We start from the raw sequence: 115,343 nt of genomic DNA, 5'->3' as shown, positions 1-115,343 counted from the left end.
CCCTATTAGGGACAAGTATGATGGCTATCAATATCAATGGAATGGCTACAATAGCAGTGGAGTAGCAACCGTCACCGTTTTCTTTAGAGATTCGAATGGTAAGTCTTACTCTAATACTTATGAATGTGTCACTGTTATAAGCGGCACTTGTTATGTTTACGAATAATGTAAAGATGCAAAAAAATCTGCCCCCTTTATTAGGGCAGATTTTTTTGCTTCACATACTTAGAGGCCTCACATGAAATTGTTGTGATTCCCCCTAGTAATCATTTTTCATGTGGTACACTTTTCTAGCTATTCTCATATTATTAACAACATTCAACATTGAATCGATATAAAGGCGAAAAAGAAATTTACATTGGCAATTCAAATTTTGAATGAGTTTATAGTGGGGTTTTGCGAATGAAAAATGAGACTTGAGAACTTTTGAATCTTTGTTGTTCTAGTATCGGCTTATACTGCCTGCTAATCAGAATGTTAGATTCATGAATGCTTTGCTAACTATTGATTTTGATTAAAATCTTTAGCGATAAGAAAGGTGACAATCAAATAGAAGATTGTTCCGAAAAACATACCATTTAACAAACTGATTAACAACATCTGACAAATCAGACCAACATAATAAGACACTGGCGTCCCTGGAAATACAGCCATATTGAAGAGGCTAATCATAAAGGTTAAAACAAAAAATATACTGAAAACCCTTCGAAATAATGTTGATTTTAACATTGTCATTTTACTTCCTCCTCAATATCTTTTCTATGGGAAAAATATTCTTTATTCATAGCATATATACCGTCTTAAAATAAAAAGCCCTTAAGGGGCTTTTTATTTAAGCAGTATAACCGATACTTGCCGTATGACCTCTCCTAGCTTCATCATGACTTGCTGTCACTTCAGATGTAAAATAGCTAACAATACTGATGACACTGATCACTGCGCATACTACTGATAACGTTTTAAATTTCATACTGACAGTCCCCCCGCTTTACTTGAGTTTGGAAATAAAGAATTTTTTCATAGAAATGCATCGCATTGTCTTTATCTCCCATCTCATTATAATATTTTGCAGCATCTTTTGCTAAGTCTTCAAGGTCAGGATACATGGACTTCATCTCTAACCATTCTGAAATTTTTTCTAGTTGTTCAAAATTGTTGTCAACGTATAGTGATTTTAAAAACGTAAAGATATGTAACAACACATGATCTTTCAGCTTTTCAGATAGTTCTATACCGTTATGTAATGCATACGTACCTAGATCCTGTGCGTTCTTTTTAAAATAGGATTTTGATAACATAACGAGAGGGTCTAAAATTCGATTTAAATGCTCGTACCCCTGCTCTTTAAATGCTCGAATCGAGTCATTAAAGTGAACAATTGCTTGTGCTAGGTCACCATGATGGAAATAACTCAACCCTAAATTATAGAGCGCTGACCCTTTTAGTCTTTTTGTTGAGTGATCTGCAGCTTGTTCAAGCGCACGTTCAAAATGTGGAATGGCTTTTTCGGGGCAGCCCATATCAATATAGTTTAATCCAATGACAAAAGAACACTGGATTTCTCTGACTGTGTATGTATCTTTTTCTCGGTAACATTCTATCGCCTGTGCGATATGGCGCATGGACATGTGGGTTTGTTTCATGTGGTAATAGATTTCCGCCATCTTGTAATTGAACTCGGCACGTTCAATATCGTCGCTGACAAGAGACAGCTTTTTTTCTGCTCGCTTATAGAAGGTAATCGCATTGAGGTATTCGTAGTTTTCAAATTCATACATCCCATAGAAAAAATTAAAGTAATACTCAAGCAATCCTGTTAATTTCTCTTGATCTTTTTTTATCTTCACTGCAAGTTCCCTGAAGTTCGCTCGTTCTTTCCCATTTTCTAAAGGATTCAAGTAATCTAGCATTAATTTATGTCTGAACTCCATGAGTGAGAAATACAATAATAAATCTTGATTCTCTTCCATATGATCAATCATTGATTTGATTTCTTCTTTATATGCTTCGGCGTCCGGTACATTAAATCGTTGAATATGATAATACCATTCATTGATTTTCAAACCGACGTGAGAAGAAAGCACTTTCTCCATCAGCTCTTACCCCTTCCTCTATTTTCCCTACAATGACATATATTATCATTTTATGAATCATTCGACACCGAAAATAAACCGCAAAAAAGCCCTATAAAGGGCCGTGTGAATGATAGATAACATGACTTCTATTCATAAATAAGCACCCAGTATTTCGCCCCAGGTTCCCCTTCCTCTACAACAGCCTTCCATCCTCTTTTTTGATAAAAAGACAAAGCTTTGTGATTTTCGGATACACATTTGAGGGTGACTGGTGTTCCGAGCACTTTGATCGCATGTTTCAGCAACAGATCGCCAGCCCCTTGACCAGCAGCTTCTGGATGTACAAACAAGAGATGAATAAAACGATCTGGTACATATAATGAGATGAATCCAAAGATTTTATTGCTCTCCTGAGCTATGAAAATTTGCTCTTCCTGCGTATCTTGATCAAAATCTTGCAGATTGATTTCTTCTGTATTGAGCCAGTGAAAGCTCTGACATCGGGATTCTAAATAGATTTGTCTTAATTGTGGATAATCTTCTATGCTTGCTTCTCTAATCAACATCGCAACATCCCCTATGTTTGTTCATTGGACTCTAAAATGTGTTTTGCCTGTGTTCTGCCTGCCAATAACAATTGATCACTGAACTGCGAGTCATTGACAGCACGCGCAAGAGCAATTGTACCAATCATGCTGCTTACTAGTGCGTAACTTGTAGAGAGGCTTATGTTTCCCGTATCGGCTATAAACGCCATAAACCGTTTCAATTCATCGGTATAAGCTTCTCGTACCTCTTGCGATAATTGAGAAATCTCCCCTGCCAGCGCAGGCAGTATACAGCCGACTTCCGTCTGATCACGGTGAACGGAACTTAAATAAAATTCAATAATCGTCTGAATTCGAGGCTGATCTGCTTTCTTATCTGCAACACTTTGCAGCAGCTTGATCGTATCAGTAATAGCAAAATAAAAAGTCTCTATCACCAACTGATCCTTGTTCTTAAAGTGAGCGTAAAACCCTCCATGAGTTAGACCTGCCCCTTTCATAATGTATGGCAAACTGATACTACGGACGCCATTTGTTCGAAATGCTCGTGCAGCACTTGCGATGATCTGCTCTCTCACTTTTGACTTATGACCTTTCGGATAAGGCATCCTCTTTTCTCCTTCCTTTTAACTCATCTAAGTGTATTTATTAAAATATTATAATTATCATATTATCTTGTGTCAATTGACTAAAATCCACCTTTACTCACTCAGATGGCATTGACTTCGCCAAAATATGATGATTATAATATATTATGATCATCATATTTTGAAATTGGAGGTGCAAGAAATGATTCATTTAGAAACAGTAGATACATTAGTGATTGGATCAGGTCCGGGAGGCTACGTGGCGGCGTTACGTTCAGCTCATCTCGGCATGAAGACAGCGATAGTAGAACGTGATCAGTTAGGTGGCGTATGCACCCATGTAGGCTGTATCCCTTCTAAAGCGCTAATAGCAGAAGCAGAGCGGTTCAAACTCCGCACACAATGGGGTGGTTTTCAAGATGGCGGCTCTTTCAATGAAGCTCAAGCGTTCAAAAAAGCTGTTGTGGAAAAACAAGCTGGAGGCGTCCAATTTTTGTTAAAGTCAGCAGGAGTTACCATTTTGGAAGGCGAGGCAAGCTTGTTCGATCAGCATACAGCGGTGATTCAACATGCCGAAAAAGGTGAAAAGCGAATCAACTTCAAACACCTTATATTAGCAACAGGCTCACGTCCAATTGAAATTAAATCACTCCCTTTCGGAGGTCGTATATTATCGTCCACTGAAGCACTCTCCCTTCTCGAGATCCCTAAAAGCCTTGTCGTAGTTGGGGGTGGATATATTGGTGTTGAACTCGGACAGATGTTTGCAAGGTTTGGATCAAAAGTCACCATTCTGGAAGGCGGCAATCAAGTATTGCCTGGCTTTGAAAGTGGACTTGTCTCGCCTGTTGTTCGACAATTGAAAGAAGATGGCATCACCGTGATTACAGGAGCAAACGTCATAGATGCCGAGCAGCATATGAGCGGAATTGATCTTCATTATGAGAAACAGAAAGAAAGCTACACGTTGAAAACAGATTATGCACTGATTACTGTCGGAAGAAAACCGAATACAGATGGAACATTAGGTCTCCATTCTATCGGTTTGTCCATTAACCCTAACGGACTGGTTAAAATTGATGAACAATGCAGAACATCCATTCCGCACATATATGCGATTGGTGATATCACCGAGGGTCCTGCTCTGGCTCATAAAGCTTCCTATGAAGCGAAGGTGGCAGCAGAGGCAATCGCCGGGAAACCTTCGATGATCGATTATAAAACGATCCCACTTGTTGTGTTTTCCAGCCCAGAATTGACGAGTGTTGGACTGAGCGAAACGGATTGCAAACAACAATCCATTCCGACTGTTATTGGAAAAACAATGTTCTCTATTAATGGTCGAGCACTGGCATTAAAAGAACCAGAAGGATTTGTGAAGATTGTGGCCCATGCTGAATCTGGCCTTATTTTAGGAGCACAAATCGTAGGTGCAGAGGCATCTACTCTTATATCAGAACTTTCTCTCTCTATTGAAATTGGTGCTACAGTAGAAGATTTAGCCATGACGATTCATCCTCACCCAACATTAGGTGAAATGATCATGGAAGCTGCAGAAATGGCCACTCGTAAAGTTGAAAAATACCTTTCACGATAATTCATTCAGGTGCATCTTTTAAAGATTGAGCAAAATAATCGCCATAGCCTACTTAGGAATAGGCTATGGCGATTTCAATTGAGTCATGATATAAAAGCAGCGGTATATTGATCTTTAATTGGATACCTCTTCACGTTTTTTTCCTAACTTCATCGATAACTGAACGCCAATCATCAGCATCACGATGGCGAGCATTGCGACAATAGCAGCTTGAAAATGTCCGCTGATATCGAAAATCAAACCGATTAAAAATGGACCAAATCCTCCCATGATGTACCCGCCCATCTGCGACATCGCGGACCATGTACCGGCTTCTTCTGGCGTACGCGTTTCAATAATAGGCAGCATAAGCGCCAAAGGAAATAATCCACCTGCTCCAATCCCTAGAAAAATAACAGCTGGCAGGATCGGCATTGGCAGTAGAAGGAATAGGAGGCCAATCAGCTCTGACAAACTGCATAAGATCAGAAATAATTTCGGCTTTCCTAGACGATTGACGATTGCTGGAACAAGTAGTGCCACCGGAATCTGAATGAGCGTAAATATCGTAAGCAGCATGGCGGCATACTGCGGACTATTCCCAAAATTAAGCGCAATGGGTGAAATCCACGCTGTTAACGAATAGAACATGCTTGACATAAAGCCAAAGAACAAAGTAAATTGAATAGCTTTTTTGTTTCGTAGCGGTAATCTCAGCGGCACGTCTGCATGATCTGCTTGTTGGTTTTTACGAGCTAGACCGAGCCATAAAATCAGTGCAATAACGCCTAAAACCGCCCAGCAGGCTAACGCAAGTGGAAGGTTATGCTCACTGCGAAGGTAAATCGGAATGGTCAAGCCCGAAGCAAGTGCAGCGCCAACTGTCATCGATATAGAGTACACACTGACAATCCCAGGACTTTTCGGAAAATACTTTTTAATAAAACTAGACAACAATGGTCCGGCAAAACTAATTCCAACTCCTCCTGCAAAAGCAGTCATGAGAAGGATGGTAACCGTTTGACTTGTACCACGCAGTCCAGTCGCAATTGTGATAAGAAAAATCGAGAAAAAAAGAGTTCTCTCTAATCCAAACCGGCGGCTTAGTTTCGTTGCTACAGGGGCAAACACTCCCATGCACAAGACCGGCAAAGTGGTTAAAAGACTTGCCGTGAGTGCACTAACGCCAAGGTCTGATTGAATCATGCTCATCATAGAAGCCACGGATGTAATGATTGGGCGCAAGTTTAAGGCAGCTAAAAATAAAGCAGCTAAATAAAATATTTTTTTTATCAATACTCTTCTTCCTCTCTTATCTTGTTGAGGTTACTATGAGTATAAATCCGCTTCATTCATTGATCAATACAATAATTCGTATTATGATGATAGGAAAATACTATCATTAATGAAAGGATGGCATATGGATACTCGTCACATTACCTATTTTATGGCTGTATTCGATCATTTACATTTCACAAAGGCTGCAGAGCAACTAGGTATATCACAGCCTACATTAAGCCAACAGATTCAGCTGCTTGAGGCTGAAGTTGGGATGCCGCTCTTTGACCGAATCGGTAAAAAAGTAGTTGCAACTGAAGCTGGTTCGCTTCTTTATCAATATGGCATGAAAATGCTTCAGGCTGAGCGAGATGCCAAAAATGCTATGAAAGAACTCTTATCTGAACAGCGGGGTACCGTTCGGCTTGCCGTCCTTCCCTCTGATCTTGACTTTCAGCTTGTTCCGCTTTTTGTAGAATTTAAAACGCTGTATCCAGAGATCAACCTAAAGGCTTTTTCGACCATCTTTGTTCGTGACGAGGTGCTCTCACATAAAGTCGATATCGGAATTGGGCTGCGCGGGCCTGCGGATAAACGACTGATTCAAATTCCACTTGGCGATGAGCCCTACGAATTGTTTGTTCACTCAGACAGTGAACTGGCAAAAAGGCGTGAAGTGACGCTAAAAGAGCTGACAAAGCATGCACTGGTCATGTATCCAAAAGGCTACCTAGGAAGAGATTTGGTCGATGACGTATGTAAAGAACACGGTTTTGAATTGGACACGGTCATGGATGTTGGGTCTGCCACTTCACTATTGCAGTTGGTTGAAGCCGGGATCGGCGCCACCATCCAGCCAAGAGGGCTGTTAAAGCAACATTCAGCATGGCCTAATATTGTCTCTATCCCTATTTCTGCCCCTGCTCCTGTTCGGCATCTTGAATTAACGTATTATGCCGATCGATTTGTGACCAAAGCGCAAAAACAGCTATCTGAATGGCTAATAGACTTTTTCAAATCAAGAACAAACTAAAAAGTGAGGGTAACACATGAAGAATGCAAACAGCATATTTACAAGAACAAGCCGGATTGTGATTCGCCAGTTTGATCAGCAGGATATTGAAGCATTTTATCAATACCGATCAAACCCCTCTATTGCCACATTTCAATCTTGGGAAAACTACACGCACGAAGACGCTGAATTATTTGTTCAACACCAAATGACGCAACAACCTAATCAACCAGGGACGTGGTTTCAATACGCGATTGCCTTATCTGAATCCAATCAGTTGATAGGAGATTGCGCCATTCATACACTCGGCAGCGAGCCTAGAATCGTTGAAATAGGATTTACACTCGCGCCTGAATTTCAAGGAAAGGGCTATATTCATGAAGCCTTGAATTCAATGATCGAATATATTTTCACTACACTGAACAAGCATAAAATCATTGCCTTTACAGATGTACGAAACGAAAAATCTATTCGAGTGCTGGAACGTTTAGACATGAGACGCGAAGGACATTTGCTACAAAATTATATGTCAAAAGGACATTGGGTCGATGAGTATCAATATGCGATTCTTCAATCCGAGTGGGCCGCGAAGCGTCATTAATCATTTATTTCCTATTCAAAATCCCTAAATAAGCGCTCCACGGTCCTACATCGGTTCGATATCGTTCCGCCATGATCCGAACAATTTGGGAGATATGGGTGAAATCATGGACAACCCACGCAGAAAGTAATTCGCTCACTTGCACGACGCCGAATTCTGGATGGACGCCCTTTTTCTCTAGATCAAGACTTGAATGTGTCATACGCTGAATGTATGCCACATTCTCCATCCGTACATGATGAAACTCCGCTAGTGCTTGTTCTATCTGTCTTTCAGTTTGATTCAAATGGGAGTAGCGGTCAAATGCAGGAAATGGGGTATTCTCTCCATCAGCAAGAATGACATTTAATCGGGGAATCCAGTTGAATTTCTCTGCTTCAATCAAATGTTCAATGACTTCAACGGGATTCCACGTTCCCTCCCCTTCACGACTGTGAAGCCAATCCTTCGATAAACCTGACAAAAGACTTTCTAATGTACGAGGAGTTCGACTCAACATATCTAAAGCTTCATCCAAATTGAAATTCATATGGTAGCTCCTTTAGCAATTTTTCTTTATTCTAATGTTTTTTGATTAGATTGCAACTCATACCTCAAAACAGATAAAGAAGAAAATAAAAGGTGCTTTTAATCAACCTTCTATATACAAATAGAACTTTTCTATAACACTCACCATCCTTTCTTTTTTTATAATAAAAAAAAATGAAATGTGGTGATATTGATGTCTACAACGATTGGGATTATGGGCGGTATGGGCCCTTTAGCGACGATTGATCTGATGAAAAAAATCATCTCTCATACACCAGCTATTAAAGATCAGGATCATCTCCATGTGATTGCTGATAATGATCCGCAAATCCCTGATAGAACCAATGCCATATTTGGGAAAGGCGAAGATCCTACAGAATATATGATTGCATCAACTAAAAGATTAGAACGCGCAGGAGCGGACTTTATTCTAATTGCATGCAATACCGCTCACTTCTTTTTAGAAAATGTACAACAATCCACTCATATCCCTATCATGAATATGCCATTAGAAACCGCGAAGCACCTGAACAAACATTACTATACGTCTGTGGGCTTACTATGTACTGATGGCACATTAAAAACCCAGCTCTATCAAAAGGCTTGTGCCCATCACAAGATTGATGTCATGACTCCTAGTGAAAATCTTCAGAAAAACGTGATGAATGGGATTTATGCCGTGAAAGCAGGAAAATTGAGTAAAGGCGAAAGTGAACTGGCGTTAGCTGCAGAAATTTTAATCAATCAAGGAGCAGAAGCCATCATTGCCGGCTGTACAGAAATTCCTTTAGTTCTAAGGTCAACCAAAGCTGTGAAAGTGATTGACCCTACTGTCATTTTGGCGAAAGAAGCTGTAAAATTAGTGTATGAGCTTGAGAAGCTAAACATTTAAAGAACGTCATATAAGGGGATAACATGAATATTGAGAATATAGAAGCGTTTATTTATGTATGCCAGCTAGGCAGTATCAATAAAGCTGCAGAAGCACTGTATTTAACCCAGCCTTCTGTATCGGCACGTATTCAATCGTTAGAAAAAGAATTAGACCTGAAATTATTTGATAGACAGAGAAATAAACTATCTCTGACGGAAAAAGGTGAACAGTTTTACCCGCATGCCAAAAAGATTCTCCATTCGTATCAAGAAGCAAAGCATAGTCTCAAACAAACGATGATCCCTTATGAATTGACGATTGGATGCGCATCCTCTATTTCCAATAATCTATTGCCTAACATATTGCCCGCCCTAAAAGAAAAATACGAAAATCTGAAAGTGAAAATTGTAACAGGACATTCAAAGGATGTTGTCCAAAAAGTGATTAACAACCAAGTAGACTTTGGCATTGTCAGGACTGAAACACATCCTCAAATTGAATCAATCCCGATTTTCAGCGATCCAATCGGGCTGTTCGTCCCAACTCATCACCCGCTTGCCAGCCTAGGCAACATCAATATGAATGAACTAGAAGAACAACCTTTTATTTTCTTTGACTATGGGTCATTTGATTGGTTGATGCTCCACCGATTATTTCAAAAAAACAACATCACACCGAACATTTCCATTGAGGTTGATCATATGGAAACTGCAAAAAATTTAGTGCTACAAGGAATGGGACTATCGTTTCTTCCTCATCATTGTGTTAGAAATGAAGTAGAACAAGGAACACTAAAACAAATTTCAATTGAGCCATCTATCAATTTCAACATCAATATTGAGTTCATTTATAAAAAAGGAAAATCCAAATCCGTTTTCATTGATCAACTCAAACAGTTTTTTCATGAATTAGATTAAAAAAAGCCCTTTTTAGGGGCTTTTTTTGGATTTGTTCTGATTGATTAGCTTTCGTTTGCCAACATGTATGCTGCCGTTTCATACATATCTTTCAATCCTGATCTCTGTGCGTACTCGGCCACAGTGATCGCACTTGTCGTCAGAAGTTCTATTATATGTTCATCCATTCCTGACCAAGTTCTCCCGCCTGCTTTTTCATACGCATGGATAAGTTTCGTTAATCCTTCTTTCCCAAAGAGAAGTTGATGCGACAAAAAGTCTGCAGATACATCACCAACCCCCACTTCAGACCAATCAATCACACCGGTAACACATTGATTTTCATCAATCAGAATGTGACCAGGATGCAAATCTCCATGCTTCACTCCTACAAAAGGCGGCCATAAAGAATCTTTAGCTAGCCATTCTTGCCAGCGCTCCCATAAACCGCTGTTAATGGTGTATTGCGATTTGACACGTTCCATTCGCTGTTTCATTGATCCTCTTAATTCATGAGCACTGAGCATCTCCACACCGATCGTTTTAAAAGGCTGTTGATCTAAGGAATGTACATTCGCTAAAACTCTTCCTAATGATTCATAATAAGCTTGCGGTACATTCGTTTGGTCAAATCTCCACTCATAAGATTGCTGTTCCACATCAATACTAGCCGCCGGTACCCCCTCTAATTGTTTATAAGCAATCAGACTTTCTGTAAAGATAGACCACTTAGGAACCTGAAAGTGAACCTGATTACTAATGTAATCTAATGTCTTTTTTTCTTGTAAGGTATGTTTCATTGATTCAGGTCTGCGAGGCATTCTTATTATCCATTGATCACCATGTAAATCTTCGACGTGAGCGACACGGAAATCCACACCTGATTCATTTATTTTGATGGTATTCTCTAAAATCTCTAATCCGTGATGTTTGACTAACTGCTTTAATTCCAGTCTATTCATATCCAATCCTCCAATTGTTCATTTAGTCATGATCAATAGGCATCAAGAATATCATCACAAAACCCACAAACAGGCTACTTTATGTGGTCAGAGTAAACAAAGCTAGACATATGCCTTTCTTTGCATCATAAAAAACATACAAAAAAAGACAGACCGATTAGCTGCCTCTTTTCTAGTGAAATTGCATACTTTCCCGCTGAAGATCATTAAAAATGTGCAGACTACCCCGTTTACTCCGTTTGATGAAAACAGAGCCTTTGAACATATGAAATTACTGATTCAAAGTTTTCTGGCGTAATCTTCCTGCATGCATCATTTTTAACCATCCTCCTCTATATCATATAAATTTACTATACTTTATTTAAATATGACTTTCAATAAGATGACAAAAAGAAAGATTTAAAATCATCAAAAACCCTTTAAATTACATAAAATGAAATAATTTCATTTTTATGTGTTATGATATGGTTATTGATTCTTCTGTCTAATATAATTTATTAAACTCAAAAACCCGATGTACTATGAATTTTGAGTGTAAGAGAGACAATGAGAACAAATCAAATGTAGCTAAGTCATTTAAAAGGAGAATGGATATGACTCATTTAGAATTCGCATTCGGCTTGCTTCCAGTCAGTATGATCATCGCTTCTTTTATCGTCACATTGTTTGTACAAAAGGTTTATTTCATGCCAATTGTGAGCTTTATCATTTTGCTCATTCTGACATTTACACTTTTCAATGTCTCTTTCTTTGGCTGGGCTGTTGTTTACACTTTAGGCTCATTCATTGCTTCATATATAGCATTATTCATTATGAAAATTTTAAATAAAAAGAGATCATAAACTACTTTCGAAAAGCCCTAGAAAGGGCTTTTCATCTTTCACTATCGTTTTTTCACTGGATGAATGTCCTCTCCCAAAAAGGCGGTATTCGGATCTTCACTATTTTCTAGAAATTCAGCAATTTCTTGCAGCTCTTGATTAATACGGTCATTCCTTGGCATATCTGGGTTTAACAGAAGGTTGGAGTGAATAGCAGTAGCTGTTTCATACAAGACATGTTGATCTTTTATCTGTTGAATGCACTGTTTCATGCGCGAGAAAAACCATGCGATCTCTTCAATGTCTTCCATCGGATAATGTGCCATTTTGAAGAGATTCTGCTGACGAAGGTCTCCTCTCTCAAAAATGTGTTCAAGCTCTTCTTTACTGATATATAAATCCGAAGCTTCCTCCTCAATCTCTATTACTTCAACCATGGCGTCGTCAGCTGTATATAACCGCTTAACAAATTCATCGAAACTATCTGCCAGCTTAAAATCTACTTCCAGCTCTAAATCGAAATAGTGAATAGGAGGATGTTCCTTCGTTTCTCGATAATCCATGGCAATCCATGTATCTTCTTCCCCGCTGATGAAAACAAATCCCTCTGGTAGCTCCAATTCATCACTTAACTGAACACTATTCATAATTCCATCATCTTTAGCGATTCCTCTTAGATGATCGAATTGAACATGATCCTCTGCCCATGAATTCGGCCGTTCGGTTGGAAAAGCATTACGAACTGTAAAACCACCATTCCATTCTAAAATGAGTTTTTTGTATGTATCGGGTAAAGTGACTCCAAGTGTTCCCTCTGCTTCACGAATTTGTTCCTCATCTATCTTTTCTAACGTAAAAGGACTCTCTTCATCTTTCTCCCAGAATGATTTCAAATTCAAAATGGATGCCTCCCAGTATTTATTGAGATAAGTATATCATTCATATTTTTAAAATGACCACCAGATCCTCCGGCCATTGGCGGTCAAAGTATTAAACACCTTTTTTGTACTCTTAAAGCGTTTCATGGTCATAAATTCGACCATTAAAACAAATGATAAAACATCTTCATATTCCCCTTTACAGTTGACCGTCAGTCATTTATAATTGACCCTAAGTCATATATAATTGACCAAAGGTCATTAAAAGGAGGAAGAACGAATGAGTAAAAAAGTTGCTCTTATCACAGGTGCATCAGCAGGTATTGGAAAGTCCACAGCAATTGAATTAAATAAGAAAGGTTTTATTGTTTATGGTGCTGCTCGTCGAAAAGAAATGATGGAGGATCTCATCTCTCAAGGAATTCACACCATTTCACTTGATGTCACTGATGAAGAGTCTATGGTAAACTGTGTACGTGAGATTTTGGACAAAGAAGGAAGAATCGACGTGCTTGTCAATAATGCGGGCTATGGCTCATATGGTGCGGTGGAGGATGTATCTATGGAAGAAGCTCGAAGACAAGTAGAAGTCAACCTGTTTGGACTGGCCAGAATGACGCAGCTTGTTCTGCCTAATATGAGACAAAACAACTATGGAAAGATCGTCAATATTTCTTCTATGGGTGGTAAAGTGTGGACATCATTTGGCGCATGGTATCACGCTACAAAATTTGCAGTAGAAGGTTTTTCTGATTGCTTACGGTTAGAAGTTGAACCATTTGGTATTGATGTGATTGTTGTGGAACCTGGCGGGATCGCAACCGATTGGGGCGTCATTGCAGCAGAAAAACTTAAAACTGCTTCAGCAAAAGGAGCTTATAAAGAAGCTGCCAACAAATCAGCAGATAATATGGTAAAAACGTATTCAGGAAGTAATTTAACAAAACCAGATGTCATTGCAAATACAATTGTGAAAGCTGTCACTGTAACGAAACCTAAAACGCGCTATTTGGTTGGGTTTGGTGCTAAACCTATGGTGTTTATGAAAAATCTCCTGGGTGATCGTACGTTTGACAAAATCATTAAAAGATTCAGCTAATCACTTGCTCCCCTAAATATCTCTTTGTCTGACTCCAAATCAAAATTACCTTTGAAATGGAGGTTGAAAATAATGAAACGAGCGATGACAGATGAAGCGAAGGCTCTAAGAGCTCAAGCGATTTTAGATAAAGCAGCAGCGCTTTTTGAGACACATGAATATAACCAAATCAAAATGTCAGATATCGCCAAAGAAACGAAGCTATCAAAGGGCATACTATTTGTTTATTTCAAAACAAAAGAAGCTCTTTTCTTCCAACTATTATGCCGGGAATATGTAAAGAGACTAGAACGCTTCATTGAAATTATTTCTGAAACACAGATCAAAAAACTTCAGGATATCAAACAACTTTTTCTGAAAGAATTGGAAGAAATCATTGATAAAAATCCTATGTACATTAGATTAGAAGCCATTCGCACGTCTGTTTTGGAAAGAAACATCGACTCTGATACCATGCTTCAATCAAAACTGTTATTATTTCAAAAGCTAACGGAAATGACAGACTTACTTTGTTCAAATGATGTGATCAATGAGGCGCAAGTGATGGATATTTTTCAAGCTGAAGCAGCGATTATCACTGGATGCAAACTCACTGCCACTTTACCAGATGAAGTCATTACTATTATTGAAAATCATAATTTGCATGAATTTAAACGAGATTTTAAAACAGATGTGATGAATACAATGTCTTTTTATCTTGATGGTTATTTACACAACCTTGAGGCTTGACATAAAATGTTGTGCACAACAAAAGTGCATACAACACTTACATCTTCCTCATGTTCATGATGATTTTGACTGAAGCCAATATGAAAACAGACCTCCTTAAGGTCTGTTTTCATATGTTTTATACATTTTGAGATGCTGTGCGTCGAGCAATCATCGTCGTGTTTCGACATGTTTTTTGTTGTTCTTTGATTGTTGTATTCCGCATTGATTTTGTTTTAATAATTTCAAAATTTTATTTAACCTTTTGTTGGGCTGTTATTTAATTTGTTAATCTTTTTTATGTTGTCATAAACCATAACTTGTTTAATATTTATCAAAATCGAAACCATATTTCCTGTAAACCCTAGCAGCATAATGAATTGCTATGGTTGAATTAACGTTCTATATTCCATTACTACGTAGTTTATCACCTATCTTTAATTGACTTAGAAGCTTAAATATACTCAGAATCATCACAAATCACTTTTCAGGCCTACTCTTGAAAACAGTTTCAAGCTGAAATTTTCTACATCCCCCACTCGCAATTCATTAAGTTCCCTTATATTCCATTTATTATCACATGATAGAATTTACAAAACACCGAAAAGAAACCGCAAAAATAATTGAGAAACAAATCTTTATTGCCATTAATAGCTACTTGTCACGTTTAAATTTTCATCAAAAAACAAAAAAGCAGACTCATTTAAGTCTGCTTTAAGCTATCTTCTAAATTCCACGGGAACACCTTTTGCAAATCACTCCTGACATTCAGGACATATCCAATGAATCGTTTAACCACTCTTCACAATGTTCTATAAGCCGTTTCAAATATTCAACATATTGACCGACATAATAGCCATCACAAACAGCATGATGGACTTGAATCGCAACTGGCAAGATGATTTTTTCTTCTTTCATCTTAAATTGACCTAACGTAAATATTGGTAGTAAATAAGTTATATCTGTAGATACATTAAGGTTAAAAGAAGTAAAATCAATCCACGGCAGACTTGAAATATTGAACATGTTTTCTGGCATATGAGGTTTCGGAAATAGGTTGCTGCTTTTGCTGTAAGTGTCCATGTCCGCTACACAGCTTTTATAAAACCGAGCAAAGTTTTCGTCATAAGGCGTCCAAATACTTGAAAACGTCTGTGTTTCTTTATTTAAAATTGTATAACTAGGATGGAGAATCTCCCAGTAACCAAGTGCATCGTCCACTTGATCCATCCGAAATTCCGGTATATTTTGCACAGCTCTTGCTAACAAATAAATTTGCACAGGATATACTTTTAGCCTTTTTTCTTTTAATATTGCATACAATTTTGTGATGTCTAGATCGATCACCAGACTATATGTGCATCGGGTTACCGTCATATAATGATGAAAGTGCTCTTTTCTCGGATAATTTTCATCTATTTGTTTAAACATTTTTTATCTCCTCCTGAATGTAATTGCTTGTATTCAGGAGGAAGCTTTATCTGTTTTTACCACCACAATCATCCTTTCAAGAGTTATGTCATGTTTCTGTCCATTCAAAGTCTACCATGAGCTTTGTTTATGATAAAGCCTCCAGCAACTCTTCGTAAGTAATCTTCCCTAACGTGAACTGTTCTAGTGATATATATATTTCTCCCCTGCCAATATAGAATTTGTAATTATCAGCGCTATCCTCTATTCACTTCTACCTTTACTATAGAAGCTTTTTAATTGATTTATCGTACCCAGCCAAATCATCAATTTGATAATAACCGACGGTTAACAATAGGCATGAAAAAGTGAAGAATGATGCCTCCGAAACAAATCGTTAATATGGTTCCAACACCGATAGGTCCTTTGCATATAAAAGCTAATATGAAGAAAAATGCATATAATATTGTTCTCGAAAATGCGATCGTTCTTTTTGAAATATCTCGAAGAATGAGTGTTAAATGATCAATTGGTGTTGATGCGAATTTTGTTTGAAGATATACGGCTGTTCCAAGACCAATGAATATCAAACCAGCTCCAAAGCAAGTCAGTTTGCTAAACCACATACTTGTATCAATGACATATTTGATGAGGAGTAACCACAGATCAATACCGATTCCAGTCACGAACGCTGTAATCAAACCTAAAAAAACAGGTTTTTTTCTCACTAATATAGAATTGCAAATTAAGATGATGATAGAAATCAAGACCTCCCAGCTCCCTACGGTAAGACCAAATTCTTTGGAAAGGCCAACTAAAAGGGCATCAAATGGGGAAGCACCTAGTCCTGATTGTATTGTTAATGAAATTCCTAAACTTAATACGAGTACACCTAAACCGTAAGAAACATACTTTTTTTTATTAGACATGATCTCTACTTAAAGATAATTCTTTTATCATTAAAACGTGCAGAATCCCGTCTTCCATAAATTCATCTGAAGCAGTTTGAAAACCAAGTTTTTTATAAAAACCTTCTGCTTGTGTTTGTCCATGCAGCTTTATCTTTGTAATTCCTTTTTCTTGCATGATTTTTTCCAGTTCTCTGATAATCACTTTGCCTAAACCGTACTTACGATAAGGTTTTAGGATGCAAATTCGTTCCAATTTACCTGTACCATCCACAATACGCACCCGACCTGTGCCGACAGGTTCATTCTCATGGCATACCAAGACATGCTGACATTGTTCCTGAAGAGTGTCAAATTGATCAAATTCTTCAGACTCAGGTACTTGCTGTTCATCAATAAAGACCGACTTTCTAATATTAAGAGCAACTTGTAAGTCATTTTCAGTTGTTATTTTTTTTATATGCATTGTTTATCAATCCTTTTCTGATATTAGTCTGAACCAGGTGAAGCATTTATATGGTCTTATACTAGTAAGAATAAAATATTTTTATTGCAATTACAACAAAAATGCAGGTTTTTTTAAGATAGTGGGCATTTTGCAAGAGAAAGAAATTGAGAAAGCTGGTTTTAGTAGTGAATGTCGAAGCGGAATTAATGCGAACTATTGCGCCACTTATCAGTTTGGTATCTCTTGGCGTTACACTTCTCACTTTTGGTGCCTTTGTTTTTTTTGTGATTAACCATTTGAAGAAAGTTCCCAGAAAAAAGCCCCTAGCCATAAAAGTCAGGGGTTTTACTTTGTTCATTTTTCAATACCTGTTCAATAGTTTCTTTCGTTTTAAGCACATAAATTCCATTAGACACAGGTCCAAGCTGAAATCGTTTGACCGCATCTGCTGTCTTTGAATCACAGTAGCCATTTACCCCATTGAATTTTGCTAATTATGGCACTTTCATGTTGCAATGAAAATGTTTCTGCGTTAGTATGTATTATTACTTTTGAAAGGATGTGAGAACATGAAGGATTTTGTAACTTTCCTTCTTCTTACCGTATTTGTCGTTGCTTCTCCTGGAGTTGATTTTGCGTTAATTACGAAAAGAACCATCGGAACAGGAAAATCTGATGGAATGAAGATGGCATTAGGTCTTACATCTGGCGCTCTCATTCATACACTTGCCGCAGCATTTGGACTTTCTATAATTTTAATGAAGTCTGCCTTAGCGTTTGAAATCATCAAATATTTAGGTGCTATTTATCTTATATATCTAGGTGTATCTTCTTTCATCAACAAGAAAAAGAAAGACAATACATCTTTACAAGAAGTTGAAGTGCCAAAACAATCTGCCTTTAAACAAGGTTTAATTTCAAATACTTTAAACCCAAAGGTTGCTATATTCTTTTTAACGTTTTTACCTCAATTCGTTACACCACAGTTCAATACTAGTCTTCAATTTGTCATTATGGGCTCTATTTATGCTCTATTATCTATATTGTGGTTTACGACGATTGTATTTCTGCTTGGTTACATCAGGAAATTCCTATTATCAACAAAAGTGCAAATGACCATTGACAGAATAACAGGACTAGTTTTAGTAGGTTTTGGTGTGAAACTATTATTTACAAATCCAAAACATTAAATTTTGACTACTAGTAGCGTTACACCATTTAAAACATAAAAAACCCTTGCTAGGCAAGGGTTTCAACGATGATTCCGACTAGGATCGAACCAGCGACCTCTACCCTGTCAAGGTGAATGACCTCATCCGAAGCAAACAGACCTTCCCTGAAAAAGACTGATTTAATAAGGTTCTATGATGAGCCTTTCTGATAAAAAATGTGCATTTCTGAATAAAACTGAAAGGGTTGGTCCCCAATCCGTCCCCATAAAAAAACAGACCCTCAAGGTCTGTTTTAGTTTTGCCTATTAGTTTTCAAATATTGAGTTTGGATCGATCATCGTCGTGTTTCGATCAGTTTTTTGAGGAAATACAGTGGTATTTCGATCAGTTGATTCTTTTGAGTAATTAAAAGACCCCAGACAAGCAGCACCTACCAATAAAGCGGCGCTAATCAATATCTTCATTTTAATACTCATATAAACACTCCCCTTTTTGGATTTCGGTTTGAGCTTCTATGGCGGTTCTATAATAATCTGCTACCCTCTCCGAATCATTCCTTTTCTCATAGAGATTTGCAAGGCTTAAAGCAAACTCTTCAATATAAGGATACAACTTCTTTTCTTCTAATCCTTTAAACATTTTTCGTACATTTTCAATACCTTCATCGACATAAATTGTCTTTAATGAATTGAGCAATGTTTTATAAAACAGATTGTTTTCTGCTGTTGCACTTTTTATTCCTTTAGAGATATAATCAAGTGCTTCTCTTGTGTTATCACTTTTAAACAAGGTCCAACTTAAACTAAAAAATAATCTTGGTTTTATATCTTCATTGTTTTCACTCATCTTATCTAGTCCTTTTTTATAGAAGGACGCAGCTTTAATATAATCCTGTTGCCTGTCATACGTATTTCCAAGATTCAAATAAGTTTTAGCAATTAATCTTTGATCATTTATTTCTTCAGCAAGCCTTAGTGCTTTATGTAAGTGGGGGAGCGACTTCTCATATCGTTTAAAATCATCATAATTTCCTGCGATCACAAATAGACTTTGAATTTTTCTCACCTTATAAAGATCATAACGATCATAAATCTCTAGGGCTTTTATAATATGGTGCATAGAAACATGGGTTTGTTTCATGATGTAATATGCTTCTGCTACTTTAAAATGGAATTCTGCTTGTTCAATTTCATCTACAACAAGCGCCAGCTGCCTCTCAGCAATCTTATAATATTGAATGGCCTGTACATACTCTTTCTGACTGAATTCATGCATACCTCTAAAAAAGGCATTATAGTATTGCAACATTCCAGACAGTTGATGGTTAGCATTCTCTATTTTATCGACTAGAGCGGAAATAGATTGATCGAATGAAGGTTTTATATAATCAAGCATAAGTTGATGTCGAAAACACATTAATTGATAATAGATAAGAAGATCCTGATCTTCTTCCATCCTATCTAATTCCCATTCAACTTCCGCTTTCAAAATCTCTGCATCCGGCACACTAAATTGCCGAATCATTTTATACCATTCATTTATTTTCACACCAACATGTGAAGAAAGAACTTTCTCCATCCCCTTACTCCCCTTCCGCAAGATTCCCTTATATTACATTTATTATTACATACAGAAATTTACAAGGCACCGAAAAGAAACCGCAAAAAGAACCATTGTACATCAATAAACCTTTGGCACATGTCTTTATCATCACAAAACAAAAAGGCAGACTCATTTCAGTCTGCCTTCATCTTCTAGATTTCCATGAGAATACCTTTTGTCTTCAGGACTTTCTCCTTGATGCCATAATATCCTGGCCAATTCGCTATCTTCCTTTGCAAATTTAGCTTCATTTATTGCATGACGAAATAATGCCCCATCTCGTGACCATTCATCAATGGTACTGCCACCTTCGGCACATGGGATAAGACCAATCTTCTCTCTCTCATGATCTTTACACCAAGCCTCCGCAAAAGAAGCCGCTAGTCCTACGCCAGCTACCGGTCTATCAAAATGAACGGGTTCAGTCAACATTTGCCATCTACCGTTTCGCAGCATCATGATTCTTTCATTATAAATCGGAGGCACTTCATGCTTAAAGCCGCGCCCCGCCATATTTGATTGTCCAATTAGTAAAAATGACTTCATATTTTTCTCCCCCTCTCTTTATTTTTCATACTTGCCTATTTTTGTTGAAAATAGTAAACAGCAATTACTTAGGGTAAGATCCTGATGCATCTATCAATCAGGTGGATCGACTATGGATCAATCCACTTAAACCATTTTAACAATAAGAAATCTCTTGTCCATATTGTCATATGGGCTTACGTTAAACTTGTGAAAAAAACATATTCATGTATAATACAATTGATGTATCATACATTAATTTTAGGAGGGTGACCTTTTTGAAAAGAGAAGATGCCTTAAAACTAAGATCAGATATTAAGAAAATGATTATAATAACTGGGGTTTTTGAATCTCAAAATTTGCCCAATGGACCATTTGAAAAACCTCTACCAACTTCTCAAATGATGGCGTTAGAGGAACTAGAGATGGAAAAATTAACTGTTTGGCAACTATCCAATAAACTTAGATTAGAGACTTCAACTGTAAGTAGATTGGTAGATAAGTTAGTAAAAAAGGGACTTGTTTATCGTGAAGTAAATGAAAAAAACAGAAGAGAACTTTTTCTGCACCTCACAGAAAAAGGTCACATTACTGTTAATCGCTTAAGAGAACAATCCCTTACATTTTATCAACGTATCCTCAATAATTTATCAGAATCAGAACAAAAAATAGTTGTGGATGGTTTTGAATTATTTATTGATTCTATTTCTAAGTCTTTTGATTAGAGTGAGGTAAATCATACCCTTTGGAGGATAAAATGAGTTTGGATTTTGAACGTCCTATTATTGAACTAAAAGAGAAATTTGATGAATTAAAGAAAATGATGAAAGAACATAATGTAGACTTATCATCAGAAATTCAAGAATTAGAAAAACGTTTAAATAAAATGCAAGATGAAATTTATTCTAATCTTACACCTTTTCAACGAGTTCAAATTGCAAGGCTACGTAACCGGCCCACGACATTGGATTATATACCTTTATTGTTTACAAACTTTTTCGAACTTCATGGTGATCGATTATATGGTGATGATAAAGCAATGATAGGTGGTATTGCAAAATTTAAAGGGATGCCCGTTACGGTTATTGGTCATCAAAGAGGGAGAAGTACAAAGGAAAATATAGAAAGAAATTTTGGAATGTCACATCCAGAAGGATATAGAAAAGCGCTAAGACTGATGAAACAAGCTGATAAATTTAATCGCCCTATTATTACATTTATTGATACAATAGGCGCCTATCCAGGGAAAGGGTCTGAAGAACGTGGAATTTCTGAAGCAATAGCTCGAAATCTATTGGAAATGGCAACACTTAAAGTGCCAATTGTTTGTATTGTAATTGGAGAAGCATCAAGTGGTGGAGCTCTTGGCATTAGTGTCGGTAACCATATCCATATGTTAGAGTATTCATGGTACTCGGTCATTTCTCCAGAAGGAGCAGCATCTATCCTATGGAAGGACGCTAAGTATGCTCCAGAAGCTGCTAAACATATGAAAATTTCAGCAAGAGATTTAAAGCATTTAGGAATTATTGATGAAATCATTCCTGAAATTAAGGGTGGAGCACAAAATGATATAAAATCACAGGCAAAATTGATTGAATCTGCAATCGAATCATCTCTTAAAAAATTGATACGATTATCCTCGGAAGAGCTTATACAACAGCGATATGAAAAGTATAGACAAATAGAGAATTATAAATGAAAATATTTAAAATCCGTATCGGATTATCTTCCATCAATACTTTTTCTGAAGGTCCTCAAATCCTCCTCATAAAAAAAACAGACCACGCAGGGTCTGTTTTCATTTTGCCTATATTTTTTGAGATTCTCCATCTCTCAATCGCTGCGCCATATCTAAAGCAAAATAAGTCAAAATGCCATCACATCCGGCGCGTTTGAACGCCATTAATGATTCTTCAATTACAACATTTGCATCAAGCCAGCCATTCTGAATAGCTGCCATCAACATTGAATATTCTCCACTAACCTGGTAGGCAAAAGTAGGAACTTTAAATTCAGATTTCACCCGATATATGACATCTAAATAAGGCAGCCCTGGTTTTACCATGACCATGTCCGCGCCCTCATTCAAATCAAGCGCTACCTCTCGAAGGGCTTCATCGCTATTGGCAGAATCCATTTGATAGCTTTTTTTATCCCCAGACAATACATTCCCCAGAGCTTGACGGAAAGGACCATAGAAGCCGGATGCATATTTTACCGCATACGATAGAATTCTTGTATTGACCAGTTCCTTTTCTTCTAAAGCACTCCGTATAGCACCTATACGCCCATCCATCATGTCAGATGGAGCTACAACATCAAAACCAGCTTCCGCAAGTATGATGGCTTGTTCGGATAATCTACTTACACTTTCATCGTTTACGACATAGCCATTACGTAAAATTCCATCTTGCCCATGAGTGGTGTAAGGATCTAATGCAACATCACCGATTAATCCCAGTTCCGGAAATGCCCTCTTAAGCTCGCGGGCAGCCCGACAAATCAAATTATCCGGATTTGTCGCCTCACTCCCATCAGCATCTTTTTTTTCTGGATCGATAACAGGAAATAGCGCAACTGCTGGAATTCCCAATTCTACTGCCTGTCCCACGTGCTCAATAAGACGATCTAGTCCGACTCGCAACTGCCCTGGCAGCGAAACAATTTCTTCCTCTCCCGGTTGTTCCCGAACAAAAACTGGCCAAATGAAGTCATCAGCCGACAACCGATTTTCGGCAACCAATCTGCGGCTCCAGTCATTGTTTCGATTTCTTCTCATCCGAGTGGACGGATAACTCTCCAATAATATCATCTCCTACTGTTTTTTACCTAGTGGTTTTATTATTGCTCAATTATATACCGACTTTAAACAAAAATCCCGATTTTCGGCTGGAATTAACTTTTCCCTGTCTATATAGTACCTTAGATTGCTGACTTAAACCTTAACAGACGTAACGATCCACTTTGCAGAACACTTTCATCGTTTAGGTCCTAAGAATACTTAGAAACAACCTGGTGGATAAAAACTGAACAAATATTCATTACCGACAAAACAAAAAAACCCTTGCTACACAAGGGTTTTAACGATGATTCCGACTGGGCTCAAACCAGCGACCTCTACCCTGTTGTAGAATCCTGTGATTATCACCGATATCCACTATTCACTTATAAGCCTTGATACATAAGCTTTCCTTACCCTTCTGTATTCTCTGGTGTTCCTTCGTATTTTTTTAAAACCGAAAAAAATGTTACCTTTTTATACACCTGTTTTAAGCTTTATCACCATTAATATATTTCACTAACATAGCTGCTGCGTACATAAAGAATGCAGCGATTAAACCATTCACCATACTTCCAAAAACTACAATCAAAATCTGTCCTGCGTAATCTGTCCATGTCTTATCTGGAAATACAGCAATGTTCCATATACTCACCAGCATATAGAATCCAGTCACAACGATAAACGTCCAAACAACTAACTTTGATTTGATCATTTACTGACAATCCTCCAACATCCATTTTCTTCTATGATAACATGGGTTCTTTTCAAATTCTCAATCAGTACAAAGATTATTTCATCTAGATTGATGATTAATCCATTCCAACAAAAATTTCTTCGTCTGCGCTGCTGGATAATACCACTTGTTCCCTATCTTCCTTTTAGAAAAGTTCTCGTCAAAGAAAAACTCTTTTTGCATTGTGTTCATACACATGCTCGTTTGACGTTCAAGTTCTTTTGTGTTCCAAAATAGCAACTCATTGTCTAATTTTTTTAAATGTTTTTCTAACTCCTCTAAATAAAGCTTTCTAACTTCTTCTTTGTCAATTTTAACCTCAATCACTGTCTTCTTTCCTTTCGATTTCAAATAATTCATCAAAAAGTATACGACAGAGATATTGAGGTTTCTATAGCCGTGATTAGCTTGGATTAAATTACAGTAACTTGGTTACATTTATCAAAAATTAATACTCTTCAGCTACTTGCTTGTATGAATTTATCTCTACTGTAATGATGTTTTCTTGTTATCCTTTCAAAACGTATATGAGCAATACACAGAATTGGTTTCTTCAAATAGCTTTAAATTCTCTATTTTTAAACAATCGAAAGTACCTATAGCAATTTTGAGTATAGCTTTACTTTTCATTACCATGTCATACTGAATAACCCGATCGTCCAAGCTTAAAATATCTTTCATAAACATTGCATGTAATTCGAATCTATTATCCTCATATCTAAAGCTAAGTATTTTCATTTTTAATCCCCCTAATTTTATTTCCTTAATTATACAGAGGATTTAGATAGAATGAAAAAAATACCGTAGCTTTAAGTTACACCCATCCTTCGTTCAGCACTTAATGGCAGCTTTCGCCTTTCAGATACATGTACAAATAGGAAAGCATAGTGGTATCCTATCCTCATTTACCATCGACTGAGTCACTACCCTTTTAAGTTTAACGTGTGTTAGCGCATTCCACGACAGTCTTATCCTTAAAAATGGCATCACTAAAGACAACACATTGATCCAGGAGTATAGACTGATTCTATTTAGTTAGGTGAGGTAAACTTTACTTGCCTCGTAAAATGCACGACCTATTGAATACAAACTAAATTAAGTTAGAATGGGCTAGTATCACAGAGCATACCAACCCATCAGATTAGATAGTGCGCCAACACTTTTCTAATCAGCTAGAAATGACGATCATGAGCAGTAGGAATAACCCTAATGTGCTCATGATTGTTACAAATAGTAACTCATCTATTAACCATACATCTAAAAAGAAATTGAATACAATATTATTGAATTCATTGATGATGTAAAGAATGAATTCAATCAAATAAATAAAAAATTAGATAGACAAATAGCCACTTACATTGATGTGTAGATGGTTTTTTCATGCGTAAATATGCCCTTTTTAAAATGTAAAAAATTAGCAACACATCGAATTAAACAAAGACAAACAGCATGCGATTTAAAGCCCATTTATTCTAATTTATGTAAAATCAATTCCTTTCTGTGATATCTTCACTATTGAAAAATGATTAGAAAGGAAGTATTCCAATGAAAAATTTTTTTGTTAAGATTTTGCTAGTTCTCATATCAGCAGCAGTATTTGTTCCAACAACAGCTACATATGCAACAGAAAACGTCGATCAGAAAGAAGATTTGGTAGTAACTATCAATCCCACTGAACTTCAGAAACAACTTGCTCTAAGGGATGTACCTTTAGAAAAACAAGAAGACTTGCTTCAAGCATTTAAAGCTATTGAGAATGCTAACAATGATCCACTTGCTACTACAAATGGCCCTAAGGGTGCGGCTATTAAGGCAGCAATAAAAGTAATTAAAGGCTTAGTGAATAACGACTGGGCAAAATGGGTTTTACAGCAACGTTTTGGAAAGGAAGCTGTAAATGGTACTGTCAAAAATGCAAACAAGATCATTAAAGAATTAGAAAAAATTATTGATACTCCAAAAAATGCAGCTGGTAGGGCTCGAAAGGTTGTTTCTGCAGAGCTTAAAAAACATATAGACTCAGGTGTAGCTGATACAATTGGACTTGTTGTTTAATACATCGTTCTCACTGCTGATTTACTCATACTTTAGATAAAAGGATGGTGACTAAATATGTCACAAAATCAATTCATTCAGTTCCAAAAATCAAATGGTTTAGACGATGAAGATGTTCAATTCCTCATTACTCTCTCAGGAGCATTTTGCACCTGTGAAGAAGAAAACAAAAAGGCATACGACATAACAAGGACAGCGTTCATTAGACACTTCGGTGAAGAATTAAACCTTTCAGATATTGAAGGAAACACTAGAGAAGAATATGAAAAGATCATTGATCAATTTCTAAGCAAGAAGGATAAAAAAATCAATGTAGATGAACTTTTACAATCTTTTTATGCTGCGGATATGATGGATGGATTAAAAAAGAAATTCAATTAATGGCCTTCTCTTGAAGGTCTTTTTTAATTACCATCATTTACATATAAACCCCCTCCTCTATTTTTCTTATTATTAATTTTAGAAATTGAATTAGAGGTGTTTTATTGTGGTCAGAACTAATAGAGGAAATTGGAAAGAAATCTTTGAGTATGCAAAAAAGAATACACTAAAGACACACCTAATGTACAAATATAAAAAAGTCATGAAAAAGAACCCCAAAATTATAGGGTTCTTTTTCTCACATTCCTGGTCTAACATCATTTAAAGAAACTTTCATATTAATCCCTCCCCTACTCTCTTCAACATACTTCTTTTATTTAAAATTTAAAAATCTAGCGGGCAATATATTTCTCACCAATAAACTTAATCATTTTAAAATTAATGTGAGAATTACTCCAATTAAAGAAGCGATTAAAGAACCAGAAGCTAAATATATTACCAAATTTTCTTTTTGAATAGAGTAAGCCATTCTAATATGATCTAAAGATTCAGAGTAAATGATGTTATATTTCTCTGTATACTTACCACTCACAAAATACAATGGTGTTTCTTCACCATTTATATAAGCTTTCCACTCTTTAACTAGTACACTGGACTCACTATAATTTCCAAGTAGCTTGTTATCATTTAATGATCTCATTTTATTAATAAGCCACTTGTAATCTCTATATTTAATTCTTTTCGAAGTATTCAAAAAGTACTTGTTAATTATTTCATTGATCTCATGACGTTCAATATTTTCAAATAAGAAATAATAAAAATCCATTCGATAAGTTGCAAACAATCCTAATATATTTATAGGTGAAAATAAGTAATTATTTGAATAATAAAAATCCAATTTGAGGCCTTCTGTTCTAATTAAATCAACTAACATAAAGTTTCGGTCAATCTTAATAGTTTGAAATAGAAATACATTTTTAAATGTTTCATCATTGAGATGTTTTTCTGGAAAGTTAATAGCATTATACTGAGGTAAAGTATATTTCCTCCCTAAATTTAAGTTTAATAAATCTGCTAACTTAGCCTGTAAAGCTGTGCCTCTGAGATTTAGAATTGAATTATGAATAAATTCAAATTGTTTTAATTCAACATGTTTGTCAATATCAAAATAACCTAAAAACCATTTATCATTTAACGATTTTTTGTTATCTTTAATAAATTCATTCCAATTATCACTATTCATGATTTTCTTAAAATTAATACAAAATTCTACAACAACTTCATTGTTGTTTATTTGAGTAAATGCAAGAGTTACTTTATCTACAAATAAATCATTCTTAAAAGTTACTACTCCTATATTGGATATGCTCGTATAATCATACTGCATTTTTAAATAATTTAATTCTCTTTTTTTCTTATAATTCAAAAACAGCTCTACAGCGTATTCACATCTATTTAAATTTCCAATACCTCTAATTAACTTATTCAACTCAGTGTTATCATAAACGTCATAGAATTGAACTTTACTAATATGAACAAACTCTTCGTTTTTTAACTGCTGGTTTTTCTTTTTAATAAATTCTAAATATTCTTTGTTGTTGTCGACAATTGAGAAGAGCTTATTTAAAAATTTTGTTTGCAACTTGGTTATTTTTTTCTTTTTGAGCATCTTATGCAAACTATTACCTCTTTCTGAATAAAAAAATCTTTAATTTCAATTATCTCTCAACCCATTGGAAAAAACAAACAAAAAAGATTTATAGATTAAGTTCTATAAACCTTTTAAAAAATTCCACACATTTACTTTACTCCATTTACAATTCGCCCTAGAACTTTTTCAGCCCCTTTTTCATCAGCGACCATTTTATCGATGTACATATTCACTGAATAATTGTTGGTAACATTCATGGACTCTGACACTTCAAATCCTGGAACAGAAAGTATAGGGATAGCTACTGAAGAAGTGACATTGTTAAACATACTTCTGATTGACTTGTAGCTCTTCGCTATTGCACCTATACTTCGATCTTCTATCTTTGTTTCTCTAAGCAGCTCCACAGCTTTAAGCATGTTAACTGAGTCTTGTTTATTGGGGACAATTTCTCCATCATCTACTACAGCTAAAGCTCCTTGAGCTGGTACTTTACCAACTGCTCCACCAGTCTTAAAACGAGCGATTTTTTGTCCAGTAGTATTACCCTTAACGACAAAACCGAGAGCATTTGAAGCCTCTTTCCAACAGATAGCCAATCAAATTGACGACATATTAAATTAACCACACTGTACTTTTCAGTGTGGTTGTTAATTTGCTAATTATATCTTTCAGAAATACAAAAACCACTCTCGATTATCTCAAGAATGGCTCTGTATCATCGTCTTTTCATATGATTCCGACTGGGCTCGAACCAGCGACCTCTACCCTGTCAAGGTAGCGCTCTCCCAGCTGAGCTACGGAATCGGGTTATGTATCAGTTCTGGGCTTTCTGTTACTGACAGTCTCTATTATATAACCATCATCGTCAGACGTCAATGGTTTTGTTCAAAAAAGGCACAAAGCCGGTATCTGCACCGGCTTTTTACTGACTTTTATGATTGGTTCACAAGGACGGGCTTTAGTTGATCTAGTGCTTGTTTGAAGTCCCTTTTGAGGTCTTCTCCGTTTTCTACGCCCACACTTAATCGAAGTAAACCATCCGAGATACCTCTTTTTTCTCTTTCTTCTTTTGGCATAGCGGCATGGGACATTTTGGCCGGATAGGAAAGAATGGATTCGACTGCTCCGAGGCTGACGGCGAATACAGGTAATGTGACGCCATCGACCAATTCTTTGACAGCCGCTTGGTTTTCTAGTTCAAATGAAAGAACAGCACCTGCACCGCTCGCCTGCTTCCGCTGAATGTCTGCCCCTGGGTGATCATCTAATCCCGGGTAATATACTTTTTTGACCGCAGGATGTTCTTTGAGGAATGAAGCCAGTTCTAATGCGGTTTGACTGGCTTTTTCTAATCTGACTTGAAGGGTCTTTAATCCTCTAAGCACAAGCCAGCAATCCTGTACGCCAAGTACCGCCCCGAAGGAGTTTTGCAGCGAATAAAGTTCGTCTCCTAGCTTCTCATCTTTCACCACGGCTAAGCCTGACAGTACATCACTGTGGCCGCTTAAAAATTTCGTTGCGCTGTGCAGCACAACGTCAACACCGAGGTCCAGCGGACGCTGAAGCGCAGGTGTTAAAAACGTATTATCTAAGAAAGTCAGACAGTCATGTTCTTTCGCAATCTGTACGACACCTTCAATATCCGTAATACCGAGTGTAGGATTTGACGGTGTTTCCATGTAAATGACTTTTGTATTTGATTGAATGCCTTGTTTCACTTCATTCAAATTGGTCATGTCCACAAAGGTATGCTCAATCCCAAATCTTGAAAGAACTTGGGTGATCATTCGGAAAGTCCCGCCGTACACATCTCTTGTGACAAGGACATGATCTCCTTTTGATAATAGAAGAAAAGCGGTTGAAATGGCTGCCATACCTGACGCAAAGGCAAGCCCTCTCGTTCCTCCTTCTAGCGCTGCAATGGTATCCTCCAATGCCTGACGTGTAGGGGTGCCTGATCTGGAGTAGTCATATTGACCAAAGTCATCGAAGCTGCTTTGGTGAAACGTCGATGCATGTTGAATCGGCACACTGACTGCACCTGTTGAACGGTCTGTTTTAAACGCATTATGAACGAGTTGTGTTTCTAGTGTCCAATCGTGTGTGGTCATTTCGTGTGTACCTCCTCTTTCACATTTGATAGTGCCTGTTTCAGGTCTGCTTTTAGGTCCTCCACATGCTCAATCCCGACTGAGAAACGGAGCAATTTGTTACACACACCGTTTGCGATGCGAATCTCTTCTGGGATGTCCATATGGGTTTGCGTTGCAGGATACGTAATGAAGCTTTCGACTCCGCCAAGGCTTTCAGCAAAACAAATCGTTTTGAGCTGCTTCAAAAATGGATTGACCCAGTCCTCTTTGGCTACTCGGAATGACAGCATGCCTCCCTTTCCTGGGTAAAGGACATCTTGAATTTCCGGCTGCTGCTTTAGAAAGTCAGCTAATTCCTTCGCATTTGCCTCGTGCTGGCGCATTCTCAGCGCCAATGTTTTCATTCCTCTCATTAAAAGCCATGAGTCAAATGGAGATAAAACCGCTCCGATGGCGTTTTGATGCTGGAACATGCCTTCAGATAGATGCTCCCCTTTTGTGACGACAAGTCCGGCAAGAACATCGTTATGTCCGCCTAAATATTTGGTGGCACTATGAATGACAATGTCCGCTCCGAGTGTAATCGGTTTTTGCAAGACGGGCGTATAAAAGGTGTTATCCACAATGACCAATGCACCATACTCTTTAGCGATTTTCGCAACCTTTTGAATATCCGCTTCCTGCATGAGTGGGTTTGTTGGCGTTTCAATAAAGACGGCTTTTGTATTTGGGGTCATTTTAGAGCGTAAACAGTCTTCATCTGAAAAATCATCATAAACAAAGCGCAGTCCGTACTTTTTCCATTCGTTTTCAAATAGACGGTATGTACCGCCATATAAATCTGATGAAACAATGAGTTCATCCCCGCTCTCAAACAGCGCCATGATCGTTTGGATGGCAGCCATTCCCGAACTGAAGGCAAAACCGGCCGTTCCTTCTTCGAGTGAAGCAATCGCATCTTCTACAAGCTGCCTTGTTGGGTTTTTCGTCCGAATATAATCAAATCCTGTTGATTCCCCAATACCTCTATGTCTGTAAGCTGTTGAAAGATAAACGGGAGGACTGACAGTACCAGTCGCCTCTTCGCTGCGGTTTCCAATTTGCGCTAACTTCGTTTCCACATGTTCTGTCATTTGACACCATCCTAAGTAAAAATCTAATTTCAAAACAGAAAAACCCCTTCTTCATAAGAAGAAGGGGTTTAATCGCTTCCTCTTATCTTCCAAGCAAAAAAGCTGCTTGCTGGATTTAGCACCTTGGTACATCACATGAAGTGATGCATACCGGTTGCTGAGGTTTCAAAGGGCCAGTCCCTCCACCTCTCACGATAAGAATGTGTTGTCTGTCTGTTCTAATTCTTAATACTGTAACGCATTAAACCTCATTTTTCAAGGGGAAATGTAACGATTAATTAAAATTTTCTGTATTTTGCAGCAGATTGGATGCCAGCCAATTTGATTGCATGTTAGCATATAGGAACAACGCTGTTTTTCGTGTTACAATGAATGGAAACGTTTCACTTATGATGAATTTGGTTAGCTGGAGGAATGGATTATGGTGAAGAAAACAGGCATCATTCAAGAAGAAACCTTACAGTCAAAAGAACTTGGGGCAGATATGACCATTTTGATTTATTTACCAGTCAATTACTCCCCCCTTTATACATATCATGTCATCATTGCACAAGATGGTCATGATTATTTCCGCTTAGGTAAAATAGGCAGACAAGCGGAAGAATTAATGCAAAACAAAGAAATGGAACGTTCGATTATCATTGGTGTCCCATATGAAAATGTGACTGAAAGGCGAAATACGTATCATCCAGACGGACCAAAGTTCGAGGCGTATAAACGCTTTTTGGCAAATGAACTAGTTCCGTATATTGATGAACACTATCCAACGTATCAAGTTGGATCAGGTCGTACATTTATTGGTGATTCATTAGGTGCTACGATCTCACTTATGACAGCCCTTGATTATCCTTCGTTATTTGGCGGACTGATTTTGCAGTCTCCTTACGTGGATGAGTCGGTTCTGCAAGCAGTCAAACAGTCATCATCCCTTGCTCATTATGCCATTATCCATCAAATCGGGTTAGAAGAAACAGCTGTGAAAACGACAGATGGGCAAGTGCTAGACTTTATTCAGCCGAACGAAGAATTAAAGGTCCTTTTGGAGAAGTCCGGTGCGGATTATTTATTTGAGACATTCGAAGGCGATCATAAATGGACGTTTTGGCAGCCGCTCATTTCACCTTCGTTAAAAAGAATGCTCCCATATTCGTTAATCAACTGAATTTTGTTATAATAAAAAATAATAAATACTTTCTTAATCAGGAGGGAACATGATGAAATACGGAGTTGTTTTATTTCCATCAAAAAAATTGCAAGACATTGCGAACTCTTATCGGAAACGTTATGATCCGAACTATGCACTTATACCACCTCATTTAACATTAAGAACACCTTTTGAATTAACGGATCTAGAAGCAGCTGAGGTCGTCTCCACCTTGCGAGAGTACGCAAAAAATGCTTCTCCTATTACGTTACGTATTAAAAAATTCAGTTCATTCGCTCCTGTAAACAACGTGATTTATATGAAAGTAGAACCGAACGAAGAATTAATGACTCTCAATGAGAAGTTGTACACTGATCCGCTTGCTGGTACACCTGAATATGCATTTGTTCCGCATGTGACAGTGGCTCAAAAGTTATCAGACGATGAGCATTCAGACGTTCTAGGCACATTGAAGCTGAGAAAAATTGACCACGAGGAAACGGTTGACCGCTTCCATCTTTTATATCAATTAGAGAACGGTTCTTGGACCGTTTATGAAACATTTATCTTAGGAGAAGAGGGTTAAAGACATTTGAATACAGTCATCGTAAAAGAACAAACACAACGAGAAGATGCTTATTATGTTCGAAAAGAAGTTTTCGTAAAAGAACAAGAAGTCCCGTTAGAGATCGAAATTGATGAACTTGAGGACGAAGCCATTCACTTTGTCATTTATAATGATGACAACAAACCACAAGCTGCTGCTAGACTGCGCATAATTGAAGGTCATAAGGCAAAGCTTGAACGAATTTGTGTATTAAAAGAGGCGCGCTCTTTCGGTCTTGGCCACCAGCTTTTAGAAGCACTTGAGTCTGAAGCGATGGCAAACGGGGCGAAAGAAGCTGTCATGCATGCACAAGTCCAAGCTCTTCCCTTCTACGAAAAGAAAGGCTACAAAGCCGTTTCAGAACCGTTTGAAGAAGCAGGGATTACACATGTCAAAATGACAAAAACACTATCCGTTTAACGAAAATAAAAAGCCAGGGCATCATGGATGCTCTGGCTTTTTATTGATTCCATCTCGTTCGCTCAGGAAGAAAGCGCAGTCATTTAGACGTAAGTATTGATATGAACGCCCTTGCCTTCTTCCATAAACATATCTCGTACAAAGCGTTCCCGCTTTTTTTGCTGTACTTTCGTTTCCGCTTCTGTCACTAAGTCCTCTTTTTTCTCCAGCTCTCTGTATACCTTGTCATGAAAGGTGCGGGTGACCTTCGTCACTTTCGCATAGTCTTCTTTATCCTGAGGAGCAGGACGATTGATATATTGAAAATACAGATCCGGCTGAATCGGGGCTATATATCCCATCAAGAACGCCTCCTTTGCTTCTCTTCTACTCTACTATTCCCTAATTATGACTGTTTGAAACACGCCTCATTTGATATGATTAGATGTGTTTCTTTTTAACATTGATTGACTATTGGAGGACTAGCTTTGAAATGCGCACGACGACATGATCGAACGATCTCATTACATACATATTCGAGAGAACACTATCAATTCCTCCATGATGAGGGGAAAAAAGGGCATTTATCTTGCCCATATTGCGGACAACCCGTCTTTTTTAGATTAAATATACATGAAGAACCTGCCTTTATCCATAAGCAAATATCTCAGCAAGAGATTTGCGAAAAAAGAGAACAACAAGAGGAAAAGAAACCGGCTGAACGAGAGGAACATGCATCCTACAAAGAACTTGGCGGCTTTCGCTTTCCAACCGGCAAACAGATCATCTCACAAACAGAAGAATCGGATGACTGGCAGGAACCACGGTCCATTCAATTTGGCGAAACCTTTCATTTAGAAAAGAATGAAGAAGTGCATACCATTGACCTCTTTCCACACATCACCTTCAGCGCACCGCAGCTTCAAGCTGTCAAACACAAAGACGGTCCGATGCTTGTGCTGGCTGGCGCCGGCAGCGGGAAAACAAGGGTACTGACGGCTAGAGCTGCTTATCTGATGTCATACCATCAAATCCCTGCTCAACATATCCTGCTCGTGACCTTCACCACAAAAGCAAGCAGTGAAATGAAAGAAAGACTGCGTATGCAGTATCAGCTTCATCCATCACAGGCGAGCCAAGTTGTGACAGGCACATTCCACAGTCTATTTTATAAAATGTTGCTTCACGATGATCGGGGCAAATGGAACGGACAGCATTTGATTAAATTCGACTGGCAAAAAGAGCAGTATATTCGCAAAGCGATCATGCATGAAGGACTTGATGAAAAAGACTATCCAACCGATCAAGTGCTGCAATCAATCGGCTATTGGAAAAATGCTTTTTTGCCAGACGAACTTCCTGAGCTGAAAGATGAAAAAGAAAAGCAAATGTGGACAATCTATCAGTCATACGAACAGCAAAAGCGTGAAAATCAACAATTTGACTTTGATGACATGGCGATTGCCTGCTTACACATGCTGACTAAGCAGCCTGAATTGCTCAAACAATATCAAGAACGATTCAAGTATATTTTAGTAGATGAATTTCAAGATATTAATCCCGTACAATATCAATTAATCCAGCTTTTAGCTGGAGAATCCGAGCAGCTATTTTGTGTAGGCGATGATGATCAAGCCATCTATGCATTTAGAGGAAGCAATCCTGCTTTTATTCTTGACTTCAAACAGGACTATCCTTCGGCCGAGATCGTCCATTTACATGCAAATTACCGCTCTCATCATACGATTGTCGCAAGTGCAGACGCCATTATTAAGAAGAACCAGCATCGTTACGAGAAAACGTTAAAAGCCGTTCGCGTGGAGAAAATTCCGCCGACTCTTTTTTATCCATATGACGAGGAAGAGGAAGCGACCATGATCGTAGCAGATATTCAGGAGAAAATTAAAAACGGTGCAAAACCGAATGACTTTTGCGTGCTGTTTAGAACGAATACAGGAGGCCGTGCGATTTATGAACGTCTTCATCAATCGGCGATTCCGTATCAAACCGATGCTGGCGTAAAAGCCTTTTATAGCAGAAGAATTGTTCGGGTGCTGCTCGCTTTTCTTTCGCTCAGTCAGGATGCAGATGATGTCGCCGCAATGAAGCTGCTGCTGCCCGTTTTCTTTTTAAAGCAGCAAACACTGAATACCATGAAGGCACTGACCATTACGGAAGATTGTTCTATGGTAGAGGCACTTGGAAAGCTAACAGACATTCAGCCGTTTCAGCGCAAAAAACTGCAATCGATCGTTCCCCTGTTTCGTACGTTAAAATCGTTAAAGCCATCTGAAGCTGTAGCGTTTATTGAACAAAGGATGGGACTTGGTGATTATTTAAAAAAACGTGTGAGTGATACGAATGTGCTTGAAAAAGGAACAGATGATGTACGAGATGTGAAAACAGCGGCGAAACGTTTTGAAACGATTGAAGCCTTCCTCGCTCATGCCGAACATATGAAATCTGCTGAAAAGGAAAAATCCGATGAACCAGGCGTTCAGCTCATGACGATCCACCGTGCGAAGGGACTAGAATTCCAAACAGTGTACATCACGAGCGTGGTTGATGGGGCGCTCCCTCATGACTTTGCACTTGATGAGCTGAGAAGCGGTGATGAAGAAGCCATCGAAGAGGAGCGGCGCTTATTATACGTTGCCATGACGAGAGCAGAACAATCCCTTTATCTATCCGTTCCATCATATAGAAGAGGAAAAACGGCTCACCGCTCCCGCTTTTTGTACCCTCTTTTAAAGAAAAATCGTGAATTATTCACACAAAAACAACAGGCCCCCCTTTAAATGGAGAGCCTGTTGTTTATTTTTTGTTGTTCATCATTTTAGCGATTGTATTAAAATCAAGCTTTTCTTTTCCACTTGTAATCGATTGAACGATTTTGTCTTCCATTTCTTTAGGTACACGTTTGTTTGCAAGCTGCGCCACTTTTTTAATGACACCTCGAACGGTATTCTCATCTTTAAAGTTCGCGTTTTGCAAAGAACCTGCAAGCTTAAAGACATCATTCATATTTACACCTGTTTTATTTTCCACACTTTTAAAGAACTTATTATCCATTCCTTTGCCTCCTCTTTGTGGAGTAATCACCTTACTATATGAAAATAGGCGAGATATGTGCCTATCCTGCTGCCTTGTTAGCAAAGAGAAAGGAAAGCAAAAGGCTTCCCTATTGCTTCCCTCACCTTCTTACTGTTTAGTTAAAGAAAGAAGCACCAACGATGATTAGAAGGATGAAAAGCACGACGACAAGAACAAAAGTTGAACCATAACCGCCGCCGTAGCCACCGCCATAACCTCCGCAATAACCGCCACCGTAACCGTAACAACTCATATTTAAGCACCTCCTCTTCTCCCTTACAAAATATGAAAAATACATGAAATGGTTTGGACGATCACATAAAAAAGTGCGGAATTTTTATTTCTGCTGTTTAAAGACGTAATCTGCCTCTCCATGACGGATCATGAATGCTTCTGTTTCTTTCGCAAAAGTATCCATTTTCTCGCCAAATGCTTTTAAGTGCTCTTCAAGATCCTTCGCTTTATTCGCTAGATCCATTTCAGCTTTTTCGTGCGCTTGCTCTTTCCCATCATGGGGTTTAGTGAACAAGGAACCGATTAATTGTTCGAATGCATCCATTCTGGTCACCCCTTCTCTCTTACATATGCATCACCCAAAAAAAGGGCAACAAAAAAACCGGATAAATCCGGCTTTTGTTTTTCCCTATTGAGGTTTCTTTTTCTTCCCGCAGCCGCAGCCAGTCTTCTTGATTTTCTTCGTATATACAGATTGTTGATTTGACTGCGCTGGATACCCTTGAAGCATATGTGACGGTGTTTCAGTTGGTTTCATCGCAACCCTTCCTTTCCTATTCCATGTTAGTATATGCATTTTCTTTAAGCGTGTCTGATCAGAATGCCTGTTTATTTCACAAGCTTCGACACGACTGCTTCAATCAAGCCTGCTGCGGCGGCAATCGCTAATAGTAAATTAAGCCACATGCTGATGACAGGAAAAAATATGTATATCAGTAGTAAAGCAGCAGTGCACCACATACCCGTACACCAATAACAACTTAACAGCTCTCCTATCCAAGATCGCAGTCCCTTCCCCTTAATGACGATATAGGTCTCGACTTCACCTTGTTCGTTTACCTCTTCTTGCTCTTCATGAAATAGACGGCGAAAGGGGGCTGTAATCGTATCAAACACGATCAATCTCGTCAGCCTAAAGGATGCGAGGGCAAATATAGCAAATGACAAAGCGCCGCTCATGGAACCTCCACCTCCTTCATTCTTCTTTTTCCGTCCTTTCTTTATATATGCAAAAAGAAAGACTGCCATGATGAATCGGGTGTAAATAAAATTGGGTTGTACTTTTTCATGCTTTCCGATTCCACCTTGAGCCTCTGCTGCATTAAATAATGTATAGATAAGAAAGGAGTGAAAGTATTGTCTATTGAAGAAAGTGCTGATTTATTATACACACAACTGTTAAACGAATTAATCAGCAATTATGATGATTTCATCGAGATCAAGGATTCCGAAAATGTCACGATTCATAAAACAGATGTAACAGCCGCACTCTCCCTTCAAGCGACCGTAACGACAATCATTACTCTTTTAATTCAAATTCTTGTACCAGATGATGAATTGGCTGCAGACATCACAGAACAGCTTTTAGCTGCACAACAAGTGACAGTTCAAAAGAAAACAGTGATTCAAATCATCAATTGTTATAACGTCACGATTACATTATCTGATGCATCCATTATGAACTCCGTACAAATTCTCACTCAAACACTGAATGTACTTTTAGTTGAAGCCGGCATTCTTTGACCCTTTCTTTTTCTAACATCACGTATGAAAGAGGTGAAATAATCGTGGCTGAAGAGAACGAAAAAAAGGAGTTTCAAATCAACACTGATGTTGATCCATTAACAAGCCTTCTTGTGAGTGATATTTTAAACAAAAATAATGTCACAGATGATCAGAAAGCAAACCTTTCAGAAGATCAAAGAAGAATGATTTTGAAGCTGGTTCAGGATTTACAAAAGAAAGCAGATGATTTCGTACAGCAGCAGCAAGAGAAAAAGCGTCAGGCAGAGGCAGCAAAACATGCAGAAGAGGTCGAGCCTGAACCACAAGTGCGCCCTAAACGAAATTCACTTCGAGATCGTATTCAGCAGCGCCGTCAAGCGCAGCAAAATAACGATTAAATAAAAATGGGTTGCCTGCTAGGATAAATGCCCGAGACAAAACCAATCATTCCAGCATTTAATAAAGTAAACGGAAGGAGGAAAAGAAATGGATTCTAAACCATACTCTTGGGTCGCTCTAGATCGTAACTGTACACACCACGGCGATTACCATCATAACTACGAAAGAAAAGCAGTTTGTGACGGCCACTATTATGATGATGAAGATGTTTTACAAGACTTTGATCAAGTGAGTGTCACAAAGCAGACATCTGAGGAAGTCATTATCGTTAGAGATTCTTGTGACATTAACGTCTCTTCTGTTGATGCACAGGTTGCAGCATCTATCCAAGCAGCTGTTCAAACAGCGATCATCACCATTACAAACATCTCAATCGCTGATGGTGACCTAGCTGACCGCGTCACGCAAGATCTCTTACAAGCAGCTAGCCACAAACAAACAAATCGCCAGAAACTTGTCATCGAAAACTCTAGAAACGTTACAGTCTCTACAATCGATGCGGACATCTCTATTGCCATCCAAACGCTTACACAGACACTTGTTGCGACGATCGTTGCAATTGGTATCCTCTAATGTACAAAAGCAGAGCGAAAAGCTCTGCTTTTCCTTTTTCTAAAAATACAACAAAGATAAATAGTCATTTACCCACACCAACTAGAGGGCGCATACATATGTTGTTAAGGACTAAAGTCAAATACCTTGTTAAAGGAGCTGAAATCCATGAGCTGCGGAAAACACCATGGCCGACATGATGAAAACTGTGTATGCGATGCGGTTGATAAGATTTTAGCAGAGCAGGAAGCTGTAGAAGATAAATGTCCTACGAGCTGCTACAGTAATTTATTAAGCCCGACAGTTTCTGGAAAAGATACGATTCCGTTTTTACTTTTTGATAAAAAGGGCGGATTGTTCTCTACTTTCGGAAACATTGGAGGATTTGTTGACGATTGCCAATGCTTCGAATCCATTTTCTTCCGGGTTGAAAAATTGCATGACTGCTGTGCCACATTATCTGTGTTAAGACCTGTTGATGTACACGGACATACGCTAAGCGTTTGTCACCCTTGCGATCCTGACTTCTTTGGTTTAGAAAAAGCGGACTTTTGTATTGAAGTTGATTTGAACTGTTTCTGCGCGATCCAATGTTTAAATCCAGAACTTGTCGACAGAGTCATGCCAACAAAAGATAAAAAGCATCATCACCACGGCTAAACCAATCGCCCGCTCATCTAACTTGTCATAAGTCAAAGCATCCCCTTCCTCACGAATGACAACCAATCATGCGGAGCAGTCAGCAAAAGGCGGCCGCTTCCGCATTGATTGACATTAGATGCATCAACCGGCGAGACACGTAATAAAGCTTATAGATGATGATGACAGTGCTCAAACACTCAAACAAATTTCCTTGTATAGGAGGGTTGAATATGAGCCGCAAACATTCATGGAACTGTGTAGCAGAGGCTGTTGAAAACATAAACGACTTACAAAATGCCGTCGAAGAGGATTGCCCGACAAGCTGTTACAGCAATCTCCTTTCTCCATCACATTCATTAGGTGACACTGTCCCGTTTGTTCTATTTACCTCAAAATCAAAACCATTCGTCGCATTCGGAAACGTCGGAGAAGTAGATGCTGGCCCTTGCTTCAGCACTGCATTTTTCAGAGTCGAACACATCTCTGATCACTGCGCAACACTCAGCTTGCTTATTGCATTTGACAAAGATCGTCATATTTTAGATTTTACAGATAAAGATTCCGTATGTGATGTGTTCCGTTTAGAAAAATCAAAATATTGCATTGAAGTAGACCTTGACTGCTTCTGCGCAATCGAGTGCTTAAATCCAAGACTCATCAACCGTAGCTGCTAACAAAAAAAGTCCCGTTATGGGACTTTTTTATGTTCATTAAAAACCAAGTGGATGAATAGAAGAAATATCACCAATCGCTAATTCCACTGGATTACCGCCGCCTGCTGTGCGGATGACAACCATATTGTCTTTTCTCTCCATGATGATTCCTCTGTATGTTTTTCCATCAGCTTCAATGAGGCAAAGCGCTCTCGGCATATTATGCGGCAGACTTGTAAGAAAATCGACTTTCTCCTCGATATTCATTTGGCTTAACGGCTTCTTCACTCGTTTTCTTCTTGGTTCTTCTTTTGTTTCATGAAATACGCCTTCTGGCTGTTTTTCTTGTTCTTGTACTGGCTCTCGATTTTGTGAATTATCTTTTTCTTGATTGATCTCCCGCTCTTGCTGTAGCGCAGGCGGCTCTTCTTTTTTCTGCTTTACTTCCTGTGATACAGGTTCTTGCACGCTCTCTTCGATTGCATGCTCTTTGGCGCTTTTTTTGGTTTCTGAAGGTTTTTCTGACTTCTTGCGCTTTCTCACAATATTTTGCATGGCCGGCGCTGATTCATCATAGCTCGGCTGAACAATATACATAAGCGGCTTTTGATTCTCATCACCTTTATTTGACATACTGATCCCTCCCGAATGATTCATTCCTTATATATATGAGAGGACACCCCAAATCAGAAGAAAAATAAAAAACAGCATACCAGTGATTGGTATGCTGCAAATCAATTATTCGTTTAGCGGGCAATGATATGGAAGCCAGAATCAACATGAAGATTCTCACCTGTCATGCCGCGGGATAAATCACTGAATAAGAATAGTGCTGTATCGCCAACTTCTTCAGGAGTCGTTGTACGGCGAAGCGGTGCACGCTCTTCAATATCCTTCAGGATCGTATTAAAGCCGCTGATTCCTTTTGCAGATAACGTACGAATTGGTCCAGCAGAAATGCTGTTCACACGGATGCCTTCCGCTCCAAGATCAGCTGCTAAGTATTTCACACTTGCTTCAAGGGCTGCTTTTGCTACACCCATGACATTGTAGTTAGAGACAACGCGCTCTCCGCCTAGGTAAGTAAGTGTGACAATGCTTCCGCCTTCTGTCATGAGCGGACGTGCTGCTTTTGCTACAGCTGTTAGTGAATAGGCACTAATGTTGTGCGCTAAAAGGAAACCTTCACGGTTCGTGTTCAAATATTCACCGACAAGCTCTTCTTTGTTCGCAAATGCAATCGCATGTGCAACACCATGGATGACTTGTACTTTTTCTTTAATCGTTGCAAAACATTTTTCGATTTCTTCATCACTTGTCACATCACAAGGAAGAATAATGGAATCATCACGCTCTAGCGTGCTTGCTAGCTCTTTCACTGATTCTGCCAGACGATCTCCAACATAAGTAAAAATCAAACGAGCTCCTGCTTCGTGAAGTGAACGAGCAATTCCCCAAGCGATGCTTCGTTTATTGGCAACACCCATCACCACAATATTACGGCCTTCTAAAGAAAAGTTCATATGTATTAAAGCCTCCTATTTTTTCAAGACATAGTATTAGTACCTGATCATAATCTTATCACAAATCATGAGATATTGACAATTTCCGCTGAAAGAAAGTTTTTATTTCAGAAAAAAGACCGTCCTCACAAGTGAAGACAGTCTTCTTTTTATGCTTTGACTCTGTTTTGCTGATAAGCAAAGTGGTTAGTCGGTCCGTGCCCAGCGCCAATATTCAGAGGAAATTTGATCGCCTCATGGACAAAGGTTTCTGCCGTTTCAAAGGCTTCCTTCATGGAACGACCTTTTGCTATTTCTGCCGTTAATGCCGCTGCAAATGTACAGCCTGTTCCGTGTGTATGTGGTGTATCAATATGTTCATTACTGAGTTCAAAAAAGCTTTTTCCATCGTACAAAAGGTCTGTAATGAGGCCGCCTGAAGGACTATGACCTCCTTTGATCACAACATAGGACGTGCCAAGCTCATAAAGTCGTTCTGCTGCTCTATGGCGATCGTCTTTTGTCTGAATGCGCATGCCTGTCAGCACTTCTGCCTCAGGGAGATTCGGTGTGACTGCATAACTGACAGGCAGTAACTGTGTTTTCATAGCAGAGACCGCATCTTCATTTAATAAAGAAGCGCCGCCTTTGGCAATCATGACTGGATCGACAATTAGTTTCAAGTCATATTGCTTCGTCTTTTCAGCAACGACACTGATCATGTCGGCACTCCACAGCATCCCTGTTTTAGCGGCATCTGGCAACAAGTCTTCTGCTACTGCATCAATTTGACTTTCGAGCGCCTCGATAGACAGAGGATAAATACCGTGAACGCCAAGTGTGTTTTGTGCTGTAATGGCCGTAATGGCGGACATTCCGTACACACCAAGCTCCTGAAAGGTTTTCAAGTCTGCTTGAATACCTGCTCCACCACCAGAATCAGTACCTGCGATGGTTAATGCTTTTTTAATCGTCATGTCATCTCACCCTCTCATTAGCCAATCCATTGATGATAAATCGTTCTCGCTTTCGCAATATCATTTGTCCCATGTACAAGTGCTCTGCCATCTTTGAATAAAACAAGCTTGTACTCATCCTTCTGACACGAAAGCAAATAAGGATTTTCCAGCACATCCATTCCTGCTTTCTTTAGCTGACGTGCTACTTCATGCAGCGCCGGGGGTGCCCCTAGTGCACTGCGAATTTGTACGGTATTTCGTCCACATAATACATCTGCTTTTGCTCTTTGATCATATGAGAGAAATGGATATGTCTTAAGACCGCAGCTTGGACATTGTTTCTTTTTTAAAGACGTAACGGATCGAATATCAGATCGCTCGTTTGTCCATAAATCAAACGATCTTAATACCGGTGTGATGTGGTGTCCTGTTAAAAGCTTCAGTGCATCCGCCACTTGATAGGCCGCAACCTGCTGCACTACTGGACTAATAATTCCTGCTGTATCACATGTCATGCCTTGTGCAGGTAAATGCTCAAGCAGGCAGTGTAAACAAGGTGTTTCACCAGGAATCACTGTGAATTGAATACCATAGCTTGCTACACAGGCCCCGTAAAGGAACGGAATTTGATGTTTGACGACCGCATCGTTCGCAATCATTCTCACCTCAAAATTATCCGCTGCATCCACTATAATGGATGCCCCGCTGACGTACTCATCAATATTTTGAGCGGTCACGTCAATGACGATTCCTCTCACATGAACATCACTGTTCACCTGCTTGAGTCTTTTCTCAGCAGCCACAGCCTTTGGCAGCCGATCAAGAACATCTTGTTCTGTGTATAGCTGCTGACGCTGCAGATTGCTCCATTCAATATAATCTCTATCCAAAATGGTGACAGATCCTACGCCGGCACGAACGAGCATTTCAGCACTCGCTGTTCCAAGTGCCCCAGCCCCAATAATGACGGCCTTTGAGGCATGTAGCCGTTTTTGTCCTTCCTCTCCAATAGGCCTAAAAAGCTCTTGGCGTGAATAACGTGTGCTCAAAATGCTGGCATTCCTTCCTGCGGACTGCTGGCTGTTCCATAGTTTTTGAATGGAATACGGCCTGCCTCGAAACCGAGTCTTCCAGATTCAATCGCCAGCTTCATCGCTTTAGCCATTTTCACAGGGTCCTTTGCGCCAGACACGGCCGTATTCAGTAATACAGCATCAGCGCCCAATTCCATCGCATAAGCAGCATCCTTCGGCGAACCTACACCCGCATCAATAATAACTGGCACCTTTGCCTGTTCGATAATAAACGATAGATTCAGAGGGTTTAAAAGCCCTTGACCTGAACCGATTGGAGAAGCACCTGGCATAATGGCATGGACACCAAGTTCTTCTAATTTCCTTGCCAGCACCACATCATCTGACGTATATGGCAGCACGATAAAACCTTCTTCTAATAGCATTTCAGATGCTTTTAACGTTTCGACTGGATCTGGCAGAAGAGACCTTGAGCAGCCAATGACTTCTACTTTGATCATGTCACACAGTCCAGAAGCTTTCGCTAAACGGGCAATCCGCACCGCTTCTTCCGCTGTACTTGCCCCTGCAGTATTTGGCAGCAATGTATAGGCTGATAAATCGAGCTGCTCTAAAAAATTGGGCTGTGATGGTTCAAATATGTTCATTCTTCGCACAGCAAAGGTCAAAATTTCAGCTTCTGATACGTTGACCGCCTCTTTTTGAACTTCAAATGATGGATACTTTCCTGTCCCTAGTAATAGTCTTGATGTAAATGTTTTTCCGCCAATGCGCAGCATGGTGTCATCCTCCTCCTACAAAGTGAACGATTTCAATCGTGTCATTTGGTTGAATTTTTACCTGTTGAAAGGCTTCTTTATCTATAATTTCTTGGTTCTTTTCAACGATCACCACTCGGTTTTCAAGTTGATAGGCTGATAGCAGATCAAAAATCGTCCCATTTTCCTTATCGAAATCAACCATTCTTCCATTCAATTGAATTTTCATACGAACAATGCCTCCTTTCGCCCAATCCGAAACGCATGAAGCCATTCCTTGTGAACAGACTCGCCCGCTATTAAGCCGCGAATGATTTCCCCCGTAATTGGCGCAAGTAAAATGCCATTTCGGTAATGTCCCGTTGCAAAAAGAATACGCTCGTCTTCCGGATGTTTTCCGATATAGGGGTGCCGGTCGATTGTCGCTGGCCGAAGACCTGCCCAGCATTGATCAATCGGCATCTCTCGAATAGAAGGCATGAGCTGAGATGCTTTGTGAATAACTGCTTCAATACCGCCAAGTGTCGGAACGGCCTGCCAGTCATTCGGCTTCATCGTTGCACCAATCACTAGCTTACCGCTATCCCTTTGAACGATATAACAATGATCATGATAGATGGTGTGTGCAAGCGCTGGACCGTTATTCCAAACAGACACGCATTCTCCTTTTACGGGATAGAGAGAATGTGATAACCCCAGTTCTTCTAAAAAACGGCCTGACCATACACCACTTGCTACAGTCAGATGATCACATGTGAAGATGCCTTTAGCTGTACTGACTGTCAAAGTTTCTTTTCCCCTCTTCACATCGAGAACAGGGGTAAACTCCTTCACATCCGCTCCGTGCCGAACAGCCGCCTGCCAAAAAGCCCTGCATACCGCATATGGCTCAACATGTACATCATCTGCTATCAAGCCTGCTCCTACGATGTCATCTGCTATTTGAGGCATACGTTCTTTTACGCTGCTTGCTTCAAGCCATTCAAATGTGGGCAAATGCTGCATCCGGCAAAGCGCACGCTTTTCTTGTTCTGTAAAAGCCACCTTCATAATCCCGCCCACTGATGTCCGAATATCAATGCCCGATTCATGCTGAAGGTCGACTGTTAATTTTTCATATAAAGCCTGACTTTGTCTGCCTACTTGAAAGAAAATATCCTCATCACCTTCTCCTTCAGCATGTGCACCCAGCATGCCAGCAGCCGCACTCGTCGTTTGCTTCCCGATCTCATTTGCCTCAAATAAGACAATCTGCTTTCCTGCTTTTGCAAGGTGATAAGCGATCGACATCCCTATGATTCCACCACCAATGATTGCAACATCATAATGCTTGTTCATAAGGATTCTCCTTTCGCTTTTTAGAAAATGTTTGCGCCATTTTGCGCGGCTGAGGATGAGCAAAAATCCCCGACATGACGGCTATTCCCTTTAAATCAACATGCATCAATTCTGGCAGTCGTTCTGGTGTGATTCCACCAATGACAACGACTGGAATGGACAGCGTAGAAGTCATGTCTTCCACAATCTTTATGCCTCTCGCCTGAAGTCCGGGTTTGCATGCGGTATCATACACGTGCCCAAACATGACATACTCTGCCCCGTTCTTCTCTGCTGCTTTGGCTTCTTCTATCGAATGAACCGATACCCCCGCATGGAGGTGAGGAAATTTTTGTCTTAATTCCTTTGGCGAAAAGCTGTGTCCTGGAAGATGAACCCGGTGAATATTGGTCAGCAGTGCAACGTCAACTCGGTCATTGATAATCAGCTTTTCTTTCGGAACACCTTCTGCTAGGAGTTGTTTCACGAGGTGAACCAGTTCACCTGCTGCCTTCGATCGTTCACGAATATGAATAAAGTCTACTTCAGACGCAATGTCTTTTATTTGCTTGATGAGCTCCCTGACAGGAAGCGTATCATTTGTCACTGCATGGAGTTCCATTTGCACCAACCCCATCTAAGCATGCTGTCTGCCACATTTCTTTTTCATACGCCATCTCCCAGAAATGGTATTCGTAATAGCTCGAAATCACGAAATTTTCTTTCATATTAGCCCGCACATGTTCTGGCGCTTTTTCTGCAAGTTCATCAAAACGGTTCACCTGTTCAAAAACAAGCTCTTTAAACCAATCCCCGCCATATGTCAAAATCCATTCTTGATAAATCGGATGGTCAGGCGTTGTTTGTTTCAGTTTTTCTCCTACCTCATAATAAAGCCAGTAGCACGGCAATAATGCGGCTAAAATTTCTTCAAAACGACCGCTTTTCACAGATCGGTACATATGCGAGGTATATGCATAAGCAGTTGGAGAAGGTTTAAAGTTTGCCAGCGCTTCATCAGAGATCTGGAGCAGTTCTGTGAACTTTCTATGCAGTGATAGCTCTGCTTCATACGTACCCTGCGCATGATATGCCATTCTGCCTGTCGTATGTAAGTCCTCACTAATGGCGGCTCCATACGACTGTACTTTTGCAAAATGAGTTAAATAGTACGAATCCTGCATCACATAATAAGTGAAACGATCGAGTGAAAGTGTGCCATCACCAATCCCTTTCACAAAAGGGTGTGTAAAGCTCCCATTCCACCATCTAGCTGCTGCTTCTTTACATTCGTTCGAAAATGTCATGTTCCTCTCCTCCTGTTTTCCCATATAAAAAAACCACTTTCCGCGTGGAAAGTGGTTTGGAATTTGTAAAAAGCATAGTCAAACACCGCACCACTTCCCTACGCAGGTATGAACCTGTTCAGGTAATGAGGGTCTAAAAGTCTACACTTTTATCTCAGCCCTTTTAAAGGACTCCCCTAGTGGATCAAACATATATTGTTGTACCTCTATCTTAATCAGGAATTGTTCATCGGTCAAGGGTTCATTGCAACTCTAATTGGGCTCTAAGTCCTGCCACATACTCCCGGGAGCCAGACACAAGCACGCGGTCACCGCTTCTAAGCGTCGTATCCCCATGCGGCACTAAGCTGTCAATTCCTCTAAAAATACGGACAAACACCAAATCGCCGGTAAAAGGAAATTCCCGCAGCATGACATTATGATACCGATGATTGTTCATTTGAATTTGATACAAAGAAGAATCCTCATTTGTTAACAAGCGAATCGCATCAGGTGCTTCAATCAATGCCCTCAGCACCGTTTTAGATGATAAGAAATTAGAAAAGGTATCGATCCCTGCTTCCTTTAAAGTCAGCTCGGCTTCCGCTTTGTTGACACTTGCAATGACTTGTTTAGCTCCTTCTTCTTTTGCAAATAAAGCAATTTCCTTATTTTTCGTTTCACTGCCTGTAGCCACAACGAGCACATCCTCTTGCCCGATGCCAGCCTGCCTGAGCGTATCATCGTCATATTGTTCAATCGCTTCAACTTCAAAGATGGAGTCAGCAAGCAAGGCTTCTTTATTTTCCTGAAAGACGTGTAAAATACGGATGTCATATTCATCCTGATGCAAATCAAGCGTCACAGGTAACGTCAGCTGATTCGCTCCAATAAACGTCACACGCTTTTTATGATTGGTTTCACGTTCTTGTTTAAATAACGCCTTAAACCAAACAGGCGTTAAAATACTCGTGAGCACAGCGACTAAAATAAGTGCTCCTGACATTTTATGATCAATGACACCAAGCCGCTCACCAATCGTTGCAGCAGCAATGACAAGGGATAACGTCGAGGTTAATAAAAAACCAGAACCAATGACTTTTTTCATGTCATACCATTTTTTTAAATAAAGAATCGGAACGAGTTTACTAAGCAATAATGCGATAAACAGCAGCGGAATCATGATCATGATGGTTGGATCTTTAAAGAGTGACCATATATTCAGGTCCACACCGACCATCACAAAAAAGATCGGAATTAAAAAGCCATAGCCAAACGAGTCCAGCTGCTGTACGAGCTCTTTATTAGGCGAAAGAAGAGACACAAGCACACCTGCTAAAAAAGCCCCAAGAATATTTTCAGCACCGAGTGATTCAGATAAGGCAACTAAGACTATAATGAGAGTAAAGATGGCTCTTGTCCCAATTTGCACCGTTCCTTTTGACATGGACTGAAAAATGGACTTTGTCTTAAATACTCGGCCAAATAAATAAAGAAGAATACCTGCCGCAAATAATAATAAGAGCAACCACATGTTCCCTGTTCCATCGCCATAAATGGAGGAAAACACAGCAAGTAAAATCATTGTCACCAAATCAGCAATGACGGCTACAAGCAAAATGATTTGACCAATATTCGTTTGCATCAACTTTTCCTCTTTTAAGGTAGGAACTACCACACCCAATGAGATGGTGGAAATAATAAGCGTCATTAAAAAGGCATTTTGAATAAATCCTGCAAGGACAAACGCATAAGACAGGATAAAGGACATACAAAATACGCCAACAAAAATAATGGTCGCTGTTTTAAATGTATTCGGTTCTTTTAAACCATTTGGCAGTTCTCGCGCTTTCTTCTTTGATTCAAAAGAAGAAAAATCTATTTCAAGTCCACTTAAAAACATAAGAAAAATAAAACCTAGCATGGATAACGTATCTAGCCATGCGTCGTGTTCAACAACTAGTTGAAGACCGCTTTTTCCAATGATGAGTCCCATGATGATTTCAGCGACAACGACCGGGATGGTCAGCTTAAATCGGTGCAATAAAATGGGGGTGAAAAAGGCTACAATAATAACGACAACGAGTGATGAAACAGATGTATGCTCCATTGGCTAAAGCCTCCTAACATTCATGTTTAATTTTTAAGTTTTACGTTAAAGCATTGATTCTAACAATTGCCCAAATGAAATGAAAGCCATTCGTTATATTTTCTAAAATTCAAACTTCTTTATATCCGATAAATGGATGAAAAAATCAGGAGGAACCTTTATGAAATTCGATATCATCGGCGATATCCACGGCTGCTACGAAGAGCTGCTTACCCTCATACACAAACTAGGATACGAACTCAAACATGGACTACCTGTCCACCCTGATAAGAGAACACTGGCCCTTGTTGGTGATTTAACAGACCGCGGCCCTCGATCAGTTGACGTCATGCAATTTGTCATACACGCCTATTCTAAGGGCTCAATCCGATATGTGCCTGGCAACCATTGTTTTAAGCTGTATCGCTATTTGAAAGGAAATCCCGTTAAATTACTGCATGGCATTGAAACAACGGTGAACGAAATCAAAAAACTGCCACATGATGAACAAACCATTTTATCACGTGAATTTAAACATTTATTTGAAAAGGCGCCGCTTTATGATGTACTCATTCCGAATGAACTGATCATTGCACACGCAGCGATGAAGGAAAAGGATATTGGCAAAAAACCGAACAAGCAGATGAGGTCCTATCTATTATTTGGAGCAGTCACCGGAGAAACATGGCCGGATGGTCGACCTGTCAGGAAGGACTGGGCAAAGGAATATCATGGAAAACCATGGATTGTGTACGGGCATACACCCGTAAAAGAACCAAGATTTATCGGTAGAACGGTTAATATTGATACAGGCTGCGTCTTTGGCCACCAGCTCTCTGCTCTTAGATACCCAGAACTTGAGACAGTATCTGTTCCTTCATCTATGCCATATGATGATTCAAGGTTTCAGCATTTCACGCAATAAAAAACCCAGTCCACCATGACAGGTGACCGGGTTTACTTGTTTACTGAAGCAATAGTGTCATATCATCCGGCAAAGGAGCCGAAAATGTCATGGACTCCCCTGTTATCGGATGCGGAAAAACAAGGGTTTCACTATGAAGTGCCTGCCTGCCTATTCTCTCGCTTGTTCCACCATATAGCGTATCTCCAACAAGCGGATGACCAAGGAATTGCATGTGAACACGAATTTGATGAGTTCTTCCCGTTTCAAGGGTGAGGGACACATCAGACATGTCTAAATGAGTATGTACCGCCCGCACTGTATAATGTGTTACGGCTTCCTGACCAGACTCATCTACCATTCGTTCAATAATGCTGTCCCCTTTTCGAGCAATTTTTGCTCTAATCGTTCCTTCCTTTTGCGTGATCATGCCATGTGTCATGGCTCTATATGTTCGCTTGACTTCCCCTTTTTTCTGCGCCTTTGATAAAAGGCTGTGTGCAAAGCGATGTTTAGCGACTAACATGACACCAGAAGTATCACGATCAAGACGGTTCACCAAGTGGACAGTCAGTCGAACAGACTGCTTAGCATAATGGTGAAGCAGTCCATTTGCAATACTATGCTCAGGGTGCTCTCGAGAAGGAATCGATGGGATATACGGCTTTTTATTCAGCACAAGCACGTGCTCGTCCTCAAATAAAATATCAAGCGGAATGGCCGCAGGTTTTAGCCCTTCACTCACTTTTTCCTCGGGAAATAAAATGGTGAGCCTGTCTCCCTCGCGTAGCTCATATCTCACGGTCACATGCTCTCCATTAATCAGAAGGTCACCGCCATCAAATTTAATATCTGTCAGCATTCGTTTTGAAATGCCAAGTTCGATTAAGTAGTTCTTCAGCAGCCTGCCTTCTTCTTTGTCTGATATGGTTTTGTTTATCTTAAAGTATTCCAGCGAGAACAACCTCTTTCTTATTCTCCTTTGCCGATAAAGGAATCTTGCACCCTTTTCCAAAACGGAAATGGTCTAAATCGGGCAAACCGGACATTCTCGTCTGCCACTCGGCATTGAATGGATTTCACATCTTTATGCAGCAGCGACAAATGATCTATCGTCACCTGAAAATCCACATCATTAATCGGTTTGATCACACACGTATGGTGGTCCGGCAAAATGAGCGGCGAACCGACCGTTCTAAACACTCTGTTGTTGATTGAAGCCATTTCTGCCAGCTGGATCGCCCTAATGGATGGGTGAATAATAGCCCCGCCAAGTGCCTTATTATAGGCTGTACTGCCAGATGGTGTAGACAAACAAAGACCATCTCCTCTGAATGTTTCAAAAAGCTGACCCCTAATCTCAACATCTGCCACAAGTGTACCTTCCATACTTTTAATCGTACATTCATTCATTGCTAAATATTTTTCTTCCCGGCCCCCATCGTTGTACCTGACGATGACTTCAAGAATCGGATATTCCACAATATGATAAGGCGTTTTGGCAATGGCTAACACAAGCTTTTCAATTTCACTCGGGACCCAGTCCGCATAAAAACCAAGATGGCCTGTATGTACGCCGACAAAAGCGGTTTCGTTTAGACGGTTACTATACCGGTGAAAAGCGTATAAAAGGGTTCCGTCTCCGCCAACTGTAATGACGAGATCGGGTTCCTCTTCATTTAATTCCATTCCAAAATCCAATAAGTAGGTCTGTATTTTATTTTTAAGTGTGTCAGATACAGAATTCCCTTTCGAAGAAACTGCAAATTTCATGAATTCTTCTCCTTTTCCACCTTGCTGCGACGAGAAAGCAGCATCATATTTGATCAAGCTTAGGCTCAGCTATCGTTTTTCTTTTTCCGGGAAAATGCCACTTGCGCTTCTTGAATTTCCCCTCTGATTTCAGACATCTCATCATCAAGAAGAGATGCTGCCTCAGAAGCTCTTTGAAGGCGCTGCTTGACCTTCTCCGGGATATTCCCGCTATATTTATAATTCAGAGAATGCTCGATGGTCGCCCAAAAGTTCATGGCTAATGTACGGATTTGGATTTCGACGAGGAGCTGCTTCTCTCCATTGATCGTTTGCAGCGGATATAACACAACAAGGTGGTACGAGCGGTATCCGCTTTCTTTATGTTCTGCAATATAGTCGCGTTTATCTACAACCACAAAGTCTTTTCGTGACTGAAGCATTTTCTTGACGACTTGTATATCTTCTACAAATTGGCACATAATGCGAAGCCCTGCAATATCTTGCATTGTTTCAATCTCATGCATCGGGATGTTTTTACGCTTTGCCTTTTCCAATATGCTGGCAACGGGTTTCACTCGGCCAGTGACAAATTCTACTGGTGAATGGTCATCCTCAAATTCATACAGTTTTCGAATGCCTTTTAGTTTCACTTTTAATTCTTCGACTGCTTGCTTATATGGTGCGAGGAATTGATCCCATTGTTTTTTGTCCATGAAACTTCCCCCAATTCCAAATACCTAATTATTTCAGAGGAATGTGCTCTTCACTTTCTCTTCCATATCTCCGTAATTGGCATTGTCTTTAATATTGTCGATTAAATAGCTTAATTCCTGATGAAGTTGAATGAGTTCTAGCGTTTGCTCTTCCGCCGCCAAATAGACAGGGATTTCACGATTCATTGCTTCTTTTAATGGAGCCCATGTATGTTCTCCTAAAATAAGATACGTAAAAGACTCCTCAGTCTCAAGTATGTAAACGAACGCAAAGTGATCAGAATCAACAAGCATTTGTCCTGATGCTTTTGCTTTTTGAATTTGCTCATCTGACTGGACCGTCAAGATCAGCCTGTCTTCTTTTAAAGTTGCTTCTGTGATTTCAATTCTGTTTTGCATCATGATCTCCTTTACAACAAAGTACAGCTTTATTTTATCATATCAAGTTCAATATTGATAAACCGAACTTTTTGAGAAAATTTGATTTCTCCATTTCGTTGTTCATTTTGCCTCATTTAGCATCTATATACGTCTCTTTTTAAGGAATAAATAAGAAAAAATGAAACTTTTCATGTACAATAATCATATTTCCTCTAAATGAAAGGTTGATGTCAAAATGGCACAGGAAATTGAGATAGAACTAAAACAATTATTAATGAAAGAAGAATTTGAACAGCTAAAAGAATATTTTCAATTAAAGGACGAGGACTTCCACACTCAAACCAACTATTATTTTGATACACCTCAATTTGATATAAAATCCAAATTCGCTGCATTACGAATGAGAGAAAAAGGCGGGCAGTGGGTCCTCACATTAAAGGAACCGCATGAGATCGGCCTTTTGGAAACTCACCAAACGATCGATCCTCCCGCAAGTCTTGAACATTTCCACCTGCCAGAAGGTGAAGTGGCAGACAGATTAGTACACCTTCACATTCAAAAGGATCAAATCGTGTATTTTGGTTCACTGGAAACGTCAAGAGCAGAAAAAATGATCAAAGAAGGCTTAATTGTTTTGGATCACAGCCGATATTTAACAGTAGAGGACTATGAACTTGAATTTGAAGTGAGCGATTTAGACATTGGACAAGCCGCTTTCACAGCATTGCTTCAGCAATTTCAGATCCCACCAAGACACACGAAAAACAAAGTCGTACGCTTTTATGAAGAAAAAATGAAAACAAAAGAATAGATGAATTCCTTGAAGGAGGAACATGATGAACGTCAATCAACTTCAATCCTTTATGCAGCTTCAAGCACTCAAAACGTTACAATCTGATAATGGACAAACACAACTCACAGCTGGACAAGAATCAAGCGCTGAGACTTCATTCCAGTCGCTGTTGCAAGATTTTTTAGGCGGATCAGAATTATCTCGTCTCCCGCTTTCCATTTCTGCTTTCATGGGATCGGACCCATCAACGTCTCCGAACACGCAATATGCACGAATGAACCCATATTTATCTGCGATAGCGGGCAGTGAACAGCTTCAATCTCAGTCTCTTTATGCAAATGACAGCCAATTGAATACCGCAAATGGTATTGGAAACGTCTTAAATAACAGCTACACACCACCGCTTCAAAAAGCTGTTTCAGGCTCTTCATCAAAAGAGATTAATCAGATCGTCTCACAAATGGCTCAAAAGCACGGAGTTCCAGAAAAGCTGATCCACGCAGTGATCAAGCAAGAATCCGGTTATCGCACGAATGCTGTCAGCCATGCAGGTGCACTTGGACTGATGCAGCTTATGCCGTCTACTGCTAAATCACTTGGCGTGAACAATGCCTTTGATGCAGCCCAAAACATTGAAGGCGGAACGAAGTATTTAAAACAAATGCTGCAAAAATATAATGGAAATGTCTCACTTGCCTTAGCCGCTTATAACGCAGGCTCAGGGAATGTAGATAAGTACGGAGGCATTCCTCCATTTAAAGAAACACAAAATTATGTAAAGAAAATCACAGCTCAATATTTCGCCTAAACCGAAGAGAATAACCTCTTCGGTTTTTTGTATGTCGCTTTTCACCCTTTTTTGACTGAATGTGTTATGATATGGTCAATTGAACACGGAACCTGTCTCCCTCACTATTCCCAAAGGACCAAAGCGGTTTGTTTGTGGAATTGAGTAGAGGTTGTTAAAATAAGTATACAAGAATAGAAACAACAAAATAGAACAAACTGAATATCACTTTTGAAATACATGAAATTCGCAATAGGGTGAGCCATCCTATTAGCTACGAGTTAAAGGAGTAGTCAACATGGTACAATCGTTTAACGCACCTTACGAAGCGGTTGGAGAGGAACTTCTATCGCAACTTGTTGATACTTTTTATGAAAATGTAAAGTGTCATCCTTTGCTTCATCCTATTTTCCCGGATGACTTAAAAGAAACAGCAAGAAAACAAAAACAGTTCTTAACTCAATATTTAGGCGGACCGCCGCTTTATACTGAGGAGCATGGTCACCCAATGCTACGGGCGAGACATCTCCCTTTTCCGATTACTGAGGAGCGAGCGGACGCATGGCTTGAATGCATGGAGGATGCAATGGATCAAGTAGGACTAACCGGCGATATTCGTGACTTTTTATTTGAGCGACTGTCTTTGACGGCTCGTCACATGGTCAACCAAATACCTGAAAAGGACGGACGATCTTGAGCTGCAATCCGCATGAGCAATATTTCTCACATTGTCACGGACATCCTCAAAAGCCGATTGAAATCTATGTATTCATTGATCCTCTTAGCCCGGACTGCTGGTTATTAGAGCCATCAATTAAAAAGTTGAAAATGAAATATGGCCGTTTCTTCACTTTACGAACGGTTACAAGTTCTAGTATTAATGCTTTAAACCGGAAACGAAAAAAACATTTGCTAACCGAAGCGTGGGGGAAATTTGCCACGAAAACTCAGACCAAAAAAGAACAAATGCTGTCTGAACAAATTGTGACATCACCTTATCTCGCCTCTCTTGCATTAAAAGCAGCTGAACTTCAGGGCAGAAAATGCGGAATGAAATTTTTACGACTCATTCAAGAATCGCTTTTTTGCCATCAGCAGGACGTCACCAGTGAACAAGTCTTGCTAGAAAATGCAAAAACGGCTGGACTGGACATTGAAGAGTTCCAGCGAGATATCCATTCTCAAAGTGCTGTCAAAGCGCTCCAATGTGATATGAAAATCGCAGCTGAAATGGATGTGTCTGAGCTTCCCACTTTCGCCTTTTTTAATACGATCAATGGTGAAGAAGGATTAAAGATTTCAGGTGCATATTCTTACGATATTTACGAGGAAATTCTCTTTGAAATGATTGGCGAAAAACCAACACCTTCAGAACGACCGCCAATTGAATGGTTTATCGCTTACTTTCAATTTGCATCAGCAAAAGAAATTGCCGTTGTATATGACCTGACACTTGAAGAAGTTGAACGCGAGATGAAAAAGCTCGCATTTGCTAAAAAGGTAGAACGTGTTCAAGTACATCAGGAAATGTTTTGGCGTTATACAGAAGGAGACAATCATTCAGATCTTGATGTCTACCGCTGTGAGAATGAACATGGGTGCTGACCCATGTTTTTTTCTTCATCTCCGAAAGAACACTCGTTCTATTTATAAGTACGAAGAAACCGCGCCGGGATAAGCGCGGTTTCACTATGTCTTAACGACAACAAAGGGGATGGGAGAAATTTTTCACGGTCAAACAAAGGGGTAATGTTTGTATGTGATTAATTTCACATCTGTAGTATATCAAATTTTGTCGACTTATGACAACCGATATACTATATGTTCATATTTTTGTCACAAAACATAAGAGGACTGTCACTTTCATATAGTGAAAGTAACAAAAAAATGGGGGGATCTGCATGCGCAGCACAACCATTGGACTTGTTGCCATTGGCTTATGTTTCTGTTTAAATATATTAGGCTTAATGAAGATGCTGCCTCTTTACCTGACATCTCCACTCCTATTCGCTTCCATTCTCTTTACACTCTATCGAATGAATTACCGAAAAACCTTCAAAGGTTTTAAATCGTAATCATTGAATGTACAAACCTCGTTCATATAGACGAGGTCTAGCGTGTAGGCAAACCCTCGCATTCGGTGTCAGTCCTCCGTGCAAAGGTTTTCTATCACGCTAAAAAGAAGTCAAAGGGCTAAAATCAAGTTCATTTTAGCCCTTTGTCAACAATCTGGTCTTTTTTATTTCAAGAAAAAACCCCTGCCAAAAGGTGAGTTTGCACTCACACATCTGACAGAAGTCTTCTCGTTACTCACCAGTCTTTGAGATGAGCTCTTCCATTTCCTTTAATTTTTCTTCAAACAATTGACATGCTGCCTCAATTGGTTCTTTTGATGCCATATCTACACCAGCTTTTTTCAGCACGTTAATTGGATAGTCAGAGCTTCCTGCTTTAAGGAAGTCTGTATAGCGCTCCACTGCAGGTTTCCCTTCTTCTAAAATTTGTTTACTTAATGCCTGAGCCGCACTATAGCCTGTCGCATATTGATACACATAATAGTTGTAATAGAAATGCGGAATTCGCGTCCATTCTAATCCGATTTCCTTATCCACAACCATACCATCGCCAAAATACTTCTTGTTCAGGTCGTAATACAGGTTCGTCATAAACTCTGGCGTTAATGCCTCCCCTTCTTGCGCTTTCACATGAATCAGGTGCTCGAACTCTGCAAACATCGTTTGTCTGAATACCGTCCCTCTAAATCCTTCTAACAAGTGATTGAGCACATACAAGCGCTGCTTTTTGTCCTCTAAATGATTGAGTAAGTATTCACCTAGTAATGCTTCATTTGTTGTAGAAGCTACTTCCGCTACAAAAATGCTGTAGTTTCCGTACGGATATGGCTGATGCTTTCTTGTATAGTAGCTATGAACAGAGTGACCAAATTCATGAGCCAGTGTAAATAAATTATCAATATTATTTTGCCAGTTCATTAAGATATAAGGATTCGTACCATAGCTTCCAGAAGAATATGCGCCGCTTCGTTTCCCTTTATTCTCATAAACGTCTACCCAGCGATTTTCGAGTCCCTCTTTTAATACCGAAACATATTCTTCTCCTAATGGCGCTAACCCTTTCAGCATATAATCCTTTGCTTCATCATAGGTCAGCTTCATGCCAGCATCTTTTACTAATGGTGTATACAAGTCATAATTGTGCACCTCATCAAGCTTTAATACCTTTTTACGCAATTCAATGTAGCGGTGTAATAACGGTAAATATTGATGAACTGTATCAATTAGATTGTCATACACTTCTTCAGGAATACTGTTGCGTGATAACGCTGCTTCTCTTGCAGATTTGTAATGACGTACTTTCGCATAAAAATTATCCTTTTTAATCGAGCCGCTGAGTGTAGACGCCAAAGTATTCTTATATTGATCATACGTTTTATAAACGGCTCTAAAAGCATTCTTTCTCACTTCACGATCATCACTGTTTAAAAAGGTAATGAAGTTGCCATGAGTAATTTTCTTTTCTTCTCCATTTTCATCCTTAACAGAAGGGAACGAAATATCTGCATTATTAAACATACTAAACGTAGTGGATGATGTTGATAAAGGTTCAGAGGCTTCAGCTAATAAAGCTTCTTGCTCCTCACTTAAAATATGCGGACGCTCTTTGTTAATTTCTTCGAGAGCGTGAGAATAAAGTTTTAATTCTTCTTTTTCCAATATAAATTGCTGCAGCTTATCTTCTTGAATAGATAAAATTTCCGGAACAATATAGGCAGATGTACTAGACAGCTGTGTAAATAAATTGGATGCTTTATCATTTAAAGCCTGAAATGATGAATTTGTTGTATCTTCATCATATTTCATATGCGCATATGTATAAAGCTTGCCAAGCTTTTCAGAAAGTTGATCCTGAAATGTTAGGGCTTCATACAAGACATCAGCAGAATGGGCCAGCTTGCCTTTAAATTGGGCGAGCTTCGGAATTTCTTTTTTTACAGCTTCGAATTCCTTATTCCAAGAATCGACACTTTCAAAAATATCTTCAAGGCGCCATTTGTTTTCTTCTTTTACTTCGCTTCTGTCTGGTAAATGATTGTTGTTATTTTGTGAAGTCATATGAATCCCCCTTGCATGAGTTGTGTTGAACCAACCTTTCGGAAAGTGAAAGAAATTGGTGTTGTATTTATCTTCTTTGTTTTGAACTATGTTTGTCAAATCATATGCAGAAATAAATACCAAACAAACTAAAAAAATGAGAAAAAAGCGTTTCTTTCTATTCAATAGCAGCACCACCTTTTTCTTATCATGATCAAAGTGGGCATGAAACATGCTAATGAAATAAGAAAGCATCTCGTTTTATCGCTTCATCTGCTGTTCGTATAGGCTTTTGATTCGACGTTACTTGATAATTACCCTCTTTCGTCATGTATAAAAACCCTAGTTTCACAAGCGCCCGTACATATGAAATGATCACCTCTTTGATTTCTTCTATTGTGACATTGGTATATCGGAGCTTCACTTCTTTATGCTGGACACATCGCTCAATTTCTTTTAAAAGAAGATGAATGGTCACTTGTTCTTTTCCCGTTCGAACCATCCAATCATAAAGACATCCTTGCCACACATAAACAGGGCTTGAAAAGATATATGCTTCTGTCAGGGGGATAAATAGTTCTGTCGGTAGAAATGGCCATGCTGTTTGATGATGCTCATAAAAAATGGTTCTTAAACGCTTGCTTTCATTTGCTAAAATGCGGGGTGGCCGCTCCCTAAATTGCCGAATACACTTGAGCCACTCTTTATACAATCGATGATTGCTCGAGGAAACAGATAAGAGTGCTGGTAGTTGGCGATAAGCTGAAGGCGGTCTAACGGTCATTGAAGCACATATTTTCGTTGGCTGAAACACGAGAAGTTGATCCAGGTGGATAAATCTATTTTGGATCGGACAATAAAAAATGAGTCTCCTATTCTTTGACTGCCTTAAAATTCCCCAATGAATGGAGGAGAATGAAAAGAGCTGGCCAGCCATTCGTTTTAAACGATTCGCCCCTATGATCCATATAGGATAGAGCCCCGCAGCACGGAGACCTTCCGTTCGTTTATGCAGCTCTTTCCACGAAATATTTGCGCATTGAAATTCAATGGCATAGCTTTTATTTTCTATATCGACGGTCACATCAGGGCGCTGCTGAATGTTTGAAACATATTTCTCTAGTAACGGCTCATATCCAAGCTGCGTGAGCCAATCATTAAGAGCAATCTTCCCTGCCTGATGATAAGCTGTTTCACCGGTGGACGCTAATGGACATGCCGAGAGCTGTTTATGTGCAAAATGATGGACACGATGCTCACCTAGCTTTAATAGAACCTCCTGCCTACATTCAGGACAGTAAAATTTGCACGTAGCTCTTACATGCTCTAGCCGCCTTTTAGTCAGATGTTGTGTGATGCGAATCAGCTTGCCATTCTCCATGATTGCTGCATTCATATATTTCGCCCCTTGCTCTTTGATGACCGTATTATAGCTTTTTCTCTCATCAGGAAGCGAATATCGAAAATGAATTTTTATCTTATCAAAACACGATTTCAACCTACTTTCCCTTAGTAAAATAAAAAATCCCCCTTTTAAAAAGGGGGAAAAGACAATTTTTATAAAAGAGGTGATAATAATCTTGCTGTTGATTCAAACAGCCTCACCCTTAAAGGTCTCTTCGCAAATTCTTCTGGAACAATTTCATGTGACTGCTCTAAGTCACCTAAGAAGTCGTTGACCAGCTTCTCTGTGCTTTTTGTTTTGTAGAGGAAAGCATTCACTTCAAAGTTCAGATGAAAACTTCTCATATCCATATTTGCTGTACCAATTGATGCTAGCTCACTATCCACAATCATAAACTTACTATGCATAAAGCCTTGATCATATTCATATACCTTCGCACCTGCTTCTAAAAGTTCGGGGAAGTATGAACGGGACGCATGAAATACGATGCGTTTATCTGGATTTTTCGGCGCAATGATTCGTACATCGACTCCGCTCAAAGCAGCAATTTTCAGTGCGGACAAAATATCATCATCAGGTACAAAATAAGGTGAAGCAATCCAAATTGATTTCTTGGCGGAGATAATCATGGAGAAAAAGAGATTTTTAATGACTTCCCACTGTTTATCAGGACCACCAGCAATCATTTGTACGCCTTCTGCTCGACTCTCCATATGACTGAAATCTTTAAAATAATCCACACCCGAGCATCTTTCATTGGTCATGTAATACCAATCCTGCATAAAAATCTGCTGCAAATCACGAACGGCCTCACCTTTAATCATCAGGTGCGTATCACGCCAAAATCCATATTGTCTGCTTCTACCCATATATTCGTCCCCAATGTTAAGTCCGCCGACAAATCCTACTTCTCCATCAATCACCACGATTTTCCGGTGATTTCGGAAATTGATTTTATTATTTAATAAGGGCAGTCTCACTGGTAAAAACGGAACGATCTGCACGCCAGCCTTTTCTAAGTCAGCAATATATTGACGGGAAAGTTTTAGGCTACCTACATCATCATATAAAAAGCGGACAATCACACCACTTTTTGCTTTCTCGATTAAAATGTCCTTTAATTCTTGTCCCAGATCATCATGACGGAGAATATAATATTCTAGATGAATGTGATGTGTTGCTTTTTTGATCTCTTCAAAAATATGAGAGAACGTTTCTTCTCCATTGGTCAGAACTTTAGAGGATGTGCGATACGTAATAGGGGTATGTCCCAGTCTGTGGGCCAGTTTAAATAAGAGCTGCTGATGGTCACCCATATGAGTCATTTTTTCAATCGCTTCTCTGTGGATACGTTCATCTTCCTGGACAAGCTGCTCGTCTAGTACCGCTTTCTTTTCAAAAAGTCTGCGCTTTTTAATATTGCGTCCAAAGAAAATATAAAACAAAAACCCGAAAAGCGGAAAGCTCCCAAGCAGCACAAGCCACGTAATCGTTTGAGAGGGGTTTCTGTTTTCTAAGAAAATGACAAACCCGATGAAGATAATCGATAAAGTGAATAGAACACTGACGGAACTTAATACACTTACCGCTAGATCACCGGCAAAAATTTGGATAATCAAATAAGCACCTATCGTAATGATAAGAAAAAATAGAACTTTGACTACATTTCTCATTTCATTTTCTCCTTGCCGATCACTTTGTTTACTTTTTCATTCAGATAAAAAAGTCGATTCCTCTATAGAAATCGACTTTTGGTTGTTACGAGAAGTGCTGTTGAATCGTTTCAAGCGCATTCTCTTTGACAATCAGCTGACCGTATTCTTGCAGTCTGTAGATGCTGACCACTGATTCATGAGCATATTCAAGCAGAATACTAAGCTTATTCTCCACCTGCTCATCTGACAAATCCTCGTGGAAGTCAACATATAGATAATAACGGTTTTCAAACGAATATAAACTTGTCGTAAAATCCTGCATATTTAATTGAGAAAGTGCAATCAAATCTTCAAAATCATCCATTTTCAATACGAACTGAAGTTGAAGTTTTTTGTCCTTCTCATTATGATCTTCTTGATCTTGCTCTTCTTTATGAAAATCATCAAGCAGAGCATCTAAACTTTCTTCATCTGTTTGATCTTTTTTATCTTCTGGAATCGGCAATTCGAGCTTTTGTCCATCTTTAGAAAGTTGGGCTTTTGTCACGACAATTTCAAGACCTTTATCAAGTGCCTGTACTTGAATCCAAAGTGGTCCCTCTACTGCAAATTCTTCTTCTTCGTGCACTTCGTCCATCACTTCCCAGAACAGCTCTTCACTGCGCTCACGATTATACCAAATCTCTTCACGGTCAAAACCGCGATCTTCAATATCACCGTAGGAAATATAAAATTTGACTGTATGTTCATTTATTCTTTCGATTTCCATTTTGCCAACCTTCCCTTCTATATAAGATGTTGAAGGGACATACAAGCTCCCAATTAATAGTACTTTACTACACTTTACCCGTTCCGTCTACATGTTAACCATTTAAAGAAATGAGGTATTGCTGTGTACTGTCTATTTTATGATAAAACATGAATAAAAGAAATAAAAACGCATTTTTTGCAGAGAAAACTTGCAGAAACATATATTTGAATTGTCTTCATATATTGGTTGTACGAGCTATTTTAGTGAAATGAGGTGAACTGGATGGAAACAGAGTGGATCGTATCCTTACTGATGATTATTGGCATAGACCTCATATTAGGCGGAGATAATGCATTAATCATTGCGATGGCCAGTCGAAGCTTATCAAATGAAAAACGAAACAAAGCCATATGGATCGGCACACTTTTGGCAGTGCTGATGAGAATCACCATGACTGGTGCTGCCGTTTATTTATTGACCATCCCCTATTTGCAATTTATCGGCGGTCTCTTTCTCCTTTATATAGGATACAATTTGTTAATTGAACAAAAGAAAGAATCCATTCGGATTAAAAGCAGCGGCTCCCTTTGGCGTGCTGTTCAGACCATCGTGATTGCAGATCTTTTTATGTCACTTGATAATGTGATCGCTGTTGCAGGGGCAGCTAAAGGGAACATGGTGCTCACTGCCTTTGGCTTAATGATTTCAGTCCCGATTATTATTTGGGGGAGTAAGCTGATTCATGCAGCACTAACCAAGTTTCCGATTCTTTTATACGGAGGGAGTGCCCTTTTAGCTTTTACTGGCGGAGAAATGATTGTCCGTGATGTAAAACTGAATGAATTTATGGCGCAGCATACAACACTTGAATTGTTGCTTCCCTTTTTAACCGTCGCAACCGTTATTTTAGCCAGTCTCTTTTACGAACAAACGGCTGAAAATAAATAAAAAAAGCTGCCAAATGATCGGCAGCTTTTCTTGTTCTCTATTAGTTAGCAAGTCGCTGAGCTTCTCGAAGTTGGAATGTACGAACCGTTCTAGGAAGGAAACGTCTAATTTCATCTTCGTTGTACCCAACTTGCAGTCTTTTTTCATCCAAAATAATTGGACGTCTTAGAAGACCAGGGTGCTCATTGATTAGTTTATACAATTGTTGAAGCGGCATTGTCTCAACATTTACATTTAGTTTTTGGAATACTTTAGAACGTGTTGAGATAATTTCATCTGTACCATCTTCCGTCATACGAAGAATCTCTTTGATTTCATCGATTGAAAGAGGCTCAGAAAAGATATTTCTCTCTTGGTATGGAATATTGTGCTCTTCTAACCACGCTCTTGCTTTTCTACATGATGTACAGCTTGGTGATGTGTATAATGTTACCATAAATCTTCACTCCTCAATTTGTAGAATGAATATTGATCTGTATTCTTAAATTAAAATTGTTCTAAATAAGTAATCTTTATAGTGATTATACTATAAAAAAGTAAGTGTGAACAGATTTTCTTGCAATTTTTGTGACAAAAACTAGACAATTTCATTCTTTTTGTGCTGATGTTTGAAGTCTGAACTTTCTCATTTAGTCGAGATGATCGAAAATATTTTTTTGTTTTCTATTTTCAACGAGCTTCAGCACATCATCAACATCCTCATACGATTGTCCATACCATTCTTCGTCTTTATACGTATGGATTCCTTCGTACGTCTTTCTCATGGCCTCCATCATTTCTTCCTCATTATCTGTACGAGGCGACCAATAAAGAATTTCCATGCGGTTCACTTCATTCGTTGCAAGTGACCTGCGTTTATAACCAATTGATTCAGCATGCTTGAAGTGCTCTCTCTGATAAAACTTTAGGCGTTTTGCAGTATCTGCATCATCTTCATCTACAGGCTCGACCTCAAGCAAGATCGGTTTTCTTTTTTCCTTCAGCTTATGAATGAGCTTTGATCCGAGGCCTTCACCTCTTGCATCCTTGGAAACAAATAAATAATCAATAAAGATGAAAGAATCAAATTCAGCGTACATCATTACATGATGAGGCCCTTCTTCTTTATGATAAATATCACTTCTTTCCTTTAATAAAGCTTCCATATGCTCTTTTGACTTCATTTCTTCTATCGGGAAGTATTCACTGAGCTTTTCATACCAATTCATGGATCCGCTCCTTATGATGTAGTTAAGAACCACTTCCTTATCTATTCCCGATTTCCTGCTATTTAAACGCCTGTACTAGTAAGACGCAGCAATGCCATTAGTGGTTTCACTTTTTTTCAAGAGAAAGCAAAAAAGTTTTATATCGAACGATTCATGAGCATTTGAAAGCAAGCAAACAAAAGAAGTGTCATGGCGATCTGAAACATGATGAAATAAAGGTACTTCATACGCCGGACTTCCTCCTTCTGTTTATTCGTGCGCCGATACAGAGCAAATTCAACCGAAAACGAAATGATGCAAATGAGCACTAAAAATGCGATCATCCACTTTCCTCCATTTGGTTCCATTAAAAAAGATATTGAAAAAAGCATCGTGACGATAAAAAAGTGAAGACATGAATAGCGAAACGTCTTCCATAACAACATTTGATTTCCTCCTGGTTTACTCATTTTACATAAAAATTACCATCAACTTGTTTTTTTGTAAAATAAAAAAAGAAGCACTGATATCGCAGTGCTTCTTCTCTGTTCTTATTGTTTTGCTTTGATCTCTTTGAATTCTTCCTCAGTACAGCTGACAAAGTGACCTGGCTTCACTTCACGAAATTCCGTATTTGTTCCTTTATGAACAGATGGATCGTATTTAATTCGTTTGCGGTTACGCTCATAATCAGGATCTGGAAGCGGAATCGCAGATAGTAATGATTTTGTATATGGATGAAGCGGGTTTTCATATAATTCATTCGCTGGTGCCAGCTCAACCAATTTCCCAAAATACATCACACCGATACGATCGCTGATATATTTCACCATGGAAAGGTCATGGGCAATGAATAAATACGTTAAGCCCTTTTCTTCTTGCAGTTCTTTCATTAAGTTGACGACCTGCGCTTGTATCGACACATCTAGTGCAGAGATTGGCTCATCGGCAATGATGAAATCCGGCTCAACAGCTAACGCACGAGCAATCCCAATACGCTGCCTTTGACCGCCTGAAAATTCATGCGGGTATCTATTCGCATGCTCTTTATTCAAACCAACCGTTTCAAGCAATTGATATACACGGTCTTTACGTGCTTGTGCTGATTTTGCAAGACCATGAATATCGATACCCTCTGCAATAATATCCACAACTTTCATTCGTGGATTGAGGGAGGCATATGGATCCTGAAAGATCATTTGCATTTTTCGGTTAAATTGTTTAAGATCTGTTGTTGATTTTTTATCATGCACATTCTGCCCGTTAAAAATAACTTCGCCACCTGTTGCATTGTATAGACGAATGATGGTTCTACCAGTAGTGGATTTCCCGCAACCAGATTCACCTACAAGGCCCAATGTTTCACCTCTATAAATGTCAAAGCTGACATCATCAACAGCTTTTACTTCATTAGGTTTACCCACATTAAAATATTGCTTAAGATTTTTCACTTGTAAAATAACATCTTTTTCACTCAATGTGATCCCCCCCTTTTTGCGCATTAAATTGTCGCATTCTTTGCTTAATTGATTCAGGAGGTTCTACTTTTGGTGCGTTAGGATGTAAAAGCCATGTAGCTGCAAAATGAGTTTCTGATACTTGATATAAAGGCGGCTGCTGTTCAAAATCAATTTTCATTGCAAATTGATTTCTAGCCGCAAATGGGTCTCCTTTTGGAGGATTCAACAAATCAGGCGGCGTGCCTGGAATGGCAAACAATTTCTCCTCTTTTGCATCAAGACTTGGCATAGAGCTCAGTAATCCCCAAGTATATGGATGTTTTGGGTTATAGAAGATCTCATCTACGGTGCCAATTTCAACAATTTGACCACCATACATTACCGCTACACGATCTGCTACATTCGCAACGACCCCTAAATCATGTGTGATAAAGATGATAGATGTTTCAATCTTCTTTTGAAGATCTTTCATCAGTTCTAAGATTTGGGCTTGAATGGTTACATCTAAAGCAGTAGTTGGCTCATCTGCAATTAAAATTTTCGGATTACAAGCAAGAGCTATTGCAACGACAACCCTTTGTCGCATCCCACCAGAAAATTGATGAGGGTATTGCTTGAACCTCTGTTCTGGTTTCGGAATACCTACAAGACTCAAAAGCTCAAGTGCTCTTTTTTTAGCTTCTTCTTTACTTGCATTTTGATGTTTTAAGATGGGTTCTATAATTTGCTTACCAATTGTCATAGTCGGATTCAAAGATGTCATTGGATCTTGAAAGACCATGGCAATATCTTTCCCTCTTATTTTCTGCATCTGTTTGTCAGAAAGTTTTGTTAGGTTTTTACCTTGAAACAAAATCTCTCCTTTTTTCACTTCGGAGTTAGATTTAGGAAGCAGACCCATGATTGATTTAGAAGTTACCGATTTACCAGAGCCTGATTCTCCAACAATGGCAAGCGTCTCACCTTTTTTCAATTCAAAATTCACACCTCGAATTGCCTTAACTTCGCCAGCAAATGTGTGGAATGAAATATTTAAGTCATTTACTTTTAAAATCGTTTCTTGTTTATTCATCAACATCACCGCCCCGTACTAATCTTTCATTTTTGGATCAAGTGCATCTCTCACACCGTCGGCAACAAGGTTAAAGACGATCATGATAACACTAATGATAATTGCTGGATAAACCATCTGATATGGGAAAGCGATCATTGATTTAAACCCATCTTCAATTAATGTCCCTAGTGAAGCTTGCGGCTCTTGCAGACCTAATCCAATAAAGCTTAAGAAAGCTTCAAAGAAGATCGCACTAGGAATAGTGAACATTGTATTAATAATCATCACACCTGTTAAGTTTGGCAACATGTGCTTAAAGATAATTTTAAAGTTACTTAATCCCAAAGTTCTAGCGGCTAGTACATATTCCTGTTCTTTCAGCTTCATGACTTGAGCACGCACGACCCTAGCCATACTGATCCACCCGGTAATACTTAGTGCAATAATAATTGGAATAATCCCTGGTTTTAAGACGAGAATCATTAATATGACAACGATTAAGTTTGGAATCCCCATTAGAACTTCCAAAATACGCTGCATCGCATTATCAATTTTCCCACCGAAATAACCAGAAATAGCGCCGTAGGCAACACCAATAATTAAATCGATCACAGCTGCAACAACAGCAATAAGCAGTGAGATTTGAGTTCCTTTCCACACACGTGTAAATAGATCTCTCCCAAGATTATCGGTACCGAACCAGTAGTAATGTTCAATCCCTTTTTGTTCATATGGATTGACCACATCACCATTTTTTAATGTTCTTTCACCAGTAAAAGGTAAGAAACTAACATGCTCTAACCCTTGGATTCGCGGCGGTAAGTTCGCTTCAGACGTTGTTTGAGTACTAAAGTCTTTGCCACTAATTAATGGTCCAACGAGCGCCATGAATACAATTAAAAATAAAATCACCATACTAACAACAGCGGCTTTATTCTTTTTAATTCTAAGCCATGCATCTTGCCAATAATTTAGACTTGGTTTTTCAATTTTTTCAGCAGATAATGTATCAACACCAGCGGGTTCAAACAGACTTTTATCAATATTTTCTTCTTGCTGTTTCATTATTTGTTACCTCCCGCTACACGAATTCTAGGATCGATAATTCCATATAGAATATCGACAATAAATACAACCACTACAAAAAGAACGGCAAATAAGATAGTTGTACCCATGATGACTGGGTAGTCGTTTACTGTAATGGCTTTAACAAACTGCTCACCAATTCCAGGAATTGAGAAGATTTTTTCTATTACTAGTGATCCCGTCATTAAACTAACAGTCAATGGACCAAGTACTGTGACAACAGGTATTAAAGCATTTCTCATTGCATGTTTAAATGCGATCTCAAAATAGCCTGCTCCTTTTGCTTTTGCAAGTAAAATGTAATCTGTCTCAAGTACTTCAACCATTTCTGTTCTCATAAAACGAGCACAAATGGAGATAGGGAACATTGCTAACGCTATAGTAGGTAAAATTGTATATTCAAACCCATTCCAAAATTGAGTTGGTAATAACCCCAATTTCACCGCAATATAGTACTGAAGTAATCCAGCGAATACAAAACTCGGAATTGATTTACCGATAACTGCCAAGAAAGTAGCAGAGTAATCCACCCATGTGTTCTGTCTTAAAGCTCCAACTACTCCCAAAAAGATACCAACAATCGTTCCTAAAATAATCGCTTGAAGGCCTAGGACAGCAGATGGTCCTACTCGATATGAAAGAAGTTCTGTTACGGAGGTATTGTTGAATTGGAATGAAACACCTAAATCCCCAGTGAATGTATTAATCATGTAATGAAAATATTGAACAGGAATTGGCTGATCTAGTCCATATTTTGCATTAAGTACAGCTTGTTGAGCTTCTGACAACTTTTGCGCATTAACAAAAGGAGAACCCGGAATAAGTTTCATTAAGAAAAAAGTGATTGAAACAATGATGAAGAGGGTAACAACCATGTAGGCAACCCGTCTAATTAAGTATTTCAGCATACTTGCACCTCCTGATAAAACTGACTTTTCTGTATATTTCGACATATTTCTCTCAGTGAAAAAGAGAGTATATTCAGAGAATACACTCTCTTTTCTATAAGATTGTTAATTATCCTTCAATTTTCATCCATTTGTAGCTGAATTCAGGTCCAACTTTGTGAATGACAAATCCTTTTACTTTGTTATTAATCAGATAGTTAGTTGCTCTCTGATAAATTGGTGAAAGTGCTGCGTCATCTTGTAATAATACTTTTTCAGCTTCTTGTAAAGCTTTCCAGCGTTCTTCAGGTTTTGCAGCTAATTTGCCAGATGCATCTTTTAACAACTGATCATATTTTTTATCTGAGTAACCCATGTGGTTGTTTCCGCCACCTGTGATGAACAAGTCAGAGAACGTGATCGGATCAAGGTAATCTGGACCCCATCCAGCCATCTGAAGATCGTAATCCTCTTTCTTATCACGATCAATACGAGTAGCGAAAGGAACACTTTGAATATTGATATCTAAGCCAGGTAAAGTTTTCTCGAGCTGATCTTTAATGAAAGCACCGATTGTTTTAGCTGTCTCAGAATCATCACCTAAGTAATTAAGCGTTACTTTAGACGTTCCTAATTCTTTCAACCCTTTTTCAAAAAGCTTTTTCGCTTCATCTTTATTAGTTTCTAAGTATTTAGGCATTCCATCACGGAAGTCTTTTCCGCTTTCATCATGTACGAAATCTTTTGGAATTTGATAGTATGCAGCAACTGAACCATTCTGCAACACATCATTTACAAACGCTTCTTTATCAATTGCCGTTGCAATTGCGCGACGAACGTTTTCATTCTTTAAAGATTTATTTCCTTGGTTCATTTTCAACCAGAACACAGTAGGTTCTAGTAATCTTTTCATCCGCTTATCACCTTCGTATTGAGAGATGATGGCAGGTGTTGATAATTTAGGTGTAATATCAGCTTCTCCCGCTTCAAATGCGTTAACAGCTGCTTGTGGATCTTTAGATACTTTAAAAGTAAGTTTTGTCATAGAGACGTTCTTTTTGTCCCAATATTCTTCATTCTTTTTGTATTCCCAAGTAGTTGCTTGTGGGCCATCCCAAGAAGAAAGTTCAAATGGTCCGTTGTATACAAGGTTCTTTGCAGTCTTCGCATATTTGTCACCTTGTTCTTTAACGAACTTTTCATTCACTGGGTAGAATGTTGGGAATGAAAGCAGAGATTGGAAGTAAGGAATTGGTTTTTCAAGTGTAATTTGCAGTTCTTTATCGCTTACAGCTTTAATTCCTAGTTCCTCAGGCTTTGCTTTTTTGTTGTATACTTTATCAGCATTCTTAATTTTACCAACCATCATATATGGGCCATACTCAGACTTTTGTTCTGGATCTAAAGCACGTTGCCATGCATATACGAAGTCTTGAGCTTTAACTGGGTCACCATTAGACCATTTTGCATCTTTAATTTTGATGTTGTAAACTGTTTTATCTTTGTTAGCAACTGGTTCCCCATCAGCCATACCAGGCACTAATTCTTCTTTATCGTTGAAACGATACAAACCTTCAAACACGTTATTCATAGTCGTAAAACTGATTGTATCACTCGCTTGGATTGTATCCATTGCAGGCATTTCCTGTGATTCTAAAATTGTAGCCTCTTGTTTTGAATCTTTGGATGCAGTGCCCTTGTCGCTACTTTGTTTACCTGAACATGCAGATACAAAAATAGTCAGCACCAATAAAAAAACTAAAAGCAGTGAAAATTTAGACTTTTTCATCTAGTTGTTGACCTCCCCTTCATAAATGAACTACAGGAACTATTATACTAGCAAATAAGTAATTGTGCATTCATTTTTTTAAGAAAATTTTCATATTTCCACTGTTTTTTAATATTTTTATTAAAAAATTGAAATAATTTGGTTATTTTTCTGAGATTTTGTGATCTTAAATACCTAATCAGAGGTAATCCTGTCTATACAATTGGCAATCTTCATGATTCATTGTAAACTGATATCAAGAAATTGATTAAAACAACAGCTTCGTTCCTTGTTTCGTTTTTCTTATATAGTGAAAGTCTTGAATTAAATGTTTTTATTGCTATTTTAGTACAGTAAAGTTTTAATGCGCAGGAGTGATTGTTATTAGATTTTTTATTCTTTTACTTAGTTCTAATGGCCTTGTTTTCATTTTAAGCTTCCTCTTTTATGGGCACATATCTTTCTTAAGCATGATTAACATCACATTTTATTTAGCTTCTGGCACTTTGCTAGTGTGGTTATCGTTCATCACTTTAAAAAGTGGATTTTTTGATCAAATATCTTACAGCTTCCGAAAGGTGTTTGATTCTTTAAATAAGCAAAAGGACCATGTTGATGACAGTTTAAACAAACATTTATCATCATCTTTTCAAAGTAACTTTTCAACCTTAAGAACATTAGGTTTGAGTTTACTCATTGAAATGTTAATATTGCTCTTGATTTATTATATGTAGGTTTTGACTTTTGATTTTTGCTTATTTATAATGAATGAAATTACATTTTTGCGATGAAAAAGAAGAGTACATATATTCACCATTTACAGAGAGTCTGCGGTTGGTGCAAGCAGATAATGGCATGTATGGAATGGGCTTTGGAGCAGCTAACCGAACACTTGACAGAGTCAGTAGGCTTAGACGGAGCAGTCTCCGATATCAACGTCTTGAGTGATTTCGGATTGAAATAACAAGGGTGGTACCACGGTTCATTCGTCCCTTTTCTGTTGAAAAGTGATGGGTGGGCCTTTTTATATTGAAGAAAAGAGGTTTTAGTATGACAAAAAAGACGATTTTCTCAGGCATTCAGCCTAGCGGTTCTGTGACATTGGGGAACTACATTGGAGCGATGAAGCAATTTGTCGATCTTCAGCATGATTACAACGGCTACTTTTGTGTGGTCGATCAGCATGCCATTACGGTGAGTCAGGATCGTTTAGCCCTTCGACAAAATATTAGAAGCTTAGCCGCTCTTTATTTGGCAGTGGGGCTTGATCCAGAGAAGGCAACATTGTTTATCCAATCAGAGGTACCTGCCCACGCCCAGGCAGGATGGATGCTGCAATGTGTCGCTTATATTGGGGAATTAGAAAGAATGACTCAATTTAAGGACAAATCTGCTGGTAAGGAAGCAGTCGTTTCAGGACTATTAACGTATCCGCCATTAATGGCTGGCGATATTTTGTTATACGGTACGGACTTAGTTCCTGTAGGAGAAGATCAAAAGCAGCATCTTGAATTAACGAGAACGCTTGCTGAACGCTTTAACCGAAAGTACAATGACATCTTCACTGTACCTGAAGTCAAAATTCCAAAAGAAGGCGCTCGGATTATGTCTTTAACTGACCCAACGAAAAAGATGAGCAAATCTGATCCGAACCAAAAATCCTTCATTACCTTATTAGATGAGCCAAAGCAGCTTGAAAAGAAAATCAAAAGTGCTGTGACTGATTCAGAAGGCATCGTCAAATATGACAAAGAAAACAAACCTGGAATTGCCAACTTGCTGACGATTTATTCTGTATTAGGGAACGTATCGATTGCAGAGCTTGAACAAAAATACGAAGGCAAAGGTTATGGTGAATTTAAGGGAGATCTTGCGAACGTTGTTGTGGATGCATTAAAACCGATTCAAGATCGCTATTATGAACTCATTGAATCAGAAGAGCTTGACCGCATTTTAGATGAAGGTGCTGAAAAAGCGAACCGTACGGCAAACAAAATGCTGAAAAAAATGGAGAATGCGATGGGTCTTGGCCGGAAACGCAAATAAAACAAGCTTGCAGCATATTCAGCTGCAAGCTTTTTCTAATTGACTTTCGATTCGTTTTCCATTTCCCAAAGTTTTTCAAAAAATGGCTGTCCTTTAATCATTTTTTCACAAAAGGCTAAATGGTTTTCTGACCATCCATCAATGGTTTCGTTATAAAGCATGTTCCAAATTTCCTCGAAAGACATTCGTTTGATCTGGTTGTACATGCGCGGATTCCATTCTGTATACCAATAGGCAATTTCTGCCCGGTTTTGAAGCCCCTTTAGTTGATCTAACGCCATAAACATCAGCTGCTTCAGCTGTCTTTCTTTTCTCGTTAATCCGCTGATATGCTGCGGTGGTAATGATAGGATGTGATATTCTTTCGTCGATTCAAGGCTATCTGTTGTGAATTCATACTCCTCTGCCTTCACATCTTTCACCATTTCATACACCAATTGCTCCTGTCTTGGAATCAATCGGCTCTTTCTCACAGGGATGGAATAACCAATCGTATCCACAGCAATGATTCTAATCCCGTCCGTGACCACAAAGCAATACTCTAATTTACGGCGTTCATGATTTTTTCGAATATATGATTTCTCAAATACAGACTCTAGCAGCGTCTTCGGCAGCTCTGATAGATCATTCTCTATGTAATCAAACAAAGGACTCTGCACCTTGAGTAAAGGTACTTGATCTAACAGCTCCACGCTGTCCTCCTTGCGCCACTCATGAAAGTGGCACACATTATAGCCATTCTCTTCCCCTTCAAACCAATTCACCCATACGTCATGAAGAAATAACATAACCAATCCCTCACTTTTTAAAAACTGTTGTCCACAGTATGGGCAAGGGATAGAGAAATTATTCCAACTTTATTAAAACTTCTCCCTGACGGAAGGACGGCTTTATTTCCTGGGAAAAGAAGAACGTCTCGCAGAGTCCTTTCACGATTTTCTATAAGCAGAACCTTATTTTAGCTTTTTAGGATCAAGGGCATCTCTCAGTCCATCACCTAAGAAGTTAAAGCATAAAACGGTAAGTAGAATCAGTAAACCTGGGAACAGTGGATACCACCATGCTTGCACCATAATGGAGAAATTTTGTGCATCTTGAAGCATGTTTCCCCAGCTCGCCGTTGGAGGCTGGATGCCGAACCCTAGATAGCTAAGTGTCGACTCAGCTAAAATAACAGAACCGACTTTTAATGTAGCAGACACAATAATAGGGCCGATACAGTTCGGTAAAATATGCGAAAAGATGATGACATGGTTTTTCGTTCCGATCGTTCTTGCTGCGAGTACGAATTCTCTTGTGCGAAGTGACAAGAATTCACTGCGGATCAGCCTGGCGGTTGTTGTCCAGCCAGTCAGCGCAAAGATTAAAATCAATTTATCAATACCCGGTTTAAAAATTGTCACTAGCGTGATCAAGAGAAAAATATCTGGAATAGACAATACCACATCCACCATTCTCATGAGCACAGAATCGACAAAGCCTTTAAAGTATCCCGCTACCGCCCCAATGACGGTACCAATGGTGATGGCTCCGACTACTGAGACAAAGCCAACTAATAGAGACACCCTCGCTCCGTATAGCACCCTTGAAAAAATATCTCGGCCAAACTTGTCGGTTCCCATAAAATGCTCTGCACTTGGAGGCTGTAGCCGTTTCAATAAGTCTTGCTGTTCCGGTGCGTAAGGTGCGATCACCGGGGCGAAAATAGCCGAAAAGATAATGACCAATAAAATAGCGGAGCCGGCAACCGCCAATTTATTTTTGAAAAATTTCTCGCAAAATAAACGAAGCATCGTCTCTGGTTTTGGCGGAAGGCCTTCTTTTAATTTGAGATCAACAGGAGGTGTTCCCATATTAGGTTGTGCCAATTGTGCCTCAGCTCCCTTCTAATATTCAATACGCGGATCAACGATCGCATAGAGAATATCCGCTATTAAGTTTCCAACGACCACGAGCACAGCAGAGATAACAGTCATCGCCATAATGACGGGATAATCTCTTGAAAAAGCAGAATCGATAAACAGTTTCCCAAGCCCTGGCCATGTGAAGATTTGTTCCACCACGACTGCGCCGCCAATAAAGGATGGAATCATGAGTCCAAAGATCGTAATAACAGGCATCAGACCGTTTCTCAATCCATGTTTGAAGATGACTTTGTTCTCTCTAAAACCTTTCGCTCGCGCCGTGCGAATGTAATCCTGCCGCATCACATCGAGCATACTTGACCTTGTATAACGTGTAAGGCCGGCCATATCAGCCGTTGCTAAAACAAAGGCCGGTAAAATAATATGATGAAGCCGGTCAAATAGATTAAAATCTGCATTTAAGGTAGAGACACCCCCGGTCGGAAACCATCCTAAATTCACTGATAACACCATTATAAGGATCAAACCAAACCAGAAATTCGGAATAGCCAGTCCGATAAATGATGTAACCGTAATACCATAGTCAAGTTTTGTATACGGACGTTTTGCTGAAAGAACACCAAATGGGATGGCAATAATCAGGGCAACTAATGTAGAAAAGATCATGAGGATGAGAGTATTAGGCAGCCGGGCAAAAATCAAATCAGCCACGGGCGTTCCTTTTTTTACAATGGATGTGCCAAAGTCACCTTGAAGCATATTGCCGAGCCATTTCATATATTGCACATATTCAGGATCGTTCAAGCCGTACTTATCAATAAAGGCTTCCCGGTCTGCGGCACTAATGGTCGGGTCCATCATGAGTGACATCGGATCGCCTGGTGCTGCTTTCATAATCGCAAAGGACAAAATCGTAATACCAAACAAAATTGGGATGGAAAGAAGTGTCCTTCTAATGATATATGTAACCATATGCACAACTCCTTTTTCATCGGATGGCCATACTATGATGAAAAAAGGGGAGACCCCTCCCCTTCTTCACTAGCAGACTACTGTTCAATCCACCATTTTTCGATTTTGTAATATTCATCTTTTGGGTGGTAAGAGTAGCCTTGTAGATTAGATGGCATCGCACGATGTGAGTTGGCATAATAAAGGAACGTATACGGCTGGTCTTCTGCAATCAGCTCATAAATTTTTTCATACGCCTTTGAATACTCTTTACGATCACTCAAGTTTTTGGCATCAACTAGCAGTTTATCGACTTCTTCATTTTTATACCAAATGTTATTTAAGCCTTTTTCAGACTGACTTGAATGGAAAATGCTGTATTGGTCAGGGAATGTCGCTAAGCTCCAGCCGAGTAATAACGCATCATAATCCCATTTTGGCGGGGTTGTTTGTTCGATTAATGCACTAAATTCTACAATTTGCGGTTTTGCTTCAATGCCAATTTCTTTGAGCTGCTGCTGGACAACGACAGCAATATCTTCACGGACTTTGTTTCCTTGGTTCGTCTTCAAGACGAAGGAGAACTTCTTACCGTCCTTATCAAGATAACCATCTCCATCTGTATCCTCCCAGCCTTCTTCCTTCAGCATCTTTTTCGCTTTTTCTTGATCAAATTCAAATACTGGGACATTTTCATTTTTAGGGTAGTTCCATGACAGCGGGCTTTCTGGGATGTTGGCTACTTTCCCGTCTCCATCTAACACTTGATCGACAATCGTTTGACGATCAATGGCATGGGTAAGCGCTTGACGGACTTTTTTACTTTTGAACAATTCGTTTTTCTGATTCCAGCCAATATATGAATAATTAAGCCCTAGATCAGATTCGATTTTGATGTTACTAACTTTTTCAGCTGTTTGCAGTTCTGCTCCAGGTACTGCAAAGAAATCAATATCACCTGCGGATAGCTGAGCCATGGCTGCATTTTGATCAGGAATCGTTTTAATGGTGACTGTATCAAGGTATGGGCGTCCATCCCAATAATCATCAAAAGCTTCTAGTTTGACATAGTCCCCTTCTTTCCACTCGGCAAATTTAAATGGGCCGGAGCCGATTGGATTTTTTCGGTTAAATTCATTTTCGCCAAGATCCTTTATAGGGACATCACCTAAAATATGCTTTGGTAAAATGCCATAGCTTCCTAGCGTGACATTATAAAAATATGGGTCTTTTTTATTCAGCTTAAATTCGACCGAATAGTCCCCTGTTTTTTTGACAGACTCTAATACTTCAAAGCCTGATCCACGCTCACCATTGTAATCCTTATTGATCGGAATGCTGTATGTAAACACAACATCATCAGCAGTCAGTTCTTCTCCATCATGAAACTTCACGCCTTTTCTAATGGTCACATCAAACTGTTTGCCGTCATCGGTTTCTTTAATATCTTCTGCCAACGCCAGCTGTGGGTTAAGCTTTCCATCTGTTTGTAGTAAAAAGCTATAGATTCTTTCTTCAATATCAGAACTTGCTACGTCTGTTGAGTAAAGTGAGTTAAATAATGTAGGCTCTGCAATCGAACCAATGACAAGATCGCCGCCTTGTACAGGTTTACCTGTGGATTTCTTTTCACTGTCTCCAGACGTTTTATTTCCACCAGAACAAGCAGCAAGGATCAATGTAAAGATCAGCAGCAAACTGACCAAAATGGACTTTCTCTTTCTATCTTTCATAGACAATTCCCCCTATCTTTTTTAAAAAATGATGACAGAAGCCCGTTTTATCCCCCCTCTCAAAGATGAGATCATACAAGCGTGATCAAGCGTCGTAGAGGTGGCAGGCCACAAAGTGGTTCGTTTTTAATTCTTGAAATTGTGGTACTTTTTCTTTACAGACTTCTTTCGCATGCGGACATCTTGTATGAAACACACAGCCTTTTGGCGGATTAGCAGGGCTTGGTAAATCCCCTTGCAGCATAATCCGTTCCCTTTTCACCTGACCTTTTTTACGGGTGACTGGAACGGAAGATAAAAGCGCCTGTGTATACGGATGAAGCGGATCATCGTACAGGCTATGCTTATCCGCCAGTTCCATCATTTTGCCAAGATACATGACGCCCACTCGATCACTAATGTGGCGGACCACACTGAGATCGTGAGAGATGAATAGATACGTGAGGTCAAACTCTTCTTGAAGCTCTTCCATCAAATTGATGACCTGCGCCTGAATGGAGACGTCAAGCGCTGAAACAGGCTCATCTGCTATGATCATTTCAGGATTCATGGCAAGTGCACGAGCGATACCGATCCGTTGCCTTTGTCCGCCGGAGAATTCGTGCGGGTATCGATTCGCAAAACTTGGGTGAAGGCCGACTTTGGATAAAAGCTGTTCTACTTTTTCATTTCTTTCTTTTAAGGAATATAAGTGATGTGTTTTGTAGGGTTCTTTGATGATACTTCGAAGTGTTTTTCTAGGGTTGAGTGATGCAAAGGGATCTTGAAAAACCATTTGGATGTTTTTCCTTGTTGATTGTCTTAGTTTTGATTCAGATACATGAGAAATATCTTGCCCTTTAAATAGAATTTGTCCTTCTGTTGGTTCATATAAACGAATCATCGTCCGTCCTAATGTGGATTTACCGCATCCAGACTCTCCAACGATGCCTAACGTTTCACCTTTATAAATGTTTAAGTCGATGCCGTCAACCGCTTTGACTGCTCCTACTTTCTTTTGCAGCACGCCAGCTTTAATCGGAAAGTGTTTTCGTATATTTTTTAATTCCAGGATGGTTTCTTTCTCAGATCGATCTGTCATGTATGGTTGATTTTCAGCAAGTGTCATGTTTGGCTTGCCTCCTCATATAAGAAACACCTGACGCTTCTACCATTTTCAAAGGTTGTCAGTTTGGGCAATTCACCTATGCAGTGTTCCATTACTTTCGGGCATCTTGGCGCAAAACGGCATCCTGCGGGAAGCTGATCTGGCGCAGGGACATTTCCTTTTATCGCCGTTAATGGCTGAATGTCTCCGTCAATGACTGGAATGGATTCAAGCAGTCCTTCTGTGTATGGGTGAAGCGGCTGATCAAACAACTCTTCAACGGTTCCATTTTCAACAACCTGTCCGCAGTACATGACAATGACGCGGTCTGCTACTTCCGACACAACACCTAAATCGTGCGTAATGAGAAGTATAGATGTACCAAAGGTCGAACATAAATCTTTCATTAAGGTCAGCACCTGGGCTTGTATGGTCACATCGAGCGCAGTAGTCGGCTCATCCGCAATGAGGAGCTTCGGATCACAGCTTAGCGCAATGGCGATCATGACTCGTTGACGCATACCGCCGGATAAACGGTGCGGGTAATCTTTGATGATTTGTTCTGGCCTGGAAAAGCCTACAAGCTTTAGCAAGTCAATCGCTTTTTTGGTCGCTTCTTTTTTTGAAAGTTTTTTGTGGTAAATGAGGATTTCTGTTATTTGTTCCCCGATGGTTAAGACGGGATTAAGTGAGGTCATGGGTTCCTGAAAGATCATGGATACATCATTACCACGAATATTGCACAATTCCTTTTCACTATATGTAACAAGGTCTTTTCCATCAAGCTTAATGGAACCATCCATAATCTTCCCACCAGTCCCATTAATCAGACCCATGATGGATAAAGACGTAATACTTTTACCAGACCCAGACTCACCGACTAATGCGACTGTTTCCCCTTTTTTGATACTAAAATCAACGCCATCAACAGCAGGTATTGGTTCCTTTTTTCGAAAAAAATAGGTTTTTAAGTTTTGCACTTCAAGCAGTGTGCTCATGCATTCGCCCCTTTCTCCATAGATCAAATGAACCGAATCGAAAAATTCCGTCTTTTTAGAATAAAAAGAATTATCAAAATTTATATTTGTATATTATTACATCAGCATGACGAAATCAAGAAGTATTTAGTAAAATTGTAATATGACACTTTTTTTGTGAATGATTGTCTTTATGATTCTATCGCCTTTAAAAACGTTTCCGCTGGCTCCGCAATCATAGACTCCTCGCTGATTCGGTGCTCATCGAAATACTTTTTCACGATATAAAATCCAGTGGCATAGCCAAGCATTTTGGGGTAGTTCCCTTTTCCATAAAGGAGATTCTGTATCAGCCTTTCGTCGTCCTGCACTTTCTGATAAAGGTGACTGGATACCCATTTCTTGTACATGCGTTGCAGCTGCGATTCATCATATAAAGTCGTCCACTTTGCTGTATAGCTTTCTCCATATCTATGATACACAGCATATTCAGCGAGCCCCTCCATCATGATTGTATCAAGGAATGTAAAATCTTTTTCTTCTTTCGTGAGAAAATGCAACCTGCATACATGGTGATATTCATGCGTCAGCAACGTACCGATTCGCTCCTTCGGTGTATGCGGGGATAAAAAAAGAAAGATTTTGTCATCAAATGCCATGCCGGATTGAAAGTAAAATTGTTCTCTGATCTCTTTGCTGCTCTCATTAACAGGCAAAATAAAGACAGGGACATCAGGACCTCCCCACTTTTTTTGCAGCGCTTTGTATTCTTTCATCACAAGCTGGAAATACCCTTTTTCTTTGAGCTTGTCGATCATTTCCTGGCAGGCGTTCCATGATCGAACCATCCCATGATGTTGTAAATGGGCGAGAATAGATGATCCTTCTTTTTTATCCGCACCTTTAAAATAAGGGACAAAACGTGCCGCCAGCTCCTGAAATGATGATGATTGCTCAATGAGATATTGTGTATTGATCAGACCCATACCGCTGAACACCTCCATTTTCATCATATGCAAAAAGGCGGCGATCTGTTTATAGATCGCCGCCTTCTTAAGACATATTACGCTTCGTATTTTTTGAAGATAATTGTCGCATTGTGCCCGCCAAAACCAAGTGAGTTGCTCAACGCAACTTGTACTTCTTTTGAACGTGCTTCATTTGCTACATAATCAAGATCACATTCTTCATCTGGTGTTTCAAGGTTAATCGTTGGCGGAATGACACTGTCTTTAATCGCCAGAACAGAGAAAATCGCTTCTACTCCGCCTGCTGCGCCAAGTAAATGACCTGTCATTGATTTTGTCGAGCTGATCGCAAGCTGATTCGCATGCTCTCCAAACACTTCTTTAATCGCCATTGTTTCAAACTTATCATTATACGGTGTGCTTGTTCCGTGGGCATTGATATAATCAATTTCTTCCACTGTTAAACCTGCATCACGAATGGCTTCTTTCATTGCACGTACGCCGCCTTCTCCGTTTGGAGCAGGTGCTGTGATATGGTATGCATCTCCAGTTGAGCCGTAGCCAACGATTTCTGCATAAATGGTCGCACCACGTTTTAACGCATGCTCTAATTCTTCAAGAACAACAATTCCCGCTCCCTCACCCATGACAAATCCGTCACGGTTTTTATCAAATGGACGACTTGCTGTATCTGGATCAGGATTTGTCGAAAGGGCTTTGTTTGCACAGAAGCCAGCAAACGACATTTTCGTTAACGGTGCTTCTGTTCCACCTGTAATCATCGCATCTGCATCTCCGCGCTGAATGACTTTAAAGGCATCACCAATGGAGTTTGTTCCTGTTGCACATGCTGTTACTGTACAAGAGTTAACCCCTTTTGCGCCAAGAGCAATTGAAATTTGGCCTGTTGCCATATCTGGAATCATCATTGGAACGAAGAACGGGCTTACGCGTCTTGCTCCTTTATTCGAATACACTTCGAATTGCTCTTCGAATGTTTCAAGTCCGCCAATACCAGATCCAACCCATACCCCAACACGAGGTGCGTTTTCATCTGTAATTTCAAGGCGTGAATCATCTAAAGCCTTTTGAGCAGCAACGACTGCATATTGTGTGAAGCGTGCCATCTTTCTCGCTTCTTTTTTCTCCATGTAATCTTCGATGTTAAAATCTTTTAGTTCTGCAGCTACTTTTGCTGTATATTCACTTGAATCAACACGTGTGATCGGGCCAACACCTGATACACCTGCTACAGCATTTTTCCATGTTGTCTCTACATCGTTGCCAAGAGGTGTCAAAGCACCTAATCCTGTAACAACTACTCGTTTCTTATCCATTAATTTGTGCACCCCACTCTTTTATCGGCCCCATCGCATAGCGATTGCGCCCCACGTTAATCCTCCACCAAAACCAACCATTACAATCACATCGCCGTCATGAATTTTTCCGGCTTCGATTTCTTCACATAGTGAAATTGGAATGGATGCTGCTGATGTGTTTCCATATTTATGGACTGTTTTCGACATTTTTTCAACTGGCAGCTCTAAGCGTTCGCGTGCTGCTTCCATAATGCGAATGTTTGCTTGATGCGGAATCAAGAAGTCTACGTCTTCTTTTGATAGTCCAGCTTTTTCAATCACGTTTACGCTTGACTCGCCCATTTGTCTCACAGCAAATTTAAATACTTCTCTTCCATTCATGATTGTATGATCTTTTTCATCTAAGTACAAGTGCTTCCCGCCTCTTCCATCGGCTCCAAGCTCAAATGATAGAATTCCCTTGCCTTCGCTGACTGTTCCTAGTACAGCAGCACCTGCTCCATCTCCAAACAAAACAGCTGTGTTGCGGTCATCCCAGTCGGTAATGCGAGAAAGCTTTTCTACACCAACGACAAGCACATGTTTGTAAGTGCCAGATTCGATAAATTGTTTTCCAGTAACAAGCCCATACATAAAGCCAGCGCATGCAGCGCTAATATCCATTGCACATGCTTTATGTGCACCGAGCTGCTCTTGAATCATACAAGCGACTGTCGGAAATGCTTGATCTGGCGTAACTGTCGCTACAAGAATCATATCAATATCTTCTGCAGCCACATCTGCGTCAGCTAATGCTTTTTTTGCAGCAGCAAGCGCCATATGAGATGTATTGACATCATCAGATGCAATTCTTCTTTCTTCTATACCTGTTCTAGTACGAATCCACTCGTCAGAAGTTTCAACCATTTTTTCTAAATCACGATTTGTTAATACTTTTTCAGGTATATAGCGGCCAAGGCCAATAATTCCAGCATTCATTGAATAAGACTCCTTTTACTCATACGAGCATGTGATATTGTGATCTTATATTAGTATCTGGTACTAATTTTACCTTATTTTTTTCTCCTTGGCAATACAAACGTCTAACCTTTCCTCTCACTTTTTTCATAGATTAATGATATACCAATAGTAGAAAGGAACATGTGATATGGCGCAAAAGGATATTTTCTCAGCAATGATGTTTGGTCAGCCGCTTGAAAAGGAGAAAAGCAAGACAGAAAAAAAGGAGGAGCGTGCAGAGACTTCTTCAAGTGATGACTCCATTGACTACATGCATGTCATGAATCAAATTGGAAACATTATGAACTCCATCGATGAGCTGAAGCCTGTGTTTAAAGATGTCGGCCCTATGATCAGTGCCTTTAAGAAAAAATTATCATAAAAAAAAGCCACTATTCTGTGGCTTTTTCTGATGCTGCATCTGCTTTTCCAAGCTCATATGCCTCTTGCATGACAGATGTAAACAAAGAGAGAAGCGGCTGAAGTGCTTGTGGATCAAGCTGAATTCCTGCTTTATCTAATTCTTCTTTTGCTTGTGGAAAATACTTCATCGCAATTTGTAAAAACTCCATCGATTTTTCGTGCTGCATGTTCAACGTCCTCACTTTTCATTTGGCAATTTGCCTGTTTTTTTGTAATTCGCAATATCCTTCTCAATGTCTTTCACAAAAGCGCGGTCTATGGTTGAGCTAAATTTCCCCATTTCGATCACTCCTTCTTTAAAGTCAAAGGAGTACTCACCTTGTTCGTTTAGCTTGCCTTCATTAAACTTCTTCGCAATGATACTGTACGCTTTATCGACATGCTGGACTGTGCTAGTTAACACCGTATGGCTTCCAAGGTTGGATTGATCAGTGACATATCCGATCGCAGATAAATTGTCGTTTTTGATTTGTTCAATGACAGGGATATTATAACCATCACCTGCTGGATACACAACATCTACACCTTGTTTTTTCAATTTTTGATAGAGGTTCACCGCTTTGTCAGCATCATCCCAGTTTTCGACAAATTCCGCTAGGACTTGCACATGTTCGTCCTGATATTTTGCACCTTTGATAAAACCGTCTACTTCACTTTGCCAATCATATGTAGCCAGAATACCAATCTTTTTTGTTTTGGACATATGTGCTGCTGTCATGCCTCCGAAAAAGCCCATTGCTTCTCCTTTAAACGTGACGTTTGTGACATTATCAGCTTGAGGCTTGCCTCCATTGACCGTGATAAATTGTGTTTTCGGATAATCTTCACTGATCAAGTTGAAAATTTCGCTGTATTCATTGCCATGGCCAATAATCAAATTGACTCCTTTTTTATGAAATTCTTCAATGGCATCAACGATTTTCTCCTTGTCGACCATCCCTTCCTTATAATAAACATCTACACCAAATGTTGATTGGATATTTAATAAGCCTTTATAACCTTTCGTTCCCCAAACTTGATCATTAATCGTATCGGGGACGAGTAAACCCACCTTCTCAATATGTCCTTTTAACGGCGCCTGCGAGCAGGCAGATAGCATAAGAAGAAGGAACGAAAAGATCATGACAAGCCGCTGGTACTTCATGCCATGTTCAACTCCCTTTGCAACACGCAGGCATGAACCTGTATGTTAAATATAGGTTTATTTTATACTGAAAAAAGATAAGATGGAAGATCATTCTTGCTTTTTGTCGAAAAATGTTGAGTTTTGTCTTTTCCATTCTGCTATGATTTCTTCTGCTTGTTTGTCATCTGTTTGTCTTTCTACCTTTAATTGATGGATCATTTCCTGCCTTTGATCGGTGCGTGCCCACTTTAAAAGCTCCTTTGCGACATCTTCTACAAAAAATGTGTGATCATCCTTTATTCGTCTCTCTTCATGGAGTGTCCACGGACCAAACATGCGTGGAAGGATAACAACCGGAACGCTTTGTTCATGCGAATGGCTTTCGGGTTCTTCGTAAAACAAGTGGTATATGCCATGCTTCGCTTCGAAGTCTGTCTCTCTGTTCATTGAATCATCTGATTGAAAAAAGATCAGGTCATATGCCTCTTTCCTATCTTGACCATCAATAACGCGGACAAGATCATTGCGGCCGAGCCACATCATCCGCTCTTCTAATAACATTTTTTGCTCCTCTGACTGCTCCTTAGGATATGTGATATCCACTTGTATGCCCTCTTTCATCATATATTCACAAAGTGTCAGGCCAAAAAATTCATCTGCACCTATGATCAGTCCTGTTTCCATGTTCATGTCCCCTTTTTTAGCATATCGAATAAAAAGAAGAGCCCTTTCCATGAAGGGCTGTTATCATCCTATTCATTACAATTCTCTTTCATGCGATTTATAAAACTTGTGAATGGACTGAAAGATTCTTCTTGGATGATCAAACATATGCAAGGTAAGGTCCATCTGACAATGGTCTGGATTCATCATATGCTGATCAATAAAAGGCTTTGCGTGTAGTTCATAGGCATACGGTGCGCCGTTTAGTCTCTGCCATATATGAATCGGTACATGAGCTGAATGAACGGGGCAAGAAGGAAGTGGATACGTTTCAGCTTCCTTTGCAGAGCACCCATAGCTCTGTGCGAGTTCTTTCATGAACTGTTTGTAGAAGAATTTGTGTTCCTTTTCTCTTTCTCTTTGTGCTTGCAGGTGTAAACATGGATTCATCATGGCTATAGACCTTAGCACTTCTGGCATTTCTTCGGCAAGACTCATGGCGACAAGTGCTCCCATTCCCTCTGCAAGCACATGAATTTCCCGGTTTAATATTTCTTGTTTTAATGTGTGATGAACAAGCTGTTTCGCACTAAAAACAGCATCTTCACATCCCCAGTGATTCCCATGAAGATGACTATTAAACAATGTATATCCTTCATCCTTTAAAGCAGTTAAAAGCTGGTTTCTTCCGTAATGCTGAAGCCAGAATGATGTATTTTCCTGCACAAAGTGATTTCGGTCACCGAGGATTAGAATGCCAAAGCCATTTGGTTTTTGAGGAAGGTGAATGACGTTCCACTGGGAACCAAGCTGGAAAAAACGTTCGCTTACACCCATATGGCCAGCCTCCTTTCAGTGATTCTGCTTTCTATGATATGAACAACAACTCTTGTAGGAATAAGGAAATCCCCTAAAGACAGAAGAATTCTTTTTATTTTTATAGTAGAAGGTCTCAAAATGGTCACATAAAGGCGGAAAACAGTCTTTTCTCTGAACTCGTATCTATGGTATGATAGTCAATAGATTGTTACATAAAGGACGGTGGAATAATGCATTACATTATCACCCTCATTTGGACTTTTCTGCTGACACATATGGCTGGTTACATCGTTGCATCTATGAATGGAGCTGCTTATGATTTTACGTTAACTTCCATTCTTGCCATAGTGTTTACGGTTATTTTATTCATCTTTGCTGAAGTAAGTCCAATGAAAGAAACAGAAAGTTCAACAGAACATTCTTAATATTGCTGGAAAAGAGCTAATGATTTGAGATTAGCTCTTTTTCTTTTTTTCAGAATGATGACTAGAAGTTGAGAGCGCACGCTAAAACCCCCTGCCGTCAATTACAGGGGGTTTTTGAGTTACACCTCAACCGTTTCGGACTTCTGTTTGTCTGCTGACAAATGGCTTTTCGCTAGCCCTGTGAACAGGAAGATCGCGATGCCTGATAAAATCTCAAGCACACCACCCCCCGCAATGACAGGTCCTGCTCCAAAGCGTTCTGCCAGGACGCCCGATATGACGGCTGCAAGCGGGAGAAAGACATTTGATGACGCATTGATCACGGCATATACTTGCGGCTGATCTTCTTGGTCAACAGACGTTTGAATAATGACCATCTCTGGGACATTGATTGCACTGACGGCTGCACCAAAAATAAAGGAAGCTAGAAGAACGACTGGAAGCCATGTACTCATTCCAGTGATAAAGAATGCAGCTCCTTCAATCATGCCTGCGACAATAAAGAACAAGCCGAATCTTTTGATTTTCACCTTCGCCAGTGCAAAGCCCATCATAAATGCACCGACTGCGGCGACACCTCTTAAAATGGAATACACCATTGAATCACTTTGCAGCGCTTCTGCTACATATACAGCGGATAATGCCTGCCACGGAGCTGCGGCGACATTCATTAAAATACAATAAAGGGTCAGTGCAAATAAAATATGATGATTTTTAACGACTAGAAAGCCTCTTTTTAAGTTATACAGATATGTATTCTTTGCTTGTTTAATGCCTGCTGCTTTTTCTTCGTCAGACTTCTTCAGTTTAACGCCAATAATAAACATGCCCGATATGATGAATAAAGCAGTGGTGATCAGGAGCGTATCTGCAGGTCCAATTAATTTGACCAAAAGACCAGCGACCATCACCGCAGCAAGTGCGACAATTTCAAAAGATGATTGCAGGATCGCATTTGCTTTTTGAATGAGATGCTTTGGAACAATCTGAGGCAGGATGGCCACAGAAGCCGGGTTATATGCTGCACCTGTTGCCGATTGAATAACCATTAATGAGATCAATAACCATAGAGGCAATATGTGCGAAAAATGCAGTAGTGGAATAATGAGTACAATGGTTGCTCGAATGACATCTGAAGCAAACATCCATTTAGATAAATGATGTCTTTTCATAAGAGGTCCTAGTATTGGGGCCAACAATGATGAAGGAAGAACTGTCACTGCTAGAAGAAGTCCGGTACCGAGCGCTCCATCCCCTCTTAAAATCAATAACCAAAGAACGGATGTAAAAGCAAAACTTTCTCCTGTATTTTTTATGAGTCTTGATATGAACAATGAGGTGAAGCGTTTATTCCAAACACTTTCACTGAGATTCATCTTTTCCATCACACAAATCCTTTCAACCTTATACTATTCTTACATATTTTACCTTAAACTTTCTTTTTTTCATACTATTTATTTGAAAATTGGAACTTAATTGTTTTTTATTATAAAGAAAAAAGAGGCATGACACATGCCTCTAAAGACTTATTCATATGGACTCTTAGTCAATTGCTTAAGGCTTTCTTTGGTAAGTCCAAACACGGTTATGGTTCGAGTTATCCGGAAAGACGTCTCCTGCTTTAAGCTTTATCTTTAAAGGATCTTTCACCATACTACCGGTCTCACCGATTTCGATATAAACACCATTATTAGGTGCCTTATTACCAGATTTAAACTGATGCTGTTGACCCATTTCCATCCTCCTTTCTCGATTGATGTTATTATGTCCCGTCCATTGCCTCTCCAATCCAATATGTAAAAAGTCCCTGCTCAGCCGAGACAGGGACACTTGTGATTTATTTAGGTTGTTGATACATGAGCTCTTTGATTAACGCTTTTTGCACATGCAAGCGATTTTCTGCTTGCTGGAATACTTTAGAGTGTGGTCCATCAATGATATCAGCCGTCACTTCTTCTCCTCGGTGTGCCGGCAGACAATGAAGGAAGATATAATCTGCTGCTGCATGTTGCATGAGTTCCTCATTGACTTGATATTCTTTAAATTCAGCTAGACGTTTCTCTGTTTCAGCTTCCTGTCCCATGCTTGTAAATACGTCTGAATAAATGACACCTGCATCCTGAACAGCAGCTACTGGATCTGTTGTGACGATGACTTCTGCGCCTGATTGTTTTGCAAACGCCTGGGCAGTGTCTGTCACCTCTTGAAGAGGTTCATAGCCTTTTGGTGATGCAACGGCAATGTCACAGCCTAACTGCGCGCAGCCAACCATTAAGGAATGAGCCACATTATTCCCATCACCGATGTACGCCACTTTCACACCTTTTAGTGTGCCTTTTGCTTCTTTAATCGTCAGTAAATCAGCCAGTGCCTGACATGGATGAGAATAGTCCGTTAGTCCGTTGATCACTGGAATAGAGGCGTATTTTGCAAGTTCTTCTACCTTCTCATGTTCAAAGGTTCGAATCATGATGCCATCTACATACCCAGACAGCACCTGCGCTGTATCACCAATCGTTTCTCCTCTACCAATTTGCAGATCATTTGAGCTGAGGAAGAGCGCATGTCCGCCTAGCTGCGTCATGCCCGCTTCAAACGAGACACGGGTTCTAGTTGAAGATTTTTCAAAGATCATCGCTAATGTTTTTCCTTTGAATAAATCTTGATATGGATGTTGTTTCATTTCTTCTGCTTTTTCAATTAAGTACGCAATGTCATTGATCGAAAAGTCTTTTAACGATAAAAAGTCTTTTCCGTATAATGCCGGTTGCACGTCGACTTGGCTCATGCCGTCACTTCCTTTTTATATAATTCGTGGAGAGATACTGGTGATACATCTCCATCTTTTCCTTGCAGGAACGCTTGCGCTGTTTCATATTCGGTTAGAACTTGAACACCATGTGTGAGTGCTTTTACACGCTGTTCTTTTGCCTCTTCATCATCACCTAAATGAATGTGAAGCGATTTATCGTCTTGTTGCAGCCACGATTCAAAGCTGCCAGTCCAGACGTCAAAGCCTGCTCGTTTTGCTTCATCTACGAATAATTCACTGCCTTGTATAAAGAGGCTTCCTTTCTGTTTCCAGATCGGTGCAAACACTTTTTTCAACGCGCTTTCGACGTTCTTTCCAACACACATTCCTTCACCCGTCGCTTTCATTTCAGGTGTCAGCTTTAAATCGATATCTTGAATGGCATGTGAGGAGAAGACTGGGAATTTAACAGCTGTGCCCCCCTTATTCTTCGTTTCCGGTTTCAATTCTTCAAGCGTTGCACCAGCTAACAGCTGAGTCGCCATTGGGATCATGTCAACACCCATGACTTTACTTACAACTGGAACAGTCCGGCTTGCCCGAGGATTCACCTCTAATACGAGCGCCTGGTTCCCTTTTATCACAAATTGAATATTCATAATGCCTTTAAAAGCTAATTTCTTTGCGATTTGTTCAGAAGCGTTATACACCTGCTCTTTGATGTCTTCACTAATAGAGACACTTGGTAAGATGGCAAAGCTGTCACCTGAGTGTACGCCCGCTTTTTCAATATGCTCAACGATTGTTGGAATGAATGTCGTTTGTCCGTCTGAAATGAGATCCACTTCCACTTCTTTTCCAGTGACATACTCATCAATTAAGATCGGATAAGGTAAATGATCTGGCTGATCAAGTAGTTCTGCCAATTGAGCTTCTGTATGAACAACGATCATGCCCATTCCACCAATGACATATGATGGACGAATAAGAACAGGGTACCCGATGCTTACAGCATGCTCCAGTGCTTCTTCTTTTGAATGTGCTGTATCTCCTTTTGCATGAGGAAGATTCAGTTCATCAAGAAGCTGATAGAATAAATCGCGATCTTCTAATGCATCTAGTGTGTCAAAGGACGTGCCTAACAAGGTAACGCCGGCTTTTTCTAAACCTTCCGCCACATTGATTGCCGTCTGCCCGCCAAATTGAACGATGACAAAATCAATTTGCTCCGCTTCAACTACGTTTAAAATATGTTCTAACGTGATCGGCTCAAAGTATAAACGATCTGCAATCTCATAATCGGTACTAACCGTTTCTGGATTGTTGTTCATCATGATGGTTTCAAATCCAAGCTTTTGTAGAGTAAGAACGCCGTGAACGGCACTATAATCAAACTCGACTCCCTGCCCAATTCGAATCGGACCGGAGCCAATGATGAGTGCACGCTGCTTTGTTTTCTCTTGATGCTCTCCATCACTTTTGCCAAAGTACGTAGAATAGAAGTAATTCGTTTTTGCATCGAATTCAGCCGCACATGTATCGACAATTTTAAATGAAGCGGAAATGCCATACTCTTGGCGAAGCTGTCTGATATCTTGTTCACTGCGATCCGTCAGAGAAGCGATTGTTTCATCAAGGAAACCTTTTTCTTTTACCTTTCTTAAGGTGTCTTTGGATAGCGTCCCCTGATGGTTCTTCAATTCTTGTTCGAGTGTGATCATATTCTTGAAAACATGTAAGAAAAACAGATCAATCTTCGTCGTTTCATGAATCGTTTCAACGGTTTCTTGTCTGAAAAGAAGCTCCATGACAGCAAAGAAACGGCGATCGTCCGGTGTTTTGATTAATTCAAATAACTGTTCATTCGAATGTTCTTTCAGTTCAGGCAAGTGGAAGCCCTTTGTTTTGATTTCAAGTGATGCGACGGCTTTTTGAATGGCAGATTCTAAATTACGGTCAATCGCCATGACTTCACCAGTCGCCTTCATTTTTGTGCCTAATTTCCGGTCTGCCTGTTTAAATTTATCGAACGGCCAGCGCGGGAATTTCACCACGACATAATCGAGTGCCGGTTCAAAGCTAGCATACGTTGTTCCTGTAAGCGGATTTTTCAATTCATCTAGTGTATAACCGACCGCAAGTTTTGCCGCCATTTTGGCAATCGGATAGCCTGTTGCTTTCGATGCAAGAGCAGAAGACCGGCTGACCCGAGGGTTGACCTCAATGACAAAATATTCTTTGCTAAGTGGATCAAGAGCGAACTGGATATTACAGCCGCCAACGACATCAAGCGCTGAAATAATTTTTAAGCTTGCTGAGCGGAGCATTTGATAATCCTGATCCGTTAATGTCTGTGACGGTGCAACGACAATCGAGTCACCTGTATGCACACCAACTGGATCGATATTTTCCATGTTACATACAGTGATACACGTATTTTGACGATCTCTCATGACCTCATACTCGACTTCTTTAAAGCCAGCAATGCTTTTTTCAACTAAGCACTGATGAATCGGACTCGCTAGAAGAGCACCTTCAATCAGCGGTTTAAAAGTCTCTTCAGTTAAAGCGATGCCTCCCCCTTTACCACCAAGTGTGTAGGCTGGTCGAAGAATGACGGGAAAGCCCACTTCTTTTGCAAATTGAAGGGCGTCTTTCGCATTATCAACAATTTCACTTTCTGGTACAGGTTCATTCAAATGCTTCATGAGAGCACGGAATTTCTCACGATCTTCACCGTTTTCAATTGTTTCAACTGATGTTCCGAGCAGTTTTACCCCATGCTTTTTCAGCACACCGGCTTTTTCCAGCTCGACAGCAAGGTTTAAAGCCGTCTGTCCGCCAAGATTGGCTAAAAGACCATCTGGTTTCTCTTTTTCAATGATTCTTGTCACTGAATCAACTGAAAGCGGTTCAAAATAAATTTCATCAGCAAATGACTCGTCTGTCATAATGGTTGCTGGGTTGTTATTCACTAAGATGACGTTGTAGCCTTCTTCTTTTAAGGCCATACAACCTTGTGTTCCTGAGTAATCAAATTCTGCTGCCTGACCAATGATGATTGGACCGGACCCGATGACTAGAATGGTTTGTATGCTTTGATCTTTAGGCATGTGCGACTTCTCTCCTTGCTTGTTTCACTTTCTCAATAAAATCATCGAATACCCATTCACTTTCTGCAGGGCCTGGATGTGCTTCTGGATGAAATTGAACGGACATAATCAGCTTCTCTTTATGAATGAATCCTTCAACAGATCCGTCATTCACGTGGAGGAATTTGACGTCCACTTCTTTGTCATTCATGCTTTTTTCATTGACCACATAGCTATGATTTTGGCTTGTCATAAAGACACGTTTTGATTCTGTATCTTGTACAGGATGATTCGCCCCGCGGTGGCCAAAAGGAAGCTTATACGTATCCCCGCCAAGCGCAAGAGCAATTAATTGATGACCTAAGCAAATGCCTAGTGTCGGGAAGGTCATCATGATGTCATGAATGGTTTTTAAATATGGCTTCATTGTTTTTGGATCTCCAGGTCCATTTGACAAAAGGATCGCATCTGGCTTGATATCAAATACCTTTTCCATTTGTTTGTACGGAATCACTGTGACTTTACAGCCGCGCGCTTCGAGTGAGTCTGCAATAGATTTTTTAAAGCCAAAATCAATGAGTGCTACATGTTCCTCGCCGCTGCCTTGTGTGTATACTTCATCTTCTGTGACCTGCTCAACCACATTGTCTTGCTTCATTGCAGGCGGCGTTTCATTTTCGTCTAAACTAAGCACTGCATTCATCGTTCCATTGGCTCGAATGTTCTGCACGACTGCGCGAGTATCTGTATGTGTAAGAAGCGGAATGTTCCACTTCTGTAAATAATCTTTTAAGCTTACGGCTGCAAGGTGATGAGAAAAATGCTCAGCTGCCTCATAGACAACGACCGCTTTTACTTGTGGTTTTTTGCTCTCAAAGTCTTCATGATTGATGCCGTAATTTCCGATGAGCGGATATGTGAAGACAATGATTTGTCCTTTATAAGAAGGATCTGTGAGCACCTCTTGATAACCTGTCATCCCTGTAAAAAAGACCACTTCACCTGTCATGCCAGCTTCTCCTGTCAGATCTCCTTCAAAAGAGGCTCCATCTTCTAAATTTAAATAACCTTTCATGCTTGTGTCACCCCATATTGAATAATTAATAATATAAATGCATGTTTATGCGTTCTGGTGTAAAAAAATTTAGACCGTTACTGCTTCATTTGCTAACACTTGAATGATTGCTTCAATGGCTTGATCCAATTCAACTTTTTTGACATTCAGCGGAGGTAATAAACGAATGACATTCGGACCAGCTGGAAGCACCAGCAAACCTTGCGCTCGAAGGGCTGTGATGTAATCACCTACTGGCTGATGACACTCAATTCCTGCCATTAATCCTTTGCCCCGTACTTCTTTCACGATGTTCAGCTGTTTGACTTCTTGCAGTCTCTTTAAAAGGTACGCACCCTTTTCTTTCACTTCTGAAAGAAAGTCTTCTTTGAATATTACATCAAGAGTTGCGTTCACAGCTGACATAGCGAGCATATTGCCACCAAATGTTGTGCCATGAGAGCCTGGAGAAAATGCATCCCCTAAAGCTTTTTTCCCTATCACTGCACCGACTGGAAATCCATTTCCTAAACCTTTTGCGGCTGAAATAATATCAGGATCAAGTCCCGATTGCTCATAGGCAAATGCTGTCCCTGTTCGCCCAATACCCGTTTGGATTTCATCTACAATCAGCAGTGCTTGATGTTTTTTGCAAAACGTTTGAACGGCTTCTAGAAATTCAGCTGTAGCTGGATTCACTCCACCTTCACCTTGCACCACTTCCAGCATGACCGCTGCGACATCATCGATTTCACACGCTGTGATCGCTTCAGGGTCATTAAACGGTACATAATGAAAGCCTTCCAGCATCGGTCCAAAACCAGTTTTGATTTTATCTTGACCTGTGGCAGCCATACCAGCATACGTACGCCCATGGAAAGAGTGCAAAAACGTCACAATATTTGTTTTACCTGTTGCTTTTCGGGCCAATTTGATAGCCCCTTCATTCGCTTCAGCCCCGCTGTTGCAGAAAAATACGAGATCTCCTGAACTGTTGGCTGCCAGCTTTTCCGCTGCTTTTTCTTGCAGTCCATTTTCAAATAGATTTGATACGTGCCAGACCTCGTCAAGCTGCTTCTTGATGGCTTGATTGACCTTTGGATGATTGTGACCTAAATTCGTCACCGCAATGCCTTGTATAAAGTCTAAATATTTTTTCCCAGTTGTATCAACTGCCCAAGAACCTTCTGCCTCTTTAATTTCAACATTCCACCGTCCGTACGTTTGAAAGAGATGACTCACAGGACCGCCTCCTTTTGTTTTACAATTCGAGTTCCTTTAAAGGTATCTCCTGTAAAAATACTACCTTTTCCATTCACAATCATGACTTCATCCACATCTCCTGATAAAGCACTTAGCGCAGATTGCACTTTTGGAATCATTCCCCCGGAAATAATACCTTCATCGATGAGCTTGAGCGCTTCTTGTTCGGTGACAACGTCTAACAGCTCACCATTTTTTAAAATTCCTTCCACATCTGTGACAAACATGAGCTTATCAGCTTTCATAGCTCCTGCGACTGCTGATGCTGCAAGATCAGCATTTACATTTAACGTTTGGCATTCTTCGGTCATAGATAGCGGCGCAATGACGGGAATGAATTGTTTCTCCATTAGTGCTTCTGCCATCTCTGGATTGACTTCTTTGATTTCGCCAACGTACCCATATACATCTTGATCGAGAAAATCGGCGACAAGCATCTGTCCATCTTTACCAGATACACCGACAGATGATATATCATGCTTTGCCAGCTCTGAAACAAAGTATTTATTCACCGTTCCTGAAAGGACCATTTCGGCTACCTCTAACACCGGCTTTGTTGTTTTGCGCTGTCCATCTACAAATTCCGTTTTCACTTCTAATTTTTGCAGCATGCTCGTGATTTCAGGACCCCCGCCATGTACGATAGCCAGTTTAAATCCAGCAGCTTGAAGTGAGCGGACATTTTCATAAAAGGTATCGGAAAGTTCTCGAATGACACTGCCTCCACACTTGAACACGATCGTTTTATCCATGTCTATCTCCTTCATTATGTGCGATAGCTCGCGTTAATTTTCACATAATCATAGGTAAGGTCACAGCCCCATGCGGCCGCTTCACCATTTCCTTCATTCATTTGAATGAAAATCGTAATCTCATCCTGCTCTAGATACGCTTTTGCTTCCTCTTCTGAGAAAGACTGAGGTTCATTATGTTTAAACAGACATTGCCCGCCTAAGTAAACTTCAACCTCTTCTGGCGTGACAGAAGCTGCGCTATGACCGATTGCTCCGACAATCCGTCCCCAGTTGGCGTCCGTACCGTATACGGCTGTTTTCACAAGACTTGAACCTACGATTTTTTTTGCAATAATACCAGCTTCTAAGTTGTTTTTTGCACCAACAACTTTCGCTTCGATTAATTTAGTTGCGCCTTCTCCGTCTCTTGCAATCTCTTTTGCTAGGTCTTCACAGGCTAGTTTTAATCCTTCTTTAAACAATGGCCATTCTGGATGTTCTTCATTCAGTGCCTGGTTTTCTGCCATTCCATTTGCCATCACAAGCACCATATCGTTAGTTGATGTTTCTCCATCGACGGTAATTTGATTAAACGTCACATCTGTGATGTCACGAAGAGCATTTTGCAAAGCTTCTTGTTCGACATTTGCATCGGTTGTGACAAACCCGAGCATTGTTGCCATGTTCGGATGAATCATACCAGAGCCTTTTGCTGCACCAGAAATGAGAATCTCTTTCCCGTCTATCGTCAAGGAGTATGTCGTATTTTTAATGACTGTATCTGTTGTTAGAATCGCTTCTTCAAAGTGGCCATTTCCTGCTTTTGCTTCTTTTAGCTGAGCGATGCCTGTTTTGATTTTATCCATATCCAGACACTCTCCAATGACACCAGTAGAAGAAACAGCAATGTAATCAGGCTCTGTCCCTAACATGTCTGCACAGGCTGCCTGCATGTCGTATGCATCTTTTAATCCCTGCTCACCTGTACATGCGTTGGCGATCGCACTATTGACAATGACACCTTTTAGTTTGCCCGTCTTTTTCAAGCTTTTTTGTGTGACTTGAAGAGGCGCAGCTTGAAAGTGACTTTGAGTGTATACCGCTGCACTCGCTGCTGGTACTTCACTGATGATCAAGCCAAGGTCTTTTTTTGAATAGCGTAATCCTATATGAATCCCCTTTGCTTCAAAACCTTTTGGTGATGATACGTCCCCGTCTATTTTGACAATACTTTTTTCATTCAATTCGATCATGTTTGTTGTCTCCCCTGTTCTTATGGATAGAGAGGTGTCATTGTGAGGCCCGCCTCTTCATGTAAGCCTTTGATGATATTGAAGTTTTGAACCGCTTGGCCGGCTGCGCCTTTCATGAGATTATCTATGACAGATACAATCGTCAGTCTCCCTGTTCGCTCATCTAAATGAAAGCCAATGTCACAGAAGTTACTGCCGTATACTTCTTTTGTTTGCGGATATATCCCGTGATCTCTCACTCTTACAAAATAGGAATCTTCATAAAAGTCCTTCATCCGTTTCATTAATTCTTCTTTTGTGACATCTGATTTCAATTGTGTATACATCGTCGCCATAATCCCTCTTGTCATCGGGACAAGATGTGTTGAAAATGTGATGTTCGCCGTTTGCGGGTTCCATTCTCTAAGTACTTGTTCTATTTCAGGTGTGTGCTGATGTTCATTCACCTTATAAATTTTAAAGTTATCGTTCAGCTCTGAAAAATGTGTGCCAAGTGAGGCTGATCGTCCTGCACCGGACACCCCGGTTTTTGCATCTATTATGATCATAGATTCATCGATTAAATTCTGTTTCATCAGCGGTGCTAATCCTAGAAGAACTGCAGTAGGAAAGCAGCCTGGGTTTGCAATGACTTCCGCTTGCTTAATGGTTTCACGATTCAATTCAGATAATCCGTATACAGCTTGTTGAACCGATGCTTCATCCGCTGCCCTTCGTTTATACCACGCTTCATAAACAGTTCCATCTTGAATGCGCAAGTCACCTGATAAATCAATAATTGGCACCCCTTGATTCATGAGCTTCGGTGTGAGTTCACTTGAAACGCCTGCTGGTGTCGCTAAAAACACAGCATCTGTTTCTTGCACAATGGTAGCCGGATCAATGGCTTTTAATGTTTGGTCAGTAATCGTTGTCAGATGCGGATAAGATTGACTGTATAATTGCCCATCACCACTTGATGAATACAATATACATTCCTCCACATGTGGATGCTGCTTAAAGATACGAACTAATTCCACACCACCGTACCCTGTAGCACCTATAATACCTATTTTCAACGTCAATACACCCTCTTGATCTTTGTGAAATTATTTAACATTATAACATGTATAAAAATTAATTCAATTGTATATTTAATATTTGTTTTCATTTTTTTTCATAAAAAAATCCACATATCTTCGTGAGACATGCGGATTTTATCTATTGTTCTTCATATTGAGGACCAGAAGCGCACTGCATAAATATAATAGGGAACTTGCATAAAAAATCAAATGAATGGTGAAGAAATCAGCAAACAGGCCGCCAAGCATAATGGCGATGGATGAAAAAAGCGCTGTCCAAAAATGATAGTGCCCAACTTCTTTCATTCGCTTTTTCTCGTTTGTGAGTTCGGTGACGAGTAGTTTCTCTCCGTGCTTCTGAACACCACCTAGCACACCTAAGGCAAGCTGAATCATATAAACTTGCTCTACTTCTGTGATATGTGGAAAAAGGAGAAGAAGAAACGCCATACCAAACGAATGAATGATTAAAAAGAGACGCCTGTCGGTCGTTTCAGGAAGTTTTCCTAATAATAAATGAATGAACGCACCGCTCAAACCAAACAGACCATAAGCAAGACCAAATTGAGAATAGCTCGACCCAACATTTTTAATAAAAAGAATATAAAAAGGGAAAATGAGACTACTGGCGAAAAACAGTAGACTTTGTGAATAGACGAACCATTTCATTGCTTTAGCATTCATTGTGTATTGTACCTTTCATAAAAGTAGTTGATAAATCTGCCATCTGGATCTGCTTGCTTTTTCTTTCGAAAGAATAGATCGGTTTTTGGATACGCTTGTTTCATTTGTGCTTTCGTTTGATAAGGCATGTATGGTAAGTAATAGCTTCCATGGTGCCGCAAGGTGATATCTGTCATTTGCCGGATGACCCGCTCTGCTTCTGCCTTCTCTTCTTTCTCAAAACCATAATTCACTAACAAAACAAGTGCAAACATATCTTCTTTCGCATATGAGAGATCCGCTTTTTCATTTTTTTGTACGTAGCGGATCGTGATGTTCATTAAATTCAATTCTTCCTGTTGTAAAAAGCTTCTCATGTCATCGATATACGCACGAAAACGATCAACTGGAACAAAGTATTCTTGAAGCACATCGGTATCTGACTCATTTTCATATTCTAAAAAAGCAGAATCAGACCGCATCACGTTATTTCTTGTGATCAGCTGGTCATTTTGACTTTGAAAATACTTCTTTTGCAAGTTCCATAGCAAATCTTTCCCCATATCAAATCTTCTCGAAAGACCGAGCATAAATTTTAAAGGGATGACGAGCTGATCTTCTTTGAGCTCGCGGTATGGATCGATCTGTTGATCAGAAGTAAGCGAATAATTCGTCACATACATCTCTTTCAAAAAATTTGTTTTCGCTGTAGAGATTCTTGCGAGATGCATGCGCACTTCTTTATTGTTCTTTACATGCTTTTGAAAATAATCAGTGTATTCATCGAAGTGTAGAGAGGTTGTCTCCATTTTATATAATTCATCCTTTGTTAAGGAAAGCTCAACATCTAAAATGACACCGAATAAGCCGTATCCTCCAATCACGGCAGTAAATAAATCATCGCTAGACTTTACTGTGATGATCTCTCCATCTGCTTTTAACAGTGTGAAAGAGCGCACAGTGTCAATAAGTGAGCCGTAGCGAATGTCCCGTCCATGTGCATTTGCACTTAACGAGCCACCAATTGTAAAGATGTTTTGAGATTGCATCACCTTTACTGCAAGACCATATGGGTTCACATATTTTTGAATATCATCCCATGTGGCGCCGCTTTGGACCCGAATGGTCTTCTTTTTTTCATTAAATGATACGATTCGGCGAAATTTCGTCATGTCTAGTACAATGCCATTTTCATAATACGTGTGGCCACCCATACTATGCTGCTTTCCGGCGATTGAAATGGGCAGATTCTTCTCTTTTGCTTCTTCTAATATTTCTTTTAAAGATTCTATTTCTTTTCCTTGCACGACTTTTTTTATTTTGACCGGCATGAGGTGACTCACATCTGTAAACGCCTCAAGTCCTTGTCTTTTGTGTGCTTGACCTTCACGTATAGAGACTGATGCAAAAAAGGCAGCACCATATCCCATCAAAAGGACGATCCATATCCACTTTCGCTTCATTATAGGTACTCCGTTCTATAAAATTACATCCATTATATCATTCCATACTCCTCCTCTACCTTAATTTTTCATAAAAAAACCTGGTACGAGTTTATCTCATACCAGGCATTTTTCATTTTGTGCTTATTGAATACCAAGCGCAATTTTAGCGTATCTTGACATTTTGTCACGTGTCCAAGGTGGATTCCATACGATGTGAACTTCTGTTTCTTTCACTTCAGGCAAGTCGCTTAATGCTTTTTTGACTTCATCGACGATAACTGGTGCAAGAGGACAGCCCATTGATGTTAAAGTCATTGTGATATCCGCTTTTCCATTCTCATCAAGATCGACATCATAGACAAGTCCAAGGTTGACGATGTCTACGTTTAACTCAGGGTCAATCACCTGTTCTAGGGCGCCTAAAATATTTTCTTTCAATGCTTCATCCATGATATCCACTCCTTTTTCAACTAGTATAACGTACTTTTCCTTTTGGCTAAACGTTTGTGCTTTTCAGATGTGTCACAAACCAGTCAATGGTTTCAAACATCGCTTGTCTTGAGACCTTATGGCCAGCCTGTCCATCTGTAATAAAACGAATCAGGTGCGGATCTTCTTTATATTGGGTTTCTGCTAACTCGTCATAAAGAGCTTTTGCATGTCTGTAAGGGACAACTGGATCGTTTTCTGCATGCCAGAATAACAGCGGTCTTTTGTTTAATCGATCTGTTTGCAGCGTTAAATCATAAGGACGCAGAGCGTCTAATTGCTGATTGACTTCTTCGTCCGTGATATCTTTCATCAACCCTTTGTGACGCATGTCCATGATTTGTGCTTGTAGGAATGTCGTATATTTCGGACTGCCCATCAAGCTGACTGCCGCTTTAATCCAATCATGTTTTGCGAGTGCACCAAAGGTCGTGATGCCTCCCATGGAAGTACCTGCAACACCTATTAGGTCGGCTTCAATCAATTGTTTTTCTTGAAAATGTGTCTTAAGTATATCGATTTCACGGATTTCGTTTAGGACGATTTCCCAAAAATTTGATGCCAGTTCCTCTAAGCTGAGGTTTTCTGATCTTACACCATGATAAGCACAGTCAGGCAAAATGACTCTCATGCCTTTTTCCGCCAAATGAAAGGCGAAGTGTAAGTTGTGCTCGCGTGCACTTGTAAATCCATGTATAAAAAATACAAGTGGCAGTGGTTTGTCTTTATTTTCAGCTTTTACGATATGTAAAAATGGAATATCGTGCGTCATTTGCTCATCAATGGTGATCACAGCTTATGAATCCTCCTTTATCATTCCCGTCTTTGTTTATTTTAACATGTAGACAACGAAGATGTGATAAAGATACACTATAGGTGGAGGCACCCGCACCAGCTGCCTCCTATTACTTACAGATCAAAGGAGATTTTATGGAGACTAAACCTTATCTAATCGCACTTGACCTGGATGGCACGTTATTAAAAGACGATAAAACGATTTCAGCACACACACTTGATGTCATTCAAAAAGTGAAAGACAGCGGGCATCATGTCTGTATTTCAACTGGCCGGCCATTTCGTTCCAGCTCTCCTTATTATCAGCAATTGCAGCTCGATTCACCGATTGTGAACTTTAATGGAGCGTTTGTCCATCATCCTCTTGATGAAAAATGGGGCAGATTTCACACATCACTTGATCTTCAAGTCGTGAAACAGCTTGTGGATATTAGTGAGGAATATAAAGTGCACAATGTGTTAGCTGAAGTGCTAGACGATTTGTATTTCCATTATCATGATGAAAAGCTCATTGATATATTTAATATGAATGCAAACAAAGTGACCGTTGGAGACCTTCGGGACAATCTTGGAGAGAATGTCACAAGCGTCTTAATTCACGCAAAAGAAGAAGACGTCGGAGCGATCCGGAGCTATTTGACAGATGTTCATGCAGAAGTGATTGACCACAGACGCTGGGCTGCTCCGTGGCACGTCATTGAAATCATTAAAACAGGCATGAATAAAGCCGTTGGACTGCAAAAAATTAGTGATTATTACGGTGTGCCTCAGGAACGGATTGTGGCATTCGGAGATGAAGACAATGATTTAGAGATGCTTGAATTTGCTGGATGCGGGGTTGCAATGGGCAACGGGATTGATGCAGTGAAACGTGTCTCTAATGAAGTGACAGATACGAATGAACAAGATGGGATTGCAAAATTCCTAACGAATTACTTCTCGCTTTAATTTTTCCATTCATACATAGCAGGTCGAAGCGGGCATACTACCGTTAGACAGGTTGTCCTGTCAGCTTGTGTAAAGGGGCGGATTCCGAATGGGTAAAAGAAGCAAATCGAAACGCTTTATACAACAAGGTAAAGATTCAGTCAGTCTGCATGACGCACGTTTTCCGTATCGTTCCACACTTGAAGAAGCTGCGGAGGACAGGGGAAATATGAAGACTGATGCTTCTGGAGGTTCATTGTGAGAAACGAACTTTTTGATCAAGCCAAATCATTTACTGAAGAAGCCCTTACTTCTTCATTTCCATCTGGTTTAGAGCGTCAACAAGCAGTTCAGCGAGCTAAAAACGCCGTATCATCTGCATTTGCTAATTCGACAGATGCAGAAAGAAACCAGCTGCATACGTTCCAAGACCTGCTTGATGATCTTTAACGGTAAAAAAGCTGTCCATTTTCTGGACAGCTTTTCTTATTCTCTTATTTCACTTGGAACGTTTTCTTCTCAGTGATTTGCTTTAGCCCTTCTGCTTTTCCTTTAAATGTGACGACCGCTTCATACGTTCCCGGCTCCACACCGTTTGACCACGCATCTTGGAAGTCATATGTTTCATCTGCTTTCAGCACAAAGGATTGGATGGCTTGTGTGAACATACGGTCTTTCGAGTAACGGTATTTTTCATTTCCGTCTTCATCGTACACGCTCAATTCGAATTTTTGGCTTGTGTTAAACGTGAATTCAATATCTCGATCTGATTCATTTTTGAGTGACATATGAAATTGAACCGAAGAACCTTTTTGGACGGGGTCTACTGTGAGTACAACGGTTTTTTCTCCCATTTGACCGGATACCTCCTTGTCTGGTTCATCTTTTTTTTGTTGTCCACAAGCTGTTAAAACCAATAGAACGAGAAAAAGCACTAACCCTTTTTTCATCTTCTACCCACCTTTTAATCTCGTCTGAAAAATCCAAGAATATTGGTTGTTTGAACAATATTTGTAAAGGCTTTTGGATCGACTTCCTTTATAATTTGTTCAAGTTCATACAGCTCATACCTTGTAATGACAATGACCATCATTTCTTTTTGTTCATTGGTAAATGCCCCTTTTGCCGGAACAGTCGTAATCCCTCTGACCATTTTTCCATAAATGGCTTCTTTGATTTCATCTGCTTTCTTTGTCACAATCATGGCCGTCAGCTTTTCATGTCTCGTATGGATGGCATCAATTACCCTAGTCGTCACATATAATGTGACAAGGGTATATAAAGCTTTCTCCCAACCTTGTAACAATCCTGCTGTAAAAATGATAATTCCATTTAAAATGAAGAAATACGTGCCCACTGGTTTGTCTTTCCATTTCGCTAAAATCATCGCAATAATGTCAAGGCCGCCTGTAGATGCCCCATATTTCAGTGTAATCCCAATGCCAAGTGCAGAAATGACTCCGCCAAATACAGCATTTAATAAAATATCTTCAGAAACACTTGTCTCTGGTAAAATGCCGAGGAAAATCGTTGTCAGTGCCACACTAATAATGCTATACAAAGTAAAGGAACGACCAACCTTCATCCAGCCTAAAATGCCAACCGGAATGTTTAAAATAAATAATAGGATTCCTGTTGATAAATAAAACGGTGCATATTGATCGATTAAACTAGATAACAGCTGGGCAACCCCTGTAAAACCACTTGCATATACGTCAGCAGGGATTAAAAATAAATTCAGCCCAATCGCATTGAGTAAGGCACCAATGACGACGACGATGAATTTTTTTGCTTCTCCAATGAACATGTTGTCATTCCTCCACTTACCATTCTCTCTATGGTTTTCCCTAAAATTTAGAATTTGAACACGAAAAAATGATTTTCTATGATATAGTTAGGCTAAAAAGATGTAAAATATGGTTGATTTTTTTAGAAAGAAGGGATTTTGATGACTGTTCATATCATAGCAGACAGTGCTGCTGATCTGCCTCTTTCTTATTATGATGAACAAAACATGACACTCATTCCGCTGCGTGTATTACTCGGCGAGCAGGAATTTGAGGATTTGATCACCATTGAACCAAAACAAGTATTTGATGCGATGAGACAAGGTGCAAGTCCAAAAACATCACAAGCTTCACCGAATCGGATCAAAGAAGCCTTTGTTTCTGCAGCACAAACCCATACATCCGCTATTTATGTTGCCTTTTCATCAGAGCTTTCAGGTACATACCAAACCGCTGTGATGATGGCAAACGAAGTGAAGGAAGAATACCCTGATTTCGATTTACGAATCATTGATTCTAAATGTGCTTCACTTGGTTATGGACTAGCTGTCAAACACTCTCAATCACTTGCCATTGACGGAAATACAATACAAGAAATTGAAACGTCTGTAAAGCATTTTTGTGAATCTTTACAACATATTTTTACTGTAGACGATTTATCGTATTTAGCAAGAGGCGGAAGAATCAGTAAAGCGTCCGCATTTGTTGGCGGATTGTTAAGTATTAAACCCATTTTACACGTTGAGGATGGAAAACTGATACCCCTTGAAAAAATTCGTGGCCGTAAAAAATTGTTGAAACGCATTATCGAGCTGATGAAAGAACGCGGATCTGACTGGTCTAGTCAAACTGTTGGCATTAGTCATGGAGATGACCCTGCACTTGCAGAAGAAATGAGACAATTAATCGAAGCCGAATTTCATCCAAAAGAAATCGACATCCAGGTCATCGGCGCAGCTGTTGGGTCCCACTCAGGCCCTAGCACACTTGCCATCTTCTTTACAGGCAGCCCATCATAAAAAGCACCCTTCCCTGAAACATCACGGGAAGGGTGCTTTTCTTATGATAGCTTAAATCGGTGAACGGTTTCGTTTAACCTTGCTGTCATACTCATCAGTTCTTCTACTTGTTTGTTCATTTGATGGAAAGATTGCAGTTGTTCGTTTGCCGAGGCAGAAATTTCTTCGCTGCCCGCTGCCGTTTCTTCTACAACGGCACTAATATTTTCAATCGAGTGCAGCACTTGTCCGCCAAGCTCTGTTGATTGAATAATTTGGTCATTTAAGACCGCCATTTCTTGCTTAATATGTTGTGCTTTTGTTTCTATATCTTCAAAGGAGTGTGAGGTTTTGTCCATTGCATCTTGCTGCTGAAGTGATAGCTTGACCCCTTCTTGTACAGTTTGGCTAATGGATTGAATGCCTTTTTCAATATGACTCACCATGTCAAAAATTTGTCTTGTTGCACGAGACGATTCATCTGCGAGCTTACGAATTTCGTCCGCTACGACGGCAAACCCTTTGCCTGCTTCTCCTGCTCTTGCCGCTTCAATCGCCGCATTGAGTGAGAGGAGGTTTGTCTGGTCCGCAATGTCAGAAACCGTTTTGGCCATTGCGGAGATTCCGCTTGCGTACTGAGTGAATTCTCCTGCTGACTCTTCAATTTGTCTCGTCGCACGTGTATTTTTTTCAATGGCTGCTTTTGTTTCTGTTAACGTGTGCTTTCCGCTTTCTACCGCTTCAATGGCATCCTCTGTACTACGAATGACTGTATGTGATCTTTCGGAATTCTTACGGCCATGTGCATCCATTTTCTCAATCAAACTAACGCCATGCTGAAGGTCTTCTGAAATCGCTTGTGAACCATTCGCCATTTCGTCTGTCGATACAGACACTTGATTGGCTGATTCCATAAGCTTTTTGTTTTCATCATCTAGCTGAATCGAGAATGATTCTACTTGGCTTGAGACATGGCTGATTTCTTGAATCAAGCTAATCAGCTGATCCGTCATTTGATTGAACGACTCATTTAAGCCACCGATTTCATCTTTCCGCTTGATGTTCATCCGCTCCACAGCGAGGTTTCCTTCGGCAATCTGTTTTGCCCGGTAAGAAAGGGATTTGATTGGTGTCACAATGGATCTCGTTAACCCAATATTTAAAAAGACGGCGATGACAATCAGCGTGAGGGCTGCGACAGATGCGCTGGTAATGATCCTTTGCACATTGTCTGCCGCCTCCTCTAAATGGTATTCATACGCTTCTTGTGCTCTTTTATTCATCGTATGCACGTCGTTTAAAACACCGTCAATTCTGGCAGCCACTCGTCTGGCATCAGAGGCATTTTTTTCACCAATGGCATTGTTTGCTTCTTGCGTCCATGTGTCAAACTTTGAATTTAACCGTGTTAGGGCTTCTTTGTTCATATTTCCTGCGTTTTTGTTTAACGTTTGCAGCTGTTTTTTCGCTGTCGATATATCGTTTTGAACGACCTCTAGCTGTTCATCTGAAAGGGTCATGGAATAATTGGTCATGGCTTGTTCGACACTTTCAAAGCTGGCCTTCGTTTTTTGTACATTCAGTAAGGTTTGAACTTCTGTTTCGCTTGATGACTGAATCTTTGTCATGCTCACAATAATAAAGGCAATTACGCCAACCGCTAAAAGAAGTGAAATGAGTGAGTTGAGCAAAATTTTGATGCGTAAGCTCATGATGCTGCCCCCTCTTCTTTCAGAAGTGTTTGCTTCAGTCCATTTAATTTTTTGGTCAATTTCTCAGCATCTTTGAGCACCCGGATTCTTGCCATATCGATTCCGTCATTACTTAAGTCATAAACGATATGTCCACTTTTGATTTTGCTGCTTTTGACGAGCTGTTCGCTGAATTGATAGACGACTTCATCTACTTTTTTGACCATAGACGAAATAACGGCTTTTTCAGCTGTATAATACTGATCGCTGTCCACGCCGATTGCATATTTGCCTTGCGTTTGCGCTTCTTTTAATACACCAACACCCGTATAACCGGCTGCGGCATATAAAACATCTGCTTTCTTTTTGATCATGTCTTTCGCTATTTTACTGCCTTTGCCTGCATCACTAAATGTGCCAGCATACGTGGATACGACCTTGATTTTCGGATTCACTAATTTTGCGCCTTTTTGATAGCCTTGTTCAAATCGATGGATCACCTCTGCATCGACTCCGCCCACAAAACCAATGACATCACTTTTTGTTGTCATGGCAGCAAGTGCTCCCGCTAAATAGCTGCCCTGCTCTTCTTTAAAAGTCACTGATGTGACATTTTTCAATTCAGACACAGCATCAATGAGTAAAAATTGCTTTTTCGGATATTTTTTCGCTACCTTTTCTAAGTCTTCTTGCATACTGAAACCTACACCGATGATCAGGTCATTTCCATCTTTCACAAGCTCGGTCAGCCCTTTTTCATATGTATCGGTTTCTGCAATTTCTCTATAATCGAATTCAATGCCAAGCTCATCACGTGCTTTTTCTAATCCCTTAAATGATGAATCGTTAAATGATTGATCACCAAGACCATCATCCGTCAGCATGACACCAATATGCTTCGTATTTGATACCGGTGGTCCTCCCTGCTGATTGCTGCATGAGGCGAGTACCATGATCATAGCTGCCATCAGAAGTAATGAAATCTTCACTTTCATCCAAAAACACACTCCTTTTATCATCCTTACCCCTTATTTATCGGATTTGAGAGTCATTGTTTCAATGATAAAGTGAAGGATTTTCAGCTTTTTTCATGACTTTTTTCACTGAAAAAAACCATTATTTATGACAAAAATAAAAAAAGCGAGCAAATGCTCACTTTTTCTCGTATGTCCATCCTTCTTTTTGGTAAACAAGATCATTTTTCATCAGATGACCTAATGCTCGTTTGAAGGCTGCTTTGCTCATTTGAAATCTTTCCCGGATATCTTCTGGATCACTTTTATCCCCGTAAGGCATTGCACCGTTTCTCGTTCTCATGTAAGTTAAGATTTCTTCTGCATCGACAGATAATGCATCCTGCTTTCTCGGAAGCAGAGAAACGTTTACAGTTCCGTCCTCTTTCACTGCAATGACGCGTCCTGTCACGGTCGATCCCAATCTAGGCTCTTCCTTTCGTTCCGTGCGGTGGATAAATCCACGCACGCCTGTATCTGTCAGCATAAAAGAACCTGTCGCAATTAAGCGATAGATTGTTCCAGTAATTTCTTTGTTCATTAACGTTTCTGGCGCTTCAGTAAATAATTCACTGATCACATCTTCAGTGGCTGGTTTTGCGAACATTCTCCCGTAACTTGTCACTTTGAGCATACAGTATAGTTTGTCGCCTTTTTTCGGCCACGCTTCCTCAAAAGGCGGGAGGTGTTCAGTTGCAACAAGTGCATCCTTTGACAAACCTATATCGACAAAAGCACCCATATCTTCTACAACGTCTACAACTTCTACCCAGTCGTATGTATGTGCATTGATTTTAGGAATTTTCATCGTCGCTGCCAGTCTTTCTTCATGATCTACATATAAGTAGACCTCTACTTCATCACGATCTCCAATATCCTCTGTCATCTCACTGCGATGTAGGAGAACAGAATCTTCGCCATCTGTTAAAAAGTAGCCGTATTCCATCTCGTTATCTATTTGCAAGGTCAGTTGCTCACCTGGTCTCATGTTCTCTTCCTTCCTATCTGCCCTTAAAAGAGCGTTCGTTCATCTTTTGATTCACTTTATTCTACTATACTTCTGTCATCATGAACATCTCTAGTTCTGTTAGCTAAAGTGGACAAACTGTACTTGAATTATACCGCATACATCTGAACTCTCTTCGATAAAGTTTCTTCTTCCCCTATGGGCATGATAAAATAGACGCAATATCTATAGTTGGAGGTCATATGTGATGGCAAAAGAAAGTTCATTTGATATTGTATCGAAGGTGGAGCTGCCAGAGGTGCAAAACGCCATTCAAGCAGCACTGAAAGAAATTAAAAACCGTTATGATTTTAAAGGAAGTAAAAGTGATATTTCACTAGAAAAAGAAGAACTCGTTCTCATTTCTGATGATGACTTCAAGCTGGAGCAGCTAAAGGATGTCCTTGTGACAAAACTGATTAAACGAAACGTACCGACTAAAAACATTGACTACGGAAAAACAGAACATGCCCTAGGTGGAACCGTTCGCCAGCGTGCAAAGCTGATTAGCGGGATTGATAAGGACAATGCCAAAAAGATCAATGCCTTGATCAAACAATCTGGTATAAAAGTAAAGTCGCAATTTCAAGATGACCAAGTGCGTGTGACAGGAAAAAATAAAGATGATTTACAAGAAGTGATTGCGCTTATGCGCAAGGCAGATTTACCGATTGACGTCCAATTTATAAATTTTCGATAAATTTCAAATTTTCCATTGATTATTTCCGATTTTTTCGATACAGTTGATGGAAGTTCAATTCATTGACATGTTCATATCGCTTTCTTATCAAGAGAGGCAGAGGGACTGGCCCTGTGAAGCCTCAGCAACCGGTGTAGTAGAAATCTATTTTCTATGACCAAGGTGCTAAATCCAGCAAGCAACTGCTTGGAAGATAAGAAGAAGAATTTCCATACAGCCAAAAAGTCTTCTTCTTATCAGAAGGCTTTTTTTGTTACATAGAAATAAGGAGGAAACCAATGGGCCTATTACAAGACTTACAAAATCGCGTACTGATTGCTGATGGAGCAATGGGAACACTTTTATACTCTTATGGCATTGACCGTTGCTTTGAAGAATTAAATTTATCAAAAGAAGATGAAGTCAAAAGAGTGCACGAGGCATATGTGCAAGCTGGAGCGGACATTATTCAAACGAACACATACGGTGCGAATTATATTAAACTATCCCGCTACGGTTTAGAAGAAGAAACAAAACGCATTAACACAAAAGCTGTACAAATTGCCAAAGCAGCCGCTGGCTCAGCTTATGTCCTTGGAACGATCGGTGGCATTCGAACATTTAACAAAAATGCCTACTCTTTAGACGAGATTAAACGGAGCTTTAGAGAACAGCTCTATATCCTTTTAAATGAAGAGCCTGATGGATTACTGCTTGAAACATATTACGATATTGAAGAAGCAAAAGCCGTTCTTGAGATTGCTCGCAAAGAAACAGCGCTTCCGATTGTCATGAACGTCTCCATGCATGAGCAAGGTGTATTGCAGGACGGGACACCGCTAAAAGACGGTTTATCTGAATTATCCTCACTTGGCGCTGATGTCGTCGGCATTAACTGCCGGCTGGGCCCTTATCATATGATTCAGGCACTTGAAGGTGTTCCACTTTTGGAAAATTCTCATTTATCTGTCTATCCAAACAGCAGTCTCCCCTCCCTTGAAGAAGGCAGACTCGTCTATGATACAGATAATGATTATTTCCGAAAAAGTGCACTTGAGTTTAGAAATCAGGGCGCACGAATCATTGGAGGCTGCTGCGGAACAACCCCTCAGCATATTAGCGCCATGGCTGAGGCGGTCAAAGATTTAGCACCTATCACCGAAAAAGAAGTGAAAATATTAAAAGAAGAAATCATTTCCATCCAAGATCAACGGACAGAACCAGGTCTTGACGAGCTGGCTGTGAAAAAACGTTCGATTATCGTCGAGCTAGACCCGCCGAAGAAGCTGAACTTTGAAAAATTCCTCGTCGCAGCGAACGAATTAAAAAGTGCAGGCATTGATGCCCTCACACTGGCCGATAACTCTCTAGCTACCCCGCGTATTAGCAATGTGGCATGCGGCGCTTTATTAAAACAGCAGCTTGATATGCGTTCACTTGTCCATATCACATGTCGTGATCGCAATTTGATTGGACTCCAATCCCACTTAATGGGGCTGGACACACTTGGACTAACCGATATTTTAGCCATCACAGGCGATCCGTCTAAAATTGGAGACTTCCCAGGTGCGACATCTGTGTATGATTTAACCTCCTTTGATTTGATCCGTCTGATCAAACAATTTAACGAGGGACTATCTTTCTCCGGGAAGCCGCTCGGGAAAAAGACTAATTTTTCAGTGGCTGGCGCGTTTAATCCAAATGTCCGTCATATTGATAAAGCAGTCAAACGCCTCGAGAAGAAAATCGAATACGGTGCCGATTATTTTATTTCACAACCTGTATACTCTGAGGAACAGCTTGTGAAGATTCATGAAGAAAGCCGACATTTGGATAAACCGATTTACATCGGTATTATGCCGCTAACAAGCAGCCGAAACGCAGAGTTTATTCATCATGAAATTCCCGGCATTAAATTGTCTGACTCGATTCGTGAGATTATGGCCAAGGCAGGCGAAAATAAAGAAAAGCAGCGGACAGAAGGGTTAGCGATTGCCCGCTCTTTATTAGATACAGCTTGCGAATTGTTTAATGGTATCTATTTAATTACCCCTTTCCTTCGATCAGATTTAACAGCAGAACTGACAACTTACATCCATCAGAAAGAAAAGGAGCCAAACATCCATGCCAACTATCACTGAACAGCTCAAAAAACGCATCCTCGTCCTTGACGGTGCAATGGGCACAATGATTCAAAACGCCGATCTCACAGCAGAGGATTTCGGCGGAGAAGAGTATGAGGGCTGTAACGAATATTTAAACGTCACAGCCCCTCACATTATCTCCACGATTCACCGGCAATACCTAGAGGCAAGTGCTGACCTCATTGAAACAAATACATTCGGTGCGACGAAGCTCGTTCTCGATGAATATGGACTTGGCCATCTCGCCTATGAATTGAACGTAAAAGCAGCTCAGCTGGCAAAGCGTGAAGCAGACCGTTTGTCGACGCCAGACTGGCCCCGCTTTGTAGTAGGCGCAATGGGGCCCACTACAAAAACATTATCCGTGACAGGCGGCACAACGTTTGAAGAGCTCGTTGCAAATTATGAAGAACAAGCCCGCGCCCTGATTGATGGGAAATGTGATGCTCTTCTTTTAGAAACGAGTCAAGACATGCTGAATGTCAAAGCTGGATTTAAAGGCATTCAAGAAGCCTTTCACGCAACCGGTATTGAGCTACCACTGATGGTGTCAGGGACGATCGAACCAATGGGCACCACCCTTGCCGGTCAAGATATTGAAGCCTTTTATATCTCACTTGAGCATATGAAACCAATCAGCGTCGGACTAAACTGTGCAACTGGTCCAGAATTTATGACAGACCATATCCGTACACTTTCCTCCATCTCAAAGTCGGCTGTCAGCTGCTATCCAAACGCTGGTCTCCCTGATGAAGAAGGACAATATCACGAATCCCCTGCTTCGCTTGCTAAAAAAATCGCCGCTTTTGCAAAAGAAGGCTGGTTAAATATCGTTGGCGGCTGCTGCGGTACAACGCCTGCACATATTAAGGCATTATCAGATGAAGTACGTCCGCTTCAGCCCCGCAGCATGTCGCATGAGTCATCACCGCATACCGTATCAGGAATCGAGCCCCTCATTTATGAAGAAGCGATGCGCCCCCTCTTTGTTGGTGAGCGCACAAATGTCATTGGTTCACGCAAATTCAAACGGCTCATCGCAGAACAAAAGTTTGAAGAGGCAGCAGAAATTGCCCGTGCTCAAGTGAAAAATGGCGCTCACGTCATTGATGTGTGTTTAGCAGACCCTGATCGTGATGAGATAGCAGACATGGAAGGCTTTTTAAAAGAAGCCATGAAAAAAGTGAAAGCTCCTTTTGTCATTGATTCAACCGATAAACATGTCATCGAAAAAGCACTCATGTATTCTCAAGGAAAAGCCATTATTAATTCTATTAATTTAGAGGATGGAGAAGAGCGCTTTGAAGAGATTCTTCCGCTTGTCAAGCTATATGGCGGCGCACTTGTTGTTGGAACAATCGATGAAACAGGGATGGCCGTCACAGCAGATCGAAAACTTGAAATTGCCGTAAGATCCCATGACCTGCTCACGAAAAAATATGGAATCCCTGCGAGTGATATCATTTTTGACCCGCTTGTCTTTCCAGTAGGTACTGGAGACGAACAGTATATTGGTGCTGCTGAAGAGACGATTAAAGGCATTGAGCGAATCAAAGCAGTACTGCCTGAATGTCTCACCATTTTAGGCATTAGTAACGTGTCTTTCGGACTCCCGCCAGTTGGTAGAGAAATATTGAATGCCGTTTATTTGTATCACTGCGTCAAAGCAGGGCTTGATTATGCGATCGTGAATACTGAAAAGCTTGAACGCTTCGCTTCAATTCCAAAGGAAGAAATCAAGCTGGCTGAAACTTTACTTTATGAAACAAATGATCAAACCCTTGCTGAGTTCACCCAATTTTATCGCAGGAAAAAGAAAACAGAGAAAAAACCAAAGATCTCCTTATCGCTTGATGAAAGACTGGCACTCTATGTCGTCGAAGGGACGAAAGAAGGACTGATTGATGACCTTGCCCTTGCTTTGGAAAAATTTGAATCACCTCTTCATATCATCAATGGACCATTAATGCAGGGAATGTCAGAGGTAGGTCGGCTTTTTAATCAAAACGAATTGATTGTAGCTGAAGTCCTCCAATCCGCTGAGGTCATGAAAGCATCTGTTTCATACCTTGAGCAATTTATGGAGAAAAAGGACGCAAGCGGCAAAGGGAAGATTCTCCTCGCCACCGTCAAAGGCGATGTCCATGATATAGGGAAAAACCTGGTCGACATCATTTTGAGCAATAATGGCTTTCACGTCGTCGATCTCGGAATCAAAGTAACCCCACAAACATTGATTGAAGCGGTGCAAAAAGAAAAGCCAGATATGATTGGATTATCAGGTTTACTTGTCAAATCAGCACAGCAAATGGTCTTGACCGCTCAAGATTTACAAAAAGCAAACATCTCTGTTCCCATTTTGGTGGGCGGCGCGGCGCTTTCACGGAAGTTTACGAAGATGAAAATTTCGCCTCAATATGATGGCCCCGTCCTTTACGCCAAAGATGCAATGGACGGTCTGTCTTTAGCGAATGAATTAAGAACGAACCCTCTTCAATTTCAAACAAAACCCTTAGAGGATCAAGAAACACTCCATAAGGAAAAAGAAACAAAGCAGCCAAAAGCCGTGATTGAATTACTAGAAAAACGCGCGACACTTCCGGAGGCAGCCATTTTCACGCCAGAAAATACGAAACGCCATTATGTACGGGATATTGATTTGCACCACATAATGCCCTATGTCAATGAGCAAATGCTGATCGGCCATCACCTCGGTTTAAAAGGAAAGGTCAAAAAGCTCTTGGCTGAACAGCATCCAAAAGCATTGGAATTAAAACAACTGATCACAGATCTTCTTCAAGAAGGCAGAGAGAAAAACTGGTTTGCACCTGCATTCGTCTATCAATTCTTCCCTGCCAGTTCAAATGGGAATGATCTGCATATCTATGATCCAGAAGCGCCTGACCGCGTCATTGAGACATTCCAATTTCCAAGACAGGAAAAACTTCCGTACCGGTCTATTTCTGATTATGTGCGGAAAAGCGGAGAGAACGAGAAAGATTATATCGCCTTATTTGCAGTGACGGCTGGCGCCCGCATACGAGAGGTTGCGCAGCAATTTAAACAAGAGGGTGACTATTTAAAAATGCATGCGGTCCAAGCTTTAGCACTTGAGCTTGCAGAAGGATTGGCTGAACGAACGCACCAAGTAATTCGTGATAAATGGGGATTCCCAGACCCAGTCGATTTCACGATGGAGAAACGGTTCCAAGCCAAATATCAAGGTCAGCGCTATTCCTTTGGCTATCCAGCGTGCCCTAATCTAGAAGACCAAGAAAAACTATTCCATCTGTTGCAGCCAGAAAAAATCGGGATTCATCTCACAGAAGGGTTTATGATGGAGCCCGAAGCATCCGTTTCAGCCATTGTCGTATCTCACCCTGAAGCTCGATATTTTAACGTTCATTAACAAAGAACCTCCATTCCAGGAGGTTCTTTTTATCATTAAAAATGACATAAATATGAAAAATTACGTTTATTTACCGATATTACAAATGAAAGTTATTTACTTAAAAGGAGATGTTTGTCATGTTCAAAAAGAAGATCGGGGTTTTATTGCTTACAGGCCTCTTTATCGCTAGCCCTCTTTTCCAATCACCTGCACAAGCGAGTGAAACTTCTACGAAACAAACAAAATATTATACAGAAGAATTGGAGCATCTGTATCCAGACAGTGATTATGCAAACAATGATACGATGGACAAAGCTCAATTCTTACAGCACTCTCTTCATCTAAACAAGACCTATTTATATCACGAAGGCAGTATCTCTTCTATGAATGACATTGATTTTTATCGGTTCACCAGCTCTAAATTTGATGGAGCAGATGGCCGCTTTTCTATCAAACTCGTCAATGTGAAAGCTGGAAATGATTTCGATCTTTATCTTTACAATCAGAGCGGATCACTCGTGTCTTCCTCTGTGCGAACAAACAACCAAAATGAAATCATCCATATGCCGAAAATTGCCGCAAGCACTGACTACTACTTAGCCG

Annotated in this window: 125 protein-coding genes, 1 tRNA gene, 1 pseudogene, 3 riboswitches and 1 other annotated feature (2 of these 131 cut by a window edge); of the genes and pseudogenes, 42 read left to right on the top strand and 85 right to left on the bottom strand. The window is 39.9% G+C overall.

The genetic code is table 11. From position 1 onward, the window contains the following. A protein-coding gene (locus NST09_RS06120) for a hypothetical protein (protein WP_024720168.1) crosses the window boundary here: on the top strand, positions 1-166 show its 3' portion. The gene continues 98 nt to the left of window position 1, outside the view; only the last 166 of its 264 coding nucleotides appear in the window; the start codon falls outside the window, past its left edge; the stop codon is at positions 164-166. 793 nt (positions 167-959) lie between these two features. Here the strand turns inward: NST09_RS06120 and NST09_RS06115 are convergent. The 3 genes from NST09_RS06115 to NST09_RS06105 form a co-directional block, all read right to left on the bottom strand. Further along, entirely contained in the window at positions 960-2,093 is a 1,134-nt protein-coding gene (locus tag NST09_RS06115) for a Rap family tetratricopeptide repeat protein (protein ID WP_342493445.1), read from the bottom strand. A gap of 128 nt (positions 2,094-2,221) precedes the next feature. Beyond that, on the bottom strand, positions 2,222-2,641 hold the full coding sequence (locus tag NST09_RS06110) for a GNAT family N-acetyltransferase (RefSeq protein WP_342493444.1): 420 nt from the start codon (positions 2,639-2,641) through the stop codon (positions 2,222-2,224). 11 nt (positions 2,642-2,652) lie between these two features. Next, positions 2,653-3,231 carry a TetR/AcrR family transcriptional regulator gene (locus NST09_RS06105; protein ID WP_342493443.1) on the bottom strand — a complete coding sequence of 193 codons (579 nt, stop codon included), beginning with the start codon at positions 3,229-3,231 and terminating at the stop codon, positions 2,653-2,655. A gap of 181 nt (positions 3,232-3,412) precedes the next feature. Here NST09_RS06105 and lpdA point away from each other — a divergent pair, with 181 nt between their 5' ends. After that, a complete protein-coding gene (gene lpdA / locus NST09_RS06100) occupies positions 3,413-4,807 on the top strand; it encodes a dihydrolipoyl dehydrogenase (RefSeq protein WP_342493442.1) in 1,395 nt (464 codons plus the stop codon). A gap of 114 nt (positions 4,808-4,921) precedes the next feature. Here the strand turns inward: lpdA and NST09_RS06095 are convergent, their stop codons facing one another. After that, the gene (locus NST09_RS06095) at positions 4,922-6,082 is read right to left on the bottom strand and encodes an MFS transporter (RefSeq protein ID WP_342493441.1); all 1,161 of its coding nucleotides are present in this window, start codon (positions 6,080-6,082) and stop codon (positions 4,922-4,924) included. 109 nt (positions 6,083-6,191) lie between these two features. Between NST09_RS06095 and NST09_RS06090 the strand changes: the two genes are divergently transcribed. Together NST09_RS06090 and NST09_RS06085 are read left to right on the top strand one after the other, a co-directional pair. After that, the gene (locus NST09_RS06090; protein WP_017367054.1) at positions 6,192-7,097 is read left to right on the top strand and encodes a LysR family transcriptional regulator; all 906 of its coding nucleotides are present in this window, start codon (positions 6,192-6,194) and stop codon (positions 7,095-7,097) included. 16 nt (positions 7,098-7,113) lie between these two features. After that, complete coding sequence (locus tag NST09_RS06085) at positions 7,114-7,677, top strand: GNAT family protein (RefSeq protein WP_342493440.1); 564 nt, start codon at positions 7,114-7,116, stop codon at positions 7,675-7,677. A gap of 4 nt (positions 7,678-7,681) precedes the next feature. Here the strand turns inward: NST09_RS06085 and NST09_RS06080 are convergent, their stop codons facing one another. Then, positions 7,682-8,206, bottom strand: coding sequence for a DinB family protein (locus tag NST09_RS06080; RefSeq protein ID WP_342493439.1), 525 nt, complete (start codon positions 8,204-8,206; stop codon positions 7,682-7,684). A 192-nt stretch (positions 8,207-8,398) separates the two neighbouring features. On the opposite strand from NST09_RS06080, the gene NST09_RS06075 reads away from it, so the two are divergent. Next, a complete protein-coding gene (locus NST09_RS06075) occupies positions 8,399-9,097 on the top strand; it encodes an amino acid racemase (protein ID WP_017367051.1) in 699 nt (232 codons plus the stop codon). A 23-nt stretch (positions 9,098-9,120) separates the two neighbouring features. Next, complete coding sequence (locus tag NST09_RS06070; protein WP_206114284.1) at positions 9,121-9,996, top strand: LysR family transcriptional regulator; 876 nt, start codon at positions 9,121-9,123, stop codon at positions 9,994-9,996. 44 nt (positions 9,997-10,040) lie between these two features. Here NST09_RS06070 and NST09_RS06065 read toward each other — a convergent pair whose 3' ends face one another. Beyond that, on the bottom strand, positions 10,041-10,937 hold the full coding sequence (locus NST09_RS06065) for a macrolide 2'-phosphotransferase (RefSeq protein ID WP_342493438.1): 897 nt from the start codon (positions 10,935-10,937) through the stop codon (positions 10,041-10,043). A 593-nt stretch (positions 10,938-11,530) separates the two neighbouring features. Between NST09_RS06065 and NST09_RS06060 the strand changes: the two genes are divergently transcribed. Next, the gene (locus NST09_RS06060; protein WP_035392368.1) at positions 11,531-11,779 is read left to right on the top strand and encodes a DUF2651 family protein; all 249 of its coding nucleotides are present in this window, start codon (positions 11,531-11,533) and stop codon (positions 11,777-11,779) included. A 41-nt stretch (positions 11,780-11,820) separates the two neighbouring features. Here the strand turns inward: NST09_RS06060 and NST09_RS06055 are convergent, their stop codons facing one another. Then, the gene (locus tag NST09_RS06055; RefSeq protein ID WP_138825574.1) at positions 11,821-12,651 is read right to left on the bottom strand and encodes an SMI1/KNR4 family protein; all 831 of its coding nucleotides are present in this window, start codon (positions 12,649-12,651) and stop codon (positions 11,821-11,823) included. Between the two features lie 265 nt (positions 12,652-12,916). Here NST09_RS06055 and NST09_RS06050 point away from each other — a divergent pair, with 265 nt between their 5' ends. Both NST09_RS06050 and NST09_RS06045 read left to right on the top strand, forming a co-directional pair. Continuing rightward, positions 12,917-13,735, top strand: a complete 819-nt coding sequence (locus NST09_RS06050) for an oxidoreductase (protein ID WP_008348355.1) — start codon at positions 12,917-12,919, stop codon at positions 13,733-13,735. Positions 13,736-13,807: 72 nt separating this feature from the next. Then, positions 13,808-14,464 carry a TetR/AcrR family transcriptional regulator gene (locus NST09_RS06045; RefSeq protein WP_008348357.1) on the top strand — a complete coding sequence of 219 codons (657 nt, stop codon included), beginning with the start codon at positions 13,808-13,810 and terminating at the stop codon, positions 14,462-14,464. 747 nt (positions 14,465-15,211) lie between these two features. Here NST09_RS06045 and catA read toward each other — a convergent pair. The 3 genes from catA to NST09_RS06030 form a co-directional block, all read right to left on the bottom strand. Beyond that, on the bottom strand, positions 15,212-15,874 hold the full coding sequence (gene catA / locus NST09_RS06040) for a type A chloramphenicol O-acetyltransferase (RefSeq protein WP_342493437.1): 663 nt from the start codon (positions 15,872-15,874) through the stop codon (positions 15,212-15,214). A 305-nt stretch (positions 15,875-16,179) separates the two neighbouring features. Next, positions 16,180-16,782, bottom strand: coding sequence for a hypothetical protein (locus tag NST09_RS06035; RefSeq protein ID WP_056704913.1), 603 nt, complete (start codon positions 16,780-16,782; stop codon positions 16,180-16,182). Then, complete coding sequence (locus NST09_RS06030) at positions 16,775-17,227, bottom strand: GNAT family N-acetyltransferase (protein ID WP_017359634.1); 453 nt, start codon at positions 17,225-17,227, stop codon at positions 16,775-16,777. Before NST09_RS06030 ends, NST09_RS06035 begins: the two co-directional genes overlap by 8 nt. Before the next feature lie 551 nt (positions 17,228-17,778). Here NST09_RS06030 and NST09_RS06025 point away from each other — a divergent pair. Then, positions 17,779-18,399, top strand: coding sequence for a LysE family translocator (locus NST09_RS06025; RefSeq protein WP_342493436.1), 621 nt, complete (start codon positions 17,779-17,781; stop codon positions 18,397-18,399). A gap of 287 nt (positions 18,400-18,686) precedes the next feature. Here NST09_RS06025 and NST09_RS06020 read toward each other — a convergent pair whose 3' ends face one another. The 3 genes and pseudogenes from NST09_RS06020 to NST09_RS06010 form a co-directional block, all read right to left on the bottom strand. Further along, the gene (locus tag NST09_RS06020; protein WP_017367038.1) at positions 18,687-18,857 is read right to left on the bottom strand and encodes a hypothetical protein; all 171 of its coding nucleotides are present in this window, start codon (positions 18,855-18,857) and stop codon (positions 18,687-18,689) included. Then, a complete protein-coding gene (locus tag NST09_RS06015) occupies positions 18,847-19,959 on the bottom strand; it encodes a Rap family tetratricopeptide repeat protein (RefSeq protein ID WP_056407895.1) in 1,113 nt (370 codons plus the stop codon). The genes NST09_RS06020 and NST09_RS06015 overlap by 11 nt, the downstream gene beginning before the upstream one ends. 210 nt (positions 19,960-20,169) lie before the next feature. Further along, a pseudogene (locus NST09_RS06010) lies at positions 20,170-20,529 on the bottom strand (sialate O-acetylesterase); the annotation flags it as partial. A 257-nt stretch (positions 20,530-20,786) separates the two neighbouring features. Here NST09_RS06010 and NST09_RS06005 point away from each other — a divergent pair. Both NST09_RS06005 and NST09_RS06000 read left to right on the top strand, forming a co-directional pair. Next, positions 20,787-21,233 (top strand): MarR family transcriptional regulator, encoded by a 447-nt coding sequence (locus NST09_RS06005; RefSeq protein ID WP_017367035.1) that lies wholly within the window; start codon positions 20,787-20,789, stop codon positions 21,231-21,233. Between the two features lie 32 nt (positions 21,234-21,265). Then, entirely contained in the window at positions 21,266-22,210 is a 945-nt protein-coding gene (locus NST09_RS06000) for an acetyl-CoA carboxylase carboxyltransferase subunit alpha (protein ID WP_342493435.1), read from the top strand. 108 nt (positions 22,211-22,318) lie between these two features. On the opposite strand, the gene hemB is transcribed toward NST09_RS06000, so the two are convergent. From hemB to NST09_RS05980, 4 genes are all read right to left on the bottom strand, one after another. Further along, entirely contained in the window at positions 22,319-23,323 is a 1,005-nt protein-coding gene (hemB, locus tag NST09_RS05995) for a porphobilinogen synthase (RefSeq protein WP_342493434.1), read from the bottom strand. A 457-nt stretch (positions 23,324-23,780) separates the two neighbouring features. Then, positions 23,781-24,005 carry a hypothetical protein gene (locus NST09_RS05990; protein ID WP_338704919.1) on the bottom strand — a complete coding sequence of 75 codons (225 nt, stop codon included), beginning with the start codon at positions 24,003-24,005 and terminating at the stop codon, positions 23,781-23,783. Positions 24,006-24,086: 81 nt separating this feature from the next. Further along, entirely contained in the window at positions 24,087-24,353 is a 267-nt protein-coding gene (locus NST09_RS05985) for a group-specific protein (protein WP_342493433.1), read from the bottom strand. 189 nt (positions 24,354-24,542) lie between these two features. Next, on the bottom strand, positions 24,543-24,764 hold the full coding sequence (locus NST09_RS05980) for a hypothetical protein (protein ID WP_017359646.1): 222 nt from the start codon (positions 24,762-24,764) through the stop codon (positions 24,543-24,545). Positions 24,765-25,571: 807 nt separating this feature from the next. On the opposite strand from NST09_RS05980, the gene NST09_RS05975 reads away from it, so the two are divergent. Beyond that, positions 25,572-26,081, top strand: coding sequence for a hypothetical protein (locus NST09_RS05975; RefSeq protein ID WP_342493432.1), 510 nt, complete (start codon positions 25,572-25,574; stop codon positions 26,079-26,081). A 57-nt stretch (positions 26,082-26,138) separates the two neighbouring features. Further along, on the top strand, positions 26,139-26,462 hold the full coding sequence (locus NST09_RS05970; RefSeq protein WP_098680905.1) for a hypothetical protein: 324 nt from the start codon (positions 26,139-26,141) through the stop codon (positions 26,460-26,462). Between the two features lie 367 nt (positions 26,463-26,829). Here the strand turns inward: NST09_RS05970 and NST09_RS05965 are convergent, their stop codons facing one another. The 5 genes from NST09_RS05965 to NST09_RS05945 form a co-directional block, all read right to left on the bottom strand. Next, positions 26,830-28,080, bottom strand: a complete 1,251-nt coding sequence (locus NST09_RS05965; protein ID WP_342493431.1) for a hypothetical protein — start codon at positions 28,078-28,080, stop codon at positions 26,830-26,832. Between the two features lie 122 nt (positions 28,081-28,202). Further along, positions 28,203-28,652: a hypothetical protein gene (locus NST09_RS05960; protein ID WP_342493430.1), complete on the bottom strand. Its 450-nt coding sequence runs from the start codon at positions 28,650-28,652 to the stop codon at positions 28,203-28,205. Positions 28,653-28,787: 135 nt separating this feature from the next. Further along, positions 28,788-28,860 (bottom strand) — tRNA-Val (locus tag NST09_RS05955). Between the two features lie 128 nt (positions 28,861-28,988). Then, positions 28,989-30,167: a cystathionine beta-lyase gene (gene metC / locus NST09_RS05950; RefSeq protein ID WP_045035233.1), complete on the bottom strand. Its 1,179-nt coding sequence runs from the start codon at positions 30,165-30,167 to the stop codon at positions 28,989-28,991. Continuing rightward, a complete protein-coding gene (locus NST09_RS05945; RefSeq protein ID WP_056407918.1) occupies positions 30,164-31,282 on the bottom strand; it encodes a methionine biosynthesis PLP-dependent protein in 1,119 nt (372 codons plus the stop codon). The genes metC and NST09_RS05945 overlap by 4 nt, the downstream gene beginning before the upstream one ends. Positions 31,283-31,361: 79 nt before the next feature. After that, positions 31,362-31,483, bottom strand: a riboswitch (SAM riboswitch). A 220-nt stretch (positions 31,484-31,703) separates the two neighbouring features. Here NST09_RS05945 and NST09_RS05940 point away from each other — a divergent pair. Genes NST09_RS05940 through NST09_RS05930 form a run of 3 tightly spaced genes read left to right on the top strand, consistent with a single transcriptional unit; the run spans position 31,704 to position 33,453 of the window. Further along, positions 31,704-32,444 carry an esterase family protein gene (locus NST09_RS05940; protein WP_035392388.1) on the top strand — a complete coding sequence of 247 codons (741 nt, stop codon included), beginning with the start codon at positions 31,704-31,706 and terminating at the stop codon, positions 32,442-32,444. Between the two features lie 52 nt (positions 32,445-32,496). After that, entirely contained in the window at positions 32,497-33,012 is a 516-nt protein-coding gene (locus tag NST09_RS05935; RefSeq protein ID WP_024720139.1) for a YjcG family protein, read from the top strand. A gap of 6 nt (positions 33,013-33,018) precedes the next feature. Beyond that, complete coding sequence (locus NST09_RS05930) at positions 33,019-33,453, top strand: GNAT family N-acetyltransferase (RefSeq protein ID WP_008348412.1); 435 nt, start codon at positions 33,019-33,021, stop codon at positions 33,451-33,453. Between the two features lie 83 nt (positions 33,454-33,536). Here the strand turns inward: NST09_RS05930 and NST09_RS05925 are convergent, their stop codons facing one another. Further along, complete coding sequence (locus tag NST09_RS05925) at positions 33,537-33,794, bottom strand: hypothetical protein (RefSeq protein WP_008348414.1); 258 nt, start codon at positions 33,792-33,794, stop codon at positions 33,537-33,539. A 126-nt stretch (positions 33,795-33,920) separates the two neighbouring features. On the opposite strand from NST09_RS05925, the gene NST09_RS05920 reads away from it, so the two are divergent. Continuing rightward, positions 33,921-36,230 carry an ATP-dependent helicase gene (locus tag NST09_RS05920; protein ID WP_342493429.1) on the top strand — a complete coding sequence of 770 codons (2,310 nt, stop codon included), beginning with the start codon at positions 33,921-33,923 and terminating at the stop codon, positions 36,228-36,230. Between the two features lie 16 nt (positions 36,231-36,246). Here NST09_RS05920 and NST09_RS05915 read toward each other — a convergent pair whose 3' ends face one another. The 5 genes from NST09_RS05915 to NST09_RS05895 form a co-directional block, all read right to left on the bottom strand. Further along, positions 36,247-36,504 carry a stage VI sporulation protein F gene (locus NST09_RS05915; RefSeq protein WP_008348417.1) on the bottom strand — a complete coding sequence of 86 codons (258 nt, stop codon included), beginning with the start codon at positions 36,502-36,504 and terminating at the stop codon, positions 36,247-36,249. A 136-nt stretch (positions 36,505-36,640) separates the two neighbouring features. Further along, positions 36,641-36,778: a YjcZ family sporulation protein gene (locus NST09_RS05910; RefSeq protein ID WP_008348419.1), complete on the bottom strand. Its 138-nt coding sequence runs from the start codon at positions 36,776-36,778 to the stop codon at positions 36,641-36,643. Positions 36,779-36,862: 84 nt separating this feature from the next. Further along, positions 36,863-37,084 carry a hypothetical protein gene (locus NST09_RS05905; protein WP_008348420.1) on the bottom strand — a complete coding sequence of 74 codons (222 nt, stop codon included), beginning with the start codon at positions 37,082-37,084 and terminating at the stop codon, positions 36,863-36,865. Between the two features lie 84 nt (positions 37,085-37,168). Beyond that, complete coding sequence (locus NST09_RS05900; RefSeq protein ID WP_008348422.1) at positions 37,169-37,297, bottom strand: hypothetical protein; 129 nt, start codon at positions 37,295-37,297, stop codon at positions 37,169-37,171. A gap of 71 nt (positions 37,298-37,368) precedes the next feature. After that, complete coding sequence (locus NST09_RS05895; protein WP_035700339.1) at positions 37,369-37,719, bottom strand: DUF1360 domain-containing protein; 351 nt, start codon at positions 37,717-37,719, stop codon at positions 37,369-37,371. Between the two features lie 177 nt (positions 37,720-37,896). Here NST09_RS05895 and NST09_RS05890 point away from each other — a divergent pair, with 177 nt between their 5' ends. From NST09_RS05890 to NST09_RS05870, 5 genes are all read left to right on the top strand, one after another. Continuing rightward, positions 37,897-38,283 (top strand): spore coat protein, encoded by a 387-nt coding sequence (locus NST09_RS05890; RefSeq protein ID WP_007498962.1) that lies wholly within the window; start codon positions 37,897-37,899, stop codon positions 38,281-38,283. 44 nt (positions 38,284-38,327) lie between these two features. Next, the gene (locus tag NST09_RS05885) at positions 38,328-38,663 is read left to right on the top strand and encodes a hypothetical protein (protein ID WP_008355377.1); all 336 of its coding nucleotides are present in this window, start codon (positions 38,328-38,330) and stop codon (positions 38,661-38,663) included. Positions 38,664-38,751: 88 nt separating this feature from the next. Beyond that, entirely contained in the window at positions 38,752-39,237 is a 486-nt protein-coding gene (locus NST09_RS05880; RefSeq protein WP_008348431.1) for a spore coat protein, read from the top strand. A gap of 147 nt (positions 39,238-39,384) precedes the next feature. Further along, a complete protein-coding gene (locus NST09_RS05875; RefSeq protein ID WP_008348432.1) occupies positions 39,385-39,876 on the top strand; it encodes a CotY/CotZ family spore coat protein in 492 nt (163 codons plus the stop codon). A gap of 212 nt (positions 39,877-40,088) precedes the next feature. Further along, positions 40,089-40,532: a CotY/CotZ family spore coat protein gene (locus NST09_RS05870; RefSeq protein ID WP_008348434.1), complete on the top strand. Its 444-nt coding sequence runs from the start codon at positions 40,089-40,091 to the stop codon at positions 40,530-40,532. Positions 40,533-40,568: 36 nt separating this feature from the next. On the opposite strand, the gene NST09_RS05865 is transcribed toward NST09_RS05870, so the two are convergent. The 10 genes from NST09_RS05865 to NST09_RS05820 all read right to left on the bottom strand — a co-directional run bounded on the left by NST09_RS05865 (position 40,569) and on the right by NST09_RS05820 (position 49,477). Next, entirely contained in the window at positions 40,569-41,144 is a 576-nt protein-coding gene (locus NST09_RS05865; protein ID WP_342493428.1) for a CotO family spore coat protein, read from the bottom strand. Between the two features lie 113 nt (positions 41,145-41,257). Continuing rightward, the gene (gene fabI / locus NST09_RS05860) at positions 41,258-42,034 is read right to left on the bottom strand and encodes an enoyl-ACP reductase FabI (RefSeq protein WP_003211867.1); all 777 of its coding nucleotides are present in this window, start codon (positions 42,032-42,034) and stop codon (positions 41,258-41,260) included. Positions 42,035-42,183: 149 nt separating this feature from the next. After that, positions 42,184-42,990 carry a bifunctional hydroxymethylpyrimidine kinase/phosphomethylpyrimidine kinase gene (gene thiD / locus NST09_RS05855; protein WP_007498975.1) on the bottom strand — a complete coding sequence of 269 codons (807 nt, stop codon included), beginning with the start codon at positions 42,988-42,990 and terminating at the stop codon, positions 42,184-42,186. A 17-nt stretch (positions 42,991-43,007) separates the two neighbouring features. Then, entirely contained in the window at positions 43,008-44,021 is a 1,014-nt protein-coding gene (locus NST09_RS05850) for a thiazole biosynthesis adenylyltransferase ThiF (RefSeq protein WP_046527492.1), read from the bottom strand. Continuing rightward, complete coding sequence (locus NST09_RS05845) at positions 44,018-44,785, bottom strand: thiazole synthase (RefSeq protein ID WP_046527493.1); 768 nt, start codon at positions 44,783-44,785, stop codon at positions 44,018-44,020. The genes NST09_RS05850 and NST09_RS05845 overlap by 4 nt, the downstream gene beginning before the upstream one ends. Positions 44,786-44,789: 4 nt before the next feature. Further along, a complete protein-coding gene (gene thiS / locus NST09_RS05840; RefSeq protein ID WP_017367025.1) occupies positions 44,790-44,993 on the bottom strand; it encodes a sulfur carrier protein ThiS in 204 nt (67 codons plus the stop codon). After that, positions 44,990-46,102 (bottom strand): glycine oxidase ThiO, encoded by a 1,113-nt coding sequence (gene thiO, locus NST09_RS05835; RefSeq protein ID WP_342493427.1) that lies wholly within the window; start codon positions 46,100-46,102, stop codon positions 44,990-44,992. The genes thiS and thiO overlap by 4 nt, the downstream gene beginning before the upstream one ends. Then, positions 46,086-46,703 (bottom strand): thiazole tautomerase TenI, encoded by a 618-nt coding sequence (gene tenI / locus NST09_RS05830; RefSeq protein ID WP_249855765.1) that lies wholly within the window; start codon positions 46,701-46,703, stop codon positions 46,086-46,088. Before tenI ends, thiO begins: the two co-directional genes overlap by 17 nt. After that, positions 46,678-47,388: a thiaminase II gene (gene tenA, locus NST09_RS05825; RefSeq protein WP_017367022.1), complete on the bottom strand. Its 711-nt coding sequence runs from the start codon at positions 47,386-47,388 to the stop codon at positions 46,678-46,680. The genes tenI and tenA overlap by 26 nt, the downstream gene beginning before the upstream one ends. Positions 47,389-47,466: 78 nt before the next feature. Further along, positions 47,467-47,576: riboswitch (TPP riboswitch) on the bottom strand. A gap of 53 nt (positions 47,577-47,629) precedes the next feature. Then, complete coding sequence (locus NST09_RS05820; protein WP_017367021.1) at positions 47,630-49,477, bottom strand: monovalent cation:proton antiporter family protein; 1,848 nt, start codon at positions 49,475-49,477, stop codon at positions 47,630-47,632. Between the two features lie 160 nt (positions 49,478-49,637). On the opposite strand from NST09_RS05820, the gene prpE reads away from it, so the two are divergent. Beyond that, the gene (gene prpE / locus NST09_RS05815; RefSeq protein WP_272511401.1) at positions 49,638-50,381 is read left to right on the top strand and encodes a bis(5'-nucleosyl)-tetraphosphatase PrpE; all 744 of its coding nucleotides are present in this window, start codon (positions 49,638-49,640) and stop codon (positions 50,379-50,381) included. Positions 50,382-50,421: 40 nt separating this feature from the next. Here the strand turns inward: prpE and NST09_RS05810 are convergent, their stop codons facing one another. The 4 genes from NST09_RS05810 to NST09_RS05795 all read right to left on the bottom strand — a co-directional run bounded on the left by NST09_RS05810 (position 50,422) and on the right by NST09_RS05795 (position 53,227). Further along, positions 50,422-51,315 (bottom strand): RluA family pseudouridine synthase, encoded by an 894-nt coding sequence (locus NST09_RS05810; protein ID WP_170916867.1) that lies wholly within the window; start codon positions 51,313-51,315, stop codon positions 50,422-50,424. 17 nt (positions 51,316-51,332) lie between these two features. Beyond that, on the bottom strand, positions 51,333-52,133 hold the full coding sequence (locus NST09_RS05805; RefSeq protein WP_008355343.1) for an NAD kinase: 801 nt from the start codon (positions 52,131-52,133) through the stop codon (positions 51,333-51,335). A 65-nt stretch (positions 52,134-52,198) separates the two neighbouring features. Continuing rightward, entirely contained in the window at positions 52,199-52,828 is a 630-nt protein-coding gene (locus tag NST09_RS05800; RefSeq protein ID WP_008348457.1) for a GTP pyrophosphokinase family protein, read from the bottom strand. A 33-nt stretch (positions 52,829-52,861) separates the two neighbouring features. Beyond that, the gene (locus NST09_RS05795) at positions 52,862-53,227 is read right to left on the bottom strand and encodes a hypothetical protein (RefSeq protein WP_342493426.1); all 366 of its coding nucleotides are present in this window, start codon (positions 53,225-53,227) and stop codon (positions 52,862-52,864) included. 217 nt (positions 53,228-53,444) lie between these two features. Between NST09_RS05795 and NST09_RS05790 the strand changes: the two genes are divergently transcribed. The 5 genes from NST09_RS05790 to NST09_RS05770 all read left to right on the top strand — a co-directional run bounded on the left by NST09_RS05790 (position 53,445) and on the right by NST09_RS05770 (position 56,864). Then, positions 53,445-54,020, top strand: coding sequence for a CYTH domain-containing protein (locus tag NST09_RS05790; RefSeq protein WP_007498999.1), 576 nt, complete (start codon positions 53,445-53,447; stop codon positions 54,018-54,020). A 25-nt stretch (positions 54,021-54,045) separates the two neighbouring features. Further along, positions 54,046-54,810 carry a lytic transglycosylase domain-containing protein gene (locus NST09_RS05785; RefSeq protein ID WP_008348461.1) on the top strand — a complete coding sequence of 255 codons (765 nt, stop codon included), beginning with the start codon at positions 54,046-54,048 and terminating at the stop codon, positions 54,808-54,810. A gap of 277 nt (positions 54,811-55,087) precedes the next feature. Further along, positions 55,088-55,486, top strand: coding sequence for a thiol management oxidoreductase (locus tag NST09_RS05780; protein ID WP_007499001.1), 399 nt, complete (start codon positions 55,088-55,090; stop codon positions 55,484-55,486). Next, positions 55,483-56,394: a ClpXP adapter SpxH family protein gene (locus tag NST09_RS05775; RefSeq protein ID WP_007499002.1), complete on the top strand. Its 912-nt coding sequence runs from the start codon at positions 55,483-55,485 to the stop codon at positions 56,392-56,394. The genes NST09_RS05780 and NST09_RS05775 overlap by 4 nt, the downstream gene beginning before the upstream one ends. 296 nt (positions 56,395-56,690) lie before the next feature. Next, positions 56,691-56,864, top strand: coding sequence for a hypothetical protein (locus tag NST09_RS05770; RefSeq protein WP_035392421.1), 174 nt, complete (start codon positions 56,691-56,693; stop codon positions 56,862-56,864). A gap of 231 nt (positions 56,865-57,095) precedes the next feature. Here NST09_RS05770 and pepF read toward each other — a convergent pair whose 3' ends face one another. The 4 genes from pepF to mecA all read right to left on the bottom strand — a co-directional run bounded on the left by pepF (position 57,096) and on the right by mecA (position 62,730). Then, complete coding sequence (gene pepF, locus NST09_RS05765; protein WP_302329590.1) at positions 57,096-58,922, bottom strand: oligoendopeptidase F; 1,827 nt, start codon at positions 58,920-58,922, stop codon at positions 57,096-57,098. A 214-nt stretch (positions 58,923-59,136) separates the two neighbouring features. Further along, the gene (locus tag NST09_RS05760) at positions 59,137-60,297 is read right to left on the bottom strand and encodes a competence protein CoiA family protein (protein ID WP_254505831.1); all 1,161 of its coding nucleotides are present in this window, start codon (positions 60,295-60,297) and stop codon (positions 59,137-59,139) included. Between the two features lie 161 nt (positions 60,298-60,458). Further along, the gene (gene cls, locus NST09_RS05755; protein ID WP_342493425.1) at positions 60,459-61,979 is read right to left on the bottom strand and encodes a cardiolipin synthase; all 1,521 of its coding nucleotides are present in this window, start codon (positions 61,977-61,979) and stop codon (positions 60,459-60,461) included. Between the two features lie 85 nt (positions 61,980-62,064). Further along, positions 62,065-62,730 carry an adaptor protein MecA gene (mecA, locus tag NST09_RS05750; RefSeq protein ID WP_008348474.1) on the bottom strand — a complete coding sequence of 222 codons (666 nt, stop codon included), beginning with the start codon at positions 62,728-62,730 and terminating at the stop codon, positions 62,065-62,067. 264 nt (positions 62,731-62,994) lie between these two features. On the opposite strand from mecA, the gene NST09_RS05745 reads away from it, so the two are divergent. Then, a complete protein-coding gene (locus NST09_RS05745) occupies positions 62,995-63,660 on the top strand; it encodes a TerC family protein (RefSeq protein ID WP_007499010.1) in 666 nt (221 codons plus the stop codon). A gap of 40 nt (positions 63,661-63,700) precedes the next feature. On the opposite strand, the gene spxA is transcribed toward NST09_RS05745, so the two are convergent. The 8 genes from spxA to NST09_RS05705 all read right to left on the bottom strand — a co-directional run bounded on the left by spxA (position 63,701) and on the right by NST09_RS05705 (position 71,123). Beyond that, positions 63,701-64,096, bottom strand: coding sequence for a transcriptional regulator SpxA (gene spxA, locus NST09_RS05740; protein ID WP_003211421.1), 396 nt, complete (start codon positions 64,094-64,096; stop codon positions 63,701-63,703). A gap of 193 nt (positions 64,097-64,289) precedes the next feature. Next, positions 64,290-64,868 (bottom strand): GNAT family N-acetyltransferase, encoded by a 579-nt coding sequence (locus NST09_RS05735; RefSeq protein ID WP_007499012.1) that lies wholly within the window; start codon positions 64,866-64,868, stop codon positions 64,290-64,292. A gap of 137 nt (positions 64,869-65,005) precedes the next feature. Beyond that, the gene (locus NST09_RS05730) at positions 65,006-65,293 is read right to left on the bottom strand and encodes a hypothetical protein (protein WP_268439910.1); all 288 of its coding nucleotides are present in this window, start codon (positions 65,291-65,293) and stop codon (positions 65,006-65,008) included. Between the two features lie 105 nt (positions 65,294-65,398). After that, a complete protein-coding gene (locus NST09_RS05725; protein ID WP_035392432.1) occupies positions 65,399-66,325 on the bottom strand; it encodes an ATP-binding cassette domain-containing protein in 927 nt (308 codons plus the stop codon). Beyond that, a complete protein-coding gene (locus NST09_RS05720) occupies positions 66,318-67,379 on the bottom strand; it encodes an ABC transporter ATP-binding protein (RefSeq protein ID WP_035392433.1) in 1,062 nt (353 codons plus the stop codon). The genes NST09_RS05725 and NST09_RS05720 overlap by 8 nt, the downstream gene beginning before the upstream one ends. A gap of 18 nt (positions 67,380-67,397) precedes the next feature. After that, a complete protein-coding gene (opp3C, locus tag NST09_RS05715) occupies positions 67,398-68,426 on the bottom strand; it encodes an oligopeptide ABC transporter permease (RefSeq protein WP_035392435.1) in 1,029 nt (342 codons plus the stop codon). Beyond that, the gene (opp3b, locus tag NST09_RS05710; RefSeq protein WP_035392438.1) at positions 68,426-69,355 is read right to left on the bottom strand and encodes an oligopeptide ABC transporter permease; all 930 of its coding nucleotides are present in this window, start codon (positions 69,353-69,355) and stop codon (positions 68,426-68,428) included. Before opp3b ends, opp3C begins: the two co-directional genes overlap by 1 nt. A gap of 109 nt (positions 69,356-69,464) precedes the next feature. Next, positions 69,465-71,123, bottom strand: a complete 1,659-nt coding sequence (locus NST09_RS05705) for a peptide ABC transporter substrate-binding protein (RefSeq protein ID WP_035392439.1) — start codon at positions 71,121-71,123, stop codon at positions 69,465-69,467. Between the two features lie 449 nt (positions 71,124-71,572). On the opposite strand from NST09_RS05705, the gene NST09_RS05700 reads away from it, so the two are divergent. Both NST09_RS05700 and trpS read left to right on the top strand, forming a co-directional pair. Next, a complete protein-coding gene (locus NST09_RS05700) occupies positions 71,573-71,836 on the top strand; it encodes a DUF3899 domain-containing protein (RefSeq protein ID WP_223255625.1) in 264 nt (87 codons plus the stop codon). Between the two features lie 44 nt (positions 71,837-71,880). Beyond that, positions 71,881-72,099 (top strand) — a binding site (T-box leader). Between the two features lie 53 nt (positions 72,100-72,152). Continuing rightward, positions 72,153-73,148: a tryptophan--tRNA ligase gene (trpS, locus tag NST09_RS05695; protein WP_035700292.1), complete on the top strand. Its 996-nt coding sequence runs from the start codon at positions 72,153-72,155 to the stop codon at positions 73,146-73,148. A 35-nt stretch (positions 73,149-73,183) separates the two neighbouring features. Here trpS and NST09_RS05690 read toward each other — a convergent pair whose 3' ends face one another. The 9 genes from NST09_RS05690 to NST09_RS05650 form a co-directional block, all read right to left on the bottom strand. Beyond that, on the bottom strand, positions 73,184-73,936 hold the full coding sequence (locus NST09_RS05690; RefSeq protein ID WP_008348490.1) for a YjbA family protein: 753 nt from the start codon (positions 73,934-73,936) through the stop codon (positions 73,184-73,186). Positions 73,937-74,101: 165 nt separating this feature from the next. Beyond that, positions 74,102-75,001, bottom strand: coding sequence for an oligopeptide ABC transporter permease (opp4C, locus tag NST09_RS05685; RefSeq protein ID WP_008348491.1), 900 nt, complete (start codon positions 74,999-75,001; stop codon positions 74,102-74,104). 33 nt (positions 75,002-75,034) lie between these two features. Next, complete coding sequence (locus tag NST09_RS05680; RefSeq protein ID WP_007499031.1) at positions 75,035-75,985, bottom strand: ABC transporter permease; 951 nt, start codon at positions 75,983-75,985, stop codon at positions 75,035-75,037. A 77-nt stretch (positions 75,986-76,062) separates the two neighbouring features. After that, positions 76,063-77,697: a peptide-binding protein gene (locus tag NST09_RS05675; RefSeq protein ID WP_210552354.1), complete on the bottom strand. Its 1,635-nt coding sequence runs from the start codon at positions 77,695-77,697 to the stop codon at positions 76,063-76,065. Positions 77,698-77,782: 85 nt separating this feature from the next. After that, entirely contained in the window at positions 77,783-78,778 is a 996-nt protein-coding gene (locus NST09_RS05670; RefSeq protein WP_029575386.1) for a dipeptide ABC transporter ATP-binding protein, read from the bottom strand. 23 nt (positions 78,779-78,801) lie between these two features. Next, a complete protein-coding gene (locus tag NST09_RS05665; protein WP_046527013.1) occupies positions 78,802-79,782 on the bottom strand; it encodes an ABC transporter ATP-binding protein in 981 nt (326 codons plus the stop codon). A gap of 170 nt (positions 79,783-79,952) precedes the next feature. Further along, entirely contained in the window at positions 79,953-80,747 is a 795-nt protein-coding gene (locus tag NST09_RS05660) for a DUF2268 domain-containing protein (protein ID WP_035700281.1), read from the bottom strand. A 77-nt stretch (positions 80,748-80,824) separates the two neighbouring features. Then, positions 80,825-82,066 carry a beta-ketoacyl-ACP synthase II gene (gene fabF / locus NST09_RS05655; protein WP_007499040.1) on the bottom strand — a complete coding sequence of 414 codons (1,242 nt, stop codon included), beginning with the start codon at positions 82,064-82,066 and terminating at the stop codon, positions 80,825-80,827. Positions 82,067-82,087: 21 nt separating this feature from the next. Continuing rightward, positions 82,088-83,026 carry a beta-ketoacyl-ACP synthase III gene (locus NST09_RS05650; protein WP_024720058.1) on the bottom strand — a complete coding sequence of 313 codons (939 nt, stop codon included), beginning with the start codon at positions 83,024-83,026 and terminating at the stop codon, positions 82,088-82,090. 169 nt (positions 83,027-83,195) lie between these two features. Between NST09_RS05650 and NST09_RS05645 the strand changes: the two genes are divergently transcribed. Continuing rightward, positions 83,196-83,429: a hypothetical protein gene (locus tag NST09_RS05645; protein WP_008348506.1), complete on the top strand. Its 234-nt coding sequence runs from the start codon at positions 83,196-83,198 to the stop codon at positions 83,427-83,429. 10 nt (positions 83,430-83,439) lie between these two features. Here NST09_RS05645 and NST09_RS05640 read toward each other — a convergent pair whose 3' ends face one another. From NST09_RS05640 to NST09_RS05625, 4 genes are all read right to left on the bottom strand, one after another. After that, positions 83,440-83,637, bottom strand: a complete 198-nt coding sequence (locus NST09_RS05640) for a ComZ family protein (RefSeq protein WP_008348507.1) — start codon at positions 83,635-83,637, stop codon at positions 83,440-83,442. Positions 83,638-83,648: 11 nt separating this feature from the next. Further along, a complete protein-coding gene (locus tag NST09_RS05635; RefSeq protein ID WP_008348509.1) occupies positions 83,649-84,614 on the bottom strand; it encodes a BMP family ABC transporter substrate-binding protein in 966 nt (321 codons plus the stop codon). A gap of 90 nt (positions 84,615-84,704) precedes the next feature. Beyond that, on the bottom strand, positions 84,705-85,280 hold the full coding sequence (locus NST09_RS05630) for a hypothetical protein (RefSeq protein WP_061418679.1): 576 nt from the start codon (positions 85,278-85,280) through the stop codon (positions 84,705-84,707). A 75-nt stretch (positions 85,281-85,355) separates the two neighbouring features. Further along, complete coding sequence (locus NST09_RS05625; protein WP_007499048.1) at positions 85,356-86,096, bottom strand: hypothetical protein; 741 nt, start codon at positions 86,094-86,096, stop codon at positions 85,356-85,358. 212 nt (positions 86,097-86,308) lie between these two features. Between NST09_RS05625 and NST09_RS05620 the strand changes: the two genes are divergently transcribed. Further along, positions 86,309-86,503: a YjzD family protein gene (locus tag NST09_RS05620; protein WP_008348514.1), complete on the top strand. Its 195-nt coding sequence runs from the start codon at positions 86,309-86,311 to the stop codon at positions 86,501-86,503. Between the two features lie 119 nt (positions 86,504-86,622). Here NST09_RS05620 and NST09_RS05615 read toward each other — a convergent pair whose 3' ends face one another. The 13 genes from NST09_RS05615 to NST09_RS05555 all read right to left on the bottom strand — a co-directional run bounded on the left by NST09_RS05615 (position 86,623) and on the right by NST09_RS05555 (position 101,102). Beyond that, positions 86,623-87,888 (bottom strand): MFS transporter, encoded by a 1,266-nt coding sequence (locus tag NST09_RS05615; protein WP_008348516.1) that lies wholly within the window; start codon positions 87,886-87,888, stop codon positions 86,623-86,625. Positions 87,889-88,057: 169 nt separating this feature from the next. Beyond that, on the bottom strand, positions 88,058-88,237 hold the full coding sequence (locus tag NST09_RS05610) for a YjzC family protein (RefSeq protein WP_008348517.1): 180 nt from the start codon (positions 88,235-88,237) through the stop codon (positions 88,058-88,060). Between the two features lie 103 nt (positions 88,238-88,340). After that, positions 88,341-89,291 carry an ornithine carbamoyltransferase gene (gene argF / locus NST09_RS05605; protein ID WP_056705173.1) on the bottom strand — a complete coding sequence of 317 codons (951 nt, stop codon included), beginning with the start codon at positions 89,289-89,291 and terminating at the stop codon, positions 88,341-88,343. After that, the gene (locus NST09_RS05600; protein WP_342493424.1) at positions 89,288-92,368 is read right to left on the bottom strand and encodes a carbamoyl phosphate synthase large subunit; all 3,081 of its coding nucleotides are present in this window, start codon (positions 92,366-92,368) and stop codon (positions 89,288-89,290) included. Before NST09_RS05600 ends, argF begins: the two co-directional genes overlap by 4 nt. Beyond that, positions 92,361-93,422: a carbamoyl phosphate synthase small subunit gene (locus NST09_RS05595; protein ID WP_007499056.1), complete on the bottom strand. Its 1,062-nt coding sequence runs from the start codon at positions 93,420-93,422 to the stop codon at positions 92,361-92,363. Before NST09_RS05595 ends, NST09_RS05600 begins: the two co-directional genes overlap by 8 nt. Before the next feature lie 69 nt (positions 93,423-93,491). Next, on the bottom strand, positions 93,492-94,643 hold the full coding sequence (locus tag NST09_RS05590) for an acetylornithine transaminase (protein WP_216099307.1): 1,152 nt from the start codon (positions 94,641-94,643) through the stop codon (positions 93,492-93,494). Continuing rightward, positions 94,640-95,416 (bottom strand): acetylglutamate kinase, encoded by a 777-nt coding sequence (argB, locus tag NST09_RS05585; RefSeq protein WP_017360181.1) that lies wholly within the window; start codon positions 95,414-95,416, stop codon positions 94,640-94,642. The genes NST09_RS05590 and argB overlap by 4 nt, the downstream gene beginning before the upstream one ends. Positions 95,417-95,430: 14 nt before the next feature. Continuing rightward, on the bottom strand, positions 95,431-96,651 hold the full coding sequence (gene argJ / locus NST09_RS05580; RefSeq protein ID WP_007499060.1) for a bifunctional ornithine acetyltransferase/N-acetylglutamate synthase: 1,221 nt from the start codon (positions 96,649-96,651) through the stop codon (positions 95,431-95,433). A 20-nt stretch (positions 96,652-96,671) separates the two neighbouring features. After that, complete coding sequence (gene argC / locus NST09_RS05575; protein WP_035392660.1) at positions 96,672-97,709, bottom strand: N-acetyl-gamma-glutamyl-phosphate reductase; 1,038 nt, start codon at positions 97,707-97,709, stop codon at positions 96,672-96,674. Positions 97,710-97,847: 138 nt separating this feature from the next. After that, on the bottom strand, positions 97,848-98,396 hold the full coding sequence (locus NST09_RS05570; RefSeq protein ID WP_008348533.1) for an MFS transporter: 549 nt from the start codon (positions 98,394-98,396) through the stop codon (positions 97,848-97,850). Further along, positions 98,393-99,838 (bottom strand): FAD-binding oxidoreductase, encoded by a 1,446-nt coding sequence (locus NST09_RS05565; RefSeq protein WP_342493423.1) that lies wholly within the window; start codon positions 99,836-99,838, stop codon positions 98,393-98,395. Before NST09_RS05565 ends, NST09_RS05570 begins: the two co-directional genes overlap by 4 nt. 123 nt (positions 99,839-99,961) lie before the next feature. Beyond that, a complete protein-coding gene (locus NST09_RS05560; RefSeq protein WP_003211530.1) occupies positions 99,962-100,270 on the bottom strand; it encodes a metal-sulfur cluster assembly factor in 309 nt (102 codons plus the stop codon). A gap of 46 nt (positions 100,271-100,316) precedes the next feature. Next, the gene (locus NST09_RS05555; protein WP_342493422.1) at positions 100,317-101,102 is read right to left on the bottom strand and encodes an alpha/beta fold hydrolase; all 786 of its coding nucleotides are present in this window, start codon (positions 101,100-101,102) and stop codon (positions 100,317-100,319) included. A gap of 137 nt (positions 101,103-101,239) precedes the next feature. Here NST09_RS05555 and NST09_RS05550 point away from each other — a divergent pair, with 137 nt between their 5' ends. From NST09_RS05550 to NST09_RS05540, 3 genes are all read left to right on the top strand, one after another. Then, positions 101,240-102,052 (top strand): Cof-type HAD-IIB family hydrolase, encoded by an 813-nt coding sequence (locus tag NST09_RS05550; RefSeq protein WP_039167379.1) that lies wholly within the window; start codon positions 101,240-101,242, stop codon positions 102,050-102,052. An 88-nt stretch (positions 102,053-102,140) separates the two neighbouring features. After that, on the top strand, positions 102,141-102,293 hold the full coding sequence (locus tag NST09_RS05545) for a hypothetical protein (protein ID WP_008348539.1): 153 nt from the start codon (positions 102,141-102,143) through the stop codon (positions 102,291-102,293). Then, positions 102,290-102,481: a DUF3813 domain-containing protein gene (locus NST09_RS05540; protein WP_008348541.1), complete on the top strand. Its 192-nt coding sequence runs from the start codon at positions 102,290-102,292 to the stop codon at positions 102,479-102,481. Before NST09_RS05545 ends, NST09_RS05540 begins: the two co-directional genes overlap by 4 nt. A gap of 44 nt (positions 102,482-102,525) precedes the next feature. Here the strand turns inward: NST09_RS05540 and NST09_RS05535 are convergent, their stop codons facing one another. Together NST09_RS05535 and NST09_RS05530 are read right to left on the bottom strand one after the other, a co-directional pair. Continuing rightward, on the bottom strand, positions 102,526-102,981 hold the full coding sequence (locus tag NST09_RS05535) for a BsuPI-related putative proteinase inhibitor (protein WP_342493421.1): 456 nt from the start codon (positions 102,979-102,981) through the stop codon (positions 102,526-102,528). 14 nt (positions 102,982-102,995) lie between these two features. Beyond that, positions 102,996-103,838: a YitT family protein gene (locus NST09_RS05530; RefSeq protein ID WP_007499067.1), complete on the bottom strand. Its 843-nt coding sequence runs from the start codon at positions 103,836-103,838 to the stop codon at positions 102,996-102,998. A gap of 141 nt (positions 103,839-103,979) precedes the next feature. Here NST09_RS05530 and NST09_RS05525 point away from each other — a divergent pair, with 141 nt between their 5' ends. Next, entirely contained in the window at positions 103,980-104,837 is an 858-nt protein-coding gene (locus tag NST09_RS05525) for a DegV family protein (protein WP_342493420.1), read from the top strand. A gap of 41 nt (positions 104,838-104,878) precedes the next feature. Here NST09_RS05525 and NST09_RS05520 read toward each other — a convergent pair whose 3' ends face one another. From NST09_RS05520 to NST09_RS05510, 3 genes are all read right to left on the bottom strand, one after another. Continuing rightward, positions 104,879-106,528 (bottom strand): methyl-accepting chemotaxis protein, encoded by a 1,650-nt coding sequence (locus NST09_RS05520; protein ID WP_342493419.1) that lies wholly within the window; start codon positions 106,526-106,528, stop codon positions 104,879-104,881. Next, a complete protein-coding gene (locus NST09_RS05515) occupies positions 106,525-107,502 on the bottom strand; it encodes a BMP family ABC transporter substrate-binding protein (protein ID WP_035392456.1) in 978 nt (325 codons plus the stop codon). Before NST09_RS05515 ends, NST09_RS05520 begins: the two co-directional genes overlap by 4 nt. A gap of 157 nt (positions 107,503-107,659) precedes the next feature. Next, positions 107,660-108,508, bottom strand: coding sequence for a S1 RNA-binding domain-containing protein (locus tag NST09_RS05510; protein WP_017360190.1), 849 nt, complete (start codon positions 108,506-108,508; stop codon positions 107,660-107,662). 226 nt (positions 108,509-108,734) lie between these two features. Between NST09_RS05510 and NST09_RS05505 the strand changes: the two genes are divergently transcribed. From NST09_RS05505 to NST09_RS05490, 4 genes are all read left to right on the top strand, one after another. Next, positions 108,735-109,226 carry a YajQ family cyclic di-GMP-binding protein gene (locus NST09_RS05505; protein WP_007499076.1) on the top strand — a complete coding sequence of 164 codons (492 nt, stop codon included), beginning with the start codon at positions 108,735-108,737 and terminating at the stop codon, positions 109,224-109,226. Between the two features lie 81 nt (positions 109,227-109,307). Continuing rightward, a riboswitch (SAM riboswitch) is annotated at positions 109,308-109,426 on the top strand. Between the two features lie 78 nt (positions 109,427-109,504). Beyond that, the gene (locus tag NST09_RS05500; RefSeq protein ID WP_046527338.1) at positions 109,505-111,346 is read left to right on the top strand and encodes a bifunctional homocysteine S-methyltransferase/methylenetetrahydrofolate reductase; all 1,842 of its coding nucleotides are present in this window, start codon (positions 109,505-109,507) and stop codon (positions 111,344-111,346) included. Continuing rightward, positions 111,330-114,758 (top strand): methionine synthase, encoded by a 3,429-nt coding sequence (gene metH / locus NST09_RS05495; RefSeq protein ID WP_342493418.1) that lies wholly within the window; start codon positions 111,330-111,332, stop codon positions 114,756-114,758. The genes NST09_RS05500 and metH overlap by 17 nt, the downstream gene beginning before the upstream one ends. A gap of 119 nt (positions 114,759-114,877) precedes the next feature. Continuing rightward, positions 114,878-115,343, top strand: partial view of a hypothetical protein gene (locus NST09_RS05490; protein WP_008348558.1) — the 5' end (the start) only. It continues 470 nt past the right edge of the window; 466 of the gene's 936 nt are visible here — the first part of the coding sequence; it begins with the start codon at positions 114,878-114,880; its stop codon lies beyond the right edge, outside the window.

The organism is Bacillus sp. FSL W7-1346 (assembly GCF_038593335.1).
Taxonomy (GTDB): Bacteria; Bacillota; Bacilli; order Bacillales; family Bacillaceae; genus Bacillus; species Bacillus altitudinis.
The sequence above is the reverse complement of the archived record's forward strand: the minus strand, read 5'-3'. Positions and strand labels throughout refer to the sequence as shown.

Coding starts and splice junctions, on each gene's coding strand:
- NST09_RS05845 (WP_046527493.1), bottom strand. CDS start 44,785: ATGCTGCGCATTGGCGGAAAAACATTTACATCAAGACTATTACTAGGG.
- NST09_RS06045 (WP_008348357.1), top strand. CDS start 13,808: ATGAAACGAGCGATGACAGATGAAGCGAAGGCTCTAAGAGCTCAAGCG.
- NST09_RS05945 (WP_056407918.1), bottom strand. CDS start 31,282: ATGACAGAACATGTGGAAACGAAGTTAGCGCAAATTGGAAACCGCAGC.
- metH (WP_342493418.1), top strand. CDS start 111,330: ATGCCAACTATCACTGAACAGCTCAAAAAACGCATCCTCGTCCTTGAC.
- NST09_RS05510 (WP_017360190.1), bottom strand. CDS start 108,508: ATGAGACCAGGTGAGCAACTGACCTTGCAAATAGATAACGAGATGGAA.
- argF (WP_056705173.1), bottom strand. CDS start 89,291: ATGAGCCAAGTCGACGTGCAACCGGCATTATACGGAAAAGACTTTTTA.
- thiD (WP_007498975.1), bottom strand. CDS start 42,990: ATGACGATTAAAAAAGCATTAACCATCGCAGGTACTGATTCTGGTGGT.
- NST09_RS06030 (WP_017359634.1), bottom strand. CDS start 17,227: ATGCATATAAAAAAAATAACAACTGAAAATGACTTACAAGTTGCTCTT.
- opp4C (WP_008348491.1), bottom strand. CDS start 75,001: ATGGGAACACCTCCTGTTGATCTCAAATTAAAAGAAGGCCTTCCGCCA.
- NST09_RS05670 (WP_029575386.1), bottom strand. CDS start 78,778: ATGACAGATCGATCTGAGAAAGAAACCATCCTGGAATTAAAAAATATA.
- NST09_RS05640 (WP_008348507.1), bottom strand. CDS start 83,637: ATGCAGCACGAAAAATCGATGGAGTTTTTACAAATTGCGATGAAGTAT.
- NST09_RS05700 (WP_223255625.1), top strand. CDS start 71,573: ATGATTAACATCACATTTTATTTAGCTTCTGGCACTTTGCTAGTGTGG.
- NST09_RS06085 (WP_342493440.1), top strand. CDS start 7,114: ATGAAGAATGCAAACAGCATATTTACAAGAACAAGCCGGATTGTGATT.
- NST09_RS05895 (WP_035700339.1), bottom strand. CDS start 37,719: ATGAGCGGCGCTTTGTCATTTGCTATATTTGCCCTCGCATCCTTTAGG.
- NST09_RS05525 (WP_342493420.1), top strand. CDS start 103,980: ATGACTGTTCATATCATAGCAGACAGTGCTGCTGATCTGCCTCTTTCT.
- NST09_RS05610 (WP_008348517.1), bottom strand. CDS start 88,237: ATGGGTCAACAGCATCAGTTTAAATCTGGTAATAAGGCACCTAATAAT.
- NST09_RS05910 (WP_008348419.1), bottom strand. CDS start 36,778: ATGAGTTGTTACGGTTACGGTGGCGGTTATTGCGGAGGTTATGGCGGT.
- NST09_RS05565 (WP_342493423.1), bottom strand. CDS start 99,838: ATGAAGCGAAAGTGGATATGGATCGTCCTTTTGATGGGATATGGTGCT.
- tenI (WP_249855765.1), bottom strand. CDS start 46,703: ATGGAACTCCATGCAGTGACAAATGATACGCTTCCTGTCAGGGAGCTC.
- NST09_RS05975 (WP_342493432.1), top strand. CDS start 25,572: ATGAAAAATTTTTTTGTTAAGATTTTGCTAGTTCTCATATCAGCAGCA.
- NST09_RS06110 (WP_342493444.1), bottom strand. CDS start 2,641: ATGTTGATTAGAGAAGCAAGCATAGAAGATTATCCACAATTAAGACAA.
- NST09_RS06090 (WP_017367054.1), top strand. CDS start 6,192: ATGAAAGGATGGCATATGGATACTCGTCACATTACCTATTTTATGGCT.
- trpS (WP_035700292.1), top strand. CDS start 72,153: ATGACAAAAAAGACGATTTTCTCAGGCATTCAGCCTAGCGGTTCTGTG.
- NST09_RS05720 (WP_035392433.1), bottom strand. CDS start 67,379: ATGAATAAACAAGAAACGATTTTAAAAGTAAATGACTTAAATATTTCA.
- NST09_RS05660 (WP_035700281.1), bottom strand. CDS start 80,747: ATGGGTCTGATCAATACACAATATCTCATTGAGCAATCATCATCATTT.
- NST09_RS05870 (WP_008348434.1), top strand. CDS start 40,089: ATGAGCCGCAAACATTCATGGAACTGTGTAGCAGAGGCTGTTGAAAAC.
- NST09_RS05820 (WP_017367021.1), bottom strand. CDS start 49,477: ATGGAGCATACATCTGTTTCATCACTCGTTGTCGTTATTATTGTAGCC.
- NST09_RS06020 (WP_017367038.1), bottom strand. CDS start 18,857: ATGAGTATTAAAATGAAGATATTGATTAGCGCCGCTTTATTGGTAGGT.
- NST09_RS06115 (WP_342493445.1), bottom strand. CDS start 2,093: ATGGAGAAAGTGCTTTCTTCTCACGTCGGTTTGAAAATCAATGAATGG.
- NST09_RS05630 (WP_061418679.1), bottom strand. CDS start 85,280: ATGGAAACAGGACTGATCATAGGTGCAGATGAATTTTTTGGCCTGACA.
- NST09_RS05925 (WP_008348414.1), bottom strand. CDS start 33,794: ATGGGATATATAGCCCCGATTCAGCCGGATCTGTATTTTCAATATATC.
- NST09_RS06080 (WP_342493439.1), bottom strand. CDS start 8,206: ATGAATTTCAATTTGGATGAAGCTTTAGATATGTTGAGTCGAACTCCT.
- NST09_RS05680 (WP_007499031.1), bottom strand. CDS start 75,985: ATGGTTACATATATCATTAGAAGGACACTTCTTTCCATCCCAATTTTG.
- NST09_RS06065 (WP_342493438.1), bottom strand. CDS start 10,937: ATGAATAGACTGGAATTAAAGCAGTTAGTCAAACATCACGGATTAGAG.
- NST09_RS05645 (WP_008348506.1), top strand. CDS start 83,196: ATGGCGCAAAAGGATATTTTCTCAGCAATGATGTTTGGTCAGCCGCTT.
- argB (WP_017360181.1), bottom strand. CDS start 95,416: ATGGATAAAACGATCGTGTTCAAGTGTGGAGGCAGTGTCATTCGAGAA.
- spxA (WP_003211421.1), bottom strand. CDS start 64,096: ATGGTAACATTATACACATCACCAAGCTGTACATCATGTAGAAAAGCA.
- NST09_RS06000 (WP_342493435.1), top strand. CDS start 21,266: ATGAGTTTGGATTTTGAACGTCCTATTATTGAACTAAAAGAGAAATTT.
- NST09_RS05735 (WP_007499012.1), bottom strand. CDS start 64,868: ATGAATTGGTATGAAAAGCTCAGTGAATACTTCCCGATAGAAGAAATG.
- metC (WP_045035233.1), bottom strand. CDS start 30,167: ATGACCACACACGATTGGACACTAGAAACACAACTCGTTCATAATGCG.
- NST09_RS05505 (WP_007499076.1), top strand. CDS start 108,735: ATGGCAAAAGAAAGTTCATTTGATATTGTATCGAAGGTGGAGCTGCCA.
- opp3b (WP_035392438.1), bottom strand. CDS start 69,355: ATGCTGAAATACTTAATTAGACGGGTTGCCTACATGGTTGTTACCCTC.
- NST09_RS05970 (WP_098680905.1), top strand. CDS start 26,139: ATGTCACAAAATCAATTCATTCAGTTCCAAAAATCAAATGGTTTAGAC.
- NST09_RS05600 (WP_342493424.1), bottom strand. CDS start 92,368: ATGCCTAAAGATCAAAGCATACAAACCATTCTAGTCATCGGGTCCGGT.
- NST09_RS05745 (WP_007499010.1), top strand. CDS start 62,995: ATGGAAACAGAGTGGATCGTATCCTTACTGATGATTATTGGCATAGAC.
- NST09_RS05940 (WP_035392388.1), top strand. CDS start 31,704: ATGGTGAAGAAAACAGGCATCATTCAAGAAGAAACCTTACAGTCAAAA.
- NST09_RS05730 (WP_268439910.1), bottom strand. CDS start 65,293: ATGTTGTTATGGAAGACGTTTCGCTATTCATGTCTTCACTTTTTTATC.
- NST09_RS05915 (WP_008348417.1), bottom strand. CDS start 36,504: ATGGATAATAAGTTCTTTAAAAGTGTGGAAAATAAAACAGGTGTAAAT.
- NST09_RS05520 (WP_342493419.1), bottom strand. CDS start 106,528: ATGAGCTTACGCATCAAAATTTTGCTCAACTCACTCATTTCACTTCTT.
- lpdA (WP_342493442.1), top strand. CDS start 3,413: ATGATTCATTTAGAAACAGTAGATACATTAGTGATTGGATCAGGTCCG.
- NST09_RS05705 (WP_035392439.1), bottom strand. CDS start 71,123: ATGAAAAAGTCTAAATTTTCACTGCTTTTAGTTTTTTTATTGGTGCTG.
- fabI (WP_003211867.1), bottom strand. CDS start 42,034: ATGAACTTTTCTTTAGAAGGCCGTAATATTGTGGTGATGGGTGTTGCC.
- NST09_RS05675 (WP_210552354.1), bottom strand. CDS start 77,697: ATGAAAGATAGAAAGAGAAAGTCCATTTTGGTCAGTTTGCTGCTGATC.
- NST09_RS05500 (WP_046527338.1), top strand. CDS start 109,505: ATGGGCCTATTACAAGACTTACAAAATCGCGTACTGATTGCTGATGGA.
- NST09_RS05530 (WP_007499067.1), bottom strand. CDS start 103,838: ATGTTCATTGGAGAAGCAAAAAAATTCATCGTCGTCGTCATTGGTGCC.
- catA (WP_342493437.1), bottom strand. CDS start 15,874: ATGTTTAAACAAATAGATGAAAATTATCCGAGAAAAGAGCACTTTCAT.
- NST09_RS05550 (WP_039167379.1), top strand. CDS start 101,240: ATGGAGACTAAACCTTATCTAATCGCACTTGACCTGGATGGCACGTTA.
- NST09_RS05875 (WP_008348432.1), top strand. CDS start 39,385: ATGAGCTGCGGAAAACACCATGGCCGACATGATGAAAACTGTGTATGC.
- NST09_RS06025 (WP_342493436.1), top strand. CDS start 17,779: ATGAAGGATTTTGTAACTTTCCTTCTTCTTACCGTATTTGTCGTTGCT.
- NST09_RS05905 (WP_008348420.1), bottom strand. CDS start 37,084: ATGGATGCATTCGAACAATTAATCGGTTCCTTGTTCACTAAACCCCAT.
- NST09_RS05790 (WP_007498999.1), top strand. CDS start 53,445: ATGGCACAGGAAATTGAGATAGAACTAAAACAATTATTAATGAAAGAA.
- NST09_RS05690 (WP_008348490.1), bottom strand. CDS start 73,936: ATGTTATTTCTTCATGACGTATGGGTGAATTGGTTTGAAGGGGAAGAG.
- thiO (WP_342493427.1), bottom strand. CDS start 46,102: ATGAACAAGCATTATGATGTTGCAATCATTGGTGGTGGAATCATAGGG.
- NST09_RS05595 (WP_007499056.1), bottom strand. CDS start 93,422: ATGAAAGGTTATTTAAATTTAGAAGATGGAGCCTCTTTTGAAGGAGAT.
- NST09_RS06050 (WP_008348355.1), top strand. CDS start 12,917: ATGAGTAAAAAAGTTGCTCTTATCACAGGTGCATCAGCAGGTATTGGA.
- NST09_RS05635 (WP_008348509.1), bottom strand. CDS start 84,614: ATGAAGTACCAGCGGCTTGTCATGATCTTTTCGTTCCTTCTTCTTATG.
- NST09_RS05785 (WP_008348461.1), top strand. CDS start 54,046: ATGAACGTCAATCAACTTCAATCCTTTATGCAGCTTCAAGCACTCAAA.
- NST09_RS06060 (WP_035392368.1), top strand. CDS start 11,531: ATGACTCATTTAGAATTCGCATTCGGCTTGCTTCCAGTCAGTATGATC.
- NST09_RS05780 (WP_007499001.1), top strand. CDS start 55,088: ATGGTACAATCGTTTAACGCACCTTACGAAGCGGTTGGAGAGGAACTT.
- NST09_RS05805 (WP_008355343.1), bottom strand. CDS start 52,133: ATGAAATTTGCAGTTTCTTCGAAAGGGAATTCTGTATCTGACACACTT.
- NST09_RS05800 (WP_008348457.1), bottom strand. CDS start 52,828: ATGGACAAAAAACAATGGGATCAATTCCTCGCACCATATAAGCAAGCA.
- opp3C (WP_035392435.1), bottom strand. CDS start 68,426: ATGAAACAGCAAGAAGAAAATATTGATAAAAGTCTGTTTGAACCCGCT.
- fabF (WP_007499040.1), bottom strand. CDS start 82,066: ATGGATAAGAAACGAGTAGTTGTTACAGGATTAGGTGCTTTGACACCT.
- NST09_RS05760 (WP_254505831.1), bottom strand. CDS start 60,297: ATGAATGCAGCAATCATGGAGAATGGCAAGCTGATTCGCATCACACAA.
- hemB (WP_342493434.1), bottom strand. CDS start 23,323: ATGATATTATTGGAGAGTTATCCGTCCACTCGGATGAGAAGAAATCGA.
- NST09_RS05650 (WP_024720058.1), bottom strand. CDS start 83,026: ATGAATGCTGGAATTATTGGCCTTGGCCGCTATATACCTGAAAAAGTA.
- tenA (WP_017367022.1), bottom strand. CDS start 47,388: ATGACATTTTCGAACGAATGTAAAGAAGCAGCAGCTAGATGGTGGAAT.
- NST09_RS05615 (WP_008348516.1), bottom strand. CDS start 87,888: ATGGAAAAGATGAATCTCAGTGAAAGTGTTTGGAATAAACGCTTCACC.
- NST09_RS06035 (WP_056704913.1), bottom strand. CDS start 16,782: ATGTCTAATAAAAAAAAGTATGTTTCTTACGGTTTAGGTGTACTCGTA.
- NST09_RS05560 (WP_003211530.1), bottom strand. CDS start 100,270: ATGGATGAAGCATTGAAAGAAAATATTTTAGGCGCCCTAGAACAGGTG.
- NST09_RS05545 (WP_008348539.1), top strand. CDS start 102,141: ATGGGTAAAAGAAGCAAATCGAAACGCTTTATACAACAAGGTAAAGAT.
- NST09_RS05865 (WP_342493428.1), bottom strand. CDS start 41,144: ATGTCAAATAAAGGTGATGAGAATCAAAAGCCGCTTATGTATATTGTT.
- NST09_RS06015 (WP_056407895.1), bottom strand. CDS start 19,959: ATGGAGAAAGTTCTTTCTTCACATGTTGGTGTGAAAATAAATGAATGG.
- NST09_RS06070 (WP_206114284.1), top strand. CDS start 9,121: ATGAATATTGAGAATATAGAAGCGTTTATTTATGTATGCCAGCTAGGC.
- pepF (WP_302329590.1), bottom strand. CDS start 58,922: ATGACTTCACAAAATAACAACAATCATTTACCAGACAGAAGCGAAGTA.
- NST09_RS05990 (WP_338704919.1), bottom strand. CDS start 24,005: ATGATCAAATCAAAGTTAGTTGTTTGGACGTTTATCGTTGTGACTGGA.
- prpE (WP_272511401.1), top strand. CDS start 49,638: ATGAAATTCGATATCATCGGCGATATCCACGGCTGCTACGAAGAGCTG.
- NST09_RS06105 (WP_342493443.1), bottom strand. CDS start 3,231: ATGCCTTATCCGAAAGGTCATAAGTCAAAAGTGAGAGAGCAGATCATC.
- NST09_RS05665 (WP_046527013.1), bottom strand. CDS start 79,782: ATGAGCACACTGCTTGAAGTGCAAAACTTAAAAACCTATTTTTTTCGA.
- NST09_RS05770 (WP_035392421.1), top strand. CDS start 56,691: ATGCGCAGCACAACCATTGGACTTGTTGCCATTGGCTTATGTTTCTGT.
- thiS (WP_017367025.1), bottom strand. CDS start 44,993: ATGAAAATTCAATTGAATGGAAGAATGGTTGATTTCGATAAGGAAAAT.
- NST09_RS05980 (WP_017359646.1), bottom strand. CDS start 24,764: ATGAAAATACTTAGCTTTAGATATGAGGATAATAGATTCGAATTACAT.
- mecA (WP_008348474.1), bottom strand. CDS start 62,730: ATGGAAATCGAAAGAATAAATGAACATACAGTCAAATTTTATATTTCC.
- NST09_RS05515 (WP_035392456.1), bottom strand. CDS start 107,502: ATGAAAGTGAAGATTTCATTACTTCTGATGGCAGCTATGATCATGGTA.
- NST09_RS05880 (WP_008348431.1), top strand. CDS start 38,752: ATGGATTCTAAACCATACTCTTGGGTCGCTCTAGATCGTAACTGTACA.
- cls (WP_342493425.1), bottom strand. CDS start 61,979: ATGAGAAATGTAGTCAAAGTTCTATTTTTTCTTATCATTACGATAGGT.
- NST09_RS05625 (WP_007499048.1), bottom strand. CDS start 86,096: ATGGGTGTAAGCGAACGTTTTTTCCAGCTTGGTTCCCAGTGGAACGTC.
- NST09_RS05795 (WP_342493426.1), bottom strand. CDS start 53,227: ATGCAAAACAGAATTGAAATCACAGAAGCAACTTTAAAAGAAGACAGG.
- argJ (WP_007499060.1), bottom strand. CDS start 96,651: ATGATCGAATTGAATGAAAAAAGTATTGTCAAAATAGACGGGGACGTA.
- NST09_RS05535 (WP_342493421.1), bottom strand. CDS start 102,981: ATGAAAAAAGGGTTAGTGCTTTTTCTCGTTCTATTGGTTTTAACAGCT.
- NST09_RS05935 (WP_024720139.1), top strand. CDS start 32,497: ATGAAATACGGAGTTGTTTTATTTCCATCAAAAAAATTGCAAGACATT.
- NST09_RS05620 (WP_008348514.1), top strand. CDS start 86,309: ATGCATTACATTATCACCCTCATTTGGACTTTTCTGCTGACACATATG.
- NST09_RS05570 (WP_008348533.1), bottom strand. CDS start 98,396: ATGAATGCTAAAGCAATGAAATGGTTCGTCTATTCACAAAGTCTACTG.
- NST09_RS05900 (WP_008348422.1), bottom strand. CDS start 37,297: ATGAAACCAACTGAAACACCGTCACATATGCTTCAAGGGTATCCAGCG.
- NST09_RS06075 (WP_017367051.1), top strand. CDS start 8,399: ATGTCTACAACGATTGGGATTATGGGCGGTATGGGCCCTTTAGCGACG.